This window comes from Nitrospira sp. SG-bin1 (assembly GCA_002083365.1).
Taxonomy (GTDB): Bacteria; Nitrospirota; Nitrospiria; order Nitrospirales; family Nitrospiraceae; genus Nitrospira_D.
The window spans coordinates 1-84,648 of sequence record LVWS01000025.1; the positions used below are offsets into that span (position 1 = coordinate 1).

General features: G+C 55.2%; 99 protein-coding genes and 1 pseudogene. 81 read left to right on the forward strand and 19 right to left on the reverse strand.

Annotated features, from left to right (window positions below):
* From tuf to glnA, 43 genes and pseudogenes are all read left to right on the forward strand, one after another.
* Window positions 1–290 (forward strand): annotated as a pseudogene (gene tuf / locus A4E19_18140) (elongation factor Tu).
* 39 nt (window positions 291–329) lie between these two features.
* Window positions 330–641, forward strand: coding sequence for a 30S ribosomal protein S10 (rpsJ, locus tag A4E19_18145; GenBank protein OQW34385.1), 312 nt, complete (start codon window positions 330–332; stop codon window positions 639–641).
* A gap of 64 nt (window positions 642–705) precedes the next feature.
* A complete protein-coding gene (locus A4E19_18150; protein OQW34476.1) occupies window positions 706–1,326 on the forward strand; it encodes a 50S ribosomal protein L3 in 621 nt (206 codons plus the stop codon).
* 1 nt (window position 1,327) lies between these two features.
* Window positions 1,328–1,951 (forward strand): hypothetical protein, encoded by a 624-nt coding sequence (locus tag A4E19_18155; GenBank protein ID OQW34386.1) that lies wholly within the window; start codon window positions 1,328–1,330, stop codon window positions 1,949–1,951.
* On the forward strand, window positions 1,948–2,241 hold the full coding sequence (locus A4E19_18160) for a 50S ribosomal protein L23 (GenBank protein ID OQW34387.1): 294 nt from the start codon (window positions 1,948–1,950) through the stop codon (window positions 2,239–2,241). Before A4E19_18155 ends, A4E19_18160 begins: the two co-directional genes overlap by 4 nt.
* Window positions 2,242–2,299: 58 nt before the next feature.
* Window positions 2,300–3,142: a 50S ribosomal protein L2 gene (rplB, locus tag A4E19_18165; protein OQW34388.1), complete on the forward strand. Its 843-nt coding sequence runs from the start codon at window positions 2,300–2,302 to the stop codon at window positions 3,140–3,142.
* A complete protein-coding gene (locus A4E19_18170) occupies window positions 3,135–3,422 on the forward strand; it encodes a 30S ribosomal protein S19 (GenBank protein ID OQW34389.1) in 288 nt (95 codons plus the stop codon). The genes rplB and A4E19_18170 overlap by 8 nt, the downstream gene beginning before the upstream one ends.
* 73 nt (window positions 3,423–3,495) lie before the next feature.
* The gene (locus A4E19_18175) at window positions 3,496–3,852 is read left to right on the forward strand and encodes a 50S ribosomal protein L22 (GenBank protein ID OQW34390.1); all 357 of its coding nucleotides are present in this window, start codon (window positions 3,496–3,498) and stop codon (window positions 3,850–3,852) included.
* A 29-nt stretch (window positions 3,853–3,881) separates the two neighbouring features.
* Window positions 3,882–4,553: a 30S ribosomal protein S3 gene (locus A4E19_18180; GenBank protein OQW34391.1), complete on the forward strand. Its 672-nt coding sequence runs from the start codon at window positions 3,882–3,884 to the stop codon at window positions 4,551–4,553.
* Between the two features lie 12 nt (window positions 4,554–4,565).
* Complete coding sequence (locus tag A4E19_18185) at window positions 4,566–4,982, forward strand: 50S ribosomal protein L16 (GenBank protein OQW34392.1); 417 nt, start codon at window positions 4,566–4,568, stop codon at window positions 4,980–4,982.
* Between the two features lie 48 nt (window positions 4,983–5,030).
* A complete protein-coding gene (locus A4E19_18190) occupies window positions 5,031–5,240 on the forward strand; it encodes a 50S ribosomal protein L29 (protein ID OQW34477.1) in 210 nt (69 codons plus the stop codon).
* Window positions 5,241–5,248: 8 nt separating this feature from the next.
* Complete coding sequence (locus A4E19_18195) at window positions 5,249–5,515, forward strand: 30S ribosomal protein S17 (GenBank protein OQW34393.1); 267 nt, start codon at window positions 5,249–5,251, stop codon at window positions 5,513–5,515.
* 63 nt (window positions 5,516–5,578) lie between these two features.
* A complete protein-coding gene (locus tag A4E19_18200; GenBank protein OQW34394.1) occupies window positions 5,579–5,947 on the forward strand; it encodes a 50S ribosomal protein L14 in 369 nt (122 codons plus the stop codon).
* Window positions 5,948–5,969: 22 nt separating this feature from the next.
* Window positions 5,970–6,299, forward strand: a complete 330-nt coding sequence (locus A4E19_18205) for a 50S ribosomal protein L24 (protein OQW34395.1) — start codon at window positions 5,970–5,972, stop codon at window positions 6,297–6,299.
* A 131-nt stretch (window positions 6,300–6,430) separates the two neighbouring features.
* Window positions 6,431–6,952 carry a 50S ribosomal protein L5 gene (locus tag A4E19_18210; GenBank protein ID OQW34478.1) on the forward strand — a complete coding sequence of 174 codons (522 nt, stop codon included), beginning with the start codon at window positions 6,431–6,433 and terminating at the stop codon, window positions 6,950–6,952.
* Window positions 6,953–7,232: 280 nt separating this feature from the next.
* On the forward strand, window positions 7,233–7,628 hold the full coding sequence (locus A4E19_18215) for a 30S ribosomal protein S8 (GenBank protein OQW34396.1): 396 nt from the start codon (window positions 7,233–7,235) through the stop codon (window positions 7,626–7,628).
* A 43-nt stretch (window positions 7,629–7,671) separates the two neighbouring features.
* Window positions 7,672–8,208 carry a 50S ribosomal protein L6 gene (locus A4E19_18220; protein ID OQW34397.1) on the forward strand — a complete coding sequence of 179 codons (537 nt, stop codon included), beginning with the start codon at window positions 7,672–7,674 and terminating at the stop codon, window positions 8,206–8,208.
* Window positions 8,209–8,217: 9 nt separating this feature from the next.
* Window positions 8,218–8,583, forward strand: coding sequence for a 50S ribosomal protein L18 (locus tag A4E19_18225; GenBank protein OQW34398.1), 366 nt, complete (start codon window positions 8,218–8,220; stop codon window positions 8,581–8,583).
* 81 nt (window positions 8,584–8,664) lie between these two features.
* Window positions 8,665–9,177 (forward strand): 30S ribosomal protein S5, encoded by a 513-nt coding sequence (locus A4E19_18230; GenBank protein ID OQW34399.1) that lies wholly within the window; start codon window positions 8,665–8,667, stop codon window positions 9,175–9,177.
* 217 nt (window positions 9,178–9,394) lie between these two features.
* Window positions 9,395–9,844, forward strand: a complete 450-nt coding sequence (locus A4E19_18235) for a 50S ribosomal protein L15 (protein ID OQW34400.1) — start codon at window positions 9,395–9,397, stop codon at window positions 9,842–9,844.
* Window positions 9,837–11,156 carry a preprotein translocase subunit SecY gene (locus tag A4E19_18240; protein ID OQW34401.1) on the forward strand — a complete coding sequence of 440 codons (1,320 nt, stop codon included), beginning with the start codon at window positions 9,837–9,839 and terminating at the stop codon, window positions 11,154–11,156. Before A4E19_18235 ends, A4E19_18240 begins: the two co-directional genes overlap by 8 nt.
* A gap of 4 nt (window positions 11,157–11,160) precedes the next feature.
* Window positions 11,161–11,817, forward strand: coding sequence for an adenylate kinase (locus tag A4E19_18245; GenBank protein OQW34402.1), 657 nt, complete (start codon window positions 11,161–11,163; stop codon window positions 11,815–11,817).
* Entirely contained in the window at window positions 11,814–12,572 is a 759-nt protein-coding gene (locus A4E19_18250; protein OQW34403.1) for a type I methionyl aminopeptidase, read from the forward strand. The genes A4E19_18245 and A4E19_18250 overlap by 4 nt, the downstream gene beginning before the upstream one ends.
* A 27-nt stretch (window positions 12,573–12,599) precedes the next feature.
* Window positions 12,600–12,818: a translation initiation factor IF-1 gene (gene infA / locus A4E19_18255; protein OQW34404.1), complete on the forward strand. Its 219-nt coding sequence runs from the start codon at window positions 12,600–12,602 to the stop codon at window positions 12,816–12,818.
* Between the two features lie 204 nt (window positions 12,819–13,022).
* Window positions 13,023–13,421: a 30S ribosomal protein S13 gene (locus tag A4E19_18260; protein ID OQW34405.1), complete on the forward strand. Its 399-nt coding sequence runs from the start codon at window positions 13,023–13,025 to the stop codon at window positions 13,419–13,421.
* Window positions 13,422–13,448: 27 nt separating this feature from the next.
* Complete coding sequence (locus A4E19_18265) at window positions 13,449–13,832, forward strand: 30S ribosomal protein S11 (GenBank protein ID OQW34406.1); 384 nt, start codon at window positions 13,449–13,451, stop codon at window positions 13,830–13,832.
* An 88-nt stretch (window positions 13,833–13,920) separates the two neighbouring features.
* The gene (locus tag A4E19_18270) at window positions 13,921–14,547 is read left to right on the forward strand and encodes a 30S ribosomal protein S4 (protein OQW34407.1); all 627 of its coding nucleotides are present in this window, start codon (window positions 13,921–13,923) and stop codon (window positions 14,545–14,547) included.
* 80 nt (window positions 14,548–14,627) lie between these two features.
* A complete protein-coding gene (locus A4E19_18275; protein OQW34408.1) occupies window positions 14,628–15,632 on the forward strand; it encodes a DNA-directed RNA polymerase subunit alpha in 1,005 nt (334 codons plus the stop codon).
* Between the two features lie 24 nt (window positions 15,633–15,656).
* Window positions 15,657–16,088 carry a 50S ribosomal protein L17 gene (locus A4E19_18280; GenBank protein OQW34409.1) on the forward strand — a complete coding sequence of 144 codons (432 nt, stop codon included), beginning with the start codon at window positions 15,657–15,659 and terminating at the stop codon, window positions 16,086–16,088.
* Between the two features lie 168 nt (window positions 16,089–16,256).
* Window positions 16,257–16,826: a hypothetical protein gene (locus A4E19_18285; protein OQW34410.1), complete on the forward strand. Its 570-nt coding sequence runs from the start codon at window positions 16,257–16,259 to the stop codon at window positions 16,824–16,826.
* Entirely contained in the window at window positions 16,804–17,406 is a 603-nt protein-coding gene (locus tag A4E19_18290) for a hypothetical protein (protein OQW34411.1), read from the forward strand. The genes A4E19_18285 and A4E19_18290 overlap by 23 nt, the downstream gene beginning before the upstream one ends.
* Before the next feature lie 31 nt (window positions 17,407–17,437).
* Window positions 17,438–18,184, forward strand: a complete 747-nt coding sequence (locus A4E19_18295; GenBank protein ID OQW34412.1) for an ABC transporter ATP-binding protein — start codon at window positions 17,438–17,440, stop codon at window positions 18,182–18,184.
* Between the two features lie 19 nt (window positions 18,185–18,203).
* The gene (locus A4E19_18300) at window positions 18,204–19,712 is read left to right on the forward strand and encodes a hypothetical protein (GenBank protein OQW34413.1); all 1,509 of its coding nucleotides are present in this window, start codon (window positions 18,204–18,206) and stop codon (window positions 19,710–19,712) included.
* A 43-nt stretch (window positions 19,713–19,755) separates the two neighbouring features.
* Window positions 19,756–20,067, forward strand: a complete 312-nt coding sequence (locus tag A4E19_18305; protein ID OQW34414.1) for a hypothetical protein — start codon at window positions 19,756–19,758, stop codon at window positions 20,065–20,067.
* Window positions 20,068–20,256: 189 nt separating this feature from the next.
* A complete protein-coding gene (locus tag A4E19_18310) occupies window positions 20,257–21,114 on the forward strand; it encodes an RNase adaptor protein RapZ (GenBank protein OQW34479.1) in 858 nt (285 codons plus the stop codon).
* 364 nt (window positions 21,115–21,478) lie between these two features.
* Entirely contained in the window at window positions 21,479–22,585 is a 1,107-nt protein-coding gene (locus A4E19_18315) for a hypothetical protein (GenBank protein OQW34415.1), read from the forward strand.
* Entirely contained in the window at window positions 22,582–23,136 is a 555-nt protein-coding gene (locus tag A4E19_18320) for a hypothetical protein (protein OQW34416.1), read from the forward strand. The genes A4E19_18315 and A4E19_18320 overlap by 4 nt, the downstream gene beginning before the upstream one ends.
* Window positions 23,137–23,138: 2 nt before the next feature.
* Window positions 23,139–23,783, forward strand: a complete 645-nt coding sequence (locus A4E19_18325) for a hypothetical protein (protein ID OQW34417.1) — start codon at window positions 23,139–23,141, stop codon at window positions 23,781–23,783.
* Between the two features lie 607 nt (window positions 23,784–24,390).
* The gene (locus A4E19_18330) at window positions 24,391–26,355 is read left to right on the forward strand and encodes a hypothetical protein (GenBank protein ID OQW34418.1); all 1,965 of its coding nucleotides are present in this window, start codon (window positions 24,391–24,393) and stop codon (window positions 26,353–26,355) included.
* A 246-nt stretch (window positions 26,356–26,601) separates the two neighbouring features.
* Window positions 26,602–27,717, forward strand: a complete 1,116-nt coding sequence (locus A4E19_18335) for a hypothetical protein (GenBank protein ID OQW34419.1) — start codon at window positions 26,602–26,604, stop codon at window positions 27,715–27,717.
* A gap of 94 nt (window positions 27,718–27,811) precedes the next feature.
* A complete protein-coding gene (locus A4E19_18340; protein ID OQW34420.1) occupies window positions 27,812–29,596 on the forward strand; it encodes an NAD+ synthase in 1,785 nt (594 codons plus the stop codon).
* A 344-nt stretch (window positions 29,597–29,940) separates the two neighbouring features.
* A complete protein-coding gene (locus A4E19_18345; GenBank protein OQW34421.1) occupies window positions 29,941–30,279 on the forward strand; it encodes a transcriptional regulator in 339 nt (112 codons plus the stop codon).
* Between the two features lie 59 nt (window positions 30,280–30,338).
* Window positions 30,339–31,748: a glutamine synthetase gene (glnA, locus tag A4E19_18350; protein ID OQW34422.1), complete on the forward strand. Its 1,410-nt coding sequence runs from the start codon at window positions 30,339–30,341 to the stop codon at window positions 31,746–31,748.
* Between the two features lie 42 nt (window positions 31,749–31,790).
* Here the strand turns inward: glnA and A4E19_18355 are convergent, their stop codons facing one another.
* Window positions 31,791–32,180, reverse strand: a complete 390-nt coding sequence (locus A4E19_18355) for a hypothetical protein (protein OQW34423.1) — start codon at window positions 32,178–32,180, stop codon at window positions 31,791–31,793.
* Window positions 32,181–32,363: 183 nt separating this feature from the next.
* Between A4E19_18355 and A4E19_18360 the strand changes: the two genes are divergently transcribed.
* The gene (locus tag A4E19_18360) at window positions 32,364–33,125 is read left to right on the forward strand and encodes a hypothetical protein (protein ID OQW34424.1); all 762 of its coding nucleotides are present in this window, start codon (window positions 32,364–32,366) and stop codon (window positions 33,123–33,125) included.
* Between the two features lie 37 nt (window positions 33,126–33,162).
* Here the strand turns inward: A4E19_18360 and A4E19_18365 are convergent, their stop codons facing one another.
* Window positions 33,163–34,356, reverse strand: a complete 1,194-nt coding sequence (locus tag A4E19_18365) for a hypothetical protein (protein OQW34425.1) — start codon at window positions 34,354–34,356, stop codon at window positions 33,163–33,165.
* A 455-nt stretch (window positions 34,357–34,811) separates the two neighbouring features.
* Here A4E19_18365 and A4E19_18370 point away from each other — a divergent pair, with 455 nt between their 5' ends.
* Complete coding sequence (locus A4E19_18370; protein OQW34426.1) at window positions 34,812–36,644, forward strand: ABC transporter ATP-binding protein; 1,833 nt, start codon at window positions 34,812–34,814, stop codon at window positions 36,642–36,644.
* 122 nt (window positions 36,645–36,766) lie between these two features.
* The gene (locus tag A4E19_18375) at window positions 36,767–37,624 is read left to right on the forward strand and encodes a hypothetical protein (GenBank protein OQW34427.1); all 858 of its coding nucleotides are present in this window, start codon (window positions 36,767–36,769) and stop codon (window positions 37,622–37,624) included.
* 145 nt (window positions 37,625–37,769) lie between these two features.
* On the opposite strand, the gene A4E19_18380 is transcribed toward A4E19_18375, so the two are convergent.
* From A4E19_18380 to A4E19_18400, 5 genes are all read right to left on the reverse strand, one after another.
* Window positions 37,770–39,332: a hypothetical protein gene (locus tag A4E19_18380; GenBank protein ID OQW34428.1), complete on the reverse strand. Its 1,563-nt coding sequence runs from the start codon at window positions 39,330–39,332 to the stop codon at window positions 37,770–37,772.
* A 218-nt stretch (window positions 39,333–39,550) separates the two neighbouring features.
* Window positions 39,551–40,141: a hypothetical protein gene (locus A4E19_18385; protein ID OQW34429.1), complete on the reverse strand. Its 591-nt coding sequence runs from the start codon at window positions 40,139–40,141 to the stop codon at window positions 39,551–39,553.
* Entirely contained in the window at window positions 40,138–40,587 is a 450-nt protein-coding gene (locus A4E19_18390) for a hypothetical protein (protein ID OQW34430.1), read from the reverse strand. The genes A4E19_18385 and A4E19_18390 overlap by 4 nt, the downstream gene beginning before the upstream one ends.
* A gap of 22 nt (window positions 40,588–40,609) precedes the next feature.
* On the reverse strand, window positions 40,610–41,185 hold the full coding sequence (locus tag A4E19_18395) for a hypothetical protein (protein OQW34480.1): 576 nt from the start codon (window positions 41,183–41,185) through the stop codon (window positions 40,610–40,612).
* Between the two features lie 22 nt (window positions 41,186–41,207).
* Window positions 41,208–41,600: a hypothetical protein gene (locus A4E19_18400; protein ID OQW34431.1), complete on the reverse strand. Its 393-nt coding sequence runs from the start codon at window positions 41,598–41,600 to the stop codon at window positions 41,208–41,210.
* A 207-nt stretch (window positions 41,601–41,807) separates the two neighbouring features.
* Here A4E19_18400 and A4E19_18405 point away from each other — a divergent pair, with 207 nt between their 5' ends.
* Window positions 41,808–41,993 carry a hypothetical protein gene (locus A4E19_18405; protein OQW34432.1) on the forward strand — a complete coding sequence of 62 codons (186 nt, stop codon included), beginning with the start codon at window positions 41,808–41,810 and terminating at the stop codon, window positions 41,991–41,993.
* A 23-nt stretch (window positions 41,994–42,016) separates the two neighbouring features.
* Here the strand turns inward: A4E19_18405 and A4E19_18410 are convergent, their stop codons facing one another.
* Window positions 42,017–42,736: a hypothetical protein gene (locus A4E19_18410; GenBank protein OQW34433.1), complete on the reverse strand. Its 720-nt coding sequence runs from the start codon at window positions 42,734–42,736 to the stop codon at window positions 42,017–42,019.
* A 305-nt stretch (window positions 42,737–43,041) separates the two neighbouring features.
* Here A4E19_18410 and A4E19_18415 point away from each other — a divergent pair, with 305 nt between their 5' ends.
* Window positions 43,042–43,431, forward strand: a complete 390-nt coding sequence (locus A4E19_18415; GenBank protein OQW34434.1) for a hypothetical protein — start codon at window positions 43,042–43,044, stop codon at window positions 43,429–43,431.
* A 109-nt stretch (window positions 43,432–43,540) separates the two neighbouring features.
* Here A4E19_18415 and A4E19_18420 read toward each other — a convergent pair whose 3' ends face one another.
* Window positions 43,541–44,017 (reverse strand): hypothetical protein, encoded by a 477-nt coding sequence (locus A4E19_18420; protein OQW34435.1) that lies wholly within the window; start codon window positions 44,015–44,017, stop codon window positions 43,541–43,543.
* Window positions 44,018–44,396: 379 nt separating this feature from the next.
* Complete coding sequence (locus tag A4E19_18425) at window positions 44,397–46,676, reverse strand: hypothetical protein (GenBank protein ID OQW34436.1); 2,280 nt, start codon at window positions 46,674–46,676, stop codon at window positions 44,397–44,399.
* A gap of 64 nt (window positions 46,677–46,740) precedes the next feature.
* On the opposite strand from A4E19_18425, the gene A4E19_18430 reads away from it, so the two are divergent.
* On the forward strand, window positions 46,741–48,465 hold the full coding sequence (locus A4E19_18430) for a hypothetical protein (GenBank protein OQW34437.1): 1,725 nt from the start codon (window positions 46,741–46,743) through the stop codon (window positions 48,463–48,465).
* Between the two features lie 97 nt (window positions 48,466–48,562).
* Here A4E19_18430 and groEL read toward each other — a convergent pair whose 3' ends face one another.
* The 3 genes from groEL to A4E19_18445 all read right to left on the reverse strand — a co-directional run bounded on the left by groEL (window position 48,563) and on the right by A4E19_18445 (window position 51,646).
* Complete coding sequence (groEL, locus tag A4E19_18435) at window positions 48,563–50,203, reverse strand: molecular chaperone GroEL (protein OQW34438.1); 1,641 nt, start codon at window positions 50,201–50,203, stop codon at window positions 48,563–48,565.
* 68 nt (window positions 50,204–50,271) lie between these two features.
* Window positions 50,272–50,571, reverse strand: coding sequence for a co-chaperone GroES (locus A4E19_18440; protein ID OQW34439.1), 300 nt, complete (start codon window positions 50,569–50,571; stop codon window positions 50,272–50,274).
* A 256-nt stretch (window positions 50,572–50,827) separates the two neighbouring features.
* The gene (locus tag A4E19_18445; protein ID OQW34481.1) at window positions 50,828–51,646 is read right to left on the reverse strand and encodes an RNA polymerase subunit sigma-70; all 819 of its coding nucleotides are present in this window, start codon (window positions 51,644–51,646) and stop codon (window positions 50,828–50,830) included.
* Window positions 51,647–52,048: 402 nt separating this feature from the next.
* On the opposite strand from A4E19_18445, the gene A4E19_18450 reads away from it, so the two are divergent.
* From A4E19_18450 to A4E19_18545, 20 genes are all read left to right on the forward strand, one after another.
* Complete coding sequence (locus tag A4E19_18450; protein ID OQW34440.1) at window positions 52,049–53,233, forward strand: hypothetical protein; 1,185 nt, start codon at window positions 52,049–52,051, stop codon at window positions 53,231–53,233.
* Between the two features lie 75 nt (window positions 53,234–53,308).
* Entirely contained in the window at window positions 53,309–54,517 is a 1,209-nt protein-coding gene (locus A4E19_18455; GenBank protein ID OQW34441.1) for a bifunctional 3,4-dihydroxy-2-butanone 4-phosphate synthase/GTP cyclohydrolase II, read from the forward strand.
* A gap of 56 nt (window positions 54,518–54,573) precedes the next feature.
* Window positions 54,574–55,101 carry a 6,7-dimethyl-8-ribityllumazine synthase gene (ribH, locus tag A4E19_18460; protein ID OQW34442.1) on the forward strand — a complete coding sequence of 176 codons (528 nt, stop codon included), beginning with the start codon at window positions 54,574–54,576 and terminating at the stop codon, window positions 55,099–55,101.
* Between the two features lie 3 nt (window positions 55,102–55,104).
* Window positions 55,105–55,566: a hypothetical protein gene (locus A4E19_18465; protein OQW34443.1), complete on the forward strand. Its 462-nt coding sequence runs from the start codon at window positions 55,105–55,107 to the stop codon at window positions 55,564–55,566.
* Window positions 55,559–56,905: an adenylosuccinate lyase gene (locus tag A4E19_18470; GenBank protein ID OQW34444.1), complete on the forward strand. Its 1,347-nt coding sequence runs from the start codon at window positions 55,559–55,561 to the stop codon at window positions 56,903–56,905. The genes A4E19_18465 and A4E19_18470 overlap by 8 nt, the downstream gene beginning before the upstream one ends.
* Window positions 56,902–57,696, forward strand: a complete 795-nt coding sequence (locus tag A4E19_18475; GenBank protein ID OQW34445.1) for a hypothetical protein — start codon at window positions 56,902–56,904, stop codon at window positions 57,694–57,696. The genes A4E19_18470 and A4E19_18475 overlap by 4 nt, the downstream gene beginning before the upstream one ends.
* 21 nt (window positions 57,697–57,717) lie before the next feature.
* On the forward strand, window positions 57,718–58,422 hold the full coding sequence (locus tag A4E19_18480; GenBank protein OQW34446.1) for a phosphoribosylaminoimidazolesuccinocarboxamide synthase: 705 nt from the start codon (window positions 57,718–57,720) through the stop codon (window positions 58,420–58,422).
* Between the two features lie 150 nt (window positions 58,423–58,572).
* The gene (locus A4E19_18485; GenBank protein ID OQW34447.1) at window positions 58,573–58,791 is read left to right on the forward strand and encodes a hypothetical protein; all 219 of its coding nucleotides are present in this window, start codon (window positions 58,573–58,575) and stop codon (window positions 58,789–58,791) included.
* Entirely contained in the window at window positions 58,788–59,030 is a 243-nt protein-coding gene (locus tag A4E19_18490; protein ID OQW34448.1) for a phosphoribosylformylglycinamidine synthase, read from the forward strand. Before A4E19_18485 ends, A4E19_18490 begins: the two co-directional genes overlap by 4 nt.
* 65 nt (window positions 59,031–59,095) lie before the next feature.
* Window positions 59,096–59,809 carry a phosphoribosylformylglycinamidine synthase I gene (locus A4E19_18495; GenBank protein OQW34449.1) on the forward strand — a complete coding sequence of 238 codons (714 nt, stop codon included), beginning with the start codon at window positions 59,096–59,098 and terminating at the stop codon, window positions 59,807–59,809.
* Between the two features lie 133 nt (window positions 59,810–59,942).
* Entirely contained in the window at window positions 59,943–60,278 is a 336-nt protein-coding gene (locus tag A4E19_18500; GenBank protein OQW34450.1) for a hypothetical protein, read from the forward strand.
* A gap of 173 nt (window positions 60,279–60,451) precedes the next feature.
* A complete protein-coding gene (locus tag A4E19_18505) occupies window positions 60,452–62,701 on the forward strand; it encodes a phosphoribosylformylglycinamidine synthase II (protein ID OQW34482.1) in 2,250 nt (749 codons plus the stop codon).
* A 20-nt stretch (window positions 62,702–62,721) separates the two neighbouring features.
* Window positions 62,722–64,152: an amidophosphoribosyltransferase gene (locus tag A4E19_18510; GenBank protein OQW34451.1), complete on the forward strand. Its 1,431-nt coding sequence runs from the start codon at window positions 62,722–62,724 to the stop codon at window positions 64,150–64,152.
* A 19-nt stretch (window positions 64,153–64,171) separates the two neighbouring features.
* On the forward strand, window positions 64,172–64,525 hold the full coding sequence (locus tag A4E19_18515) for a hypothetical protein (GenBank protein ID OQW34452.1): 354 nt from the start codon (window positions 64,172–64,174) through the stop codon (window positions 64,523–64,525).
* Between the two features lie 152 nt (window positions 64,526–64,677).
* Entirely contained in the window at window positions 64,678–65,211 is a 534-nt protein-coding gene (locus A4E19_18520) for a redoxin (protein OQW34483.1), read from the forward strand.
* 104 nt (window positions 65,212–65,315) lie between these two features.
* Window positions 65,316–65,555 carry a hypothetical protein gene (locus tag A4E19_18525; protein OQW34453.1) on the forward strand — a complete coding sequence of 80 codons (240 nt, stop codon included), beginning with the start codon at window positions 65,316–65,318 and terminating at the stop codon, window positions 65,553–65,555.
* Between the two features lie 45 nt (window positions 65,556–65,600).
* Window positions 65,601–66,203 carry a hypothetical protein gene (locus A4E19_18530; GenBank protein OQW34454.1) on the forward strand — a complete coding sequence of 201 codons (603 nt, stop codon included), beginning with the start codon at window positions 65,601–65,603 and terminating at the stop codon, window positions 66,201–66,203.
* Window positions 66,200–67,024, forward strand: coding sequence for a hypothetical protein (locus tag A4E19_18535; GenBank protein OQW34455.1), 825 nt, complete (start codon window positions 66,200–66,202; stop codon window positions 67,022–67,024). The genes A4E19_18530 and A4E19_18535 overlap by 4 nt, the downstream gene beginning before the upstream one ends.
* The gene (locus A4E19_18540; protein ID OQW34456.1) at window positions 67,021–67,458 is read left to right on the forward strand and encodes a hypothetical protein; all 438 of its coding nucleotides are present in this window, start codon (window positions 67,021–67,023) and stop codon (window positions 67,456–67,458) included. The genes A4E19_18535 and A4E19_18540 overlap by 4 nt, the downstream gene beginning before the upstream one ends.
* Window positions 67,455–68,141: a hypothetical protein gene (locus A4E19_18545; GenBank protein OQW34457.1), complete on the forward strand. Its 687-nt coding sequence runs from the start codon at window positions 67,455–67,457 to the stop codon at window positions 68,139–68,141. The genes A4E19_18540 and A4E19_18545 overlap by 4 nt, the downstream gene beginning before the upstream one ends.
* A gap of 264 nt (window positions 68,142–68,405) precedes the next feature.
* Here the strand turns inward: A4E19_18545 and A4E19_18550 are convergent, their stop codons facing one another.
* Window positions 68,406–68,780 (reverse strand): hypothetical protein, encoded by a 375-nt coding sequence (locus tag A4E19_18550; protein OQW34458.1) that lies wholly within the window; start codon window positions 68,778–68,780, stop codon window positions 68,406–68,408.
* A gap of 646 nt (window positions 68,781–69,426) precedes the next feature.
* Here A4E19_18550 and A4E19_18555 point away from each other — a divergent pair.
* The gene (locus tag A4E19_18555) at window positions 69,427–70,302 is read left to right on the forward strand and encodes a hypothetical protein (protein ID OQW34459.1); all 876 of its coding nucleotides are present in this window, start codon (window positions 69,427–69,429) and stop codon (window positions 70,300–70,302) included.
* Window positions 70,303–70,348: 46 nt separating this feature from the next.
* Here the strand turns inward: A4E19_18555 and A4E19_18560 are convergent, their stop codons facing one another.
* Window positions 70,349–71,764: a hypothetical protein gene (locus tag A4E19_18560; protein ID OQW34460.1), complete on the reverse strand. Its 1,416-nt coding sequence runs from the start codon at window positions 71,762–71,764 to the stop codon at window positions 70,349–70,351.
* A 131-nt stretch (window positions 71,765–71,895) separates the two neighbouring features.
* Here A4E19_18560 and A4E19_18565 point away from each other — a divergent pair, with 131 nt between their 5' ends.
* The 7 genes from A4E19_18565 to A4E19_18595 all read left to right on the forward strand — a co-directional run bounded on the left by A4E19_18565 (window position 71,896) and on the right by A4E19_18595 (window position 77,112).
* Window positions 71,896–74,436, forward strand: a complete 2,541-nt coding sequence (locus tag A4E19_18565; protein ID OQW34461.1) for a hypothetical protein — start codon at window positions 71,896–71,898, stop codon at window positions 74,434–74,436.
* 7 nt (window positions 74,437–74,443) lie between these two features.
* Window positions 74,444–74,767: a hypothetical protein gene (locus tag A4E19_18570; GenBank protein OQW34462.1), complete on the forward strand. Its 324-nt coding sequence runs from the start codon at window positions 74,444–74,446 to the stop codon at window positions 74,765–74,767.
* Window positions 74,764–75,726: a hypothetical protein gene (locus A4E19_18575; GenBank protein OQW34463.1), complete on the forward strand. Its 963-nt coding sequence runs from the start codon at window positions 74,764–74,766 to the stop codon at window positions 75,724–75,726. The genes A4E19_18570 and A4E19_18575 overlap by 4 nt, the downstream gene beginning before the upstream one ends.
* 30 nt (window positions 75,727–75,756) lie before the next feature.
* Window positions 75,757–75,996, forward strand: a complete 240-nt coding sequence (locus A4E19_18580; GenBank protein ID OQW34464.1) for a hypothetical protein — start codon at window positions 75,757–75,759, stop codon at window positions 75,994–75,996.
* Between the two features lie 46 nt (window positions 75,997–76,042).
* Window positions 76,043–76,330, forward strand: coding sequence for a hypothetical protein (locus A4E19_18585; GenBank protein OQW34465.1), 288 nt, complete (start codon window positions 76,043–76,045; stop codon window positions 76,328–76,330).
* A 72-nt stretch (window positions 76,331–76,402) separates the two neighbouring features.
* Entirely contained in the window at window positions 76,403–76,600 is a 198-nt protein-coding gene (locus tag A4E19_18590; protein OQW34466.1) for a hypothetical protein, read from the forward strand.
* Complete coding sequence (locus A4E19_18595; GenBank protein OQW34467.1) at window positions 76,579–77,112, forward strand: hypothetical protein; 534 nt, start codon at window positions 76,579–76,581, stop codon at window positions 77,110–77,112. The genes A4E19_18590 and A4E19_18595 overlap by 22 nt, the downstream gene beginning before the upstream one ends.
* A gap of 6 nt (window positions 77,113–77,118) precedes the next feature.
* On the opposite strand, the gene A4E19_18600 is transcribed toward A4E19_18595, so the two are convergent.
* Both A4E19_18600 and A4E19_18605 read right to left on the reverse strand, forming a co-directional pair.
* A complete protein-coding gene (locus A4E19_18600; protein OQW34468.1) occupies window positions 77,119–78,537 on the reverse strand; it encodes a hypothetical protein in 1,419 nt (472 codons plus the stop codon).
* A 146-nt stretch (window positions 78,538–78,683) separates the two neighbouring features.
* Complete coding sequence (locus A4E19_18605; GenBank protein OQW34469.1) at window positions 78,684–79,058, reverse strand: hypothetical protein; 375 nt, start codon at window positions 79,056–79,058, stop codon at window positions 78,684–78,686.
* 310 nt (window positions 79,059–79,368) lie between these two features.
* Between A4E19_18605 and A4E19_18610 the strand changes: the two genes are divergently transcribed.
* Complete coding sequence (locus A4E19_18610) at window positions 79,369–79,848, forward strand: hypothetical protein (GenBank protein OQW34470.1); 480 nt, start codon at window positions 79,369–79,371, stop codon at window positions 79,846–79,848.
* 8 nt (window positions 79,849–79,856) lie between these two features.
* On the opposite strand, the gene A4E19_18615 is transcribed toward A4E19_18610, so the two are convergent.
* Window positions 79,857–80,078, reverse strand: coding sequence for a hypothetical protein (locus A4E19_18615; GenBank protein ID OQW34471.1), 222 nt, complete (start codon window positions 80,076–80,078; stop codon window positions 79,857–79,859).
* Window positions 80,079–80,102: 24 nt separating this feature from the next.
* Here A4E19_18615 and A4E19_18620 point away from each other — a divergent pair, with 24 nt between their 5' ends.
* From A4E19_18620 to A4E19_18630, 3 genes are all read left to right on the forward strand, one after another.
* Window positions 80,103–81,179, forward strand: coding sequence for a hypothetical protein (locus A4E19_18620; protein ID OQW34472.1), 1,077 nt, complete (start codon window positions 80,103–80,105; stop codon window positions 81,177–81,179).
* A gap of 70 nt (window positions 81,180–81,249) precedes the next feature.
* The gene (locus tag A4E19_18625; GenBank protein OQW34473.1) at window positions 81,250–82,056 is read left to right on the forward strand and encodes a hypothetical protein; all 807 of its coding nucleotides are present in this window, start codon (window positions 81,250–81,252) and stop codon (window positions 82,054–82,056) included.
* On the forward strand, window positions 82,053–82,850 hold the full coding sequence (locus A4E19_18630; GenBank protein ID OQW34474.1) for a hypothetical protein: 798 nt from the start codon (window positions 82,053–82,055) through the stop codon (window positions 82,848–82,850). Before A4E19_18625 ends, A4E19_18630 begins: the two co-directional genes overlap by 4 nt.
* 141 nt (window positions 82,851–82,991) lie before the next feature.
* Here the strand turns inward: A4E19_18630 and A4E19_18635 are convergent, their stop codons facing one another.
* Window positions 82,992–83,924 (reverse strand): hypothetical protein, encoded by a 933-nt coding sequence (locus A4E19_18635; GenBank protein OQW34475.1) that lies wholly within the window; start codon window positions 83,922–83,924, stop codon window positions 82,992–82,994.
* Window positions 83,925–84,648 lie beyond the last annotated feature (724 nt).

Here is an 84,648-nt window from a genome sequence, read left to right on the forward strand (position 1 = left end):
TCACGCCGCATACGAAGTTCAAGGCGGAGATCTATGTGTTGACGAAGGAAGAAGGGGGGCGGCACACGCCGTTCTTCAACGGGTATCGGCCGCAGTTCTACTTCCGGACGACCGACGTGACGGGCATCGTGCAGCTGAATCCGGGGGTGGAGATGGTGATGCCGGGGGACAACGTGAGTGTGACGGCGGAGTTGATCAGTCCGATCGCGATGGATCAGGGGTTGCGGTTTGCCGTGCGCGAGGGCGGCAAGACCGTCGGCTCCGGCGTCGTGACCGAAATTCTGGCGTAAAAGAGGCAGTGGTCGCCTGACAGCTTAGGAGCTAATGAAGTGAAAGTCGATCAGCGGATCAGAATCAGATTGCGGGGGTTTGACTACCGAGTGCTGGATCAGTCGGTCATGGAAATTGTCGAGACCGTGCGGCGCAGCGGAGCCAAGGTGGTGGGGCCGATTCCGCTGCCCACGAGGATTGAAAAAATCACGGTGCAACGGTCGACGCATGCCGATAAGAAGTCCCGCGAGCAATTTGAGATGCGTACCCACAAGCGATTGCTCGATATCATGGAGCCCACGCCTGAAACTATGGATTCGTTGATGAAATTGAATCTCGCGGCAGGGGTGGATGTGGAGATAAAGCTCTGAGTTTGAGATTGAGGCCGGCATGGTTTCCGTCGTCCTCTCAATTATGTATGTATGCGGTGAGTCAATGACGAATGGATTGATCGGTAAAAAGCTGGGCATGACCCAAATCTTTGATGAAAGTCGTTTGACGCCGGTAACGGTGATCGAGGCGGGTCCATGTCGAGTGGTGGCGGTGAGAACGAAAGAGCGGGATCGATATGAAGCGGTTCAGCTTTCTTTCGGTGAAGTCAAGGAACGAAAGCTGTCGAAGCCGGAGTTGGGCCATTTGAAGAAGAATCAAGCGCCACCGAGTCGGGTATTGCGCGAGTTCAAGAAAGACGGCGAAACGACGGTCGGGCAGTTGGTGACGGTTGGTATGTTCAAGAAGGGCGATTGGGTCGATGTCATCGGCGTATCGAAGGGCAAAGGATATCAGGGTGTAGTGAAGCGGCATCACTATGCGGGAGGTCCCGAATCGCATGGGTCCATGTTTCATCGGGCGCCCGGTTCCATCGGAGCGAGTTCGTTTCCTTCTCGCGTGTGGAAAGGGAAGACTCTGCCTGGTCATATGGGGTCGGAGCGCGTCACGGTTCAGCGGTTGAAGGTCATCGAGTCGCGATCCGAGGAGAATCTACTTTTTGTCCGGGGAGCCGTCCCGGGGGCCGCGAATGGCGTCGTTGTCGTGCGAAAGTCTAAGAAGAGTTAGTATGCCTACTATCGATCTGGTGGATTTGAAAAAAGTGAAGGTGGGGACGGTCGATTTATCTCCACAAGTATTCGGCTGTGAACCTCATTCTGCGTTGGTGCATGAAGCGGTCGTCATGCAGCGGGCCTGTGAGCGCAGAGGGACTGCTTCTACGTTGCGTCGCGGTGAGGTGAGCGGATCCGGTAAAAAACCATGGAAGCAGAAGCATACGGGACGAGCCAGGGCCGGGTCTCTTCGCTCTCCTGTCTGGCGTCATGGGGGCAGTGTTTTTGGACCAAAGCCCAGGAGTTATGCCTATTCGATGCCGAAGAAGAAGTATCGAATGGCACTTCAGAGCGCATTGTCCGACAAGGTGAGGGAGAATAAGTTGTTTGTCGTGTCCGAGCTCTCTCTTCAGCAGCCAAAGACGAAGCTGCTCGCCCAAGCCTTGAGGCAATTCAGTGGAGAGGGGCATACATTGCTGGTTGTCGGGAAGGGGCAGTCGGAAATTTTACAGGCCGCAGGTAATCTGGACGCGGTGACAGTTCTGAGTGCGGATCAGCTGAACGTGTATGACGTTGTTCGCGCACACGTGATCATGATTTCTGAGCGAGAGATCGGTCCTGTGAGCGAGGTGTGGTCATGAAAGTCGAGAGGCACAGAGTTTTGATTCAGCCATTATTGACGGAGAAAATTACGGGGCTGCGAGAGCAAACGAATACGGTGGGTTTCGTGGTTCATCCTGAAGCGAATCGTATTCAAATCAAGGAGGCGGTCGAGGCTCTCCTTAAAGTCAAAGTCGAAAAGATCAACGTCATGAATGTTCGTGGGAAGGTCAAGCGACTCGGACGGTTTTCGGGGAGGCGGTCGGATTGGAAGAAGGCGTTCGTTACCCTCAAAAAAGGGGAAAAGTTGGAGATGTACGAGAGCGCCTAGCTTGGAGTGAGGGAAGGCCTGGCTGATTGTCGACGCTTAGGAAGGTGAGGGCCACATCATGGGGTTGAGATCATATCGTCCAACATCTCCGGGGCGCCGTGGTATGACGGCCGTCGTCACGGAGGAGTTGACGGACAAGAGACCTGAGAAGTCGCTGACTACTTTTCACCCTCGGACCGGGGGACGGAACAATGATGGGCGAATGACGGTCCGATTTCGTGGGGGAGGGCATAAGCGGCTCTATCGCACGATTGATTTTCTGCGTGACAAAGTCGGCATCTCGGCGAAGGTTGAGGCGATTGAATACGATCCAAATCGCTCCGCAAGAATCGCTCTCCTGAAGTATCGAGACGGGGAAAAGCGGTATATCTTGGCTCCAGTCGGATTGAACCTGAATGATGAAATACAATCCGGGCCCGAAGCGGAGATTAGACCGGGAAATGCTCTTCCGTTGGCCAGTATGCCTCTTGGGACGACCATCCACAATCTTGAATTGAAGGTCGGTAAAGGCGGACAGTTGATCCGAAGTGCCGGGGGATTCGCGCAGGTCATGGGACGCGACGGCGATTATGTGCAGGTGCGTCTCAAGTCCGGAGAGATGCGAAGAATTTTGGGGGCCTGTATGGCCACCGTCGGGCAAGTCGGTAATGTCGATCACGAGAATGTCAGCGTTGGAAAAGCCGGCCGGAGTCGTTGGAAGGGAAAAAGACCCCATGTACGAGGGGTGGTCATGAATCCCGTTGATCATCCTCACGGTGGTGGAGAGGGAAAGTCCGGGCAGGGAAATCCCCATCCGGTATCTCCATGGGGCCTTCCGACGAAGGGTTACAAAACCCGGCAGAACAAGAGAACGGACAAGTTTATCATCGCTCGACGTAAGTCAGGGGTGCGCAATGCCTAGATCCGTAAGCAAGGGAGCATTTGTCGACGATCATCTGCTTAAAAAAGTTGAGCAGATGAATCAGACAAAGGATCGAAAGTTGATTAAAACGTGGTCGAGGCGGTCTACGGTTGTCCCTGACATGATCGGTCATACCTTTGCCGTTCATAATGGTAAGAAGTTCATTCCGGTCTTCGTGACCGAAAATATGGTCGGTCATAAACTCGGCGAATTCGCTCCGACGAGGTTTTTTAAAGGGCACGGCCAGGCGAAAACGGAAAAAGCCGTCGCCCTTAAGTAGGGGCTCTTGGTCGGATGGAAAATGCAGTGGCATCAAGCAGATCATGTGGAATTGATCGGTAACAGGGTTGAAGATGACTGAAGCACATGCGGTTCTCAGGTTTGTTCGTGTGGCGCCTCGCAAAGCTAAGCCGGTGATCGATATGATCCGGGGACGGCAAGTGCCGATGGCGCTCGCTATGCTGAAGCACACTCCTCGTCATGCCGCGAGGGTGGTTGAAAAAATCGTTCGGTCTGCGGTGGCGAATGCCGAGCTGAAAGAAATGGGTGATAGTGAATCCATGATCATCTCGAAAGCTTTCGTCGATTGCGGCCCTACGTATAAGCGTGTGCGAGCGAGATCGATGGGGCGCGCCAACGCAATTCAAAAACGAACGAGCCATATTACCGTCGTCGTGGCGGCACCCGAAGTGCAGGGCAAGAAAAAATAGACATTTCTTTTTATTGAGGCATGTGACGCATGGGTCAAAAAACAAATCCCATTGGTTATCGATTGGGCTACAACTATACCTGGAGCTCCCGTTGGTATGCGGGTAAAGATTATGCCAAGCTGCTCCATCAAGATGTGAAGATTCGAAAGATGGTCAAGGCTCGGCTGTATCATGCCGGCGTATCGAAGGTGGAAATCGAACGATCCGGAGACCAGACTAGGGTGATCATACACACGGCGCGTCCCGGTATCATCATCGGACGCAAGGGGGCCGAAGTCGACAAGTTGAAGGCCGACCTCGAAAAGCAGTACGGCGGACAGGTCTACATTACGGTTAAGGAAATCAAGAAACCCGAACTGGATGCGCAATTGGTTAGCGAAAATGTTGCGACTCAACTCGAGAAGCGAGTCGCCTTTCGTCGGGCTATGAAGCGAAGTGTCCAGTCCGCCTTGAGGTTGGGTGCCCAGGGCATCAAGATCATGGTCGCCGGCCGCTTGGGTGGGGCCGAAATCGCGAGGACTGAATGGTATCGAGAAGGACGTGTGCCGCTGCACACTCTGCGAGCCGAAATAGATTATGGATTCGCGGAAGCGCATACGACGATGGGCCAGATCGGGGTGAAGACCTGGATCTACAAGGGGGAGCTGCTTCCTGTTCAACCTATGAAGGCCGAATCATCTTTAGATCGACGGTTTGGGTGAGGAGACTGAGCTGTGTTAGCGCCTAAGAAAGTCAAATTCAGAAAAATGCAGAAAGGCCGGATGACGGGTAAGGCCTATCGAGGGGGGCAAATTACCTTGGGTGAGTTCGGTCTGAAAGCATTGGAGCCGGGATGGGTGACGAGTCGCCAAATTGAGGCCGCACGTATTGCGATTACTCGGTACGTAAAACGAGGGGGGCAAGTGTGGACACGCATTTTCCCCGATAAGCCGATTACCAAGAAACCGGCCGAAACTCGAATGGGTAAGGGAAAGGGCAATCCGGAATACTGGGTGGCGGTCGTGAAGCCCGGCAGGATTCTTTATGAGATGGACGGGGTGACTCCAGAAATTGCCCGAGAAGCCTTTCGTCTCGCCTCCCACAAGTTGCCCATAGCGACGAAGTTGGTCGTTCGTGGAGAGTTCGGATAGGTTTTTTTGAAGGGTGTGAGGATAGAAAGAGGAGCAGGGGATATGGCGTTGGACGTCAAAGAGCTCCGGCAATTGGGAGCAGATGAGCTTGTAGAAAAAGAAAAGCAGCTTGTGCAAGAGCTGTTTAATCTACGCTTTCAGTTCGGCTCGGGGCGTCTTGAGAATCCTATGCAAATCCGAAAAACAAAACGGGATATTGCGCGGGTGAAAACGGTTCTCCAGCACATGAAGGCCCAGGCAACGGGGGCGAAGAGGTAGGGGACGCTATGGCTGAGGTGGTAAAGCGCCGTCATTGGTACGGTGACGTCGTCAGTAATAAGATGCAGAAGACGGTCGTGGTCGTTGTTTCTCGATCGGTTATACATCCGGTCTATAAAAAAGTTCTCAAGCGAGTGACAAGGCTCAAGGCGCACGATGAAGGTGGCATGTGCAAAGTGGGAGATCGAGTCAAGCTCGTGCAAACCAGGCCGCTGAGCAAAGAAAAAAACTGGCGTGTCGTTCAAGTCATGGAAAAAGGTCAACCTGAAAAGTAAACGTACGGTATTTCATGAAGATCTTCGGTTTTTGTTGCGCGTAGGGCGCCTAGGAATAGAGCGATGATTCAGAACTATACATATATGGATGTGGCCGATAATTCCGGAGCGAAACAGGCCATGTGTTTTCATGTGTTTGGGGGGACGAGACGGCGGTATGCCTCGTTGGGCGATGTCGTAGTGGTAGCCGTCAAGGAGGCGATCCCACAAGCTAGCGTCAAGAAGGGCGATGTGAGTCGAGCGGTCATTGTCCGAACGACGAAAGAGGTTCGTCGGGAAGATGGGTCGTACATTAAATTCGACCGAAACGCGTGCGTCCTCATCAACAAGGAGGGCGAACCGATTGGAACGCGCATATTCGGGCCTGTCGCCCGAGAGCTCCGTTGGAAGAAATTCATGAAGATCATTTCGCTAGCACCTGAGGTTTTGTAGGGCAGAACGAACGAGGGGCATTGTGGAAGCACTCCGAAAAAGCAGAATTCGAAAAGGGGATACAGTGGTCGTGGTATCTGGCCGAGAGCGAGGCAAGACCGGGAAGGTGCTGTCAATCGATCTGCAAGCCGGCAAGGTTGTCGTCGAGAAGCTTAATATCATCAAGCGCCACACCAAACCGAATCAGAAGGCGAAGCAGGGAGGTATTCTCGAGCGAGAAGCCCCTCTTCAGATCTCCAACGTCATGTTTCTCTGCCCGGTCACACAAAAACCTACCCGGATAGGCGTTCGGGTTTTGGAGGACGGGCGTCGAGTACGTTTCAGCAAAAAGTCCAATGAGACCGTAGAATAGGTTGCGCAATGGCCAAGGAACCGAAAAGCCGATCGAGTAAACCGTCGGAGCGAAAGTCCCCGAAAAAAGAGCCCGCTCAGCAGTTGGATCAAGGAAGTGAAGAGTCCAAATTCCGACCGCGGCTCCGTGACATGTACGAGCAGCAGGTGGTTCCCGCACTCATGAAGGAGTTTGGGTACAAGAACGTGATGCAGGTTCCCAAGCTTGAACGGGTTGTGTTGAACGTCGGAATGGGTGAGGCGATTCAGAATGTGAAGCTTTTGGAAAGTGCGGTGACTGAATTGGGAATGATCACCGGTCAAAAGCCGGTCGTCACTCGAGCCAAGAAAGCCATCGCTGGATTCAAACTTAGACAAGGATTGCCCATCGGTGCAAAGGTGACGCTCCGTAGCCGGCGGATGTATGAGTTTTTTGATCGTCTGGTCACGTTGGCGCTTCCTCGAATCCGAGACTTCCGCGGTGTTTCTCCCAAGGCTTTTGATGGTCGTGGGAATTATACTCTTGGCTTAAAAGAGCAGCTCATCTTCCCTGAAATCAAGTACGATGAAGTGGCGTCCATCCATGGAATGGACATTACGGTTGTCACCACGGCCAGGACAAACGACGAAGGGAAAGCTCTTTTGAAGCACCTTGGTATGCCGTTTCGTGCGTGAGAGAGAAGTGAGTAAATGGGGTCTGTCTGAACGGAAGGAGTGCGTGTGTCACGACTGGCACTGAGGAATAAGGCAGCGACGAAGCAGAAGTTTGCCACGAGGGACTACCATCGATGTGGAGTCTGCGGTCGAGTGCGCGGATATCTCCGTCGGTTTCGGATGTGTCGAATTTGTTTTCGAATGATGACTCTGCGCGGGGAGATTCCCGGAGTGCGAAAGTCCAGCTGGTAGCTCGTGTGCTTCCGTTGGTGACTGCTAATGGAGGAGAGAAGGATATAGTATGGTTACCGATCCGATCGGCGATCTTCTTGTTCGTTTAAAGAATGGCGCTCAACGCCGTTTTGAAACCGTCACGGTTCCTACCTCAAAGCTGAAACGTGCCATTTTAGAGATTTTGAGGAAGGAAGGTTACGTTGATGCAGTCGAGGACGGAGTTCATGACGGGCACCCGGTTCTTACCGTGCGTCTTCGGTATGTGGGCGAGGGGCAGCCTATGATTACCGGATTGGAGCGCGTCAGCAAGCCAGGACGCCGTGTCTATGTGGGAAGTCAAGATATTAAGAAAGTCCGTAATGGGATCGGTGTGTCCATCCTTTCCACCTCAAAAGGAATCATGACCGACCAGGAATCCCGTAAGAGTCGCCTTGGCGGAGAAGTTCTCTGCTCCGTATGGTGAACCGGTGAATCACCTCGATTTTGAATGAAGGATATAACAGACCATGTCCCGCATTGGAAACAAGCCGATTGCAATTCCCAGTGGAGTGGAAGTCAAAGTTGCAGGGTCAACCGTATCCGTCAAGGGTCCGTTAGGCAAGCTGGATTGGTCGCTCGTCCACGGGGTGAACGTTGCGGTCAATAACGGTCAAGTCGTTGTCGGCCGTTCCAGTGACGATCGCAAGTTGAGGGCGCTTCACGGACTGACCCGTGCGGAACTGAATAACATGATCCACGGAGTCACCAAAGGATATGAACGTTCGATGGAAATCACCGGAGTGGGCTACAAGACGCAGCTTCAAGGTCGGACGTTAAGTTTTAATGTGGGCTATATCAATCCTGTGCTTTATCAAGTGCCAACGAGCATCGATGTGAAGGTGGACAAGCAGACACTCATCAACATCAAAGGCGTTGACAAGCGATTGGTGGGCCAAGTGGCCGCTGATCTGCGGGCCATTAAGCCGCCAGATGTCTATAAACAAAAGGGTGTTCGTTACGCGGGCGAGACATTGCGCAAGAAAGAAGGGAAGACAGGGAAATAGGAATTGGCCATGAATGCTGCAGACAAGGTTCGACAGCTTGATAGACGGCGACGGCGAGTGAGGCAAGTCATTCTCGGTACGGCGGAGCGGCCTCGCCTGAATGTGTTCAGAAGCGCGGCCCATATTTATGCCCAGGTTATCGACGATATTCGAGGCGTGACTCTGGCCGCCGCGTCATCGCTCGATAAGTCCGTCCGTAAATCCCTCAAATCGACCGGTGGAATTGAAGCGGCTAAGGCAGTGGGGAAATTAATCGCCGATCGTGCCAAGGCCGCCAAGGTGAACACCGTGGTTTTTGATCGAGGTGGCAGGATGTATCACGGGCGAATCAAGGCGCTCGCGGATGCCTCACGCGAAGGGGGTTTGCAATTCTAGTGAGCTGGATGTAAGGCGAGCAAAGAGGATGAGTGAACTCCTTGCCAAGCCATAACGAATGTAGGACTGAGGGGTAAGAGCGTGCGAGTCAATCCGGATGAATTAAGCCTGAAGGACAAAGTCGTATTTATCAATCGTGTTGCAAAAGTTGTAAAAGGTGGAAAACGCTTCAACTTTTGTGCCCTCGTGGTCGTCGGTGATGGCCATGGATGGGTTGGGATAGGAAAAGGAAAGGCGGCTGAGGTCCCGGTGGCGATTTCTAAGGCCGTCGAACAAGCCAAGAAACATCTCGTTCACGTCCCGCTGAAAGGTGGAACTATCCCACATGAGGTGCATGGTTTGTTCGGAGGGGAGCACGTATTGCTGAAGCCTGCCGTCGATGGTACCGGAATCATTGCCGGTGGGGCGGTTCGCGCCGTCGTGGAGCTCGTCGGCGCGCATAATGTCATTGCGAAGACTTTGGGTCGCGGGAATCCGTTCAATGCGGTTCGCGCGACGTTGGACGGGCTCACCCAACTGAGAAATTTGGACGACGTTCTTCGCTTCCGTCGGCAAGCGCTTCCAGACGGCCGAGAAAGGGCCGCGGTCCAATGAGCACATCAAAAAAGACATCCGGAACCGCCGCAGATCAGGGTGCTCAAAGCGTGCGCGTGACATTACGGCGCAGCCCTATTGGAACACCGGAGAGGCATCGTCTTGTTTTGCGGGGACTGGGCCTTCGACGTATCCGACAAACGGTTATCCATCCTGACACGCCTCAGGTGCGAGGGATGATTCAAAAAGTGGGTTACTTACTTGAAGTTGGAAAACCATGAATCTTCATGACTTGGCTCCCGCGCAGGGGGCAAAAAAGCGAAGGAAACGTATAGGACGGGGACCGGGATCCGGTCATGGTAAGACTGCGACCAAAGGTCATAAGGGATTACTGGCTCGATCGGGGGGCGGTAAACGTCCTGGGTTTGAAGGCGGGCAGATGCCGTTGGTGCGTCGATTGCCAAAATTCGGGTTCAACAACCCTTCTCGAGCGGAATATGCCGTCGTCAATCTTAAAAGTTTCGAACGGTGGGTTGGCAACGAGACGATCACGCCGCAAGCCATGGTCGATGCTGGTTTGGTCAAACGAAAAAAGCTGCCGATTAAAGTTCTTGGCAATGGTGAGGTAAAGAAGTCGCTGGTTGTTCAGGCACATAAGTTCAGTAAATCGGCTGAAGCAAAGATCCAAGCGGCCGGCGGGAGAGTCGAGGTTATCGGCGGTGCTTGAACGGCTTCTGACCAGTTTTCAGAATATCTTCAAGATTCCCGAGCTTCGTACGCGGGTTCTCTTCACGCTCGGAATGCTGGTGGTGTATCGGATCGGGTCTCACATCCCGACTCCCGGTATCAATGGCGATGCCCTGTCCGAGTTTTTACAGAAGCAGGGTGGGGCGTTGCTGGGATTCCTCGACATTTTTTCCGGCGGATCCTTGTCCCGTCTGACGATCTTTGCGCTGGGTATCATGCCGTACATCAGCGCATCCATCATTCTTCAATTATTGACGGTCGTCATCCCGCATTTGACCAAGTTGGCTAAGGAGGGTGAGCGAGGCCGAAAGAAAATCATTCAGTATACCCGGTTCGGGACCATTGGCATTGCCCTGATTCAGGGATTTGGTATTGCGGTCGGTCTGGAACAAATGAATCAGGGAGCCTTCGTGCTCAGTGCTGGATGGGGATTCCGCCTCATGACGGTCATCACCTTGACGGCCGGCACCGGGTTTCTGATGTGGCTCGGTGAACAGATCACAGAGCGCGGAATAGGCAATGGAATCTCTTTAATTATTTTCGCGGGGATTGTCGCCAGGCTGCCTGCGGCGGTGGCTCAAACCTACAATCTGTATGAAATCGGCCAACTCAATGCGTTTTTACTCATTGCCTTGGCTCTCTTAATGATCGGCGTCGTCGCCGCCATTGTGTTTTTGGAAAGTGGCCGACGGAAAATTCCAGTGCAATACGCGAAGCGCGTGATTGGACGACGGGTCTATGGAGGGCAGAGTACGCACATCCCGTTGAAAATCAATACGGCCGGAGTCATTCCTCCGATATTTGCTTCCTCAATCATCGCATTTCCCGCGACTATCGCCGGTTTTTTTGAGACACCGTGGGTGAAATCAATTGGAGCTCAGCTGGCTCCCGGATCGCTGCTCTACACGTTGTTGTATGTGGGGCTCATCATCTTTTTCTGTTTCTTCTATACTGCGGTCGTCCTGAATCCGGTCGATATGGCGGACAATATGAAAAAGTACGGAGGTTTTATTCCTGGAATCAGGCCAGGACAACGAACATCCGACTATATCTACAATGTCCTCACGAAGATTACATTTGCCGGAGCTATTTACCTCGCCATCGTCTGCGTGATTCCTGAATTCTTAATTTATAAATTGAATGTTCCCTTTTATTTTGGCGGTACTTCCTTGTTGATTGTCATTGGTGTGGGGCTGGATACGGCCCAGCAAATTGAATCTCATATGTTGATGCGGAATTACGAAGGATTTTTAGGCAAGGGTATGGCTCCGTTGCGCGGGAGAAGCGGGTAAGATCATGCGGCTTGTGTTCCTCGGCGCTCCGGGTGTTGGAAAAGGCACACAGGCTGACAAAGTCGCCGTTCAGTATCGCATCCGTAAGATTTCAACCGGTGATTTGCTTCGCGAGGCGGTTCGCAACCAGACACCGCTTGGCCTTGAAGCGAAAGTGCATATGGATGAGGGTCGGTTGGTTCCAGATTCAGTCGTTATCGGACTAGTACGGCAAAAACTGGCTGACTCATCACATGCCAACGGGTTTATTCTCGATGGGTTTCCGAGGACAGTTCCTCAGGCTGAGTCCTTAGCAAAGGTGCTTGCGGAACGAGGCCTTCATCTGGATCGGGTGATTAATTTTAGGGTTTCTCGGGAAGAAATCATCAAGCGATTGAGCGGACGACGGAGTTGTCCCAAATGTCAGGCTACTTATCACGTAGCCTTTGCTCCATCGAAGAGCGGCACCCTGTGTGACCGATGTGGAGAGACCTTGGTTCAACGAAGTGACGATCAGCGGGAGGCGATTCAGATGCGCCTCCGTGTATATGAAGAACAGACAGCGCCGTTAATCACCTTCTATGAGAAGCAGGGGTTATTGTCGCATCTTAACGGTGCCGAGGCTGTTGAAACGGTATACCACAACCTCGTGAAAGTGCTCGCGACACCCCAGCCGGCATGATCATTCTCAAAACGCCCGCCGAGATAGCGGTGATGGCAGAGGCGTCTAGAGTGGTGGCGGAGGCGCTCGCGATTGTGAGGGAAGCGGCTTGTCCAGGCATCAGCACGGAGGAACTGGACCGTATCGCCGAGGAAGCGATACGGGCAAGGGGCGCGGTTCCGGCATTCAAAGGCTACAGGAACTATCCCAAGACTCTCTGTGCATCCGTGAATGAGCAAGTCGTTCACGGGATCCCCTCGAAGCGGAAGCTGAAGGAAGGGGATATCATTGGACTGGATCTCGGTGCTATCGTAGGTGGTTTCTATGGGGATTCAGCCATAACAATGGCGGTGGGTCGAATCCCTGAAGCAACCGATAAGTTGGTTCGAGTGACGGAAGAGGCGCTTTATCTGGGTATCAAACAGGCTGTAGTAGGCAACCGATTGACGGATATTTCAAACGCCGTACAACAACATGTCGAAGCCGCCGGATTCTCCGTCGTTACCGAGTTTGTTGGGCATGGCATTGGCCGACAACTGCACGAGGAACCTCAAGTTCCCAATTATGGAAAGCCGGGCCAGGGGCCTCGCTTGCAACCAGGCATGGTCCTGGCGATCGAACCAATGGTGAACATGGGGCGAAGTGCCGTTCGCGTTCTTGAGGATCGGTGGACCGCGGTTACGGTCGACGGGAGCCTGTCGGCCCACTTTGAGCATACGATCGCCATTCAACCAAGTGGAGCACCTCGTATTTTGAGTCAATTGGAAACGGCGTAAGGTCGGTTATCAGGAATTTAGAAGGACGTGGCAAAGGAAGACATCATTGAAGTCCAGGGTTCGGTAGCGGAGACGCTTCCCAATGCCATGTTTCGGGTCAAGCTGGATAATGGCCATATCATATTGGCTCACATCTCGGGGAAAATGCGGATGCATTTTATCCGTATCCTCCCCGGCGATAAGGTCACGGTGGAAATGTCGCCATACGATTTGACCAGGGGCCGAATTACTTATCGTTTCAAGTAACGGGAGTGGCGAATTGTCATGAAGGTCAAATCATCAGTGAAACCCATATGTGCCAAATGCAAGGTTGTACGTCGCCGGGGGGTCGTGCGGATTCTGTGCAAAAACCCCCGTCATAAACAGCGACAGGGATAATGAAGAGCCTCAAAGATCACCTTGATGTTCGAGTGTCTGGCAAAGTACTGCGTATGAAGATCGGGAGGGGGAATGGCACGTATTGCTGGGGTTGATTTGCCGCGGAACAAACGAACCGATATCGGATTGAGCTACATTTATGGGATCGGGCGCATGTCGGCTCTGAAGATTCTCCATGAAGCGGGGATCGATGGAGCGGTTCGTGTCAAAGATCTGAGCGAAGATAAGATCGTTAAATTGCGCGAAATTATTGAGCGTGATTATCGGGTAGAGGGGGATCTACGCAAAGAAGTGTCGCTGAATATCAAGCGGCTGGTTGATACAGGGACATATCGAGGGTTGCGTCATCGCAAAGGGTTGCCCGTTCGCGGACAGCGGACCAAGACCAATGCCCGAACGCGTAAAGGACGTCGCGCAGGCGTCAGCAGCAAGCCGAGACCCACAATGGCCAAAGGGTCGTCCAACGCCTAGCCTACTGCAACAGCCAGAGGAGTTCGCATGAGTGTCAAAAAAGGAAAGAAGAAAGAGCGTCGAATCGTTCAAAATGGAGTGGCGCATGTTCAGGCGTCATTCAATAATACGATTGTGACGATCACCGACATGAGCGGGAACACGGTGGTGTGGGCAAGCGCGGGCAATCAAGGGTTCAAAGGATCGCGAAAAAGCACTCCCTTTGCCGCTCAGCGAGCCGGAGAAGCCGCGGCGCGCAAGGCTATGGAAAGCGGGATGCGGCAGGTCGATGTCTATGTGAATGGACCGGGGTCCGGCCGGGAGTCGGCTATCCGTTCACTCCAAGGTGCTGGTCTACGGATCAATCTGATACGCGACGTCACGCCCATTCCCCACAATGGGTGCCGACCGCCCAAACGACGGCGAGTGTGATGTCATGCATGAATGAGTGAAATGGGTGAGCGGGGCCACATGGCCTGATTGTCGGAGGATTAGCGAGTTCTTTTGCGAGGAGGAAGCGGTGGCAAAGTATCGTGGTCCAGTCTGTCGATTGTGTCGGCGAGAAGGAGAGAAACTTTTTCTCAAGGGCACACGCTGTATGACGGAAAAGTGCGCGATTGAACGTCGGAGTTATCCGCCCGGTCAACACGGACAGGGGCGCCAGAGAACTTCGGACTATAGCCTACAGTTGCGCGAAAAACAGAAGCTGCGTCGAATCTATGGACTTCAGGAGCGACAATTCCGCGGTGTTTTTGAACGTGCCGAGCGACATATCGGCGTCACCGGCGAAGCCCTCTTGCGGTTGCTAGAATGCCGTTTGGACAATGTCACGTACCGATTGGGCTTCGGTGCTTCCCGCAAGCAATCGCGTCAGCTGGTGAGCCATGGCCATTTCACGGTAAACGGTAAGAAGATCACCGTGGCTGGGGCCCTGGTGAAACCGGGAGACGTGATTGAGGTTCGTGAGCGGAGTCGCGACGTGGTTGCAATCCAGGCGGCATTGGAATCGGTCGATAGTCGAGGCATACCTGACTGGCTTGAGCTCGATAAAGGCGCGTTCAAGGGTACGGTGCGTGCGTTGCCGGCCAAGGATCAAATTGCGTTGCCGGTCAATGAGCAGATGGTGGTGGAATTGTACTCGAGATAGTCTGCCGGTCTGAGAACGTTCTCTCGACATCGGCGTTATCGGCCGATGTCCTAGTCACTCGATGGTATGGAGGGTGGGTCATGATCAAAGCGATGAAAGACTTTCAGATCCCAATGCGGGTGGAAGTCGACAAGGATGCACAATCTCCCACATTTGGACGGTTCACCACAGAGGCGTTTGAGCGGGGGTTTGGCACCACAATCGGGAATGCCCTCCGTCGCATTCTGTTATCGTCCCTCACGGGTGCTGCCGTAACTACCGTGAAGATCGAAGGGGTCGTCCATGAGTTCTCAACGATTTCCGGTGTCACGGAGGATGTCACCGCGATCATCCTCAATATCAAAAGCCTCCGGCTGGCGCTCCACACGGACAAGCCGAAGACAATACGGTTGAAAAAGAAGGGGCCTGGAGAAGCAAAGGGGTCGGACATTCTCCACGACGGGGACGTCATGATTCTGACGCCGGATTTGCATATTGCCACGCTCGATAAGGATGCAATTCTAGACATCGAAATGACTGTGAAGCACGGCCGTGGATATGTACCGGCCGAGCGCAATAAAGAAGAGGGACTGCCGATCGGAGTGATCGCCATCGATTCCATCTTTTCTCCGATCCGGAGAGTCAATTTTCACGTCGAGAATGCGCGGGTCGGTCGTATGACCGACTATGACAAGCTGACAATGGAAGTTTGGACCGATGGCACGATCAGCCCGCGCGACGCCCTATCTACCGCGGCGGGCATTTTGCGTGAACATTTGGATATCTTTATCAACCCCGAAGAACGCAGCGAAGGGAAGGCCGAAGCGGGTTACGAGGACTCTCAACGGGAGGTGAACAAGAACCTCTCGCGGAGCGTGAATGAGTTGGAGTTATCCGTTCGGGCGGCGAATTGTCTAAAGAATGCGAACATCAAAACGATCGCCGATCTTGTGCAAAAGTCAGAAGGGGAGATGCTCCGAACAAAGAACTTTGGAAAAAAATCTCTCAACGAGATCAAAGAAATCCTGTCTGAGATGGGGCTTTCACTGGGAACAAAGATAGAGGCTGCATCTTCTCCTCATAATGGAAGCCCAAAACCTGAATGATGCTTTCCAATCAAGGGGTTTACCGTGCGACATAGAAAAAAGGGACGACAACTTGGACGGCAGACGAAGCATCGAACGGCGTTGTTTCGGAATCTAGTGACGTCGTTGTTGGACCAGGAACGTATCGAGACCACAGGAGCCAAGGCTAAAGAGATACGAGGGTTTACCGATCGTATGATCAGCCTTGGTAAGGAAGGTACGCTGCCTGCTCGACGGCGTGCTTTGGGTTTCCTTCGCAGCAAGGCCGTTGTGTCTAAATTGTTTGGCGATGTGGCGGCACGATTCAAAGATCGATCCGGGGGATACACCAGAATCGTCAAGACTCGCCGCCGCATTGGCGATGCGGCTGAAATGGTTGCTATCGAATTAGTTTCCCGTCAAGAACTTGCTCCGAAGAAAAAATCTGAAGCGCGAACCGCTCAGCCTACATCCACCGAGACCGGAACATCGGCCTAATCTTCAGCCGCGATATTCAGTTTCCCACCGAGAGACTCCCATGTGTAGGCATGGGGGTCTTTTCGTTTTCAGTTCCCTGGAGGACGTTTACTTGGCTGGTCGTGCATGCTAAGATCGTGCCAGGTATTGCTCTTATGTAACGCAGAGAATCCCTCGAATTTCTAGACCATGTGGGAGCGTATAACAAGACGGATCCTTCTTACCGTATCCATACTATTGGCCACGTTTCTTGGCTATCTTGTCGTCAAGAACGCAGATTCAGTACCGAGTAGCCAGTCCATCGCCCCGGAGTCTATTGAACAAGCGGATGCCAAGATCCTCGAGTTCATCTTTACACAATCGAAGGGAGATGCAGTCCAGTGGCAGGTTCAGGCTAAGCAAGCTCGCATGTTTGAACACGATAAGCGGGCCTTGTTGCAGGATGTGGCCCTCACCTTCTACGGTACTGGGGGGGACAAAGTCACCGTGCACGGGGACGAAGGCACGCTGGATACCGCGACTAAGAACTTCAGGCTTGCGAATCGCGATACTCCCATCGTTGTGGAAACCAGGAGTGGCTACACCATTTATACGAACCACCTGGTATGGACGGACAACGCGAGAGAGATTCGGACAGCGGATCCTGTGCGGATGGTAGGACATGGGTTGGAAGTGAGGGGACAAGGATTGCTTGGGCGAATGGAGTCTGAGGAATTTGAGGTGTTACAGGATGTGCATGTGGATCTGGCTTCTTCTTAGTGTTGTCTTCGTCGGATCCACGGTGGCAGCTCCTTCATCGGAGTCAGGGAACCTGAAGAGGAGCGTGGAGGCGCCCGGCGTCCCCACCACCATCACCTCCAAGAAAATGACGGTGAGGAACCAAGACAGCCAAGCTGTCTTCGAGGAAACGGTTGTGTTGACGCGAGGTCCGCTGACCGTTCATTCGGACAAGATGGTTGTGTCGTTCAACTCCCGCAACCGAGATCCTCTGCCACCCTCTGGTAGAGAAACGGACCAGCAGGACTCCGTTCGACCTTCCTCAACCCCCAAGGAGCACAATACGATGTCGGCCATGTCGAATCGCTCCGTGAACCGCATCGAAGCGACCGGCGGCGCCCATCGTGTCACGATCAAATATGAAAACGGGAACGCGACGTGCCAAAAAGCCGTATATTTCGTTGACGGAGAGAGAATTGTACTGACTGGGGATCCTGTCGCTTGGGAAAAGGGTACGCGCGTCAGCGGCAAACAGATTACGATTTTCTTGGCGGAAGAGCGAAGCGTGGTGGAAGGGGGGTCGCATGTCCGCATCGAAGGTGACGGTCCGAGTCAGCCATGACTCAGATCGTCACGCAGAGTCTGACGCGCTTATGGATCCAATTGCGGCACAGAAGAAGCATTGCTTGCGTGCGGCAGCGCTGGTGAAAAGTTTCCGGGGACGTAAAGTCGTCAAAGGTGTCACGATCGAGGTGTCTGCCGGTGAGGTGGTCGGGCTTCTCGGCCCCAATGGCGCGGGCAAGACCACCATTTTCGACATGATGGTTGGTTTGTGTCAGCCCGATGAAGGGGAGATCAGCTTCATCGGAGAAGCGGTGACCCACCTGCCAATGTACAAACGAGCGCGCATGGGAATCGGTTATCTGCCTCAGGAATCATCGGTTTTTCGACGTCTCTCCGTAGAGCATAATGTCTTGGCGATTCTAGAAATGCTAGGGTATGCTCGTGAAGAGCGAAGCCAGCGGGTCGATGCCTTGCTCAAGGAATTAGATCTCCTCCATATACGAAAAAGTATGGCCTATGCCCTTTCAGGTGGAGAACGCCGACGCTTGGAAATCACACGCGCCTTGGCGGCGACCCCGTCGTTCATGCTGCTGGATGAACCGTTTGCTGGGATTGATCCGATCGCCGTCGCCGATATTCAACAAATCATCATCCGGCTGAAGAACAAAGGGATCGGCATCTTGATTACCGATCACAACGTGCAGGAAACCCTCTCCATCGTAGACCGGGCATACATCATCAATGAAGGATTGATTTTGGAGTCGGGGTCTCCTGAAGTTATTGTGCAGAGCGCAACGGCTCGAGCCGTGTATCTTGGCGAACAGTTCAAGCTATAGAGGAATGGCAGAGGCAGCGATGAAACTTCGTTTGGTTCCCCAACTCACACAAAAGCTCATCATGACGCCTCAGCTGCAGCAAGCGATTAAGCTGCTGCAATTGTCTCGACTTGAGCTACAGCAGAGCCTCACTCAGCATCTCCTGGAAAATCCATTGCTGGATGAAATTCAATCCGATGTGGAAGAAGGTGAGGCCGTGGTAAACGAGGAGAAGGCCGAAGCCGCTCCGTCACTGGAAGGGCAGGACCGTTCGGACACGGCCGTTGAAACCCGTGAAGAACAAGGATCGCCGGAGGAATTCTCCGCGTCGGGATGGGAAGAATACTTTGGCAGAGATCGACGGAGTGGCGAGTCTGAATACGCGTCTGCACAGGATGAGTTCCCGTCGTATGAGCAAACGGTCGCAAAAGCGACGTCCCTTGAGGAACACCTGCTTTGGCAGCTGTCCTTGTCCGGACTTAGCAATCGAGAAAAGGAACTCGGTCGTTTGATCATCGGCAATTTGGATGATGACGGGTATCTTCGTATTTCTCTCGCGGAGGTCGCGGCTGGGACTGATTTTACCGAGTCCGAAGCTGAATCTGTGCTCAAAGATATTCAGACTTTCGATCCGACCGGAGTTGGTGCTAGAGATCTCCCCGAATGTCTTCTACTGCAACTCGGTCATTTGGGCAGGAATCCGTTTGGATCTCTTGGATCCCCGCCCGGTGCATTGAAGGGATCAGTGATCGAGAACATAGTTCTGCACCATCTGAAGGATCTTGAAAAGAAACAGTACGCGAAGATCGCCAAGGCATTGAACATCACGATCGAGGAAGTCTTCCAAGCGACGAAAATCATCGGAGAACTCGAGCCTAAACCCGGGAGACCCTTCGCAAATACTCAGAACTACGTGATCGTGCCTGATGTATTCGTGGTCAAGAATGAGGGGGAATGGGTGGTGCTGTTAAACGACGACGGGCTCCCCCGGATGAGGATCAGCCCGTATTACAAGCAGCTTATATCCTCAGGCCAAGGCGGCACGCCCGAAACCAAAGCGTACATGGATGAAAAAATGCGTGCTGCACAGTGGGTTATTCGAAGTATTGAACAGCGAAATCGGACGATTGTGAAAGTGGTGTCCAGTATCGTCAAGTTCCAAGAGCAGTTTTTCGACCATGGGGTCCAATATCTCAAGCCTTTGGTTCTCAAACAGGTGGCAGAGGATATCGGGATGCATGAATCAACCATCAGTCGGGTAACGGCTAACAAATATATGTATTGCCCTCAAGGTATGTTGGAACTCAAGTTCTTTTTCAACGCAGGGCTTCAGAAAGCTGACGAGCCGTCAGGCATGCATTCCTCGGTTTCCGTCCGGGATATGATCAAGACAATGGTGGGGGAAGAAGATGCGAAGCGTCCTTTAAAAGATGAAGAGATTGCGGCCAGGCTTCGCAAACAAGGGGTGCTTATCGCGCGGAGGACGGTCGCTAAATATCGAGCAGAGTTGAATATCCCATCCGCCAGCCAACGTAAAAGATTCTTTTGATCTCTGGTGCTTCGCATCCAACCAGCTCAAATTGGAGGTGGGCATGAAGCTGAGAATCACAGGTCGCCACATGGACATCACACCAGCGCTTCGGAACTATGTGGAAACCCGATTTGGTCGTCTGGATCGATACGGATTGAAAGTCGGATCGCTGCAGGTGATATTGGACGTCGAAAAACTCCAGCATAAGGCCGAAGTCACCGGAGCAGTGAGTGGCAAACGCGTGCAAGCCAAGACCTCAACTCCTGAGATGTATGCCACAATTGATGCTCTTGTGGACCGTGTGGATGCGCAATTTAGAAAGTGGAAAGACCGCCTCGTCAGTCATAAGCCGACCAAGCCGAAGAGATCATGATCGCGTTTCTCCCGTGAGCCTCACGTGAAATCTGCATGGCTGCCAGGCTCACATGGTTGTGCCTGAATAGCTCGGCCAATGGACCAGGTCCAGTGCGGATTACGTCGTTGAATGAAGGCTGAAGCTATGGACTCCTGATTGGAGTATCTTAGGCATGCCCACGGAGGTAAATGCGACGCCATGACGCGGCTGAATCTCGTCATTATTAGTGGATTGTCGGGTTCTGGGAAAACATACGCCCTTAAAGCGTTTGAGGATGCTGGATATTTTTGCATCGATAACCTACCTCCGGCTCTACTTCCGACCTTTGTCGATCTCTGCAACCAGCAGCATAGTGAAATTGCCAACGTTGCTCTTGGGATTGACATTAGGGAGCGCGCATTCTTTTCAGATTTCGTCGGAATCTTGGAAAGAGTGAAAGCTCTCGGCCATGCCGTGCAGTTGCTGTTTCTTGAGGCTCGTGAAGAGGTCCTGACTAGACGATTTTCAGAGTCCAGGCGTCCCCACCCGCTTTTACCACATCTCCCCGTCTTGGATGGCATCCGATTCGAAAAGGAACGGGTCGCTGAACTCCGACGCCGGGCTGATCGGATCATTGACACATCCGATCTGACCGTCCATGAGCTGGGGGAGTTGCTTGCGAAACAGTTTCAGCGGGAATCATCGGATAGGCGTTTGACGATCTCTCTCATGACCTTCGGATATAAATTCGGGGTGCCGTATGACATTGATTTGTTATTTGATGTACGATTTCTTAAAAATCCGTTTTTCCTACCCGAGCTCAAGCCGCTTTCAGGAGATGATCCGCTGGTCCGGAATTTTGTCCTGACAGACCCAGACGCCGTTTCACTTATGGAGCATCTCGAAGGTCTGCTGAAGTTTCTCTTGCCACTATTCCAGCGAGAGCGGCGTAGTTATCTAACCGTCGGTATTGGATGTACCGGTGGGCGCCATCGTTCGGTCGCAATTGCCGGCCGTCTCCGAGAAAGCCTGGTCGCCCTGGGGTACGATGTCGGTCTCAAACACCGCGATATCGACAAGACATAAGCCATTGCTCAAATAACGGCAATGGCGTTCCTACCGTAATTTTCACTTCCGGCCGCTTTCTTGACAGGTAGAGCATATTGACTATACTTAATTTCGTTAGTATCAAAAAGGCTCATAACCCCGTGTAATTACTGACGTGAAAAAGCCTAAGCCAACATCTAATTTAACAGGTATCAAAGCCTATCAAGTATGCGACTTATTTGACATTTCAAAGGCAACACTCTTCCGCTGGGAACGGGAAGGAGTCATTACTCAACCAGCCAGGGATTGGAGGAACTGGAGACTGTATACCAGGAAGAATGTTGACGAAATCGAAAAAATTATTCGCGCTCGGAAGGCTGTCATGTAAGGTGAGAAGTAACGCATGTTGACTTCATTCAAAAAGCTCGTGGAAACCGATATTCTCACCATGCTGACTCCTCGTCGGCAATTGGTGGGGCTCGATATCGGATCAAGTTCCATCAAGGTTGCTCAACTCAAGGAAAGTAAGGGGCGGTATTATCTTCAAAAATTCGGGATGAAACCGCTGGAGCCTGAAGTGATTGTGGATGGTACGGTCATGGACGAAGGGCGTGTGGTCTCAACGATCCAAGAATTGTTTCAGGAGGCCAACGTCAAAAATAAACATGTCGCCATCTCGATTTCCGGGCATGCCGTTATTGTGAAGAAGATCAGTCTGCCACCCATGCCGGACGAAGAACTGGAGGGGCAGGTGAAATTGGCGGCTGAACAGTACATTCCGTTCGATATTAACGAAGTGAACATCGACTTTCATGTTTTGTCTCCTGATGCATCGGAAGATCAGCAGGGAGATATGTCGGTCATTCTCGTTGCCGCGAAGAAGGACAAGATTAATGAGCTGACCGAGCTTGTGAAGGCCGCAGGACTCGTTCCTATGGTCATGGATGTCGACGCGTTTGCCGTGGAGAATATGCACGCCATCAACTATCCGATGGCACAAGAGGAAACGACGGCGCTGGTGAATCTAGGCGCAAGCGTGATGAATGTGAACATCATCCGTGCCGGGTCGTCATTGTTTACGCGAGATATCCCGTTGGGGGGGAATCGGTACACCGAGGCGATTCAACGCGAGATGGGCTTCTCGTTCGAAGAAGCGGAAGAAAACAAGAAAAAAGATCGAGCTGGCGATTCTGGTGAAATACCGCTCGCCGGCGTTATGGACAGTGTGAATGCGGAGGTCGCATCCGAGATTGCCAGGACTGTGGACTACTTCAAGACGTCGACCGCCAATGCCGAGCTCAGTCGGGTGCTCGTCTGTGGTGGAGTGGCTCGGGCACGAGGGTTGATTCAGCAGCTTGGCGATCGCATGCAGTTACCGGTAGAGATGGCAGACCCCTTCGCCGAGATCGATATCACGGGGTGTGACATCGACCCTGACTTATTGGCAGACTGGGCTCCATCGGCAGCCGTCGGTATCGGATTGGCGTTGAGAGCGGTGGGGGACAGATGATTCGTATTAACCTCCTGCCAGGTGGCCCGAAGGGTCGAACAGCCAAACCCCAATATGATGTGCGAGCACAGGCTCTGCTCGGCGTCGGAGTGATTCTGGTTACGTTGGCCGGCTGTTGGTGGTATTCGGCCTCTTTGGACAGCGAGCTTGAAGCCCGACAGGAGGAAAAGCGAGAAAAAGAAAAGCAAGTGGCTCAGCTCAAAGAACAGGTCAAGCAAGTGCAGGATTTTGAACAAAAGAAAAAACTTCTTGAGGACAAGAACCGGATCATCGACCAACTTGAACAATCCAGAATGGGACCGGTGAAGGTCCTCGACCATGTCAGTCAAAGTTTAGAGCCGCTCAAAGTATGGCTTACCCGTCTGGGCGTGGCATCCGATGTCGTTGAGTTGGAAGGGAAGGCCTTAACGAACGACGACGTGGTGGAATTCGTGAACAACCTGCGACGCACCGATTATTTCACCGGCATTAGTTTGCAGGAGAGTAAGGCCGCGGTAGAAAACAAGATCAATTTGTACCAATTTCGTTTGGTGTTTCGTTTGAAGGGGTAGGGATGGAATTGCCAAAGTTAAACCTTGACGCGCTTCGCAATGTGCCGGCCTCGCAAAAGGCCGCGCTCTTGTTTCTGCTCGTCGGAGGCATGATTGCCGGGTTCTATTTCTACATTGCGGAACCGAAGTCCGCCACCATCACGGCGCTCGAGGCTGAAAATAGCAGGCTTGAAAGTGAAATCCAAACCTTGACCATCAAAGTAAAGCATCTCGATGAATTGGTCGCCGCGAACAAACAGCTTGAGATTGAATTGGCTAAGAAGAAAGAACGGCTTCCCCCAGAGGAAGAAGCGATTATGCTGTTGAAACAAGTCTCCGACCTGGGGGTGCGATTGGGACTCGATATCAAACTGTGGAAACCTGGAGCGCAGGCTGAAGATGCGTCGAAACTTTTCGTCAAGATGCCGGTCAGTGTAGAGGTGGCCGGAGTTTATCACACGGCTGCTCTGTTTTTTGATCGGATCAATCGCCTCCCTCGCATTATTACGGTGTCTGGCTTAAAGATGGGATCTCCAAAGATTGAGCAAGGACGAATTGTATCGCAAACCACATTTGATCTGGTGGCATACGCCGCACCTCAAGAAAAACCGGTTTCCGGAGCAGCTCCTTCGGCTAACCCTCCCAAGGTGGCTCAAGTTGGCAATTAGTCATGAATAAGAAGCCAAGAGAATATACTCGGACCATTGGAGCCAGCGTGGTGTGCGCGTGTGTCATCTTTTCAGCCAGCACAGATGCACCGGCGGAGCCTTCGTCCGTTCCTGGGCTAATAGCCCCGATGAGACAAGATGCTCTCAAGTCGTCTTCTGTACCCGAGATTCCGAGAACGGCACCGCAAGCTATAGAGGCACCACCGTCGGGTTCTAGTTCTTCGACGCTTTCTCAGATTTCCATACCAGACGGTCTCGTTGGAGGAGGATATGATCCTTCAGGCCGCCGCGATCCATTTGCTCCAATCGTGCAGGAGCTTCAGCCGGGAAAGGCAGATACAACTCTTCCACCATTGCAACGCGTGACCCTGACAGAGCTTAACCTTATAGCCATTGTGTGGGGGGCATATGGCTATACCGCTATGGTGCAAACTCCGGAAGGACACGGGTACACAGTTCGGCGAGGAACGAGGATTGGACAAAACAACGGCGTGGTCAGCGCAATTACCGAGCGAGGGATCATTGTCCAAGAACGGTTTACTGATGTGTATGGCAAGAAGCAGGAGCGAGAACATGTGAAGCTCCTACATCCCAAAGAGGGCTCAGAATGAAACCACTATCGTTGCACGCAAACCATACTTCGACCGCTGGACGTTTAATCGGAGTCTGGGGGCTATCGCTAGCGGTGCTCATTGCATGCACCAGCACTCCTGCATTTGCTCAAGGGGTCCGTACGGCAAAGCAAAGCGATGCCGCCCCACGACTGCTGGCACAGACCGTGACTGCCATTGAGGTCCGCCCTGACACTGATCTGGTGACGATCGTCGTTATCGGGGACGGTCAGCTCTTTCCGGAAACCAATTTTTTGGATGAATCCCGTTTGATCGTGGATATTCCAGCCGTGTCCTCCACTCTTAAACGATCGGTGGTCCGGGCCGATCACTACTTGCTCAAAAAGGTCAGGGTGGGAAACCATGCCGATAAGGTCAGACTGGTGTTTGATGTGCCAGAACGACCAGCCTTTTCTCTTACCCGTGAAGACAATAAGGTGTTGATCACACTGAAACCGACCGAGCGGAAAACACTCACAGCTGTTGCCACACAGGTTGCTATTGATGAGGGGGGAGGGGGTTCATTCCGGCCCCAGGCCCGCAAGGCGCTGTTCGAGTCAAGAGATCGCGCAGTCAAGGCAGCGAGAATGGTCGGTCCCAGACAGTCTTCGTTCAAAGTGCAACGGGTACAGATGTCTGGAGAAAATGCTCCGGTTGAGAAGGATGACCGATCCGATGATCTTGTGGCAGGACAAACGCGATATGTTGGTCGGCGTATCTCGCTCGATTTTCAGCAGGCCGATATTACCAACATCCTTCGACTGATCGCCGAGGTCAGCGGCTTCAACATCGTCGTCGGAGAAGGTGTCAAATCAAAGGTCACTATGAAGCTGGTCAGTGTGCCATGGGACCAAGCGTTGGATATGCTGTTGAAAATGAACGGCCTTGGCATGATTCGCCAAGGGAGCATTGTGTGGGTTGATTCGCTGGCGAATATCGCCAAACAGCAAGATGAGGAAGCACGGGCCAAAGAATCGAAGACGAAGGCAGAAGAATTGGTAGACCGCGTGTTCTACATTAGAAACCTTCAGTCGCAGGAAGTGATGCAGTCGTTGCGGAAGTACCTCAGCCCCAGGGGTATCATAGAGTTCAATCTTGGCAGCAACGCACTGATTGTCAGAGAAACCGAATCAAAACTCGCAATCATTAAACAGCTTGTAGAGGGCCTCGATTTGGAAGTTCCTCAGGTTCAGATTGAGGCACGTATCGTTCAAGCCGACACCGTGTACGCGAGAGGCTTGGGAATTCAGTGGGGCTTCCAAGCGGGTAATCGCACACCCACGGATTTCTTTGCCCTCTCGAACATTACCGGCCCATTTGGACAGATAGCCGGGACAGGGTCTAGTACGATTGATCGGAGTTTTCTGGTTAATTTGCCGGCTCAGGTCGGTGGATTGCCGGCCGTCCCGTCTCTGGGGTGGACCTTTGGGAAGCTGGGTGGTGATTTTGCCTTGGATATGAGACTCTCGGCTGGGGAGTTGCTCGGGTTGACTAAGGTGATTGCCGCTCCGAAGATCACGACGCTGGACAAGCGAGAAGCGAAGATTTCCCAAGGTGAATCGATTCCCTTTCAAACCACCTCATTACAAGGTACCCAAACGACATTTGTCGATGCGAACTTGGAACTGAACGTGACGCCACAGATCACGTCGCGTGATCCGAAAGAAGACGGAAAGAGAATTCTGATGCGTGTGCGGGCGACACGCAATGCCGTCGGAGCACGAAGCAATCCGGCCGGTCCGAGTATCGACCGACGCGAAGCTACTACTCAGGTCATTGTCAGAGATGGCGAAACCATGGTGATTGGAGGAGTTTTCGTCGATACTCAAAACAACAATGTTCAAGGCGTTCCCTACCTCTCCCGTATGCCGGTTCTCGGATGGTTGTTCAAGAACAAGTCGGAAGGAGTCTCCAAACAAGAATTGCTCATTTTCCTTACGCCAAGTATCATCAAAACGTAACGATTGTTTCAGCTATCAAGGTAGAGAAAGCGTGGTGATGCTGAGTAGCTCACCACGCTTTTGTTTTTGCTGTCCCAAGGTCATGAGGGATAGCATGCAGCGCATGATCCGTCGCCCATGCGACGGACACGCCTTTTTAGTGACGCCAGGGCTGTGATACGATGCCCACTCCGTGGATACTTCATAGATAAGTGTGCTACAGACCTAGCATAATCCGTTATTCCGACTGATGCTTCAGGACATGAAATGAGAGCCATCTTTACCGTTCCCGTTTCATTGGCCGAACGAAGTTACGAGATCACGATTCAGGCCGGACTTTTGGAAAAGCTCGGCAGGGAGCTGAAGAAACTAGGAGTCACTGGAAAAGTTGGAATTGTGTCCGATCGGCACGTCGCTCGCCACTACCTGAAGAGAAGTGTAGAGACAATCAAAAGGCATGGAATGGATCCCATACCGATCATTCTGACGCCCGGAGAACAGTCAAAAACGTTGACGACTGTGTCGCAAATCCTCGATGTGTTGGCTCGTCACCGATTCGAGCGGTCCTCTATGCTGTTGGCCCTTGGCGGGGGAGTTGTGGGCGACATGGCCGGTTTTGCCGCCTCGATCTACCAACGCGGCATTCCCTATATTCAGGTGCCGACGACGCTTGTTGCACAGGTCGATTCCAGCGTCGGAGGAAAGACGGGTGTCGATCATCGGCTCGGGAAGAACTTGATCGGGTCGTTTTATCAACCGCGCGCCGTATGGATAGATCCGGAGACTCTTCATACCCTGCCTCCTCGGGAATTGGTGGCCGGGTTTGCCGAGGTGATCAAGTACGGCATCATCGCAGATGAGTCGTTCTTTAACTATCTGCAACGGCATATGTCGGATTTGCGGAAACAAGTTCCTCGTACAATTGCCACGGTGGTGAAACGATCGTGTGAAATAAAGGCCGAAGTGGTTGCAGCGGATGAGCGAGAATCCGACCGCAGACGGATCCTCAACTATGGTCATACCATTGGGCATGCGTTGGAAACGTTGGGGGGATATCAATCACTCGTTCATGGAGAGGCGGTGGGGATTGGGCTCGTGCAAGAAGCCGAACTCGCCTGTTTCCAAGAGATCTGTTCTGGTGCAGTAGTCGAGGACATTCGGCGCGCTGTGAAGGATGTGGGGCTGAGTGACCGTATGCCGGGGTGGGCACCGCAGAAGATATGGAAGGCCATGTTGCATGACAAGAAGGTATCTGGAGGGCGAGTCATCGGCGTGTGGCCGGAATGTATCGGACAGGTGCGCATAGGGCCGATTGAAAGACATGTGTTTGAGCAGTGGTACTCCATGTCTCGAGTCTCCTCTCCTCCTGGTCATGCCTCATGACGAGTCTTGCCTCAAAGACTGGTGATGCCATGAATCGATTTCTTGTGCAGATTGCGTTTGGTTTGCGGGAGTAGGCTGGTTCAACCGGAGCTCTATGCGGACATTGCGAATCGCGATGGCACAGATGAACCCGATCGTGGGGGACCTGAGTGGCAATGTCCGTCGTATCGCAACTTGGCTCCGAGAGGCGAAGAAAGCAAAGGCCGATCTGGTTGCATTTCCTGAACTGGCCGTGACCGGTTATCCACCTGAAGATCTTCTACTTAAACCGCAATTTGTGCAAGACAACCGGCGCGCGCTGGGCGAGGTAATCAGAGCCTGTCGAGGCCTTGTTGTGGTGGTGGGTTATGTGGGGCAAGGCGATCAACGTGAGCAGGCCGCTTCGCGGCAACCAATTATCTCGGCCAGTCAAGATGAACTCTATAATGCTGCGGCCCTGATTGCCGACGGACGGCTAGTCGGCAGCTATCGAAAATGGTATTTACCGAACTATGGCGTATTCGATGAAAGCCGTTATTTTCGCCCCGGTCGGAGACTCCCGTTGCTCCTCGTCAACGGAACGACAATCGGGGTGTCCATCTGCGAAGATATTTGGTTACCGGAAGGACCCACCCGTGCACAAGCAGCGGCCGGCGCAGAAGTGATCATCAACATCAATGCCTCTCCCTTTCATGTCGGGAAGAGCCGGTCGAGGGAACAGATGCTCGCGACGAGAGCGCGTGAGAACGGCGTCATTGTGACCTATACCAATACTGTTGGAGGACAGGATGAGTTGATCTTTGATGGGAACAGCCTCATCCTGGATCAATCAGGCAACGTGATCGCGCGTGGCCGTGCATTCGAGGAGGAGTTGCTCGTGGCCGATGTGCCCGTTGATCGTGCCTCACCACGTCATGTGCCTCGTACCCGCAAGACGTCGTTACGTGTCAAGGACACCTCGGTTGTTGACAGAATAGTGGTAAATATGCCAGCAGCCAAGCGGAAACGGACGAGCATTGTACCGTCGCTGGCGGAACCGTTAGCTGAGATGGAAGAAGTGTATCAGGCGCTGATCTTGTCCGTGAAAGATTATGTCGGAAAAAACAGGTTCAAGCGTGTTGTCCTCGGGTTGAGCGGTGGAGTGGATTCGGCATTGACCGCCGCCATCGCAGTGGATGCGCTGGGGATGAACAATGTACTCGGTGTTTTCATGCCGTCTCCCTATACGTCGCATGAGAGCGAAGAGGATGTTGCAGAACTCGTGAGGTGTCTCGGTATTGAATTGAAAGTGATTCCAATTGCCCCGACTTTTGATGCCTATCGACAATCACTGGCACACTCATTTGCCGACCGCCCGGCAGATACGACCGAAGAAAACCTTCAGGCGCGCATTCGTGGGAATATCCTCATGGCTTTGTCCAATAAGTTCGGGTATCTGGTGTTGACCACCGGGAACAAGAGCGAATTGAGCGTGGGATACGCGACGCTGTACGGCGATATGGCCGGCGGGTTCGCCGTCATCAAGGATGTGCCGAAGACGATGGTCTATGAGCTGTCGAAGTTCCGTAATGGTCTTGGTCCATCACCTGTGATTCCCAAGCGTACTCTAGACCGACCCCCGAGCGCCGAGTTGAGACCGAATCAAAAAGATGAAGATTCCCTACCACCGTATCCCATCCTTGATCCCATTCTCCAGGCGTACGTGGGAGAAGATCGCCCGCTCGAGGAGATTGTTGAAGCGGGGTTTGATCGTGCAACGGTCGCCCGTGTGGTGAGGATGGTTGATAACAGCGAGTTTAAACGGCGTCAGGCACCTATCGGTGCTAAGATCACGCATCGCGCCTTCGGCAAGGATCGGCGAATGCCGATCACGAGCGGCTACCGTCTCAAGCAGCCATAATTTGCACTGATTCTGTATCCTAATCATGTAACGCTTGCCGTTCGGCTCTCCGGATTCCGAATGGAAACGAAGAGTGCGATGGTCTCCTCTCACCGTACTCAATCAATGCACGGAGCGTGGGCCATACTAGGTTTAGCCAATTGTAAGGGATTTAAGGATTTCCACGTTGAGTGAGAGAAGAGGATGGGCTATGATGGCTCCCCCTACGCACGGGAAGAGCTGGGAGGTCTGCCCATTGGGTCACGACCGGCCTGGCTCATTGAAGCATTCGTGCGGATTCTCAATGGATCTATCGAAAAGCCGTCAGTAATTCGCGACCTGGTTGGGCAAGGAGGGGCATCGACATGAAATTGGTTGAGGCCATCGTCAAGCCGTTCAAACTTGAGGAGATCAAGGATGCCCTGTTGGAAATCGGTGTCCAAGGAATGACGGTATCGGAAGTCAAAGGGTTTGGGCGTCAGAAGGGTCATAAGGAAACATACCGAGGGCAAGAGTATACGATCGAGTTTGTCCCCAAGGTAAAAATCGAGGTGGCAGTAACGGATGTCCTGGTACCTCGGGTGATTGAGGCCATCACCGGCGCCGCGAAGACCGGGAGCATCGGGGACGGAAAAATTTTTGTTCGAGAGTTGACTGAGGTGGTGCGCATTCGCACAGGAGAAACCGGAGAAACCGCACTGTGACGGTAGAGGATCCGCGCGGTGGAACATGATCGCGGAGGATCTTTTAAAGGAGGAAGGGCATGAACGTGCGTGAGGTGTTGGAGTTCGCCAAGAAGCACAGAGTCCAGATGGTCGATCTGAAATTCGTCGATCTGCCGGGTGTATGGCAACATATGACCATCCCTGTAAGCGAACTAACGGAGAACTTGTTCAAAGAGGGTTCCGGTCTCGATGGATCGTCCATTCGCGGTTGGAAGGCCATCAACAACAGCGACTTGTTGGTCGTGCCCGACCCGGCGACGGCGTGCCTGGATCCTTTTACGGCGGTGCCGACTCTCAGCCTGACCGGCAATGTCGTGGATCCGATTTCCCGCGAAAACTACGAGCGCGATCCCAGGTTTATCGCCCAAAAGGCGGAGCGATACCTCCAGAGCACCAAGATCGGCGACAATTCGTTCTGGGGGCCGGAAGCCGAATTTTTTATCTTCGACCATGCCCGTTACGACCAGACCAGCCACAGCGGCTTCTACTATCTTGATTCCGAGGAAGGTGCCTGGAACATGGGGCAGGAGGGACACAACCTGGGAGGGAAGATCCGGCATAAGCAAGGCTATTTCCCGGTGGCTCCGGCGGATACCCAGCAGGATATTCGAAGCGAGATGGTCCTGGAGATGGAAAAGGTCGGCATCGAAGTCGAAAAGCATCATCATGAGACGGCTTCGGCGGGCCAAGCCGAAATCGATATCCGATTCGATTCCCTCTTGCGCACCGCGGACAAGATGATGATGTACAAGTACATCGTTAAGAACGTGGCGCGCCGACATGGGAAGACGGTGACCTTCATGCCGAAGCCGCTCTTCAGTGATGCCGGGTCGGGGATGCACACGCACCAGAGCATCTGGAAAGACGGTAAGCCGCTTTTTGCCGGAAAGGACTATGCGGGGATCTCTCAGCTCTGTTTGTATTATATCGGCGGCATTCTCAAGCATGCGCCGGCGCTGGCGGCGTTTACGAATCCGACGACAAACTCCTACAAGCGCATCACACCGGGGTTCGAAGCGCCGGTGCTGCTGGCCTATTCCAGCCGGAACCGATCGGCCGGCATCCGTATTCCGATGTATTCCCCGAGCCCGAAGGCTAAGCGGATCGAAGTGCGATTTCCAGATCCCTCCTGTAATCCCTATTTGGCGTTTTCCGCCATGCTCATGGCGGGGCTGGATGGGATCCAAAACAAGATCAATCCCGGTGAGCCAGCCGAAAAAGATCTCTATGATCTCGACCCGAAGGAGGCCGCCAGCATCCCGACTATGCCTGGAAGTCTCGATGAAGCGATCAATAGTTTGGAAAAGGACTACCAGTTTCTGCTCAAAGGCGAGGTGTTTACCGAGGATCTGATCGAAGCCTGGATCGGCTATAAACGAAGCAAGGAAATCGATCAGATGCGCTTGCGGCCGCATCCGTATGAATTCTTTCTCTATTATGACGTCTAGCCTTGGTGGCCACCGATGGGCGCATGATGCAGGACTAGAAGGTCAGCCTGTCCCGCACGCGATCCTCCACAGCGCGTGATTGGCGCTGTGTTCATCTACCGTCTGCCAGTTCCCGTTCTCGATGAAGCCGGGTGCCGATCTCCCTGTGCCCATCTGACGTGAGAATCCAACCACTTGTAGAACGCGAACACGGGATCGCTCACAGTCAAATTCCTTATGGGTTGTGAAGGATAGGAATCGGGTAGTGCTGTTCCATTTGATATCCGTCAATTGCCAGAGAGTGGCACGGGTACTTTCCCGGTGAATCGTGGCCGGGTCATAGTACACGGTTTCTTGCGCAACGGTTTGATAGCGCTTCTCGACCGCATCCCATCCCCCCAAAACCAGCCCAGCGTTCAGTACCAGCACGATGATGAGCAGCAGTTTCGTCATGGCAGGCTACTTCGTGAAGGGTGTCCATACGATCACGGTCTGATCCCTGATTGTATAAGGAGTAGCAGGTAAAACATCAAGCCGCAACATTCGATTCAGCATACTACGCGACTATGGTTTATAGACCCCTTGAGCCTCACCCTGGCATAGGGTATTCTCCGTCCACAACCGAGGAGGGATCTGATGCCGAAGCGAGTCCGCACAGGATTGACGAGGGGTGATATTCTCGATCGGTATGTCGAGCGGTTTAAGCAACAACTCGTGAAATTCCAGCCTTTTCTCTCGCGGAAGCGCGGATCGGCGTCGCTCGAGGACTTCGACGAAGCCGCGGAAGAACTGATCGGCCAAGTATTCGGCGCCGCATCCGATGAATCGGAGGCCTATTTCTTCGCAAAAACCGGAGAATCCGCGCTGTTACCGGAAGAAGCACAGGAAAGCGGAACCCACAATGTTGAACGGGAGAGCCTCCAACAGCGACGGCAAGTGCTGGAAAGCTGTCTGGCGGATCTCGAATTGCGTCGTCGGCTCCAGGCAACGAGGAAGGGGAAGGGGCTTGAGACGGCGCTGGTGGAAGACTACATGTCGCACGATGTGCGGAGCATCCATAAAGAAGCGAGCATCAAACAAGCGGGGCAGCTCTTGCTCAAGCATAAGGTAGGTTCGCTCATCGTCGACGACGGTTCACGATATATCGGCATCATCACCGATTCAGATCTGACACGCAAAGCCGTCGCCAAAGGGCTCGATCCCAACACCACCACGGTGGCGACCTGTATGAGTCGGTCCATCGTCTCCATTGAAGAAGACGAACTCTTGTCCGAAGCGATGTCGTTGATGAAGAAACAGGGAATTCGGCACCTTCCGGTGACTGCGGATGCGACGATCATCGGGGTGCTATCTGTTTCCGATCTCCTTCGGGCCTTTGAAGAGCAGAAAACTTCGTAACTGAATGGCGTCGCTTAGGTGAAAGCCGGGAGCGGTGTCACATGCGACAAGCTGGCCTGATGGCCTCGAGACCCTTCAGCCCAAATGTTGCGAGAGCCGCCTGGTTAACGCCACGGAGGGTGCGCACAGGGTTGGCTTCGGAGCTGAGCGGCATCACCGACATGTCGCACACATAAAGCCGGTCTGTCCCGACGACGCGCAGGTCCTCGTCCACCACGGAGCGACCTGCAAATGGTGCGTCGAGTTGCTGTCGATACGGCATCCGCAGGCTACCGACAGCATGATGCACCGTATCCCAACCGAACCCTCTGCCCCCTTGTCCGTACCGGGCGTTGTCGGCCGGCTGGGCGCGCTGGCCGTTGAACTGAAACTGTGAAAAGATCCGCAGCGTCACGGCGAGAATGACCGTCCCCGCCTGGAAGAACCGGGCCTGTCCCGTCCGGGCATTGGGTGCGACGAGCGTCAGACGGCCGCCATGATCTGCACGTCCTCGACGTAATGGTTGAGGAGTACCTGTAGGCCCGGTCCGTCCCCGTGGCTCACGCCCGGGGTCAGCCCCACCTAGTTCACCAGCAGTTCGGCCGTGTTGAACACACTGGTGCCCTCGGTGAAGAACTCGTCCTTGGGCGTCCCATCCGGCTTGAGATACGGCTGGTGCAAGGCACGCGGAGTCTCTTCGATCATTAAGTCGGTGTTGAGCGGTGATTGCCGCAACCGGTCGACCACGGTTTGGACGGTGGCTCCCATGGAGGTGGACTCGTTCATGGTCAGTCCGGCCTGGTCCAACAGACCGTCCGCCAAATCCTGCCGAACCTGTGGGGGAAGTAGTCGAGCTCCCAGCTCTGGATGCTCGGATGAGCCCTGACCAAAAAATCGATCGGCCGCCGAAGTTCATCTGCGGCTTCTCGCCGATGTAGTTCTGCGCAATGCTGTTGCCGGACGGCCGGAACGTGTCACACCCGAAGTGCCGCGCGAGGCTGCTGTTAGGGATGCGGGAAATATTGTAGACATGGGTGGGGTAGAGGAACGATCCGGCTTCCAACACGAGGATCCGCTTCTGTGAGCCGAGCCGGTCCGCGAGATCATCCGCGAGCACTCCACCGCCGATCCCTGAGCCGACGATGATGATGTCAAAATCATCGCGCCAGCCGGAGTATTCGAGAAACAGCCGTTTCCGGTCAGCCGTGTCCTCCGAAACGAAATTCACATAGGTTGAAGGCGTGAAGGTCATGGCACCCTCCGATCGTGGGGGTGAGTCGTGCGCAACCGCAGGCCTCGACCGCCGTCCGGCTACCGGGTCTGAGTGTGCGGTCAAGAGAATGATAGGGGAATGAGAGGAAGAAAGTCGATGAGTCGGTTGCGGGTGCTCAAGGAAATTGGAAGAAGACTCCATGCCCGGCGTGCATGTGCATCTCCCATCCGAAAAGCTGGCGTCTGGTTGGGGATGCCAAAATCACGGCGGTAATCGCTTTTGCAGTTACAAGTCGTGTAAAGGCATAACTTGTGCGGCTTTGGCCGGTCCTGTGTCGAGAGCATCTGTGCCTGCGAGCCTCGACCGTGACTTGCCTCTTTTCAGACAACCAGACTTGCGCTCACGCATCATGAACGAGTTCCATACGCGATTCCCTTTCTAAAGAAAGATCCCCGTTCCGCCCTCGCGATCGGATACACTATTCACCACCCATCATGCCACCGACCCTGCTGCTCAGTTGTGAGTCCATCAGCAAAAGCTACGGCGTGAAACCGTTGTTCAGCGACCTCTCCCTCGGGCTCTGTGAGGGGGATCACGTCGGCCTGATCGGTCCCAACGGTTCAGGGAAATCCACCTTGCTGAAGATCCTGGCCGGTCGCGACGAGCCGGATGGCGGCACTCGGTCTGTCCGGCGGCAGTTGCGGATCGGCTATGTGCCGCAAGATCCCTCGTTCGCCGAGCCACAGTCGGTGGAGGAGTCACTCGTTCAAGTTCTCCGCGACGAAGGACTGGATCAGTATGAGCACGGCGGGCGAATTGCCACAGCGCTCAGCCTCGGCGGGTTTCTCCGCTCGGACCAGTCTGTCTCGACGCTGTCGGGCGGATGGAAGAAACGGCTGGCCATCGCCCGGTCGCTGATGTTGGAACCGGACGTGCTGCTCCTGGATGAGCCGACCAACCATCTGGATGTCGACGGTATCCTCTGGCTGGAAGGCCTGTTGAAAGCCGAACCCCATGCCTTCATCGTCATCAGCCATGATCGGCGGTTTTTGGAGTCAGTGACCACGCGAATTTGGGAACTCAACCGCCGATACTCCAATGGCCTCTTCCAGACAAACGGCCGGTACAGTGAGTTTTTGGAGCAGCGCGAGGCGGCGTTACAGGATCGGGCTGATTATCAGGCGTCGCTCGCCAATCGAGTCCGGCGGGAAGTGGAATGGTTGCGGCGAGGCCCCAAGGCCCGCACGACCAAGGCCAAAGCTCGCATCGATCAAGCGGGACGGATGATCGATGAACTTCAAGATCTCGAGTCGCGACAGGGGAGCACCTCAGTCGGGATCGATTTTACCGCGTCCGGACGCAAGTCGAAACAATTGCTGGTCGTGAAGGGCGTTGAAAAATCGCTGGGTGGTCGGCGGATCGTATCGAGTCTGGATATCCTCCTCGGACCGGGGGAGCGGATTGGGCTCCTTGGTCCCAACGGTAGTGGCAAAACGACCGTCTTAAAGCTCTTGGCCGGCACGCTCACGCCGGATCGCGGCACCATCATCCGCGCCGATCGATTGCGCATCGTCACCTTCGAACAACACCGAGAATCCTTGGACCAGCAGGCTATCCTGCGGCAGGCTCTTGCTCCGGCCGGTGGCGATGCGGTCGTCTATCAGGATCGGTCCGTGCATTTGGTCTCATGGGCCAAGCGCTTTCTCTTCAGGCCGGAACAGCTGGACCTTCCGGTCTCACGCCTGTCCGGTGGAGAGCAGGCGAGGCTTCTGATCGCCCGTCTCATGTTGCAACCGGCGGATCTCTTGATCCTCGATGAACCGACCAACGATTTGGATATCCCGACGCTTGATGTGTTGGAAGACAGCCTATTGGAATTCACCGGGGCGCTGGTGTTGGTGACGCATGACCGGTGGCTACTGGATCGTGTCTCCACCAGGCTCTTGGCATTGGATGGAACAGGCCGCGCCGAGTGGTTTGCCGACTATGCCCAATGGGAAGCGGCGCAGACCAGAAGAGCGACAGAAGAAAGAAAAGCTGAGGTCTCCAAGGAAAATTCCGCATCGGCTGGATTGTCTAAACGGAAAGGGTTGTCGTACAAAGAACAGAAGGAATGGGACCAGATTGAAACGAAGATCTTGGAAGCCGAGGAACGAGTAGCCTCCTGCCAAGCCGCGGCCGATGATCCCTCCATCGCATCTTCCGCCGACGACTTACAGGAGCGGTACGCCGCGCTCCACGCCGCGCAGGCCGATGTCGAGCGTCTCTACGCCCGTTGGGCTGAGTTGGAGGAGAAACGCATACAAGCCATCAGCCATATGCAGTAGTTCCTTCGTCAGAAGTCGTGCCCATTGATCCGCCAATAGCCATTCTCCCTACAGTTCTCTCCGTTGCTGGCCGATAGAGAAGGCGGAAGCCGGTCTCCTTTATAGCGAAAGGACCCTCCACCATGCCTTTGGCCAGCGAACTGGTCCAGTCCTGCACCTCAATCGTCACGTTACCGGAGATCTACTTCCGAGTACGAGAGGTAGTGGACGATCCCGATTCGACTATGGATGACCTTTCCGAGGTCCTCAAGATGGACCCCGCCCTTTCAGCCAGACTGCTCCGGATCGTCAACAGCCCGCTGTATGGATTTCCCAGGCAGATCGACACTGTCACCCGTGCGGTCAATCTCCTCGGTACCCAGGCCATCAACGACCTGGTCACCGCGACGACTGTCGGGAGAACCTTTTCCGGGATGCCGGTTCAATTGATGGATGTCCCCAAGTTCTGGCGCAAGAGCGTGCTGTGCGCCCTGCTGGCCGGAAAGATTGCGAAGTCCTGTGGTCTGGAGGATAGCGAACGCTTCTTTATTGCCGGGTTACTGCGCGATATCGGCCACTTTGTCCTCTACCAGACCGTTCCACAGCGGGCCCAGTCCGCTCTCATTGAAGCGGGCTACCTTGAGGCGTCCCTGGCCGAGGTGGAACAATCGAACATCGGGTGTGACTACGCGGAAGTGGGGGCCGAACTCATCAAGACCTGGGGCATGCCCACGCAGATCGAACAAGCGGTCCGCTGCCAATTGAGTCCGAACGATGCGGGCGAATTCACGCTCCATGCCTCAATCGTCCATTTGGCTGGTGTTATCGCCGATTACGAAGAGCTCGAACCGAGTCGCAGGCCCGCCGCCCTGCCGTTCAACTCTCATGCAGTCACCGCCACACGGTTTGCACTGCCGAGCCTTCCGCCACTACTCGCAGATGCTCGGGCTCAGCTGCAAGACACCCTGGCACTGATCCAACCCCAGCCCATGGCCGCCTAACGCTCCAAACGGTGTCAAGATCAGAAATACTCGCCACCGAAGGGGTGATCGTAGACAACCTTCCTTTCAAGTGGGCTTGTCCCTGGGTGGGTAGAGGTCGGTGGCCGAGTATCTTAGGTGAACCACACTGTCGCTCCGCGCGACGCTAGAGTATGCCGGCCAACCGATTTAGGCCCAGTGTGGTCTGGGCGAACAACAGTTGGAATGCCTGATAGTCTTGGGCCAGCACCGGCTGGCTGTTTGTTGCTCGATCGCTGTAGATGAGTCCAATGGGCTTCGCACCCACCCGCAACGGGGCGACGATCGCCGAAACTGGTTTCCAAACCTCGACAAAGTCCTGCTTCAGCGTCCCTGCCATCTGGTCTGAAAAGCTGGGCACCAGGAGCGGGTCGACTCGCTTGAGAACCGAGAGAAAAAACTGGTGCTCCCGGCTGAGCGACCCTGAAAGGGAGCGGAGGTAGGGGGCCGGCGGAGTCACGCCCAGCACCAGTCTCCCCACGAGCAGGTCGCTGTCGTTTTGGTTCAAGAGCGCCAGGCCGACACGGTCGAATCCGGCATCGCGATGCAGGGATTGCACAAATGTTCCGAGGAGGCCGTTGAGATCCTTCGCGGCATGCAGCGAGTCTTGAAAGGCTTGGAGTGTTTCCAACGGTTTGGTTCGAATGGGGGCAGTCGGTTCCTTCTGCGGCGTGACCACGGTCTGTCCTTTGTCCACCGTGGGTTTGATGGGGGGAATCGATCCGGCGGGGCCTTGCTCGTGGGATGATGGCATGATTTCATCGGAGGAGCCGAGCGACAACCCCATTGAGCGAATGAGTTGGCGTCCGCGATCCATGGCTAGAATCATGAGGTCCGCAAACGAGCCTGAAGAGAGGCCGCTTCCAAGTTGGAGCGTTCGCTTGGCTTCATCGACGGCAGGCCCTGGGGCAGAGTACGTGAGGACTTCAACCAATCGGATAGAACCAACCACGATGCCGCGATAGGTTTGGAACCCGCTTTGCCAACGCTCCCGCGGCAGTTCCTCCGGGTGGCGGAAGAGCTCAATCAGATCGTCCGGCAGCTTCCACATCTGCGCCAGGGCCTGAGCCAAGGTCAGCCGAGGCACGCCGATGAGAGATGCCTCTTGCACCGAACATTCCGGCGGACGCGTGGTTTTCTTGGCAATGGCCTGGAGAGCCAGAAAAAGGTCCGGATCCTGATAAGCAACGGCCAAGTCTCCGATCGAGTACAGGAGGGCACCGGTGAACAACTGTCCCGGTTGTGGGTATCCAATGGCTATTCCTAGTTCGCTGGCATAGGTTGCGGACAAGAGGGATTTGGCGATCAAGGTGCGGAATTCCTGTTGGCGAATCGGCCAATGTTGCAGCTGTTCGACAAGATGTGCCGCCGCCACGAGGGACCGCACGGTGTCGAGCCCGAGCCAGCTGACGGCATGGGGGACCGACACAATCGTTTGCTGCGGGCTGTAAGCGATGCTGTTCGCCACTTGCAGAACCTTGCACGTCAACCCATGGTCTCGGCTGATTACCCGGGCGAGCGTCTCGGCATTGGACTGGGGGCCCATGTGATTCAGGATTTGCTGACAAGTCGACTGTAAGATGGGAAGACAGCGGCTGGATTCGTCGAAGAGGAGCTTAAGTTTTTGATGGAGGCGAGGACGGATTGAGTCGATGAGGGCCGATTCCGAGGCCGTGCTTGACGAAGGCATAGAGAGGTTCCAGGTTGGGATCAGAAGCTCTATCGGTCAGAATCCGACCAAGCTTAAGGGTTCCAACTTGTAAAGGACGGCCGCGCCATCGTGTGCGGAGTGAGAAGAATGGGAACCGTCGCTTGGCTGGGAAATCACAACCAAGTGTCGTCACAGGCACCGGCGAGATCAACCAGGATAGTCTCTGACCATTGTGTCCCCGATTGAATCCGCATCGGCTATTCAACAGAGTGGCCTTCCAGGAAGACCGCTTGCTCCAGAGTGCGGAAGAATTGTTGGTAGGGAACAGGGTCTTCGACGGCACGAAGGTAAAACTGAGCACTGGCCCGCACGACAAGTTGCGCCTCATTGCGCTTGCGGACCGAGACGGTTATGCGTAACAGGTCACTGCGATGAAAAAAAGGCCCCCAGGAGCGATAATTCCTGGTCAGAAAGAGCAGCGTGTCCGGACGGTAGAGAAAATAGGCAGGATCGACGAACATTGGTTGCTCAAGATCGAGGTATTTCTTTGCGGACACGATTCCCAGCACCTCATCGAGGACTTCTATCTTGCAGTTCAAATCCTGTAAGGTCATGACAATTGCTTGGAGCATCTTTTGTCGGTCCTGTGTGTCGAACACCCGCGTCTGTGCAGCCCGGACCTTGAGCTGACTGTCTTCGGACAACCAGATCTGCGTCCGCGCGTCGGATTGATTGTCATGCCTCATTTCGTAAGGCGAGCAGGCGGTGAAAAGCATCGCGCCGGCGAGCACCGTGGGAAGAAGCCATCGTCGACGCGCGTGTGGCCCCAGGCCTTTGATGGCGATCATGACGAAGGCTTTGATTCCTGAGAAAGGAAGAGGGCTCGTTGCAGCGCGGTGAAGAAATTCTGATACACTTTTGGGTCCTCGATCGGCTTGTTGTTGTAGATGGCGTTGGCGCGAATGCTCATTTTATCCGCCGTCTCTTGCCGCACCGTGACACTGATGGTGAGCACGTCGTAATAGTTCGGCTCGGCGAATCGCGCGGCGGTGACAAGGCCGAGTCCTTCATTCGCCCGTTCGATGATGAAGCCCAGGTCCTGCAGGGACGTAATGACGCCGCGGATGGCGGCATTGCGGTCCGTGAGGTCGAAGGTCCGCGTTTGGAGGCTTCGGATCTTCATCTGTGCCTCGGTCGGCGCGAGGAGGTCCGGTGGGGCTTGTGGGACGACGCATCCATGCCATGAGAGACCGGCGATCACCAGAATCCCGGCCCATCTCAGTTTGCGCTGCATCGTAGGCCCTTTCCTGCTAGAGTCAGATTCGATGGGCTTCAAGAAACACCGCCTTGGACAGCTTGGCAAAAAACTGCTGATAGATGTCCGGATCACGGACCATCTCCATATATTGCTCACCGGGGGGGATGTATTGATTGTCCACTTGGCCGTCCCCTTTCCACACGACCCGATAGAACATGATGCGGACTTCTTGGCGGGTGGCTTCGGGATTGAGCGGACGGGCCACAAGGGCTGCGGCGATCTTCTGATGGAGGTCCACCGGTTGCAAGAGCTTTCCTAAGGAAAGAATCAATACTAAGGTTTTTGTCACGTATTGGCCGTACTCCCGCGCGCTACGCTCTTTGGTGGCGCGCAGGAAGCCGACGTCCCGTTGGCTTTCTTCGACCTGAAAGCCAAGGTCCTGCAGTACCGCCGCCGAGGCTGAGAGGAGTTCTTGCTCGTTCGGCGTTTCGAACATCCGGGTTTGCATGGCTCGGTTTTTCGGAATGTCCGGTGTCAGTGCCAAGAGATCGGCCGGCTCTGTATGGGGAATGCAGCCGAGCAGACTCATGAGGATGAGAACCAAGATGCCATACCCGTTGATCACTCTCCAGATACGGATGCCTTTCATGGGTCGGCTAGAACTGAGTGGAATTGTAAGCAAAGTCCCGGACCTTCTTATCTTCATCGTACTTAATGACGATGGTGAGGGTCCGTTGGCGCTGTGAACTGGAGCTGTCACGGGAGGCGGCGCCAAGGATGATAAGACCGGCAAAGGAGGAGCTGGCTGTGTCCACACGATCGGTCGAGATCTTGTCATAGATCCAGACCTCGCGCCGTTTTTCGTCCGTGGTCACGATATTGGGACTCCCCAGCAGTTCGGCCACCTGAGCGGCCGACAGGCCGACCTTGATTTCCCCCTGCACCTTACCGACCGTAAGACGGTCTTCCTTGATTTCAGCCCTGTTGCCGCCGCAGCCTGCGGCGACGAGAAACAGACACAGACACAGCACGTTCCATGGAGATTTCATCGCGGGGAGTCCTTTCTCTTCTCTGTGGGTTACCGGCATCGTCTTGAGATTAGGCTACTGCTCCTGAGAGAGGGTGTCAACGGGCGAGGTCTGAAAAACACGTAATAGAGAGCAATCCATAATGCCCTTTGCCCTAAGGTAGCTTATCGCATGGTTCGTCGGAAAAGCCAAACTCTATGGCGAAAGTCTCGGGAGGATGTGCGGTGAATGTCGTATGGGGTCGTAGGGGAGCATAAGGAGTGCCGCAGTATCGATCTTTCTACATCTGACAAGAGAAGCGGGTATGGCTATGGCCGAGAGCGCACCGGATGGCGATTCGTTGTTCAAGCGAAGGAGATGGGCCCAATCGATTTTGCTTTCGCCCGCAACGACGCCAAGACTGCTGGCTCCTGATCCCTCGCTCCTTGTGAAATCGTTTAGGAATTCAGGATCCTCCTCAGTTCGTCTGCCCAGAGCCAAGGCGAGCCCTCGTCGTCATGCTTGCAGTACACAAAGCTGTCTTGCCCTTGTTGAGACGCGTTCTGAAATCGTTCAGCCCATCGTCGGAGTTCCACCTGGTCGTACACGCTTTTGCGAAGCCGGATATAGCGGAATCGCGCCGTGTCTCGGTGCTCAGCCCTATGCTCATCCGTCTCCACATCGGCCCAGGCGACTGCATATTGGCGCAAGATCCGTTCAATCTCATCCGTGTGCCAACTTTCATGCCGGAATTCCATCGCCCATCGATGGGTCGTGGGCAAGGATCCAAGGAACGACTCCAGCCTTTCATCATCGCGTTTCAAATTGGGAGGCAGTTGAATCAAGATCGGGCCGAGTTTACCTGCTTTGTGAAGCGGTTCCAGCCGTTCCAGCATGGCCGTCAACATGGGAAGCCCTTCCGGTCTGAGGCGGCGGACATGGGTGATTTCTCGGTGGGCCTTGGGTGCATAGAGGAAATGGGAAGGAGTATCGGTCAGCCAAGCCTGCACCATGTTCGCGCTCGGAAGTCGGTACCAAATCCCATCAAGTTCTACGGTTGAATACCTTGTAGCGTAGTAACGAAGGAACTCGGGCGGTTTGATGTCTGAAGGATAGAAACGACCGGGCCCACGCCATGCTTTGTATGAATAGCCTGAGAGGCCGATGTGGCAAGCCATATGGTAGATCCTTAAACGATCAGGTTTTCGCTCACGCGCGCTGATCTCCAGGCAAGGGCGGTTCAACGACTGGAAGAATCCGCCCCTTAGCGGACCTCTCCCGATGGTTCAGAAAGGGAGTGGCAGGTACGATTCACGCTATATCGCACTTGTCTTGGTGTCAATGTTTGTCAGAGGACACTTCTGCATCATCCGCATGCTCTGCCGGTCAGCACGTATCGGCTATGCCCCCAGGGCGAACCCTAGGTGTAGCCGAGGCGGAATGCAATTATGTTGATGGTACATCGAGATGAAAGAGAGAACTCATGCCCAACACCAACGCATCGTTTACGCCACGCAAACGGAGCGATGATCTCAAGGAACAGATGACTAAGCTTGAATCATTACAGCATGACACTGCCATCAGTCCGACATTGGAGGCATTCGACCTTGAGACGGAGGAAATATTGATTCGGCACTATGGCGCAGATCATCGCTATGTGGAAACTTACAAATACGCGACGCCGGGGGAAGCGGAAGCGCTGGTCAATTTGCCTGAGTCGGCACAAGAACCGATCGCCAAGGATCGGTTCAAGATGGGCATCCAGCAGCGCCGGCAAGCTCTATTGGCGATGTTGACCGAGATGCAGGAAAGCGAGGCCCAAGAAGCCGTGGCCCTCACCGGCGAAGATCGCGAAGACCCACCGAGCATCTAAGAACGTACGTGCCGCTGTTTGAGATTCTCAGCTCCACTAGCCGCCAAGATATCCACTGCGCGGATGATCCCCGTTCCACGCAGCGCGAGCAGTGATTCAGAGAGAGCGTTTATTCGTTGAGGTGGCGTATCCGGATGGCGATTGCCTGTAGCGAGGATTTCTCAATGGGAAACGGAGACGTCATTTTATCAATGTATGTACCAGGAGCCTGGATACGGACTTCGACCCGGACACGATCGCCATCGTGAACCTCTGGCTGTTCCTTCCCGATTGCCGAGCCGCAGTTCAGGCGATGTCCCAACACCCCGATACGCATGGTTCCCGTGGCATCGTCAAGATTGAAGACGTGGGCTCCAAAACAGGGATCGCCGGGCTGGTAGGGTTCGTGTGGCTTGAGTACCTCGACACCTCGTACGGTCCCTTCCAATTGGACCGATTGCAGGTGGAAAGCTTTGGGATTATCGAGGATCTTTCCAATAGGCATGACCTCGGGACTGGAGACAATTCCAACGAGGGAGCCGGCCAGGACGCTAGCAACCAACCCTAACCAGCACACCATGATGACCGTCAGTTGGAAGAGTTTCATCTTCTGATCAGCCCCTTTGTTGCAAGTATAGCGGCCAGGTAGCAGGTTGTTAGAAAGGCAAGAGGCCGGTGTTGCTCTGCTATGGAGTGCTCGAAGGAAACGAAAGTCTACGCTTAGGGTTACGGGTGATCGAGTAAGGTCATGGTTATCCGGTTTAGTCGGAAATGATGCCGCCGATGCCCATGGCCGTCTGAATGTAGACTGGTTCATTGGAAGTGTAGACGAAGACTCTGAGTGAGTGAACGTGGAGCGCCTTAAGGAAGGACGGCGCGAGATCAGCCTATTGGGGCATTGGTGAAGACACAGTGCAGGAAGCACTAATCTGATGAGTGCAAGAAAGCCTTCCTCTAACCTGTAGTCAAGGCGGGTCGCTTCGAGTTTACAGATGTCCGAATGTCCGCTCGAAGAACTCTCTGGTGAGTTTCATGTGCTGCGTGATATCCGTCTGAAGATGCCGTGCCCCTGCTTGCCAGTCATCCGTGGTATAGCCCACGCGGCGGGCGAGGAAGATGAATTCGTCGGAATCGACCGGCGGGAGGACACGATCTTTGGCGTTGCCGCGAACCATGCGGAGCCCGTCGATGAGCATCCGGATGAAGAAATAGGCTTTGCGCAGCGTCTCGCCGTCTTGCCTCGTCACAATGTCGCAATCAACAAGGCCGGCCAGCGCCTGCATGGTGTTGGAGGTGCGCAAGACGGGGAGGCGATGGCCATGCATGATTTGGAGGTACTGGACCGCATATTCGATATCGACAATCCCTCCGGCGCTATGTTTGAGATTGATCGTGCCTCGCTCCACAAGTTGTTTCAACTGTTGCCGGCGTAAGTCGAGGGCGACACGAAGATCCCAAGGCTTGCCGCTGTAGACATAACCATCCCGATGGGCTTCGACCCGCTTACCCAAGGATGCGTCACCCGCCACGTGTCGCAATTTGATCAGCGACTGACGCTCGAACGGAGCGGCAAGGCCTTCATCGCGATAGTAATTTTTGATTTCGTCGAACGGATTCGTCAGCGAGCCTTTCCCCCCGTGGGGTCGAAGGCGGACGTCCAGATGAAAGATGCCCTCTTGTTTCGCTTCGATCCACTGCAAAAGTTCCGCACCCAGCCGCTCAAAGTATTCGCTGTTCGCGATCGGTTGCTTGCCACCGGTGTGACCTGCGTCGCCATAGACGAACATCACTTCAATATCTGAAGCGTAGCCGAGCTCCTTGCCGCCGAATTTGCCTAAGCCGAGAATGGTGAAGGGGCAAGGCTTCTTGTTCGCCAAGCGCGGTGGGCCATGGACTTTGTTCAACTTGGCTTGGCAATCTTTCAAGCTCCGATCGAGGATGACTTCCGCCAGTTGGGTCAGGGCGGCGGAGAAATCCGGCAGGGCCGTGTCCGGCTCGACGATATGTTTCATGTCGATGCGGAACAACTCTCGATCCTTAAAGCTGTTGAGCGCCGCCTTTCGAGCCTCGTCGGTCGAGGCCCGACGTGCCAGGCGATCAAGTTCCTTGCGAAGCGTTGCCCTTGGAGCAATCAGGGGTGCGTCCCGGTAGTCTTGCAGAAGCGGCAGGAGGTTGCTGTGTTGGCGACGGAGAAAGTCCTCCCAGAGAAAATCGCTGGCGCCAAGCAGCCGGGCGAGCAGAGGGAAGGTCTTCTTGTCGCTCAGAAAGGCCAGGGCTTCCTGCTGGGCTTTTCCTTTCGTCTGTTGCACCGTTAGATCAAGGAATTGGTCAAAGGCCTCCAGGGCTTTGGTCGGGTCGGGGGCCCAAGTGAGGGCGTGCGTGAATTGCTTAATCAGCACCGCGGTCAGGCGCAATTGCTGCTGGTCGGTCGCGTCGGTGAGTTTCTGGCCGTGTCGGTTGCGGACGTAAAAACGATCGTGAATCTTCCCGTTTTCGACATCGAACTGCGCTTTGGAAATATACACGTTGCGCATCGCCAGGGCATTGGCGAAGGCATATAAGAAGGCCGGAGTATCGTCCGAGCGGATGTCCATGACCGTATCGGTGGGTGATTGGCTGTTGTCGAACGTGATCTGCACCGGATGGAGGAGCCCGCTGAAGGACCCACGGCGCTTGCCGAGCTGCTCGACCAGGCGTCGATTCACCACGAAGCGGGCCTCCTCGAATTGTCCCCTGTCCAGCAGCGTGATCACCGAGCAAAGCGTATCGGCAAGCTGGTGCTGTTGTTCCGCCCCCAATCCGGCGCCTGGTACCGGGAGGACACGGAACACATCCACGATCTTTTTTTTGCTCAAGCCCGGGCTGCTCCTTGCACGGACACGGGGTCCGTACCCGGTCCAACCCGTGCGAGAGGATGATGCAGCGGCTTTTTCGGCAAAGGTATAAATATCGCCTTCCTCGATGTTCAATCCGAAGGCCGACAGTAGCCCGCAAATCATGGCGAATTCAGAGAAGTAGTCGTACGCCACGATCGTGACGACAAACCGCTTGTCCGGCTGTTCGGCAAACGCAATCTCGCACAGGTGTTCCAGCGTCAGCTGAGCCGACATGCGGACGTGTTCGGCGATCGTCGCCGATCCGAACCGCTGAAAATACTCCTGATCCATGCGGATGAAGAAATCTTGAAGAACCTCGGGCGCCACGTCAGGACAGAGCGGACGAACCGTCTCGAGGAGCGGGGTGCGATCAGGAGAGCCTATCGGCATGGACTTCAGTATACCCGAATGCGTTCATTGTGCGTAGAGGAGCCTCTCAGTATAATGCCGCGCCATGAGTCGTTCATCGACATCGCCTGGATCGTCGCGGTCTCAACCTCCAACTCAGACGAGGACTTCTAAGCCGGATCCTCGACCCATTCTGCTCGCTGCCAAGCGGAATGTCGAGGAAGTGCGGGCCATTCTGTCCGCCTATGGCCTGCGTGATCCCGATCAGGCGGACCGCAACCTCGACGCGATGGCCGGCGATCCCATCCAACGACGGCGGCTGGCGGACATCTTGCCGATGTTGATGGAATCGATTTCACGCACGGCCGATCCGGATCAGGCGTTGAACCATTGGGAGCGCATGTTGGGGAGCGTGTCCCGTACCTTCTTTCTCGACTACTTGGGCACGTGGCCGCGCATGCTGGACCTCCTCTGTGTGATCTTCGGCAACAGCGATGCTCTGGCCTTTACGCTGATCCGAGATCCCACGTTGGTGTATTGGTTGGCGGAAGAGGAGGTCCTCTCACGGCCGCCGACGCGGAAAGGGATGGAAAGCGCACTTCGCAAGGGTATCGGGCATCTGAGCTCCAAAGAATTGAAGTTGGATGCCCTGCGTCGTTTTCGGCGGCGGGAAATGCTCCGCATCGGTGTGCGAGATCTTCTGCGGGTCGCCACAGTACCGGAGACCACCGGCTTGTTGTCGGACTTGGCCTGTCTGCTGATTCATGCCGCCTATGAGATTGTGGATGCCGATCTCAAACGGCAATATGGCGTGCCGATGCATCACAACCGACAAGGACGATGGGTTGAGACGAGATTCACGGTCATCGGGATGGGCAAGCTCGGCGGCCACGAACTGAATTACAGTTCCGACGTCGATCTGATCTACATCTATGAGTCGCATGGAGGAGAAACGAGAATACCAAGAGGCGGGCATCTCGCCGTTCCACCCGGTGTCGGTATTTCGAATGAAGAATATTTTGAGATTCTCGCCCGTGAATTGACCAGGGTCTTGATCGAGCCCACAAGAGAAGGCCACATCTTTCGCGTTGATTTACGGTTACGGGCGGAGGGATCCGTCGGTCAGTTGGCGCGATCACTGGAGGAATATCAAAAATACTATGCAGCACGGGGACAGGTCTGGGAGCGACTGGCTCTGCTGAAGGCCTCTCCGATCGCAGGCTCCCAGGAAATCGGACAAGCGTTCCTCAAGCGGGTCAAGCCGTTTGTATTGGGAGCAGGAGCCAAAATGAATCGCGAGGTGGCGTCGGCGATCGTGCAAGACGTGCGCGCGGTGAAAGACATGATCGATGCCAAAATGACGAGCCGTGGCCACGCGCAACGTAACGTGAAGTTGGGCACCGGGGGGATTCGAGAGATCGAGTTTTTCGTGCAGACCGTTCAAGTCCTGGCCGGACGAAAGGTGCCCGCGCTATTGGACCGGGGCACGCTCGGTTCGCTGAATCGGCTGGCTAGGAAAAAACTGCTCTCGACCGAAGACCGCGATGCCCTGATCGCCGCGTATCTGTTCCTGCGCGATGTCGAACATAAGTTGCAGATGGTCCATGACCTTCAAACTCATTCGCTGCCGGCTGAAGAGGAAGAATTGGTGCGGTGTGCGATTCGGATGGGGTATGGCGTGGACGATCGAAAGAAGGCGGCCGAATTGTTCCAAGCGGACCATCAACGCCATACCGAGATCGTTCACCGGACCTTCCGGTCGCTTTTTGTCGAGCCAACGACCTCACCTATTTTTAACGCAACGCTCAGGGCGCTGGGTTCCAAGCTTTAGTCGAGGCAGGGACCGAAACACGAAGGGCCCGGCGGTTTCCCGCCGAGCCCTCATGTTTTTTATCGAGCTATCGGCTATAGGCCGTCAGCTCTTCGGTTTAGTACATCCCCTCCATGCCGTGGCTGTGTCCGCCGCCCGGCATAGCCGGCTCTTTCTTCTCCTCTGGGAGTTCGGTGATCATGACCTCGGTCGTGAGCATCAAGCCCGCTACGCTGGCGGCGTTCTGCAGGGCCGTGCGCGAGACCTTGGTCGGGTCGATGATGCCGGACTTGATCATGTCGACATACTCGTCGGTGGCGGCGTTGTACCCGCCGTTGACGTTCTTCTCTTCCCGAACCTTGCCGACGATGACCGAGGCTTCCGCCCCGGCATTCGCCGCGATCTGTCGGATCGGCTCTTCAAGCGCGCGCCGGACGATGTCGAGTCCGACTTTTTGCTCCGCCGGGACATCTTTAAGCCCATCGAGCGCCTTCAGACAACGCAGATAGGCGACGCCTCCGCCGGGAACGATGCCCTCTTCCACCGCCGCTTTCGTAGCATGCAGTGCGTCCTCGACACGAGCTTTCTTCTCCTTCATCTCGGTCTCGGTTGCCGCGCCGACATTGATGACCGCGACGCCACCTACGATCTTCGCCAGCCTCTCTTGCAGCTTTTCCCGATCGTAGTCGGACGTGGTTTCTTCGATCTGGGCCTTGATCTGCTTCACGCGGCCTTCGATCTTCTTGGAATCGCCGTAGCCTTCCACGATCGTCGTGTTGTCCTTATCGATGGTGACGCGCTTGGCGCGGCCGAGGTCGGTGAGCTTGACGTTCTCGAGCTTGATGCCGATGTCTTCGGAAATGACCTGGCCGCCGGTGAGGATGGCGATATCTTCCAGCATGGCTTTGCGGCGATCGCCGAAGCCAGGGGCCTTCACCGCCGCCACATTCAAGGTCCCGCGCAACTTGTTGACCACGAGGGTGGCCAGCGCTTCCCCTTCGACTTCTTCGGCGAGGATGACGAGCGGTTTGCCCATCTTGGCCACCTGCTCGAGCAAGGGGAGCAGGTCCTTCATGCTGCTGATTTTCTTTTCATTGATGAGGATGAGCGGTTCCTCCACGGAACATTCCATTCGCTCGGCGTTGGTGACGAAGTAGGGGGAAATGTAGCCGCGATCGAATTGCATGCCCTCGACGACGTCCAGCGACGTGGTCATCGACTTGGCTTCTTCCACCGTGATGACGCCGTCCTTCCCCACCTTTTCCATGGCTTCGGCGATCAAATCACCGATGGTCTTGTCGTTGTTGGCCGAAATGGTTCCGACCTGCGAGATTTCGGTCTTGCTTTGACAGGGCTTGCTGAGTTTCTTAAGTTCGGCCGTAACGGCTTCGACGGCCTTGTCGATCCCTCGTTTGATCTCCATGGGGTTGGCACCGGCGGTGATGTTCTTTGCGCCTTCCCGGAAGATGGCTTGGGCCAACACGGTGGCGGTGGTGGTGCCGTCCCCGGCGGTATCGCTGGTCTTGCTGGCCACCTCGCGCACCAGCTGCGCGCCCATGTTTTCGTACGGGTTCTTGAGTTCTACTTCCTTGGCAACGGTGACGCCGTCCTTGGTGATGGTCGGTGCACCGAATTTCTTATCCAGAATCGCGTTCCGGCCCTTTGGACCAAGGGTCGCCTTCACGGCATCTGCGAGCTGGTTCACCCCTTTCAGGATGGAGGCTCGTGCCGTATCGCCGTACAAAAGTTGCTTTGCCATGTCTTTCCTCCGTTATGGTCTTATTGTCTTATTTTTGAACTTGCTGACTGGAATACCCGCGTGTCTTCTTACGCCGTAAAGATGCCGAGGATATCTTCTTCCTTGAGAATCAAGCACTCTTCGTCATCGATCCGCAGCTTGCTGCCGGAATATTTGTCGAACAGGACATGATCGCCGACCTTGACGTTCTCCACTTTCTTGCCGACCGCTTGGACCACTCCCCGTTGAGGCTTTTCCTTTGCCGAGTCCGGCACATAGATTCCGCCGGCGGTCCGTTCCAATTCCTCGGTGTAGGTGACAAACACTCGCTCACCCAAGGGTTGAAACCCCTTGGCCACGTTCTTCTTTTCCTTCTCGGCTGTACCCATAGCAGAACCTCCTCCTGATGAAAGTGAACTCGTTAGGTGTTGACGGTTGTAAAGTTGGGCGCTGAACTCGTGTGATCCAGGCAGCCTGCGACTCAGGGTGGAGATAGGCCTTCGTTCGCCTAAGTCAAGAGGGGGGACAAGGGATTTTTTAGAACCCCGACCACGCCCGCCGCGGCAGAGCTTCATATATCCTAACCTATTGGGAAATCAATATTCCAGGAGTATTTTTCCAAGCGGGGGCGGATTGACCGGGATGTCAGGCCCTCAAACGGTCAAAATCTTTGATGTCTTTTTTGAGGTAGTCACGGAGGCGTTTGATGATGCGGGCTTCCAATTGCCGAGTCCGTTCCTTTGTAATGCCATATTTACTGCCCAGATCATCGAGAGTCAGGGGATGGTCGGACAGAATGCGATTCCTCAGAATATCCTCGTCTCGTTCTTCCAGCGTCTTGATGAACTCGGCGAGCTTCTCCCGAAAGAGAGTCATGAGCTGATGGTCGGCAAGTTGTTCGTCGGCCGGCTCCTGGTGCGACGGCAGGATATCGAGCAGTGTGCCGTCCTGGTTTTCACCGATCGGCTGGTCGAGCGAGAGCTCCCAGTTGCCGAGACGCTGATCCATGTCGATCACGTCACGCTCACGCACATTCAGACGATCCGCCAGCAGCTTCGTGTCCGGCGAAAAACCGTCCCGTTCAAGCTTGGCCTTTTCCTTCTTGAGGTTATAGAACAGTTTGCGCTGGTCCTGAGTCGTCCCGACTTTGACGAGTCGAAAGGTATGGAGAAGATACCGGAGGATATAGGCGCGAGCCCACCAGGCGGCATAGGCATAAAAACGCACGTTTTTGGAGGGGTCGAATTTCTTGATGGCTTGCATCAAGCCGACATTTCCTTCTTGAATCAGATCCATGTGGTCGGCGCCGGTATGCAGGTACTCGGCTGCGATCGAGACCGACACACGCAGATTGGCCATGATGAGCTTCACCGCCGCTTCCCGGCTGCCGTTGGCACGATACTCCTGGAAGAGCAGAAGCTCTTCTTCTTTCGTCAGGTAGGGATGGCGACGAACTTCGGCCAGGTACTGTTGCAGCGCCGTGACCGGCACCACGGCCGTCGTGTCGGCTCGCGGCTGTCCGTCGGAGGCGGGAATATCCAACACCATCGGCGCCGCGGCCTCGACAGCCTCGCCATCCGTTGGTTCGAGGATTTCCGGCTCCAGGGTGCCGCCGGACTCTTCCTGTGAACGGTCACGACCATTCATGATAAGAGCGTGACTATAACAGAATGACTGAACAGCACAAAAGTTGTCTCAAGTTGTCTCACGCAAGGCCCGTCGCCTTTGGTGAAAGTCTATCTCTGTATCCGTGCAAAGGAATCCCTCTGAGTCTGCGTTCGATGAGCGCTTCCCTTGCACCCAGAAAAGTGGCTACCCTATAGTGGCAGTTCAATCCGGAGGCCGGACGTGTCTGGGATCTGGCACATGTTGAAAAGCGGACATTGGCCGTCATTGGCGGGGGCGTGGCTGCACCTGACGGTCAGTTTCATGGTCTGGCTGCTGATTGGGGCGATGAGCATTCCGCTCATGGCGGCTCTGCAGCTGAGCGATGCTGAGATCGCTTGGCTCGTATCCTTGCCGTTACTCGGCGGGGCGGTGTTACGGATGGTGGCCGGATGGAGTGCCGATTGGTTCGGTGCGCGGTCCACGGCAGTGGCGATTCTCTTGGCGGAGCTTCTGGTGTTGTTCTGGGGCTGGCTCGGCGTAACCGGGTATGGAGAAGCGCTGGCCTTTTCGATCTGCCTCGGCGTGGCAGGGGCGAGTTTTGCGGTCGCCCTCCCGATTGCGAGCCGGGCCTATCCCTCGTCGGCGCAGGGATTCGTGCTCGGCATCGCCGCATCGGGGAATGTCGGCACCGTGCTCATTCTCTTCTTGGCGCCGCGTTGGACTGCCGTGATGGAGTGGCATCAAGTCTGCGGCATCATGGCCGGGGTTGTTGCGGCGACCCTGGTGGTATTCGTGCTGGCGGTCCCTCGAACAACCTTGGTTCCTGAATCTCATGTGAGGGCGTGGTGGCACGATGCAGCGCGGTTGATTCACCGGCGTTCAGCCTATTGGCTCTGTTTCCTCTACGCGATTACGTTCGGCGGTTTCGTGGGCTTGTGCAGCGTGCTCCCGCTGCTGCTGCACGATGTCTATCGTGTCGATGCGATTCAGGCAGGGACGGTAGTGGCTCTGTGTGGACTCATAGGGAGCATGATCCGTCCGGTCGGCGGTTATGTGGCGGATCGGCAAGGGGGGCTGCGGGCGCTCTATTATGTTCTGCCTGTCATCGCGGGAGCGGTGGTGGCGGTGGTCGGCCCTTCGGGCACGATGGCCGTGGCGATGATGGTGGTGGCAACGGCGGCGATGGGGTTCGGGAACGGCGTCGTGTTCCAGTTGGTGGCGGAATGGTTTCCCAAGGACATCGGATTGGCTTCCGGTGTGGTCGGGGCTTCGGGTGCCATCGGCGGATTTCTGTTGCCGATACTCCTCGGCATGATCAAGGGGTTCTCAGGCGGCTACGAGCTTGGACTCTGGGTGTTCGCCGGGTCCACGGTGTGTGCATGGGGTACGGTAATGGTCGCATTGCGGACCGACAGGGCTTCGCCGGTCGAGCTTTCCCCTTGAGCATTCCCCGCTATTCGATCATCCTTCAAAAAAACATGTTCAAGATTCAGTCTGAAATGCTAGATTGGTGGCCTTATGCCCACGCCATTCAACCACATTGAAGACGCCATCCGGGACATTAAGAAGGGGAAGTTCATTATTCTGGTCGACGACGAGGATCGGGAAAACGAAGGGGACCTTGTCATTGCCGCGGAGAAGGTCACTCCGCAGGCCATCAACTTCATGGCCAAACATGCGCGCGGACTGATTTGCTTAGCCCTGACGCCGGAGCGGGTGGAAGAACTGCAGTTGCCCCAGCAGGCTTCCGAGAATACCGCGACGTTCGGCACCGCTTTTACCGTCTCGATCGACGCACGAAAGGACATTACGACGGGGATCTCGGCCGCGGATCGGGCGACGACGATCCATGTGGCGATTGATCCAAAATGTAAACCCAGTGATCTCGCCCGACCCGGTCACGTCTTCCCTCTCAAAGCGCAGACCGGCGGAGTGCTCAAACGCGCGGGACAAACAGAGGGATCGGTCGATCTCGCCCGGTTGGCGGGGCTACGTCCTGCGGGTGTCATCTGCGAAATCATGAACCCGGACGGGACCATGGCTCGCGTGCCGGAGCTGACGAAATTTGCCAAGACCCATAAGTTGAAGATGGTGACCGTGAAGGCCTTGATCGAATACCGCATGAAGCGGGAGACCTTCGTCAAACGGATGGCGAGCGCGCGATTACCCACGACCTTCGGTGAATTTGAGGCGGTGGCCTTCGAGAATCAGATCGACGGCGTGACGCATATTGCCTTGGTCAAGGGACGCGTAGACGGTGGGACCCCGACGCTTGTCCGGGTGCACTCCGGATGTCTGACGGCCGACGCGCTGGGATCGTTGCGTTGCGATTGCCGGGATCAACTGCACTCCGCGATGGAGATCATCCAGAAGGAAGGCCGAGGCGTTCTTCTGTACCTGAATCAAGAAGGCCGAGGAATCGGGTTATTGAACAAGATCAAAGCCTATGGTCTGCAGGATCAGGGGAGTGATACGGTTGAAGCCAATCTGCAACTCGGATTCAAGGCCGATCTCCGTGATTATGGGGTGGGAGCTCAAATTCTCGCGAATCTTGGCCTGCATCAGATCAAGCTGATTACGAACAATCCGCGGAAGATCGTCGGGATCGAAGGATACGGTCTCCGAGTCGTTGAACGGGTTCCCATCGAGGTCCCGCCCCGCGCTGCGAATGTCCGGTATCTTCAAACAAAGAAGGCGAAGCTCGGCCACCTTCTCAAGAAAGTCTGACGCGCGCGTCGGCTCGCGTGCTCGCTGTAAAGCGTAGGACAAAACGGTAATGAACGATGAGGTATAAAAAAACGGGGCGGTCCGCGGCGGGACTTCGGTTCGGCATCGTCGCGGCGAAGTTCAATCAAGAGGTCACGAGTAAATTGCTGAGTGCCTGCACGGATACGCTGACGGCCCATGGTGTCCGGAAAGAGGATCTTCATGTCGTGCGAGTCCCGGGAGCGTTTGAAATCCCGCTTATCGCGCGCGCCATGGCCAAGTCGTATCGGGTTGATGCGGTGATTTGCTTGGGAGCGGTGATTCGTGGCGGCACCCCGCATTTCGAGTATATCAGCGCCGAAGTCAGCCGGGGCATCGGTCAAGCGGCCTTAGACACCGATGTTCCGATCATTTTCGGCGTATTGACCACTGACACGGTTGCGCAGGCAGTGGAACGTGCGGACAGGAAGACATTCAACCGTGGCGGGGAGGCGGCGAAGTCTGCGATCGAAATGGTGAGGGTGATGAGACACGTGAAGACCCTGGGACTGGATGCGGGGCCATCGGCCGGATCCCGGTCGGTCGTGCGGCGGTCAGCGAACTAGTGTATGGGAGTTCGTCATCAGGCACGTGAGCGGGCCTTGCAAATCTTGTTTCAGCAGGACATCCATGGGAAGGCCGACGTGCGTCTCGATGAGTTTTGGCGTGAATACTCGGCGTCCGATGAGGCCAAAGCGTTCGCGGAACGGTTGGTGCGGGGGGTGCTTGAGCACAAGAAGGAGCTGGATGCCACCATCGGCAGGTACGCGACGAATTGGACGGTGAGCCGCATGCCGATCGTTGACCGCAACATTTTGCGGGCCGGATTGTATGAGTTGTTGTGGGAGGACGACGTGCCGGCGAAGGTCACGATGGACGAAGCCATCGAACTCGCGAAGCGTTTCGGCGACGACGATGCCTCAAAGTTCGTGAACGCGGTGCTGGACAAGGCCTTGGCGACCGAGTCCCGGCTGGCTGCGAAGCGGGCGGATCCGGAACGGGGGACCTGGAGGAAAGCGGATCGTGATTGAACGGTACACACGTCCCCGGATGAAGGCCGTCTGGGAACTGAAGCACAAGTATGAAATCTGGCTCGAGGTGGAACTGCAGGCCTGTGCGGCCTTCGAGCGGGCTAAACAGGCGCCGCGTGGGACCGCGGATAAAATTCGGAAGAAGGCTAGGATCAACGTCGACCGAATCGCCGAAATCGAAAAGATCACCAAGCATGATGTGATCGCCTTTCTCGAATCGCTCATGGACACGGTAGGACCGGAACATCGGTTTCTCCACATGGGCCTCACCTCGTCGGATATCGTGGATACCTCCCTTGCCGTTCAGATGACCGAAGCTCTCGATCTGATCCTGGAAGGAGTCGAAGGTTTTTTGGCGACCTTAAAACGGCAGTCATTCCGTTACAAGGACCATGTGATGGTGGGCCGGTCGCACGGTATCCATGGAGAGCCCATCTCGTTTGGACTGAAAATGGCCCTGTGGTATGAAGAAGTTCGTCGCCATCACGAACGGTTACGGCAGGTGAGAAGCGAGATTGCGGTCGGCAAACTCTCCGGGGCCATGGGGACGTTCGCGCATCAGGGACCCGACATCGAGGAATATGTATGTGCCAAGCTGGGCTTGAAGGCGGATCCCGTCTCGAATCAAGTCGTCCAACGGGACCGGCATGCGTCATATGCGACCGCCCTTGCGTTGCTTGCGGCCAGCATCGAAAAAATTGCCACGGAGATCCGTCACCTTCAGCGCACCGAGGTGCTCGAAGCGGAGGAGTATTTTTCCGAAGGTCAAAAGGGATCCTCGGCGATGCCTCATAAACGGAACCCGATCGTGTCGGAGAATCTCTGCGGCTTGGCGCGGCTCGTGCGGGCCAACAGCGTGGCGGCGATGGAAAATGTCGCCCTGTGGCATGAACGCGACATCAGCCATTCGTCGGTCGAGCGGGTGATCATGCCGGACAGCACGATTTTAATCGACTATATGCTCGCCAAGGTGACGGATCTCATTGAGCGTTTGGTCGTCTATCCTGATCGGATGAGGCGAAACCTCGAATTGACCGGGGGGCTCGTGTATTCCCAGCGGCTGCTGTTGGCCTTGATCGAGAAAGGGGCGCAGCGAAAAGAGTCCTACGAAGCGGTACAACGCAATGCCATGGCTTCCTGGAGAGGAGGAGGCGCGCTGCAAGAATTAGCCGGCAAAGATCCTTTTATCTCTCAACATCTGAAAAAAAGCGAGATTGCAGCCTGCTTCGACCCCAAATACTATTTACGACACCTCGATCGGATTTATCGCCGGGTGTTCAGACAGGACAGACAACGTTCAGCCGGTGTCCGAGGGAAGGGGAAGGGAGTGAGAGCATGAGACGATCATTCCTCACGGGGCTGATGGGCATCGGCTTGATGATCGGTCTTGGGTTATCGAACGTACAGGCGGCGGCGGATCGGGAAACGCTTCTCACTGAACCGGGAGTTTACGGCACGTTTGCCGTCTTTGCGCTCCATGAAGAGTGGGCGAAGCAAGAGCCGGCCGCACGGATCGTCCGCCTGACTTCACTCAAAGGTGTGGTGGAACAGCATCGAGAACATGTCGCCATCGATCTGTATGTGCTGCGAGGCCTCTACGATCAAGCCGATCTCATGTTCCGGATTCATGCGACGGATTTGCGCGAGGTCCAGGAGTTTCTCCTGGATTTAAGGAGCAGCCAGTTCGGGAGATATCTCAAAACGGTCCGGATCATGCACGGACTGACCAAGAAACCGAATTATGTTCCGGGATTCCCGGATCACATGAAGACGGAGTTAAAGACCCACAGCGAACCCGGTCAGAAGCCCTACGCCATCGTAATCCCGGTCCGGAAATCGGCCGAGTGGTGGGGACTGGATCAAGAGAAACGCGCCGCGATGATGCAGGAACATACCGCCGCCACGCTGCCTTACTTGAAGACCGTCAAACGCAAGCTTTATCACTCCACCGGACTGGACGATCAGGACTTCATCACGTATTTTGAAACCTCCAAGCTGGAGGACTTTCACAGCCTGGTGCTGTCGCTCGAAACGGTGCAGGAATTCCACTATACGCGGCGATTCGGAAATCCAACGATCCTTGGGACGATGAAATCGTTGGACGAGGTTGTAGAACTCTTGGTGCAATGAGCTGAACCACCGAGGTCCATCATGGCGACGGGCGAACTTCTGTACGAAGGCAAAGCGAAGAAGATCTATTCCACGGACAATCCCGACCAGGTCGTGCAGTATTTCAAGGACGATGCGACGGCATTCAATGCACAAAAACGCGGCACCATCGTCGGGAAAGGCGTCATCAATAACAAGGTTTCCGAGCGGCTGTTTCGGCTGTTGGAGCAAAACGGAATACGGACCCACTTCGTCGACCGACTGACCGACAGGGAAATGCTTGCGAAGAGAGTCAGAATCGTGCCAGTCGAGGTCGTGGTGCGAAACGTCGTCGCGGGGAGTTTGGCCAAGAGGCTCGGACTCAAAGAGGGAAACCGGATCGACCCGGCGGTCGTGGAATTTTATTATAAGAACGACTCGCTGGGAGATCCGCTGGTCAATGACGATCATTTACGGCTGATGAACGTGGCGACACCGGGCGTGTTGCGTGAACTGCGTGAACTCGGCCACGCCGTGAACAAGACCCTCAAGCCGTTCTTCACTGAGCGAAAGATGCAGCTTGTCGATCTCAAGTTGGAATTCGGCGTGTTTCATAACAAACTGATTCTGGCCGATGAAATTTCCCCGGACACTTGCCGGTTTTGGGATGTGACGACCGGTGAATCGATGGATAAGGATCGATTCAGGAAAGACATGGGGAAGATCGAAGAGGCGTATCAGGAGGTATTAAGACGGGTGTGTGGGTAGAAGAGACCTTGCGCGCTCAATCCTATTGACTCGATCGGTCCGACGCAATGATTCGCGCCGAGGAAGACCATCGGTGACGGACCGCCGATCCTGCGGGTGAATTGAACTGTCATTTCAACTTGTCGCCAAAGCACATAAAAGAGAACGTACATGCTGAAGGCGTATTTGAATTACGGCTTGATTGCGTCGGTGGTCATCTGGGCGGCCATCGTGGGCATCATGGCCTACCGATTGAACGAATCGCCCTGGCGGTGGGCGTTCGTCGCCTTGGTGTTGTGTGGTGGACTGACGGTCGCGGCGATCCTCTGGATCAAGAAATATGTGGATCGGTTGAACGAAGCTGAAGAAAATCGGGAGAGGAAGTCGTGAAAGCCAAAATTCACGTGACGCTGAAGCCGGGCATTTTGGATCCACAGGGCAAAGCGATCGAGCACGCGCTGGATACGTTGGGGTTTAAGAATGCGGCGAATGTGCGCGTCGGGAAATACATGGAGCTTGAACTACAGGAGCAGGATAAGATCAAGGCCGAGGCTGAGGTCAAAGCCATGTGTGAAAAACTCCTGGCGAATACGATTGTTGAGGAATATCGGTACGAATTGCAAGGTTGAGGCTGAGTCGAGGTTCCAGACCCATTGCTCGGCCGTAACGTCAAACTGGGCTTTTTTTACAATCCATGAACATCGGCGTCCTGGTTTTTCCCGGCAGTAATTGCGATCACGATTGTCAGTACATTTTTCGTGACGTGCTTGGACAGGACGTGACGCTGGTGTGGCATAAGGAGACGTCAGTCGCCGGTTTGGATGCGGTGATCCTGCCGGGCGGATTTTCATACGGCGATTATCTTCGAACCGGAGCGATCGCCCGGTTTTCTCCGGTCATGCAAGCCGTCAAGCAGTTCGCAGCCGAGGGAGGGCTGGTACTCGGAATCTGCAATGGATTCCAGATTCTCCTGGAAGCGGGTCTATTGCCCGGAGCCATGCTGCGGAATCAGTCGGTACACTTTATCTGCCGAGAAACCTACATCAAAGTGGAGAACGCGGCGACCCCGTTTACGAATTCTTGCAGGTCCGGCCAAGTGCTCAAAATTCCCATCGCACACGCGGACGGGAATTACTACACCGATCCGGTCACGTTGGCCGGCCTTCAGGCAAACGCCCAAGTGATCTTTCGTTATTGCACGGCTGAGGGGAAGGTGACGCCGGAGGCCTGTCCGAACGGTTCGCTCGACAATATTGCAGGTATCCGAAATGCCGAAGGTAATGTGTTGGGGATGATGCCGCATCCTGAACGATGCGCCGACGCGATACTGGGCAATGAAGACGGACGGGTCATCTTTCAATCCATGATCGAGTACTTGGAGCGAAGGGATCCGGCGAGAGTGCGGTGAGCGCTCCAACGGTGATGTGGCCGATATCGCTCTCCAGAGGATTGAAGATGGAAAGTCGTCGCGGTAAAGTATTGCGTCGGTTATGTGTATCAGCGTTACTTTTTTTTCATAATAATAAATGAGGAGGGTCGCGATGGGACGTGTAGGTGCAGTGTTGGCGATCGTAGGTCTGTTGGCCTTGGGTGCTGGTGTCAATGGTTGGGCCGCGACGGATGATGGCAGCAAGATCGCCATAAAGAGTCCGGCAGCGGGCGCCAAAGTCGGGAGCGACGTCGAAGTGGTCTACGAGCTCACGAAGGGGAGCCAGGCGACGCATGCCCATTGTTTCGTGGATGGAGAATATCAAAAGGGGTGGAAGGGGACTGTCAAGGGGATGTCGCCCGGGACCCATGAGATTAAGGTCGTGGCGGCGAACAAGGATCATGAAACATTAGCCGCTGAATCATCCGTTAAAGTAGAAGTACGGTAGAAAAAGCTCGGGATCTTAGTCCTCGGACCGACGGGCTGGCGAGGCGCGAATCCAGTGCCTCGCCGGTCACGTTGCGCAATGCTGGCAACTGTGGCATGCATATCCTGGAGCTGAGCAATCAGTAGGTCAAAATGCCCCGTGGAAATCTTTCTCGCTGTGACCACTAGGGCATGATGCAGGCCGGCATGCCACCAATCACCAACGACCTCATCGCTCTGCACAATCTCACGGGCGATGAATACCAAAAGATCATCGCCATCCTGGGGCGCGAGCCCAATCTGACAGAACTCGGCATGTTTTCCGTGATGTGGTCGGAGCACTGCTCCTACAAGAGTTCTCGGGTGCATTTGAAAAAGCTGCCGACGGCCGGCCCTCGTGTCGTGCAAGGGCCTGGAGAAAACGCGGGGGCGATCGATATCGGCGATGGACTGTGCGTGGTCTTCAAGATGGAATCGCACAACCATCCCTCGTTCATTGAACCGTATCAGGGCGCCGCCACGGGAGTCGGCGGGATTTTACGCGACATCTTTACGATGGGAGCGAGGCCCCTGGCGCTGCTCGATTCGCTTCGATTCGGAGAATTGCAATCGGCGAAGAACCGCCATCTCTTGAAAGGAGTCGTATCCGGCATCGCGGGTTACGGCAATTGCATGGGGGTGCCGACCGTGGGTGGGGAGATCGTCTTCAACGATATCTACTCGCTCAATCCCTTGGTCAATGTATTCTGCCTCGGTCTGGCTCACAAGGATAAGATCTTCCGTGGTACCGCGGCAGGAGTCGGTAATCCGGTGATCTACTTCGGTTCAAAAACAGGCCGTGATGGAATCCATGGCGCGACGATGGCCTCCGATTCATTCGACGATCAATCGGAACAGAAGCGGCCGACTGTCCAAGTCGGAGATCCGTTCACGGAAAAATTGTTGCTGGAGGCCTGTCTCGAACTCATGGATCGGGATCTGCTCGTCGGGATTCAGGACATGGGTGCTGCGGGGCTGACGAGTTCATCCTGTGAAATGGCTTCGCGCGCCGGCAACGGGATCGAGTTGGACCTGACGGTGGTGCCACGGCGAGAGCCGGGCATGACGCCCTATGAGGTCCTGCTGTCTGAATCGCAAGAGCGAATGTTGATGGTGGCGAAAGCCGGCAAGGAAGCCGAATGCATCGAGATTTGCCGGAAGTGGGATTTAGATGTTGCCGTGGTGGGCAAAGTCACCGCTGACGGAATCTTACGCATCAGAGACCAGGGGAAGGTCGTGGCGGAAATCCCCGCCAAGGCGTTGGCGGACGAGGGCCCACGATATGAACGGCCCTACCAGCCGCCGCCTTATCAAGATATGCTGACGAACTTGAATTACGACGCCATTCCCGACGTGAAAGATGCCGATGCGGCATTGCGGACCTTGTTGGAGTCGCCGACGATCGCCAGTAAGCGGTGGGTGTTTGAACAATACGATCACATGGTGCGGACGAACACCGTGGTGCGCCCCGGATCCGATGCGGCGGTCGTCAGGATCAAGGGGACGACAAAAGCCGTGGCGATGACGGTGGATTGCAACAGCCGATATTGTCTGCTGCACCCCTATGAGGGGGCTCGTCTGGCCGTCGCTGAGGCGGCTCGGAATCTCGTCTGTTCCGGTGCGGTACCGATCGGGTTGACGGATTGTCTCAACTTCGGCAATCCCGAACGCCCCGACATCATGTGGCAGTTCGTCATGGCGATCGAAGGGATGAAAGATGCTTGCGAGCATTTCCACATTCCCATCGTGAGCGGGAACGTCAGCTTTTACAACGAAACGAACGGGCTATCGATCTATCCGACTCCCATGTTGGGCATGGTTGGATTGATTGAAAATTTCCAACGAACGATGACCCAGTGGTTCAAACAGGAAGGTGACGATATCATCTTGCTGGGGTCCTCTCGTGAGGATCTGGGGGGATCGGAATATCTCAAGGTCGTTCATGCACGCGAACAGGGATCGCCGCCTTATTTGAGCCTGAATACCGAAAAGGCTCTTCATGAGTGCGTCCTCGAGATGATCGGTGACGGGCTCTTGCAGTCCGCGCATGACTGCTCCGAAGGGGGTCTCGCCGTCGCGTTGGCGGAAAGTTGTATCTCCGGTCCCGAAAGGAACTTGGGGGCTGTGGTAAGATTGGTCAAGGGTCGGTTTCGGAAAGATGCCATTCTCTTCGGGGAAAGTCAGTCGAGGATCGTGATCTCTGCCAAGCCGGTTCATCGAGGGGACATTCTCGATCGCGCAAGGCGGTTCGGTGTTCCCGTCGAAGTGATTGGGATCGTTACCGGGGAACGGTTGACGGTGTCCATGGGAGATGAAGGATCGATGCAACCGGTGATCGATCAGTCGGTGGCGATGCTGCACGATCGGTGGAGTTTCGCTTTGGAACGTTCGCTGAATCCAGTTTAGTGTCGTAACGGCCAAGGATCATGAACAAAGAATTACCGATCGTCTCGCCCGATAAGTTCCATGACGAGTGCGCCGTCTTCGGCGTCTATGGCCACGAAGAAGCCGCCAATCTGACGTATTTGGGATTGTATGCGTTGCAGCACCGTGGACAAGAGGCATCAGGGATTGTCGCGGGAGACGGAGAACAATTCTTCATCCAAAAAGGCATGGGCCTCGTGGCGGACATTTTTCACAAGTCTGTGCTGGAGAAACTGCCCGGTCATATGGCCATCGGACACAACCGCTACTCCACCACCGGCGGCAACGATCTGAAAAATGTGCAGCCACTGACCGTGAATTTCGCCCTCGGGAATTTGGCCTTGGCTCACAACGGCAATCTCATCAATGCTCAAATGCTTCGGCATGAGCTCGAAGCCTACGGGGCGATTTTCCAGTCCACCTCCGACAGCGAGGTCATCATCCACCTCATCGCGCACTCGCGAGCGGGGTCCTTTCTCGCGCGGGTCGTCGATGCGCTGAACCAGGTGCGGGGCGCGTTCTCGGTCGTATTGATGACCGACAACGGCCTGATCGCCGCTCGTGATCCATACGGCCTTCGACCGCTGTGTATCGGGCGTTTGCGAAGCAGCTGGATCGTGGCGTCCGAGACTTGTGCGTTCGACTTGCTCGATGCCGAGTACGTTCGAGAAGTGGAGCCGGGCGAGCTGATCGTGATCAGCGATCAGGGGCTCGACAGTCATCATCCGTTTCCCAAGAAGAGCCCGGCGATGTGCGTGTTCGAATATGTGTATTTTGCGAGACCGGACAGCCGCATCTTCGGAGCCGACGCCGTGTATGCCACGCGGAAGGCGTTGGGACGGCAGCTGGCTCAAGAGTCATGGGTGCAGGCGGATGTCGTTATTCCCGTTCCCGATTCCGGCGTGCCGGCGGCGCTCGGCTTTTCCGAAGGGGCGGGAATTCGGTTTGAAACCGGCTTGATCCGCAATCACTATGTCGGGCGGACGTTCATTGAACCGGAACAGTCGATTCGTCACTTCGGCGTCAAGGTCAAGTTGAATGCCGTCCCCGAAGTCTTGGATGGCAAACGCGTCGTGGTCATCGATGATTCGCTGGTTCGCGGCACGACGAGCCGGAAGATCGTGAAGATGATCCGGCAAGCCGGGGCAAAGGAAGTCCACATGCGGATCAGCTCACCGCCGATCCTCTCGCCTTGTTTCTATGGAATCGACACGCCGACGAAAAAAGAGCTGATCGCCTCCGATCATTCGACGGAAGAAATCCGCAAGTACATCACGGCCGACAGTTTGGCGTATCTCAGCCTTGACGGCATGTTGAAATCCGCCCCAAGGACACCTGATCAATACTGTACGGCCTGTTTTACCGAACGCTATCCCATCCCGTTCACCCGGGCGGAAGAACTTCAACTCGGTCTGTTCGAATCGACGCACTGAGTTCGTTCCGTCCAATGACATGACGCCTCCTGAACAAGACGACCAGAACGTGCTCCAGCCCCGGGGGAGACAGCGGGTTCGCGTGGACTATCCCGCCTCATTCACGGGCGACGAAGGATCGGGCCATGGAACGGTGACCAATCTCACGATCGCTGGCTGTGAGATCAAAAGTCCTATTCAATTGCCGATCGCGGCGCGGTTGTGTCTCCATGTGCAGCTGCCCGGTGCTCGCCCTCCGATCGTGATCGCTCATGCCATCGTCCGTTGGAGGAACGAAGATCGATTCGGGCTCGAGTTCGTCCGATTTGACGGAGAGGCAAAAGAGCAACTCAAAGACATGCTCAATCAGCGCGAAGACTCCGCCGAGGAGTGAATTCCCTTCTGTCCCGCGGTTGCCGCTCCAAAAATTCCCATGGTAGGATGCACCTGTAGTTCGGGCCTCAGTGATGCCAGTTATGCGGTGAGGGCTTCAACATGATGGAAGGTTTGTGCGAGCATGATTGCGCGGGGAAACGGAGGATCGTCATGAGGCGGATTGTACTGACTTTTGGACTATTGGTCTTCTCGACTCTGTTTACGACGCCGGTTTCTGCAGCGGGTTTATTCCAGGTGGGAGAGAAGGCTCCATCATTCTCCCTCACTGCCCTCTCCGGTGAAACCGTGTCGCTCGATTCCTATACTGGTAAAGTGGTGGTGTTGGGACTCTTTCACATTTGCGAGCCTTGTCTGATACAGGGCAGCGCCTTACAAAAAGTATATGAGTCGACACAAGGCAAGAACGTGGCGGTAGTAGGGGTCAATTCGTCCGGCAATGCGAAGCGAGAGGTCGGCGAATTTTTGTCAGGCTTCCCGGTCAAGGTCACCTATCCCTATCTCTTAGATCCCGGCAAGGTGACGGATAAGTTGTATGGCGGAGGCAAGTTCATTCCCAACGTATATGTGATCGATCAGCATGGAATCATCCGTTGGCAACGCGTCGGCAATATGGATTTGGCGGGAGCCGACGTGATTATCGCAGAGGTGGAAAAGCTGTTGGCAACCGGGAACAAGAAGATGTAGCGAACGGCATCTGCTCTTCTCCGTGCTTGCCGACTAGGTAGCCTATCCATTTGAATCCAAGCATTGACAAGGGTCGAGCCCGTGCGCGGAGAGGAGACGATGTCATGGATGAAATGGAAGAGGGCAAACAGAAGTTCTTGGAAGTGGTGCAAGAAATCGACGGCTCGGTCCAAGTCGTGATTCCCGTGACACCTTCGAACAGCATGTTTTTGATCTCGCTGACGAAGGGGGCGAATCGAAAATTTATCACCGTGCCAGAAGACGACATTATCGACTTGCCTCACGAAGCGAGCATCCGGACGAAAGTCACCAAGACGGTCAAGGACGCCATTGCGGCTCTGTGATCGCCGTGATGACATGAATTCTGTACGATAACCATCGTTTCTGCCATGAAACAAATCTTACCCGGTATCTGGCAATGGTCGTGGTTCTCCGAGGAGAAGCAGCTCGATTTCAACGGGCTGTTTTTGGTCATCGGTGACCATACGATTCTGGTAGACCCGCCTCCGATGACCGGCGAGGCAAGGGCCATCGTCCGGCGACATGAGCCCATCGACTACATTACCCTTACGAACCGGGATCACGTCCGAGAAGCCGCGGCGTATCAGGCCGAGCTGAGGTGTCAGCTCTGGGTTCCGGAAGCCGATGCTTCCCAGATGGATGTGAAACCGACGAAAACCTACAAAGATGGTGAACTATTACCCGGTGGGATTTGGGCCATCCATCTGAAGGATCAGAAGTCGCCGGGTGAGTCGGCATTGTTTATCGAACGGGGGCAAGGCGTGTTGATCGTAGGAGACGCATTGATCGGCAAACCACCCGGTTCCGTGCGTCTCCTTCCTGCCGAGAAATATATGGACATTTCGAAAGCCAAGGAGGAACTTCGTCGGCTCTTACAGTATAAATTCGAAAGTCTTCTTGTCGGAGACGGCGCCTCAATCCTCGTCGGTGGGAAACAGCACGTGGAACAGATCTTGTCAGCGATACCATGACATTACGTAACAGCCCATCCGAAGAGTTGAACCGACAAGGGAACGAACATTTCTCACGAGGGCATTACACGGAAGCCTATGCCTGTTACGCCAAGGCGCTTGAGTATGATCGACTCACCGGTGATCAACGTGCCCTGGTGGCCACGCTCGGTAATTTGGGCAACATCTGCGCAGTCAGCGGACGGCGGGATGCCGCACAGGCACATTATCAGGAGGTTTTGGAATTGCAAAAACTTCTGGGTGATGAGAAAGGCATCGGGACGACGCTGGCAAACTTGGGAAATCTTCGGGCTGATGCGGGTGAATGGGATCGGGCAAGAGCGTATTACCTGGAGGCCCTCGACCTCATGATCAAAACGCATGATGAGCCGGCCCGAGCCGTCCTGTTTTCCGACCTTGGGCTGGTGGCCCGTGAGACCGGTCAGTTTACGGAAGCCATCGAGTGTTACGAACGGTCGTTGGAGCTGATGCGGCGGTTGGGCAACCTGGGCGGTGTGGCGGATGCATGGCGCATGATCGCCCGTACATTCGTGATGCAAGAACGTTACGACGAGGCCGCTGCCTGTTGCCAAACCAGCCAGTCGGTCGCCGAACGGTTACGGGACGAACTTCGTGTCGGTGGCGCGCGATACGTGCTGGCTCAATGTTATGAGGAAATGGGGCGTTTGCAGGATGCCGCAGATCTTCTCGAGCAGGTCGTGGACATGGATCGTAAGTATCGCCTGCCGAAACTTGAAGAAAACACCAAGCGTCTCGCAGCCCTTCGCGCTCGCCTCACCGATTCTAATCAGTGGGGGTCTCGTCGAGGGATACGGGCATGACGCAGCGACCTTCCCCAAGCTGGACCCAACTCAGCGCCGATCTGAAGCGCTCTTTCCCCCAGTTTTACGAATTGGAGCCCGACGGTCCGCTCGTCATGGATCTGGGTGAAGATGGCTGGCTTTTGGAAGTCAGGCCGGACGGGAGAGTCCTGTGCCAGTATGGGGTGGCGATGGATGAGGTAATGGCGCTAATGTCGGAGGGCACGCCGGAGGACTTAGGCACCGATGAAGTCGCGAAACAAGCCAAGTATTTTCTTCAGCCGGCGGTCGCCAAATATCGGGCGCTCCTTCTGCAGTCGGGATTTGTTGAAGAGACCGAAATGACCGACGAGTTTGTGGCGGTCACGTTTGCGCGTGGCACGGACCTGCAGAATCGTGCCAAACTGGACGATCTCCTCCGGTGGTGCCGTAGGCAAATCGGAAGCGGGCCGTGACTCGGCGAATCGCGACATTCGACGAATTTCGTGACGCGGTTACAGCCTATCGATTGCCACGGGTCTTGTTGGCCGCGCTGGAGCTGGATCTCTGTACGGCCATCGGAAAACGATGGTGGACCGTTCCTGGGCTGGCCAAACACATCAAGGTCAGCGAAAGGGGACTCGGCATCCTTTGTCGTAATCTCGCGGCGGCAGGGGTCTTACATAAAAACGGATCACGTTTTAAGAATAGCCGGCTGGGCGCCACGGCGCTGAATGCCAACCATCCCGCCTATCGCGGCGGCTATTTGAATTTGATCGAACGTCATTGGGCGGACTGGCTACGGCTGCCGGAGTCTGTGCGGAGCGGTCTGCCGATCGACCATGATATCCCGGACAGTCCGGACGATCGTCGGCAATTTACGTGGGCCATGCATCACAGGACGTTGGAACTTGCTCCGGCGATCGCGGCTCAGATCTCATTAGCTCGTTCCAAGACATTGTTGGATCTCGGCGGGGGGCCAGGCACCTACGCCATGGCATTCCTCGCAAAAATCCCCAGCTTCACGCCACCGTCTGTGATCGAGAGGCCGCGCTCGAGGTGTCCAAGGAAATCGCCAGCATGCATAAGGCGAGACGACGACTCTCCTATCTCCCACTCGATTTTTCAGAAGAACCTATCCCGGGCGCGTATGATGTGATCTGGTACTCGAACGTGCTGCACATTTATTCTCCGGACCAGAACCGAACTATTTTCCGCCGAGCTCGAGCGGCGTTGAGGCCAGGGGGCCGATTCATCATCCAAGACGCGTTTCTACACGATCGCGAAGGATTGTACCCTGCAGAGGCCAGTTTGTTTGCGGTGTCGATGCTGTTGTTCACGGAAGGCGGGAATACCTATTCAGCATCGGAAACGACGAGATGGCTGAAAGAAGCCGGATTCGTGGGGGTCAAGCCGATCACGCTCAAGAAAGGGACGGAGGACTGGGAGGAAGGGCTTCTGGAGGCATCGGTCCCTGCTCCTCATATAAAAAAGACCGTCCGCCGAACACGATTAAGCAAAGATAGAAAAGCCCGCTGATGCCGCTGGCCATCATGGACGCCACACCCTCTGAATCCTGTGCCAAGACTTGAACGATCGTTGCGATGTCCATTGCCAACCCGACCGTGGCGTAGAAGACGCAAACCGCCGGCGCCCATCGAAGCTGGCGCCAAATCAAAAGAGCGAGTCCAAGAGGAACAAAGATGAAAAAGATGATCTTCCAATCCATGACCGGCGGAGTGGGGCTGCCTTTCGCCGACAAGAGGAAACCTCCCTCAACGATGAGGGTCCCGAGCAACAGAACTAATAGAGGACTCCGCCGCATTCCGTGACTATAGACTGCGAGGAAAAGCTCGGCAATGGGCGCCTTGTGGGCAAGAGTAGGCGAATGGTAGGGTATTTTTCATGGGGACCGATCATTTAGGCAAAGGTCAGTTACCGGGGCAGGCTTGTCTTCTGCTGTATGATGGAGAATGTCGGTTCTGCGTTTCTATAAAGGGGAGGCTTAGCCAATTAGGGATTGGTCGAGCAGGATCCGGCGTCAGATTCATCCCCTATCAGAGCGAAGAGGCCAAAATTGCCTTAGGACGAGATTATCGTCCTGGTCGTCCTGATAGGGCTTTCTTGGTTCAACCTTCAGGGGGAATACTGCAGGGCCTTGACGCGTTTCTTCCTCTTGTCCACCATCTCCCAGGAGGAAAGTCTCTGTTGTGGTGGTTACGGTTTCATTTCGTTAGACGGCTGGTCGACTGGAGCTATCGAATGCTGGCACGCCATCGATATCGGTTGTTCGGCGAATCTAAGTTTCCCGTCGACAAGACTGACGGAAGCTAATTCACTTCAATTTCACACCCCCTCTTTCGAGGGGATTCTGCCTACAGCGGGGAATTTACCAACCATCTACCCTCTTTCAGAATGCGCTCAGCATTTTGGAGGGCAGATATATGTTGTGCAGAACAGTCGCATCGACGAATTGTTCGAGACTCGTTCATGTGGCGGATCGACCGCAGGATGGGGCTTGTCATGATCCTTCGAAGTTTCTGCGTTGTCTATTGACTGTCCTCCTCACTCTCATCACCTTCTCCGCTGCATCTGCCTGGGGTGGAGCACCTACAGGGGGGAAACAGGCGATCGTGGCCGCAGGATTCGGGTACCAGATCGGCGCCCTTTCCTCGATCACGGTCAAAGTCTATGACGCCGAATCAGGCGACATCCTGTCCAATGAAGTTTACGAACTCGCCGTCAAAGAGAGTGAGGGCGTGAGCTCGAACCGGGGGCCGCGCATTTTCGCCGGTGGAGTCGGACTTGGTGCAACCGATCTCTCCAACTTCATATTGCGGGTCTACGATGCCAATACGGGTGTATTTCAATGGGAAGGACGCCTCAATCTTGTGCAGACGGATTGGAAGGCGGGAGGACAGGCCGTTTCGACCGGGCTTCCTCGGCGGGCAACCGTGATGAAGAGACTGGTTGCCGAAACACCGATCGAGCAGCCCGTGTTTCTACTGCGCGCAATGGACGCGGCGACCGGCATGCTTGTGTGGCAGGATGAATTCACGACCGTCCGTGCCGGAATTCCGAGAGCCCACCAGATTGTAGATCGAGCAACTCATCCGGACAGCCCGTCCCTTTTAAATCCACACACCTTCAATTTCAGGATTCGCATGTATGATCCCACCGGAAGCAAAGTTCTGTGGGAGGATCAACTCTTTCAAGCGGATTCCGATGAAGGGCCTGAGCAGTCGCACCGTGATCAGGCCGATATGCTTCCGGCCTGGCCTAATTTGCCTCAGGGAGAGTCCGCGGTCGGATCGATCTAACGGTGCACGTCCGTATGGCTGTCGGCCGGCTAGGAAGGTGACGAACTCACGATCGGTTTCGTTCGAAGCTCTCCAGCCATTGCTGGTGGAATTGTTCGTAGGAGACAAACAGCTTGTTCTGAAGCGCGACAGCTACCGATGACTTGGCTTCGAACGCATTCAGCAGTTCATCAACGCGCGCCATCCCCCATCGCTCAACCAAGTAGCGAGTCGCCGAATTGGCTTCCAAATAGGCCACTATGGAAGCCCCGGCGGGCAATGCGCCCCAAGAGCCTTCCAAATAAGCCAAAGGAATTACCGTGATATCCCCGCTCATGGCCTGATCGAGCTCAGGCCATGGGTCTCCCGCCAATTGCATGGCCAGGCCCTCGTTCAACCAGGTCGGCATCGATCCGATGCTTGTCCCTAGGCGGTCATGGAGCAGGGCATGGACATACTCGTGGCGAAGGACGCTCGCCAACCACTTTCGATCCGTGGTCGCTCCTTGAGTGGGAATTTGAATACGCCCAAGGTGGGGATCATAAAGGCCGTCAGCCCACGCGGGACTTCCCGTTGCCCCTTGAAAGGAATCCTTCGTATGGAGGACGACGATGATGGGTTTCGCGGGGAAATGATTGAACTTCTGTCCGATCTCTCGATACGCGTCTTCAAGAATCTCCAGCACTGCGGTCCAGGTATTCTGGTCTTCCCCACCGTCGAACTTCACCACAAAATGAGGGCTGCTTCGTGTGGTCATGTGGGATTCAACCGACTGAGTCCGGCGAACTTTCGCCGTAACCGCGGCGAGATAGGACTGCAATCCTGGATCCTGCCGCGCTCGGTCGACTGCTTGGCGTAAGTGGTTCGCCGCCTCCTCAAGTTTGTCCTGTTCTTGTAGCAGGTCGGCCATTGCCAAGTGCGGGAATGGTTCCTCCGGCGCCACCTTTATCAATTTCAGCAGAAATGCTTCATCCAACGCGCGATCCCGCTGCTCCCAATAGGCATGGGCGAGATTCATGAGGATCACGGGATTCGACTCGTCAAGATCCGCGGCCCGTTTGAAGGCATGGAGCGAAGCTCGAGTGCCGTTCAATCGTTCCAGCTGCAACCCGAGATTGTTCCACAGGGTTGCGATGTAGGGCTTGGACTTTGCCTCGGACAACACGCTCGGAGGAAGTTCTTTCAACTTCGTTTCGGCGAGCGACAGGTTATGTTTTTCAATTTCATCACGAACGGTCTCCAAGAGGCCCTCATGCGGGCTGTGCGGTACCGTGCTGTGGTCGAGCACGCGAGGGGACGTCATCTCACGTTCGAGAGACCGGCTCTGTGGTGGAGCAGGTGGAGGAGCAACCGGTTCGAGGGTCTCCGCGAACCGCTTCATCGAAGGCGGCTGGGCAGGCCTCAAGAACAGGTTGTATCCGATCACCAACGCCAGACCGGCTGCCAGCGGTATCAGGATATGTCTGATGTTGCGACGATACATGTGCGTGAAACCAAGTGTAGCACCCTAGGAAAAGGTGACCAAGCAATGAGGCAAAACGGACTGCATGTCCGGACTCGAGGTTGTCCGGTTCGTTGAGCGCTAAGAAACGCTGTGCTACGATCCCTCACCATATGCAGGCCTCCACCGAATCGAGTCCGCACCAGCCGTTTCAGGAGTGGCTGGATCGCATCGCGCGGCCGATCGAATTTGCGAGTCGAGACGATTGCGCCCACCTGATGACCATCACAAATCTGAGTACATTCATCTCCTCCCAAGTCCTGTCAGCTCTTCGCCGTGCGGTATATCCCAAAGCTATTGAGGCCCGATTACTCTCATTGCGGGACCTCTTTATCGATTTCCAACCGACCCTTCCTGTCGATGAGCAACGTCGACGATTGCAGGCGGCTGCGTCGCTCATCAAAGCGCTTCGCGGGGCCGACCAACCGACGCCCATCCGGATGACGGATTCTCCGATGCCGGCGTCTTATCACTCCGGCGTGACGGAGACCGGCCGATCCGATCTCTGGAACCTTCCAGTTCGGTTCATCAAAGGCGTCGGGCCCAAGCGTAACGATGTCCTGAAGCGATTGCATATCGTGACGGTGGAGGATGCACTCTGGACCGTTCCATGGCGCTACGAGGACCGATCGGTCATGACACCGATCGGAAATCTCGTTCCGGGTATGAAGGCCTCGATTTGCGGTGTGATACGAACCAGCGAGGCGAAGCGTACAAGAAATCGTCGATTCAGTGTATTGGAAGTCGGTGTCGAAGATTACTCGGGGCGATTGCTGGTGGTGTTCTTCAATCAACCCTATTTGGAGAAGGTGTTCGCGGTGGGGATTCGTGTGATGCTGAACGGGCGGGTGCTGTCAGGTCGACAAGGATGGATGGTTCCGCGCATGGATGTGGCGCAATACGAAATTATCGGGGAGGACACTGAATCGACACTGCACGTCGGGCGAATCGTTCCGATCTATCACGAGACTAAAGGATGGACCTCTCGTCAGATGCGGGTGTTGGTGAAGACTCTGTTGGCGGATCATGGGATGGCGATCCATGACCATTTGCCGGTACCCCTTCGCGCTCGGCAACGGTTGATTCCAATTCACGACGCGCTGCAGAATGCACATTTTCCAAAGGCCGGCACCGACCTCCAGCTCCTGGAGCGAGGAAAGACGGCGGCACACCGACGATTGGCGTTCGAAGAACTTCTGCTGCTCCAACTGGCCTTGGCGGCCAGGCATCGCTCGGTCCACGAAGAGCCGAAGGACCTGCGGTTCAACCTGCGGACACCGCTCTTGCAACGGCTCGGCGGTCTCTTGCCGTTTCACCTCACGACGGCACAGGATCGAGTCATTCGAGAAATATTTCGCGACATGATGTCGCCCCGTCCCATGAATCGTTTGGTGCAAGGCGATGTAGGGTCCGGGAAGACGGCGGTCGCCTTGCATGCACTGGTGATGGCCTGTGGTTCAGGCTATCAGGCCGCCCTGATGGCGCCGACCGAGATTCTCGCGGAGCAGCACTATCGAAACTTGTGCACAATCCTGCAAGCCCTAGGGCTTCACACGATTGTGGTGCGAGGAGGAGAGAAAGCGTCCGTGAAGAAGGCGCAGGGCGAAGCGTTGGCCTCGGGGGACATTCACGTGGCGATCGGAACGCATGCCCTGATTCAACAGGGTGTGCGGTTCAAGAACCTGGGTCTGACGGTGATCGATGAGCAGCACAAATTCGGCGTGCTGCAGCGAAAAACCTTGATCGACAAAGGCTACAAACCCGACGTGCTGGTCTTGACCGCCACCCCCATTCCTCGGACATTGGCGATGACGGTGTACGGTGACCTTGATGTATCGGTGATCGATGCCTTGCCACCGGGACGAAAGCCGGTGCGGACATTTCTTTTCCATGAGGCGCAACGGCGGCGTGCCTATCAGATCGTGCGGGACGAATTAGGTGCCGGACGGCAAGCCTATGTCGTCTATCCACTGGTTGAAGAGTCGGAAAAGACCGATCTCCAGGCCGCCATTCAGGGAGCCGAACAGTTGCAAAACGGGGAATTTCTGGACTTTCGTGTCGGCCTGCTGCATGGGCGTATGAAAGCCGCCGAGAAAGAGTCGGTGATGGCCGACTTTCAGGCGGGAACGATCCAGCTGTTGGTCGCGACGACGGTGATCGAAGTCGGGGTCGATGTGCCGAACGCGACGGTCATCTTGATCGAACATGCCGAGCGGTTTGGTCTTGCACAGCTGCACCAGTTGCGCGGACGAGTGGGGCGGAGCAACCAACAATCCTACTGTCTCTTGATGGCCCGGAAGTTGGGACGGGCAAGGACGCAAGGGGGAAACCCGCCTCCAGGGAGCGAGGAGTCGGTGTCTGCGGCCAGAGAACGCCTGGAGGCGCTCGTCCGGTCAAATGACGGATTCGTGATTGCCGAGGATGATTTGCGAATCAGAGGTCCGGGAGAGTTCTTTGGATTGCGCCAATGGGGAATGCCAGAGTTTCGCGTGGCGAATTTGGTGCGAGACGGCGACCTGTTGCAGCAAGCCAGGCAAGAGGCCTTCTCATTGCTGCAAGCGGATCCAGGATTGAAAGAATCGGCCCATCAGGGCTTGCGTGACGCCATGCTGCGTAAGTGGGAAAAGAAGCTCGAACTTGGTTCAATAAGCTAGGACACCCATGGGATTCTTTCAGCGGATAAAAGATGATTTGCGATCCGGGATCGCGACTCTGCGGCTGGGAACTGTTCATGCAGCCGGCCGTGCCTTGGAAGAGACGGAATTGCTTCGAATCAGGCTGGAACTCCGGAAGATCGACCAGCAACTTTCCGATCTATACAAAGACATCGGCGAGCGGGCCGTCGACATGAAGGAGCGTGGCGAAACGGCGGAACGGGTCGTCTACGACGCCGAGATCGTGCGTCTCGTCAAAGAAGTGGAGATGCTCAAGGAGTCGCGGAAGAAGCTGGAAGCCGACATGGAAGACATTCGGAACGAGCAATGACCGGGCCACCGCATCACACACTCCGCTTGGCTGGTATCGATATCGGCACATTGACCTGTCGGCTCCTCATCGCTGACGTACCGCAAGGTGCTCCCCTCGAAAAACTTCGATCAGACCGGCGCATCCTCCGCTTGGGGGAGGGTGTCGATCAGACGAAACGACTGAGTCCAGCGGCAATGGACCGAGTCATCCAGTCTTTAGGCGAATGGCGGGATATCATTAGCGATTATGGTGTCGAAGCCACTGCGGTTGTGGCGACGAGCGCGGTGCGGGACGCTGAGAATCGCGATGAATTTCTTGAACGGGTCAAACGAGAAGCCGGCTTTGAAGTGGAAATAATTACGGGCGACGAAGAAGCTCGGCGGACGCTACTCGGCATTCGCTCCGGCTTGCCGTCCGGAGTCACAGGCATCCTGGCGCTGGACATTGGCGGCGGCAGTACTGAATTCATTTTTGATCGTCCGGGACAGAAGCTGGTCGCCCGCTCGATCGATATCGGAGTGGTTCGCCTCAGTGAGCGCGTACTGCAACACGATCCTCCGACCAGTGAGGAAGTACACCAAGCAAGGAAATGGGTGATCGGAGAAACAAAAGCCGCTGTTGCTGGCATGGGTGACTATCGATCAGCCACGTTTGTCGGCACGGCCGGCACGATTACCAGTCTAGCCGCCATGGCGCAGAAGCTTCAAACCTACGAATCGACTAGAATTCACAACTATGTGCTGAGGTTGGAATCCATCCGAGATCTTGAGCGGACACTGCTCAGCAGGATGAAGATCGAGCGAGTCGGGTTGCCAGGATTGGAGAAAAACCGCGAAGAAGTCATCGCCGCCGGCGCGATCATTATTCGGACGATTATGGAGACGCTGGGGATGTTCCAGGTGCTGGTCAGCGATTTTGGATTGCGGGAAGGAGTACTGATTGATATGGCAGTGCGAGTGTCCAGAAATAACATCTGAGTCGTTGTTGATGAGCTGGAGGCAGGCCTTATGAGACTTCCCAAGAATCTCTTTCACCTCGGTCTGCTAGTCGCACTGTTGCTGGCTCTCGATGGCTGCGGAAGTGATCAATACTATTTCTCCAAGCCAGGCTTCTCTCAGCAGCAATACGAACAAGACAACTATGAATGCCTACAGGCAGCCCAACAGCCCATGCTCATCACCCCCACACCTGGTATGCCGGCTGGGGGAATGGCTACGAACCAAGGATATTTATTTAGCTTGTTTTAGGGCTAAAGGCTACACCGTTCAGAGTGAAGAAGAGCGTAAGCAAGTCGTGCGTGCAGAGGAGCGTGCATATCATGAACAGCTGCAGCAGAGGGAGCATGAAAAACGGTTGCGTGAGGAGGCGACACGCAAGGAAAGGCAATCCGTATTGGTTGAAAGGCAACGGTTCGAGGCGGAAAAGTCTCGCCAAGTTCAGTCTAAGCCGAAAAGTGGGAAGCAAGTATATAGTTCGGAATATACAGAGAAAGACGTGCCGATGGTTCTAGTTCCCAATGGCGAATTTCTCTATGTATGTTCGCAAATCGGACTTCGGGGTACTCCAGACTTGTTGGCTTAAGAACTGATCGAAGTTGTCCAATGGTGAGGAGTCTTGTACACTTCTTTAGTGCTCTGATCGGAACCTCCCACTATGCAAGATCGTTCCAATCAGCTAGAAGACGAGAGAATTGCAGCCAATTTACGCCGTGCCATCGAGTTGACTGAACTCGGATTAGCGCTGCGTCGGTCGGTGCTGCAACAGGATGAACCTCAGGGTGATGCCATGATAAAAGTCATGCGCGAGATTCGGCACGCAAAAGAGCAGGCATGGCAGCAGAATCGTTCTTAGCGCAGACCCTCTCCACCCTCATCACGGACTTTAATCGACGGGGTATTCCGTACGCGCTGGCCGGAGGTTGGGCGTACAGTGCGTTGGTCGAGCCACGAGCAACGACGGATATCGATATCCTTCTGTTGATGGAACAGCCTTCCCGTGATCGGCTGCAGTCGTTGTTTTCCTCGCTTTTTGATTCAATCATCGTCCATCCAGCCGCCATGGTCTTTCATGGTATTTCGATTTGGCGATGTGTGGGGATTTTGAAAAACCAAGAAGTCGTCATCGATCTGCTCTTGGCTGACTCCGAATACCTGCGGACAGCCCTGTCGCGTCGTCGACTGGTTTTGTTGGACGACTTACCAGTGTCGATTCTGACTGTGGAGGACTTAATCTTACTCAAGACTCTCGCGGGTCGGCTCCAAGATCAGGCTGATCTCGAGAAAATCAGGCTTCGTCAGGACGAACTTCACGTCAATTGGACGTATGTCAGGGAATGGAAAGCAAAGCTGGGCCTTGCCCAGTAACTTGCCCTACTTCTGTGAATACCACCGATAGCCCTTGTTTTCCGTGAATTGCGCTTTCGGCGCGCCGCCGGGCTTTTCGAGTAACAGCACTTTGAAGTCCTGGAGGCCGAACCAGGCGGGATCACCAAGATCATGATAGTGGAGGCCCTGAAGCTTGGGAAGCATATCACCTAACGCCTGTTCCAATTCTTTCTCTGTATAGGCTCGCACCGCAAAGGGTTGGTTGATGGCCTGACAGAATCTTTGAATGGTGTAGGTGGCACCGGTGCAGAGCACCTTCATGTCCGGCTTCAGTCCGAAGAACTGTGGCAGAGAAAGATATCGTTCCTGAAATCCGAGCCAGCGCACCGCCTGCCGCAGGTGGCTGTATTGCACTTCGTATTCCGTATGCCCCGGCAGCTTCACGGGGGCCGGCCATCCGGTCTCAATGCCGAATTCGGTGAGAAACACTCGGCCGCCCGGCTTGAGCACTCGCCACAGCTCGGCGACGAAGCGAATCGGTCCTAAGTTAAAGATCACCGATGCAGGCGGGTCGCTTTCGATCGGGAAGCGAAGCCGTCTGATCCAGCCCAGTGCTTCTTGGTGTTGCGCGGTTTCTCCGACCCCGGATGCGAGTTCGTTCTTGCTTAGCTGCACTGGGGTCATATCGGCCATGTTTTCGTTGTCGATGACGAGATCGATGGACTGATCGGCAAAGGGGAGCGATTCGGCATTGGCCCGGGTGCCCGAGGCGTTCCATCCACCGGCCTTGGCTCGAGAGACTTGAAGGTTGAGGAACGGTTGCGTGATGTCCAGCGACAGGTAGGTAATGCCCTGCCGTTCGAAAGGCAAGAGGTCCTTCCCCAGTTCCTGTGCGACGTAACCAAGACCGCCGCCGATTTCGAGGAGGGTCTTGGGCTTGGGATTGAACCAGCCGAGTCGGCGTAGTTGCCGCATGAGGAGCCGCCCGTAGGTCAAGCCGTTCAGGGCGTCGCTTGGTTCACGGAAGAGATGTGAGACGGTAGTTTCGATGATATCGAAATGGCTGTCATCACCGTGGCATTTGGCCAGCTCATGATGATGGAACTCCTCCAAGTGTGCCTCCCCCTCAAAGCCGTCTTGGCCGGACCAGCCTTCGCGGACTTGTTGTAGAAGGGTGTCCCACTTGGCTTTGTGTCGATGGCCGCCCGGTGCTTCAGTTCCGTAGTAGCAAAGGGAATAGTTTGGCGTGGCCCATCGTTCAAGGTGCCAGGACCCCGGTTGACCGTCGGGCCCGCAGATCTTCGTCCCATATTGTTCCACGAGCATCCCGACTGTCGTATGCCCGTTCATGGCTTTGAGCATGTCGAGGCCGGTGCGGTTCATCCGGATGAGCGGCAGGTTGTCATCAAGCGGAGCAAACCACCATTCGTCCGGGTGATGGTGATAAGCGACGAGGTCGGGCATGTGCCAGGCCAGGAGGTTGAGGGTCTCTCCAGTCAAGCTCCAGGGAGGATGGACAGCGGCAGTGGGTTTCATGACGAGTATTGCTGGGTGGCGAGCTTCAGCAGCCTACAGGAGCGATCACCGATCACGCAAGATGATGAGCGCATCTATAACTGAGGGGATGTTGAGGGATCGTCCGTCACGACCAGTTGACCGCGCATGATGGGATGGATACCGCAGTGATAGGGGTATCGACCCGCCGGCAAGCCTGGCAAGACAAAGTGTCCCCCCGGTGCGACCGTCCCTGAATCGAACAGGCATGGTCGTTCTTCCTTTAGGCAGTCGTTGTGCGTGACGGTATGATGAGTGGGGGTCGGATTATCCCAGCGAATGGGCGTGCCGCTCACCACGGTTGCGGTGGCAGGGACATAATAGGGTGAACCATTCTCCATGAGAATCTGCGTAGCCGGGGTGAGGTCCAGGGTTGGCCCCCCCGCGGCGGCTCCGATCCCTAGGGTAATGGTCAGAATGCGTAGGCGCATCACGTCGTCAGTTCTCCATAATCGGACGGGCTGTTCATAAGAGCCTGGAATGAAGCAGAGGATTCAAGCCCCGTTCTCCTGGCGGTCCTCATCATAGCATGGGATGGAGCCGGACCGCTTAGGCACGCCTGTCATCCGTTCCCCGCATATTGCGCCCATCATTCGGAGGCGAACTTGTTCCTGTTGAATCCTAAGCACGGATGAGCGAGCCCATTGAAAGGAGTCAGGAATTGGGGTGGTTGCAAGAGGCTGTTCGTTCATGCTAGATGGAGGCCGTTGCGCCGCGCTGAAACGAAGAGGAGGAATCGGAATGGCGAATAAGAAGAAAAAAACCGTAGCAAAAAAATCGTCACGGACGAAAAAGGCTACACCGTCGCCGAAGAAAAAGGCGGCAAAAAAAACAGCGGCTAAAAAAACAGTGAAAAAACGTACCGCTGTCAAGGCGTCCAAACCGGCCTCAAAGAAAAAGATCACCAAGAAAGCGGCCGGCAAGTCCATCAAGAAAGCCCCGCCCAAAGCCAATCTACCGGGCGTGGCGGCCAAAAAAGCCGTGGCAGAAGAAGGCGAAGCCCCACGCAAGTCCGTCGCGGTAAAACCCGCCATGCCGATGGAACCGGATGATGCCGATCTCGATGAAGATGAGATGGCCAGCGACGAACTCGAGATGGAAGGCGAAATCGAGGATGATGACGACGTTCAAGAAGAGTTGGATCTCGACGCCGACGATGACGGAGACGAGCTTATCGACAAATCCAACGACTTGTTGGACGACGATTACCGACACAACTGAAAGCCCGGTCATTTTCCGTTTGCCCTGCGCGGTTCCGGCAGATCCTCTTCGATGGAGCAGCTCGTCATAAGAGTGACGGCCGCGAGTGCTGGGTACTCCGCTGTGCTTCCACTGGTCGCTGCTGGGATGCGGTGAATTCCAGCAGCGGTATCTTGTTGCTTCGCGAGCATTCCGTCGATCTCTCCTGCGTCAGCACGGGTTGAATCTTGTTCCACCTCGGCTTCTTTCACGCGCAGATTCCTATGAGAAAGGTCATGCGGATTCGTTCGTATGTGGCTTTGGGGTTTGCCTGCGCCATCGTCATGAATTCGCCTCAAACTGATGCTGCGTGCGTCGCCGAAGCATCCCCGTCCGGAACGGATGCCGGTCTTGTGATCCATCTTCCGCCCAGTTGCACCCTGGCTGAGCGAGAAACCCATGCAGTGCGTGCCGAAACCATCATGGCTGCGATCGCTGATGGGCGTCCCGTGGATCTTCTTGGCGTGATCGTGCGCGGGGACTTGCTCCTCGATCGCCTGGCAGTGCACACGGCGCCGCGTTCGTCGGTGCCGACACCGGAAACATCGGGCCAAGCGGATCGTGGTGATGACAAAGGGCAGCGACGGGTTCGCGAAGCGCTGAGCCTGCGAGAATCCGTGGTGTTGGGGGCAGTACGTCATCGGTCAGTGGACAGCACGATTCGATTTGAGGGGCCTGTGGATTTTGTCCGGTCCCATTTCAAGCAAGGTGTGGATCTCTCCCGGTCGGTGTTCGACGAACCGTTGGACCTTTCCGGAGCCACATTTGACAAAGAAGCTTATTTTGTCCAGGGGGAGTTCACCAAGCAGCTGGATTGTCGTGATGCCAAGTTTGGCCCCAGTACCAGGTTGCATCGGTCCGTGTTTCATGGTCCGGTGAACTGTACCGGCGCGCTGTTCGACGGCATGGCGGAATTTCTTGAAGTGACGTTTGAGCGGCCGGCTGCGTTTGAGCGGTCGAGGTTCGGCATGGGAGCTGGGTTTTCGGGGAGTCGTTTCAGAAGTCGGATCAGCTTTAGTGAAGCGATCTTCAGTCGCGAGACGTTCTTCGCCTTTACGGTCTTTGAAGATGAAGCGATCTTTGCTGGTGCTCAATTTCTAGGGTCGGCAGATTTTTCTAACAGTGAGTTCAGGCGACCAGACGATCTTGCGAAGGCACGTTTCGATCAACCTCCGTCGCTCGCCCAAGCAAAGCGGATCGAATCAGCGCAATCCGTGAATCTGCTGCAAGTCAGTCATGGACAGTATGCTTTCACGTTGGCGTTGCTGGTGATGGCTGCCTTGCTCGTGGCCTATGCCATCAAGCTCAAATGAAAAGCGCGTTTATCCACAATATATAGAATCAGGCTTGCCCGTTACCCCATAAGTTGATATAAACGACGGCGTGGAATCTCATTCCGAAGACTTCGAGCAAACAGAACTCCCGTACCAGGTTCGCATCGAAAATTTCGAGGGACCGCTGGACCTGTTACTGCATCTCATCAAGAAGAATGAGATCAATATCTACGATATTCCCATCGCCATGATTGCCCAGCAATATCTTGGATACCTGGAGGCCATGGAGGAACTTAACCTCAACGTGGCGGGGGATTTTTTGGTCATGGCGGCGACGCTCTTGCAGATCAAATCTAAAATGTTGCTGCCTGCGGATGCGGCGACCGACGACGAGGAGGACGGGCCAGATCCACGTGAGGAACTCGTTCGACGGTTGCTGGAATATAAAGCGTTCAAGGAGGCGGCGCGTCAGCTAGATGACCAAGAGAAGATGTGGCGAGAAACGTTTTGGCGGGAACAAGCGCGTTCCGTCGAAAAGGCCGAGGAGGATCTTCCGCTAGAGAACGTCTCGTTGTTTGATCTCGTTGATGCACTCAAGGAAGTGCTCGATCGGAACCCGGGGAGCAGGCTTATCGAGATCGTTCCCGACAATCTCACCGTTCGTGAGCGGATGAACCTCATCCTGGAAACGCTCGAAGGCAAAGATTCCGTCTCGTTTACGGCGCTGTTCGAGGGATCGAGTCAGCGAGTCGTGATCGTCGTGACGTTTTTGGCGTTGCTTGAACTGATGCGGTTGCGGGTCGCCAGGGTGTTCCAAGCGGAAACCTTCGGGCCGATTTTAGTTTCACGGATGTTCTCATTGGTGCCGGATCCAGCGGAGCTTGACGATGTCGATGTTGAATGGAGGGGAGCATGACGCCACTGACGGCCGATGTGGTTCATGATGTGCCGGAAGCCGACGTGATGAAGATGGAAGAGGCGAATGGGTTGCACCGTGACCAGAGCTTCGATGAGAATCAGGTGCAAGGCCAGGGCGAACTTCAGGCGATTCTGGAAGCACTGCTCTTCGTATCTTCCGAACCGTTGCCCCTGTCGCGTCTTGTGGCGGTGATGGGCAACGTCCCGAAAGGTGAAGTGGAAGAGGCGCTGCGAAAGATCGGTCACGCGCTCGAGCAAGAAGGGCGTGGGGTGCGTCTGGCCGTCGTTGCGGGTGGGTATCGTCTCGTCACGAAGACGGACTATGCGCCTTGGATCAAACGGCTGGACAAGGCCAAGACGGCGGCGAAGCTGTCCAGGTCCGCCTTAGAGTCGCTGGCGATCATTGCCTACAAGCAACCGCTGGTACGGGCGGAAATCGAGGAAATCCGCGGGGTGGAAACCTCCGGCGTCTTACGGACGCTCTTGGAGCGAAAACTGGTGCGGATGGTCGGTCGCAAAGAGGTGCCTGGGCGTCCCATCATGTACGGAACGACGAAATTCTTTCTCGAACATTTCGGTTTGAGCGATCTTTCGCAGCTTCCTCCACTTCGAGAGTTCAAGGAACTGGGTGAAGCGGAACAGGCACTCCTTCCGATGGATGGTAAAGATGTTTCATCCACGGAGGCATCGGTCGAGACGCTCGAGATGAGCGAAGAATCGTCGATAAACGGTGAGCTGCAAACGTCTGTTCCGCTCAATGACATATTGGACCCTCTCCCTACCGTTCAGTAGCCAGCGCAGAGTTTTCCGGAATATCTCAGGTTGTTTGATCGGGGCTGTTGACTATGACGGCAAGGCGGAGAGGAGACCCGTCTTCGGCCTCCACGCCTCAGCTTGAGACGGCACCGCTTTCCTGTCAGATTGCCGAGACAGCTAGGGAGTTGGCTTTTTCTTAGGGGTGGAACTCTTAAGGCGCTGCAGTTCGGCCTCTTGCTCGTCCACTTTCTTCCGGAGTGCCTTCATCTCTTCTTTAAAGGCCTGCAAGTCTGCGTCCTGCTTCTCTGCGGACGGAGCTGGAGTTGTGGGAGGTGGTGGAACAGGCGCTGCGACCGTCGGGGCCGGTTGGGTCATGGAAGCGGGAGCGGAAAGGACTCTCGCCAGCAGTTGATAATCGATGGCGAGCGACCGATCCTCAGACTTTCCCATCCAACTTGATCGATCGTATGCCTCTGGACGCACGGCCGCTTCCGGTAGGAACGTGACTTCACGGTCACGGAGGCCATCCGTATCGGGAAGCGGGCGCGGCTCTTTTTGGCTGGCATTGGATTTTTTCCCAGCGCGATATCGATACTGAGTCAATGTGAAGTGCAATGACAGGCCGTCGGCAAATAAATAGCCTGACGTCGTTTCTCTGTTTTGATTGACCTTTGGCGATTGTGAAATCTCCGGCGTGGAATAGAGGTGGAATCCGACGCGCTGATTGGGAGTCGCTTGGGCGAGAGCGGTGGTGATGTGCGGAGTTAAAAACGCGATCTCATCCTCCGAGAAGGTACGAATATCGTTCAGGTTCGTTGATTTTAAAGCCTTGCCCAGTAGCAATAAGAGGCCGGCTTTTTCTTTCGTGTGGATCCCCCGCAAGATATCCGCGACGGTGGTCTCGGACAATTTGATGGGATGGGAGGCCTGGAAGGAAGTGCCCGAGACCGGTTCAAGGAACACCGTGCCTAGAGGCGCCTCGTGTATGGGTATGGAAGGGTGAGTGCCGGCGCAACCGGTGGCCATGAGGCCAAGATAGCCCAGAAAAAGAACGCTCAGAACGAACATGTAGAGATCGCGTTGAGTGAAGTTCATGGTGCGGCGGTGCATAGGTATAGTTCAAACGAGGCGTAGTGTAACAGGAACATCCGGTAAAAACAAAACGGTCGTCATCTATCAATTATCACTTATCACTTAATTGACATCGTGCTCTGCGGCATAGCGTGGACTTCGCTCATTGGAGGTGAGCGCGAGAAAGTCTCCGAGCCAGAAATAATCTCCCTCGATGTCTTTGTGCAAAGTATCTCCTGCCTCAGGAAAAATTCGGATGGGTCTCCTCATGCGGTGCGAGATGTCTATGGAGTTATGGTGTCCGTTCAGTCAGATGGTGACTGTTTACGGAACGGGATAACGGGAAGACTCGGCTGAAAACGGCTTCCTGTTTCGCTTTGCTGGTGAGTCGCTGCACTGATGGCCACCCGCACGCTTGACGCAGTGAGGAGTCTTGTATACAATCCCGTCGCCTCGCGAGAGGAACCAAGGGAACCAGTTGAATGGCCATTAGGCGCAAGCTGAGCAGTACATCAATCGGTTATGCCCTTCCTATACATCGCAGATTACATACACGTATCCGCTCTAGACTTCCTCTAGTCAGTATCAGAAAGTGTCCATTGGCTCCTGACGTTCTTGAGAAAGGAGGGAGATGAGTCTGTTCATGAGGCAGGTAGTTCGGCGCCACGCCTGCGGTGATGGAGTGAAAAAGCAGTTTATTCTAAAGGCGATATTCGGCGGCCGATCGTACCGGAATAGGGTCGAGACAGGGTCCATCCACGGG

What these genes read in the sequence shown, in the direction of transcription:
- A4E19_18525 (OQW34453.1), top strand. Translation starts at nt 65,316, where the DNA reads ATGGATGAAATGGAAGAGGGCAAACAGAAGTTCTTGGAAGTGGTGCAA.
- A4E19_18635 (OQW34475.1), bottom strand. Translation starts at nt 83,924, where the DNA reads ATGCACCGCCGCACCATGAACTTCACTCAACGCGATCTCTACATGTTC.
- A4E19_18495 (OQW34449.1), top strand. Translation starts at nt 59,096, where the DNA reads ATGAACATCGGCGTCCTGGTTTTTCCCGGCAGTAATTGCGATCACGAT.
- A4E19_18565 (OQW34461.1), top strand. Translation starts at nt 71,896, where the DNA reads ATGCAGGCCTCCACCGAATCGAGTCCGCACCAGCCGTTTCAGGAGTGG.
- A4E19_18540 (OQW34456.1), top strand. Translation starts at nt 67,021, where the DNA reads ATGACGCAGCGACCTTCCCCAAGCTGGACCCAACTCAGCGCCGATCTG.
- A4E19_18220 (OQW34397.1), top strand. Translation starts at nt 7,672, where the DNA reads ATGTCCCGCATTGGAAACAAGCCGATTGCAATTCCCAGTGGAGTGGAA.
- A4E19_18170 (OQW34389.1), top strand. Translation starts at nt 3,135, where the DNA reads ATGCCTAGATCCGTAAGCAAGGGAGCATTTGTCGACGATCATCTGCTT.
- A4E19_18425 (OQW34436.1), bottom strand. Translation starts at nt 46,676, where the DNA reads ATGCCGATAGGCTCTCCTGATCGCACCCCGCTCCTCGAGACGGTTCGT.
- A4E19_18345 (OQW34421.1), top strand. Translation starts at nt 29,941, where the DNA reads ATGAAATTGGTTGAGGCCATCGTCAAGCCGTTCAAACTTGAGGAGATC.
- A4E19_18160 (OQW34387.1), top strand. Translation starts at nt 1,948, where the DNA reads ATGAAAGTCGAGAGGCACAGAGTTTTGATTCAGCCATTATTGACGGAG.
- A4E19_18630 (OQW34474.1), top strand. Translation starts at nt 82,053, where the DNA reads ATGACGCCACTGACGGCCGATGTGGTTCATGATGTGCCGGAAGCCGAC.
- A4E19_18180 (OQW34391.1), top strand. Translation starts at nt 3,882, where the DNA reads ATGGGTCAAAAAACAAATCCCATTGGTTATCGATTGGGCTACAACTAT.
- A4E19_18305 (OQW34414.1), top strand. Translation starts at nt 19,756, where the DNA reads ATGAAGCTGAGAATCACAGGTCGCCACATGGACATCACACCAGCGCTT.
- A4E19_18245 (OQW34402.1), top strand. Translation starts at nt 11,161, where the DNA reads ATGCGGCTTGTGTTCCTCGGCGCTCCGGGTGTTGGAAAAGGCACACAG.
- A4E19_18250 (OQW34403.1), top strand. Translation starts at nt 11,814, where the DNA reads ATGATCATTCTCAAAACGCCCGCCGAGATAGCGGTGATGGCAGAGGCG.
- A4E19_18150 (OQW34476.1), top strand. Translation starts at nt 706, where the DNA reads ATGACGAATGGATTGATCGGTAAAAAGCTGGGCATGACCCAAATCTTT.
- A4E19_18315 (OQW34415.1), top strand. Translation starts at nt 21,479, where the DNA reads ATGTTGACTTCATTCAAAAAGCTCGTGGAAACCGATATTCTCACCATG.
- A4E19_18360 (OQW34424.1), top strand. Translation starts at nt 32,364, where the DNA reads ATGCCGAAGCGAGTCCGCACAGGATTGACGAGGGGTGATATTCTCGAT.
- A4E19_18410 (OQW34433.1), bottom strand. Translation starts at nt 42,736, where the DNA reads ATGGCTTGCCACATCGGCCTCTCAGGCTATTCATACAAAGCATGGCGT.
- A4E19_18225 (OQW34398.1), top strand. Translation starts at nt 8,218, where the DNA reads ATGAATGCTGCAGACAAGGTTCGACAGCTTGATAGACGGCGACGGCGA.
- A4E19_18215 (OQW34396.1), top strand. Translation starts at nt 7,233, where the DNA reads ATGGTTACCGATCCGATCGGCGATCTTCTTGTTCGTTTAAAGAATGGC.
- glnA (OQW34422.1), top strand. Translation starts at nt 30,339, where the DNA reads ATGAACGTGCGTGAGGTGTTGGAGTTCGCCAAGAAGCACAGAGTCCAG.
- A4E19_18400 (OQW34431.1), bottom strand. Translation starts at nt 41,600, where the DNA reads ATGAAATCTCCATGGAACGTGCTGTGTCTGTGTCTGTTTCTCGTCGCC.
- A4E19_18560 (OQW34460.1), bottom strand. Translation starts at nt 71,764, where the DNA reads ATGTATCGTCGCAACATCAGACATATCCTGATACCGCTGGCAGCCGGT.
- A4E19_18365 (OQW34425.1), bottom strand. Translation starts at nt 34,356, where the DNA reads ATGACCTTCACGCCTTCAACCTATGTGAATTTCGTTTCGGAGGACACG.
- A4E19_18370 (OQW34426.1), top strand. Translation starts at nt 34,812, where the DNA reads ATGCCACCGACCCTGCTGCTCAGTTGTGAGTCCATCAGCAAAAGCTAC.
- A4E19_18210 (OQW34478.1), top strand. Translation starts at nt 6,431, where the DNA reads ATGTACGAGCAGCAGGTGGTTCCCGCACTCATGAAGGAGTTTGGGTAC.
- A4E19_18235 (OQW34400.1), top strand. Translation starts at nt 9,395, where the DNA reads ATGAATCTTCATGACTTGGCTCCCGCGCAGGGGGCAAAAAAGCGAAGG.
- A4E19_18260 (OQW34405.1), top strand. Translation starts at nt 13,023, where the DNA reads ATGGCACGTATTGCTGGGGTTGATTTGCCGCGGAACAAACGAACCGAT.
- A4E19_18480 (OQW34446.1), top strand. Translation starts at nt 57,718, where the DNA reads ATGGCGACGGGCGAACTTCTGTACGAAGGCAAAGCGAAGAAGATCTAT.
- A4E19_18375 (OQW34427.1), top strand. Translation starts at nt 36,767, where the DNA reads ATGCCTTTGGCCAGCGAACTGGTCCAGTCCTGCACCTCAATCGTCACG.
- A4E19_18610 (OQW34470.1), top strand. Translation starts at nt 79,369, where the DNA reads ATGGCGAATAAGAAGAAAAAAACCGTAGCAAAAAAATCGTCACGGACG.
- A4E19_18265 (OQW34406.1), top strand. Translation starts at nt 13,449, where the DNA reads ATGAGTGTCAAAAAAGGAAAGAAGAAAGAGCGTCGAATCGTTCAAAAT.
- A4E19_18340 (OQW34420.1), top strand. Translation starts at nt 27,812, where the DNA reads ATGCGGACATTGCGAATCGCGATGGCACAGATGAACCCGATCGTGGGG.
- A4E19_18195 (OQW34393.1), top strand. Translation starts at nt 5,249, where the DNA reads ATGGCTGAGGTGGTAAAGCGCCGTCATTGGTACGGTGACGTCGTCAGT.
- A4E19_18175 (OQW34390.1), top strand. Translation starts at nt 3,496, where the DNA reads ATGACTGAAGCACATGCGGTTCTCAGGTTTGTTCGTGTGGCGCCTCGC.
- A4E19_18405 (OQW34432.1), top strand. Translation starts at nt 41,808, where the DNA reads ATGTCGTATGGGGTCGTAGGGGAGCATAAGGAGTGCCGCAGTATCGAT.
- A4E19_18600 (OQW34468.1), bottom strand. Translation starts at nt 78,537, where the DNA reads ATGCCCGACCTCGTCGCTTATCACCATCACCCGGACGAATGGTGGTTT.
- A4E19_18510 (OQW34451.1), top strand. Translation starts at nt 62,722, where the DNA reads ATGAACAAAGAATTACCGATCGTCTCGCCCGATAAGTTCCATGACGAG.
- A4E19_18330 (OQW34418.1), top strand. Translation starts at nt 24,391, where the DNA reads ATGAAACCACTATCGTTGCACGCAAACCATACTTCGACCGCTGGACGT.
- A4E19_18415 (OQW34434.1), top strand. Translation starts at nt 43,042, where the DNA reads ATGCCCAACACCAACGCATCGTTTACGCCACGCAAACGGAGCGATGAT.
- A4E19_18515 (OQW34452.1), top strand. Translation starts at nt 64,172, where the DNA reads ATGACGCCTCCTGAACAAGACGACCAGAACGTGCTCCAGCCCCGGGGG.
- A4E19_18325 (OQW34417.1), top strand. Translation starts at nt 23,139, where the DNA reads ATGGAATTGCCAAAGTTAAACCTTGACGCGCTTCGCAATGTGCCGGCC.
- A4E19_18300 (OQW34413.1), top strand. Translation starts at nt 18,204, where the DNA reads ATGAAACTTCGTTTGGTTCCCCAACTCACACAAAAGCTCATCATGACG.
- A4E19_18555 (OQW34459.1), top strand. Translation starts at nt 69,427, where the DNA reads ATGTTGTGCAGAACAGTCGCATCGACGAATTGTTCGAGACTCGTTCAT.
- A4E19_18385 (OQW34429.1), bottom strand. Translation starts at nt 40,141, where the DNA reads ATGATCGCCATCAAAGGCCTGGGGCCACACGCGCGTCGACGATGGCTT.
- A4E19_18500 (OQW34450.1), top strand. Translation starts at nt 59,943, where the DNA reads ATGGGACGTGTAGGTGCAGTGTTGGCGATCGTAGGTCTGTTGGCCTTG.
- A4E19_18530 (OQW34454.1), top strand. Translation starts at nt 65,601, where the DNA reads ATGAAACAAATCTTACCCGGTATCTGGCAATGGTCGTGGTTCTCCGAG.
- A4E19_18440 (OQW34439.1), bottom strand. Translation starts at nt 50,571, where the DNA reads ATGGGTACAGCCGAGAAGGAAAAGAAGAACGTGGCCAAGGGGTTTCAA.
- A4E19_18380 (OQW34428.1), bottom strand. Translation starts at nt 39,332, where the DNA reads ATGCCTTCGTCAAGCACGGCCTCGGAATCGGCCCTCATCGACTCAATC.
- A4E19_18475 (OQW34445.1), top strand. Translation starts at nt 56,902, where the DNA reads ATGAGACGATCATTCCTCACGGGGCTGATGGGCATCGGCTTGATGATC.
- A4E19_18520 (OQW34483.1), top strand. Translation starts at nt 64,678, where the DNA reads ATGAGGCGGATTGTACTGACTTTTGGACTATTGGTCTTCTCGACTCTG.
- A4E19_18570 (OQW34462.1), top strand. Translation starts at nt 74,444, where the DNA reads ATGGGATTCTTTCAGCGGATAAAAGATGATTTGCGATCCGGGATCGCG.
- A4E19_18390 (OQW34430.1), bottom strand. Translation starts at nt 40,587, where the DNA reads ATGCAGCGCAAACTGAGATGGGCCGGGATTCTGGTGATCGCCGGTCTC.
- A4E19_18355 (OQW34423.1), bottom strand. Translation starts at nt 32,180, where the DNA reads ATGACGAAACTGCTGCTCATCATCGTGCTGGTACTGAACGCTGGGCTG.
- A4E19_18595 (OQW34467.1), top strand. Translation starts at nt 76,579, where the DNA reads ATGGCAGCAGAATCGTTCTTAGCGCAGACCCTCTCCACCCTCATCACG.
- A4E19_18450 (OQW34440.1), top strand. Translation starts at nt 52,049, where the DNA reads ATGTTGAAAAGCGGACATTGGCCGTCATTGGCGGGGGCGTGGCTGCAC.
- A4E19_18590 (OQW34466.1), top strand. Translation starts at nt 76,403, where the DNA reads ATGCAAGATCGTTCCAATCAGCTAGAAGACGAGAGAATTGCAGCCAAT.
- A4E19_18200 (OQW34394.1), top strand. Translation starts at nt 5,579, where the DNA reads ATGATTCAGAACTATACATATATGGATGTGGCCGATAATTCCGGAGCG.
- rplB (OQW34388.1), top strand. Translation starts at nt 2,300, where the DNA reads ATGGGGTTGAGATCATATCGTCCAACATCTCCGGGGCGCCGTGGTATG.
- A4E19_18580 (OQW34464.1), top strand. Translation starts at nt 75,757, where the DNA reads ATGAGACTTCCCAAGAATCTCTTTCACCTCGGTCTGCTAGTCGCACTG.
- A4E19_18295 (OQW34412.1), top strand. Translation starts at nt 17,438, where the DNA reads ATGGATCCAATTGCGGCACAGAAGAAGCATTGCTTGCGTGCGGCAGCG.
- A4E19_18285 (OQW34410.1), top strand. Translation starts at nt 16,257, where the DNA reads ATGTGGGAGCGTATAACAAGACGGATCCTTCTTACCGTATCCATACTA.
- A4E19_18505 (OQW34482.1), top strand. Translation starts at nt 60,452, where the DNA reads ATGCAGGCCGGCATGCCACCAATCACCAACGACCTCATCGCTCTGCAC.
- A4E19_18320 (OQW34416.1), top strand. Translation starts at nt 22,582, where the DNA reads ATGATTCGTATTAACCTCCTGCCAGGTGGCCCGAAGGGTCGAACAGCC.
- ribH (OQW34442.1), top strand. Translation starts at nt 54,574, where the DNA reads ATGAGGTATAAAAAAACGGGGCGGTCCGCGGCGGGACTTCGGTTCGGC.
- A4E19_18455 (OQW34441.1), top strand. Translation starts at nt 53,309, where the DNA reads ATGCCCACGCCATTCAACCACATTGAAGACGCCATCCGGGACATTAAG.
- A4E19_18275 (OQW34408.1), top strand. Translation starts at nt 14,628, where the DNA reads ATGATCAAAGCGATGAAAGACTTTCAGATCCCAATGCGGGTGGAAGTC.
- A4E19_18575 (OQW34463.1), top strand. Translation starts at nt 74,764, where the DNA reads ATGACCGGGCCACCGCATCACACACTCCGCTTGGCTGGTATCGATATC.
- A4E19_18290 (OQW34411.1), top strand. Translation starts at nt 16,804, where the DNA reads ATGTGGATCTGGCTTCTTCTTAGTGTTGTCTTCGTCGGATCCACGGTG.
- A4E19_18620 (OQW34472.1), top strand. Translation starts at nt 80,103, where the DNA reads ATGCGGATTCGTTCGTATGTGGCTTTGGGGTTTGCCTGCGCCATCGTC.
- A4E19_18535 (OQW34455.1), top strand. Translation starts at nt 66,200, where the DNA reads ATGACATTACGTAACAGCCCATCCGAAGAGTTGAACCGACAAGGGAAC.
- A4E19_18335 (OQW34419.1), top strand. Translation starts at nt 26,602, where the DNA reads ATGAGAGCCATCTTTACCGTTCCCGTTTCATTGGCCGAACGAAGTTAC.
- A4E19_18430 (OQW34437.1), top strand. Translation starts at nt 46,741, where the DNA reads ATGAGTCGTTCATCGACATCGCCTGGATCGTCGCGGTCTCAACCTCCA.
- groEL (OQW34438.1), bottom strand. Translation starts at nt 50,203, where the DNA reads ATGGCAAAGCAACTTTTGTACGGCGATACGGCACGAGCCTCCATCCTG.
- A4E19_18420 (OQW34435.1), bottom strand. Translation starts at nt 44,017, where the DNA reads ATGAAACTCTTCCAACTGACGGTCATCATGGTGTGCTGGTTAGGGTTG.
- A4E19_18485 (OQW34447.1), top strand. Translation starts at nt 58,573, where the DNA reads ATGCTGAAGGCGTATTTGAATTACGGCTTGATTGCGTCGGTGGTCATC.
- A4E19_18155 (OQW34386.1), top strand. Translation starts at nt 1,328, where the DNA reads ATGCCTACTATCGATCTGGTGGATTTGAAAAAAGTGAAGGTGGGGACG.
- A4E19_18605 (OQW34469.1), bottom strand. Translation starts at nt 79,058, where the DNA reads ATGCGCCTACGCATTCTGACCATTACCCTAGGGATCGGAGCCGCCGCG.
- A4E19_18465 (OQW34443.1), top strand. Translation starts at nt 55,105, where the DNA reads ATGGGAGTTCGTCATCAGGCACGTGAGCGGGCCTTGCAAATCTTGTTT.